Source organism: Pseudoalteromonas sp. SWYJZ98 (assembly GCF_015864495.1).
Taxonomy (GTDB): domain Bacteria; phylum Pseudomonadota; class Gammaproteobacteria; order Enterobacterales; family Alteromonadaceae; genus Pseudoalteromonas; species Pseudoalteromonas distincta.
Genome location: NZ_JADYXA010000011.1, coordinates 1 through 99,114, shown reverse-complemented (window position 1 = coordinate 99,114; position 99,114 = coordinate 1). Strand labels below are relative to the sequence as shown.

The window sequence follows — 99,114 nt, the reverse complement described above, 5'->3', positions numbered from 1 at the left end:
AGCGCACAGGGCGTGCATCTGTGAAAGTGTTATGGAAAGGATGGCTTAAGTTACAAGCCATCCTAGAAGGCTACGATTTAGCAAAATCTCTTGAGTCAGACTTGTGATCAAGAGACAGCTTAGTAAGCGCCTTTTTATTGCGTAGAAGAAAATCTTAAATCGCTTCTTCATCTTCCTCTGCAGTACGAATACGTATTACACGCTCAACATCTGTGACAAATATTTTACCATCACCGATTTTTCCTGTTTGCGCCGTTTTTACAATAACTTCAATTGCACGGTCTACATCTTCATCAGTCAATACAATATCAAGTTTTACTTTAGGTAAAAAATCGACCATATACTCTGCGCCACGATATAGCTCAGTGTGACCTTTTTGACGCCCAAAGCCTTTAACTTCGCTTACCGTCATCCCCGTAATACCCACATCAGACAACGCTTCACGCACATCATCTAACTTAAAAGGTTTAATAATTGCTTCTATTTTTTTCATATTAATTACTTTTGAAAGCTTCAGTTGCCTCGATTTTAGACAATCATAGTGTTCATAGCAAACAAAGCAATTGAATTACGGTGATAAAACAACCGATCGTGGTATAATTTATTATATAAAAATCGCTATACTTAAATGACTAGCAGTAAATGAGATTAATATGAAAAACAAACAAAACGGGTTCACCCTTTTAGAACTCATGGTAACCGTTGCTATCGTTGGCATTATTGCATCAATTGCGATTTGGAATAGCAGCGATATGCTAGAAGAAAATAGAGCTGAGAATTTTTTGTTGGAATTAAAAAGAAATATTAGCTATGCACGCTCTCAAGCTGCAAGTACAGATGAAATAGTCATTGTGTGCCCTGTTCCCAATACAGTTACAAGTAGTAGCTCAAGTCTCACATGCCAAAGTGAATGGGCATCAACTAATACCGTTATTTTATTTATAGATACTGATAATGACGGAAGTTATAAAAGCGCAAACGATAGTCTATTACGTGTAATGTCAGAAACTCCGTCTAGCGATAGAATAAAATTCTCTGGTAATAATAGCCTTCGGTTTAATACGAGCGGTCGTATTACGACAAGTTTAGCTGGCTCAGGTAGCTTTACGGGCTTTGTATACTGCCCCAATAATGACAATGAAAACAATAAAGCGCTGAATGTATCAGTATCTGGTACTGCTTTTTACCTTGGTGACACCACTGAAAAGTGCGATTAAAAAACGTACAATTATATCTTGTCATATTTGTATCATTTACTAGACTGAGTTAATCATTTATTAACTCAGGTCTTCAAGGATGAGATTATCAATATCAAAAAACAAGGGAGTGACACTTCTCGAATTAATGGTATCAATTACTGTTGTCAGTGTAATCAGCCAATTATCTATGTGGTTTTATCCAGACTTATTGGCTAAAAACCGATTAGATAACCATGTGAATCTGCTACACCGAAATATAAATTATGGCCGCCTTTATGCGATTGAAAATGCTACTTACGTCACGCTTTGTGCACTAAAAGACAGTCAATGTACAAAAGACGAGTGGAATGGCCAAATGTCACTCTTTATCGACAAAGATAAATCAACCTCGTTAGATGATGATGAACTACTCTTAAGCACTTTCGAGGATGTTCATGAGGCCGATACTTTAGAGTACCCCCGTAGCGCTATTACGTTTCGTCCTGATGGTTCTTTAAATGGTTTTCAAAATGGGACTTTTATATATTGCCCTAATAGCGATAAAGCCAATCTCAAAGGATTGGCTTTATCTGTAAGTCAAACGGGTAGAATTCGCATTAAATCAACTGATAAGTGTCAGAAGAAGTAATCTAGTTATCTTCCCCAGCAGTAGTCAATATCTGCTCCCTTGTTTGTTTTTGCCCCTTGCGCGCCTTTAGTACCTATATCAGTTATAGATAGCTCGGTGCAATCACCATCTCCTTTTACCGGCCCTGCCACGGGTTTAGCAGTGATTGTAAAAGTACTTTTATCAACTACTTTAATCGCTAATTCGAAATGCCCATTCTCTGTTTTACTTTGAATCCCTAAATCACTCGCTAATTCTGTATATTCTCTGTTATCTACAAAGTACTGCTCTTGCTTATTAGCTGCATCTAATAATGCAGCAACTGCCTCTGCACGCGAAGCACGCTTCACATACTCTGTATAATTAGGCAATGCAATTGCTGCAAGTATACCGACGATAGCAACTGCTATCATCAGCTCAATTAAGGTAAATCCATGTTGCTTTTTATTCATTTAAACACCCTTAGCCTTCTTCATCAGGTATAATTTCGTCGTTTTCTTCGCGCTTATAAATGTAAGTTTGCTGGGTTTTAAAACCAAACCCTAGCGCTTTATCTTTTACAAGTTGTATTTTACCATCAACAACTTTTAATCCCGGCCCTGTAATTTCAAGTGGTTGAAGCGGGTTTTCTGCATTCTCACCTTTAATACCCGGGCCAATTAAATAAAACTGACTTTTCACTTCCTCTTTAGGGTTATCGTCGCACATTCCATTACCATCACTATCTGCGCACGATGAACCAAAGTATAATTGTGGAGTATCAGGTACTTCATTACTTGTATCAAACTTAAGTTTATCATATACCTTAGTTCCATAATGAAGATGAAAAGCATAGAGTGAACCACCACCACCACTAAGTGAGCACTGGTTTTTTGTAGAGGAGTCTGAAGCGGGTGTAAATGAGGTAAAATAAGCAACCCCACCCACAACTGTAGCAGCTGCTAATGACTTTTCACCCGTAGTTAGTTCGTATCGCCAACCTTTTTTTAAAGCCAAAGCAGCTTCTAATTTAACGAACCCTCCTATATCACTTTTTCCATTTTTGCTATTTAATGTTTTCTCAAATGGGTCATCGTTCATAACCATTAAATCATGTGGCATGATTGGTGTAGGTTCTTTACCTGTAAATGATTTTGTAACTGTATTTTCATCTCTTATCATAAATAATTGATCTGCAGTTTTTGCATCATTCGGATTAGTTCTTTTACCACTACCGATGACAACTGCATCATATGGAGAGTCTAGTCTAGTTATAACCTCTCCAATTATTGTTACTTTACTAAACAGCGTTCGTGCAATCACTGGTTTATAAAAAAAGCGTCTATCTGCTCCAATACCTAATTGAGCTAATTTATGGTGATTAAAAGCTCCTTTCTTATCGCCCGGCATATCTATACGCCAGATATCACCTCCTGTATCTGCAGCATATATTCTGTCGATATAACCATCATAATCAGAATCTAGTAGAGTTATATCTGCAGCAATACTATGTTTTCCTTTAAAATTATTATTATCTAGTAATGACCAAAGCTTAGTACCTGTATTTGCGTCAACAATATAAATATTATTACCTACAGAGTCAGCCTCTGAGCTAGTATCTTTATTTGTGTCATAACCACCACCAAAAACCAGTACTGGTTTATCACCAAAAGCTTTTATAAATGCCACTTGCGGCTTTGACCAAGTTTGACCCAGTTTTGTGAAGTCTCCTTCACCTCCCTTTATAGTCCATTTTAACTTTGGATTATCAGGAGCGGTTATATCAAAAGCATAATAATTTTTTCCTCCACGACGCATTCCAACAAATGCTAAAACTTTATCTCCTTTGGATACATTTACAATACCATCGTTAACGTTATCACTATTGAGACTTTCATTTTTGGAATACACGCTAATAGGCCCATCCATGCCATATTGCTTACCAGATTCTGCTTTTCTTAATGATTTAATTATTTTAAAAAGTACAGACGGTATAAACGCCCAACTTTCTTTAACTTCATTATTTACATCGTCATCTTTAAACATATGTAAAAAGCCAGCATTAGTACCAATCAGTATACGTATATCATTATTACCATAATCTATTGCTACAGGCCTAGAGTGTAAGGGATCACCAAAGATATCATTACGCTGTTCGCTTTCAGGATTCTTATTATCAACATCAACCCCACGCGCCCAATTAATCGTATTTTCAAGCTCAGACTTATCAATTAAGAAAGCACTAGCTGCCTGGCTTTCACCCATAGCATCAATAATACTGTCGGCCTTAAAAAAGCCGATATCCGTTAGCACTTTACGATCTTTATCCTTTATAGTTGCCAGCATTGCATTAACGCCACCATTTTTTACCGAATTACCATCTGCAGAATTATTAACAGACCAAAAGGTTTTTGCATCCTTACTAATTAATCCATCTTCATTGAGTGCTAACTTTAACGATGAATCAATAATTTTTCCGTCTGATACTTTTAATTTTTTTAAATTACCTCGCCAACGTGTACTTTTATCTGGATAAAACATAGCAAAATAGATTGCATCTCGACTTCGAGTTTGATCTACGTTATTACTGGCCACTGATGGAGAAATGAAAGTACTATTTTCTTCTCTAATTTGTGAAATTGTATTTTTAAGTGCAGAAGAAAGGGCTGCTGCTGATTTAGCTTCAAAATAATCCCCACCACCAACCTTAGCTGCTTCTTCTAAAAGTTTGAGCGCATTTTCACCCATTCCATCACCAAAACCTATAGTAAAAAGCCTACCCGTATCAATCACCTCAGAGGTCTGAGGATATAAATCAACAGATATAGTCTCTGTACCATATAAAATTTTGGCTAACGCTACTAAATAACTTTTATAGCTCCCAAATGAACTCGAATTAGCTCCAAATATACCTTTATATTCTTTATTTATACTTCCATCAGCTTCATCATCATTTTGAGGTTCACCGTCTGTTATAAGAATAATATTAATAGAGTTATCACAGCGCAGTGGAGTTCCTTGATCTTGTTTAAAAGGTGATATGTACTTGCTATTTTCATCAATGCTTTTATCTCTGCCGTTAACCCTTCTCGCAAACTTAAGATTTTGTCCTGTGATGTATAAATATGCCTCCCACAAAGTTTCTGTTAATGGAGTTGAACCATACGCAGGTAGCTCATTGATTTTATTAATCAGTATATTTTCATTTGCACCTATTCTAGCAAGCACATAGCCGCCACCGGGTTCATTACCTGCGTTATAATTAAAACGCATTAAACCAAAGTCAATATCACTGTTGTCATTTATTAAACCTTTTACAGCTCTTTTTGCAACCTCAAGCCTTGTCCCACCTTCAACTTCATCAACACAACTTGGTTGATAATTGGGGTTGTAACTACCTCCAATGTTTATGTAACATTGTTGATTATATTCACTATAGCTGCTTTTACTTTCATAGCACTGCCCTAGTTCCACATATACATCACGCCATAAAAGCCCAAAGAAGTAACTTTCTCTTTCCTTTATATAACATCGCTCTCTTGTGCCTGCTGATGTAACTTCCTCGTCCATACTTCCTGACGTATCAAAAATAAAAAGAACTCTTGGTTTTTCATCGAATTTTACATCTTTATTTACGTAAATCTCAATATCCTCAGCGTATGCATGCATATTAATTACTGATGTAAATAATAAAACTAGTGCTATATAAAGTTTAAATTTCATCTTAAATCCCCTTACCCGTACTGGCCATCTCTTGAGCTATACCAGTAACTATGGTTAGTTGATGCTTGCTTTTAGAGCCATATTCTATCGTAGTAGATACTTGAACCATATTGCATGAAACACCCGCTGTAAAACTATAACTACGAGGACAATTAAGCTCTAGCGAACCACGATTTAAATTCGTCATTATGCTTTTCATTTCGTGCCCAGGCTCTGTAATGTCCTTCTCTGGTATAATTATTTTATTACCATCACCATCAAGCTTACCCGAATCTGTAGCGATCTCATCTGGAGTAAGAAAAAAGTCACTATCAGCACCTTTTTTAGCTTCTGACGCAATTACTCTTTGCACTTCGCCAATCAATTGATTTTCTGCAACTTCTCGCTCTTGTGCTGCATTAGTAATTTTAATATCAATTGTACTACTACTCATAAGAGTAACTGCAATGCCGGTAACAGCTATCACCATAATTAATGCTGTTAAAAGCACCACACCTTGTTGCTTATTTGGTAACAACTTTAAATTTTCCATAAGTTCCCTCCAACATTACTTAAGCGAATAGTTGTTGTAAAAACAGTGCGTCTATAATTATCATCAAATTTTAAAACTCGTTTTTCGGGTCCATCTCCTAATGTATATTCTTGTTTTTTTATTTTTATACCGGGGTCCGGTTGCAGTGATCTAATTAATAAGAAGAGTTGAACGGTTAAAATACCTTTACGATTTTCCCATTCTGTAGCAGAGATAGCTGCCGAGCTTTTATAAGTATCAACCTTGCTATCGCTATTAGTATCAAGGCCAAAAAGAAAACGCATGTTTTCAACACCTTCCATTATCGTTTCAGAGGTCATCTTTCCATTTACTAATCGTTTTCGTCTTAATACGGGGACTTTTATTTCTTTATTATTTACTAAATACTTTTCTTCTTTAATATAATAAACATGATGACTATATGGCCAAATAGTTGCATTGATATTTGTTGGGGTATGTTTACCGGTTACAAAACTTGCTTGTTCTTGTTCTGCGATAAAATAATTTATTTTATCGCTAGTTGTATTAGTACCTGCAACAGCATCATATTGAGGATCACCTTGTAAAAACTTGAGCTGAAGAATATCGGTCTCTTTATTATCAGCAGGAATAATGCCATCGTTTATGCAATGTAGGTTATCTTTACTCGTAGTAGTTTTTGCATAAATAGTACGAAAATTACTACTACTGGTTAAATCTGGAAAGCTGCCGTTATTAGTTCCATCTGAACAATCACCTGTAATCGTCGTTGCAGAAACGGTTGTATTTACTGCTGTGAACGAGTCATCATAATAAGTTCCCCAAAAGCCAACTTGCTCGATATCGCGTTGCATAATATTTATAGCTAAACGTCCTGACTCCTGGAGTTCACCGATAGTCATAGTGTCTTTTGTGGTTACTTTCATACTAATAAAAGTAAACATAACGCCACCAAGAATTAAACCGCCTATAAATAGCGAAATCATTACTTCTACTAGCGTAAAGCCTTTTTGCTTCATGTTAGCTCCTAACATATATATAGCTGGTTAAGACCACTAAACGGCGTTTATTATTAGTTTTATCACCACAGGTAACTTTTCCTGTATTCGTATTTGCTTTGAACTCTTGCCGCCCTTGCCATGATATAATTACTTCAATGTTAAACCCTTTGCCTCCAGTATCTGCCACTGAGGTTGGATTTATACATATTGTCGCATCATCTAAAGTACCCGTATTTTCACTAGCTCGAATAGCACGTTTCCATTGTGTTATATCTAATTTTGCTATATCAGAAGAACTACATATTGCACCAAAGCAACTCGAGTAAGTATTACTATTCGCTGAGCTTTGTATAACGCCTCCGTAATCTTTTATCATATCAATAGTGTCATTAGCACGAATACGTTGAATAATGTCATTTCCCAGAGCAACTGCAGCAGCACGCTGCATAGAGTCAAAGCTTGCTTGCTTTGCTTTTGCTTGCAAGGCAACTGCACCTAAAAGGCCAAAACTAAGAATAATAAATGCAATTAGCACTTCAATCAGAGTGAAGCCTCTTTGCACTTTTATGTGAGGTGATTGCATAATAAAACCAAATAAAAATTATCTGATTATAAGTTTATGTTATTTATTTGAGGAATCAATGAGGACTAAGACAAGCGGTTATATTTGTTGATAAACGGTTAATTAAACCTGTTTATTCAATAACACCGTTGATAATTAAGACTCAAATGTATTTAAATCAGGGGGAGGTTAATTGCAAGGTAAGCCTAAAGCGAATTTTTTACTAATTTAAGCTCACGGCGGCTCACTGGCAATAACTCACTGCACCCTTGTAGCTCAATCATATGATTGCCATTCGCTTTTGAATGCAAAGCAATGACTTTTTGTTTATTAACCAATGTATTGCGATGGATTCGCAAAATATGTGTAGGAAATTGTAACTCTAATTGTTTTAGACTTTGTTCAAGTAAAGCTTCTCCACCACAGAATATCATTTTGGTATACTTTTCTTCGGCACTAAAATACAAAACATCATTTATATCAACACTGCGTAGAGTACCAGCTAGCTGATAAGAGATTTTTACATTTTGTTGTTTTTGAATATGTACTTTATTTAAGCGCCCGACTTGCTTAAGCACCTTTTGCAATGATTGCTCTGAAATAGGTTTAACTAAATAACCTGCAGCACTTAATTGTAAAGCATCGAAGGCATGCTCAGGGTGAGCAGTTATAAAAACAATAGCAGGAGGTAGAGTTAAACTATTGAGCTCATTAGCAACTTGTAAACCATTCATACCGGGCATATCAACATCTAAAAAAATCAAATCTGGCGTTTGCTTTTTAGCAAGTACTAGGGCTTCATTACCATTACTTGCCTCGCCTTGTACAACTATGCTTTTATCATGTGCCAACAAACGAATTAAGCGCGATCTCGCAAGAGGTTCATCATCAACAATGAGTACGTTCATACACTGCCCTCAATTAGCTTAGGAATAACGACCTTGACCCTAAACACATCATTTTTATTCGTAATTGTTAGCTGCGCTTTATTTTTATAATAAATATTTAATCGCTGGCGAATATTTTCAAGCGCCATGCCGTTATTAGGCCTAGTTTGAGCATTAGAAATTGTTATAGGGTTAGAAACAATCATGGTTATATAGCCGGTAGTAATATGTAGCTCTACTTTTATTTCTGCACCATGCTCACTTGTTTCAACACCGTGGCATACTGCATTTTCAATTAATGGCTGCAGGGTTAAACAAGGAATGCTCAATGCAGGTAGTTCATTGGGTATTTGCCAATTAACTCTTAAGCGATTACCGAAACGCCATGTTTCAAGTGCTATATATTGCTTACTCAGCGTTATTTCATCGTCAAGAGATACATTTTTTCCTGAGTGCATTGCAGCCTGCGATAAGGCGGCTAATGCTAAAATAGCCTGCTCTGCCGCATCGGCATCATGATGAGTAAGCTCTGCAGCAGTGTTTAAACTATTATATAAAAAATGAGGACGTATTCTGGCTTGTAAGGCATCAAGTTCAGCTCGAGAAAGCGCTTTAGTTTGCTGCTCTTTTTCAAAATGAATTAATAAAAATTGGACGAATAAAGCCGCCAGCAAAGCCACTATAATGCAATTGCGAAGTGTGAAATAAATTAAGTTATCTGTATCATCTATATCAAAAGCAAAATGGGAAAATAAAATACTAAAAATGCACGTAGATAATAAAAAAAAGATAAAAAACAAACTTAACTGAAAAGTTTGAGTGCGCGTTTGTAAGAAAAATCTACAAAAATATAAAGAAGAGGTACCGACTAAAACAATTAAATGCATAAACAAACTAATGACCCCAAGTCGAAGCCAAATATCTCCTTCTACATTGGGTGCAAAGGCTAAAACAATAGCAATAACTTGAGAAACAACAAGCGAAGCTAGTACGCCTCGCTCATTAAAAAGAGCCGAAAAAAGCAAACCATCATTTTTTAGTGACTTGCTCATAACGACTCTCCTATAATCTAAATTTTAAATTAACGTAGCTCTACAGGAACAGCAAATACGATATTCTCTTCTTCGCCTGGGTTTTCAACAACCTGCGTACCACCAAGATCTTTTAATCGGCTTATAACTTGTTGTACAAGTACTTCTGGCGCAGATGCACCCGCAGTTACACCCACTGATTTAGAACCTGAAACCCACTGCTCTTGTACATCAGTTGCGTCATCAATTAAATAAGCAACTGTGCCCATTTTATCTGCAAGTTCACGTAAGCGATTAGAGTTAGAGCTGTTTTTAGCGCCAACAACTAATAGCACATCAACTTTATCAGCTAGGTCACGAACAGCGTCTTGACGATTTTGCGTTGCATAACAAATATCATCTTTACGAGGTCCGTCAATTGATGGAAATTTATTGCGTAGTGCATCAATAACATCAGCAGTATCATCAACTGATAAAGTCGTTTGACTACAGTAAAAAAGATTTTCAGCATTTTTTACATTAAGCGCAACAACATCATCAACGGTTTCAACAAGATAAATACCACCGGCTGAGTTATTATATTGTCCCATTGTTCCCTCTACTTCAGGGTGACCATGGTGTCCAATTAAAATACACTCAATACCTTTACGACTCGCACGTGTAACTTCCATATGTACTTTAGTAACAAGCGGACACGTTGCATCAAATACTTTTAAATCACGACGTTTAGCTTCGCTGCGAACAGCTTGCGAAACACCATGTGCACTAAAAATAACAATACTGTCGTCAGGTACTTGATCAAGCTCTTCAACAAATACCGCACCACGACTTTTTAATCCATCAACCACATAGCGGTTATGTACTACTTCGTGGCGCACATAAATTGGCTTTTCAAAAATATCTAGGGCGCGCTCAACAATACTAATAGCACGGTCAACACCAGCGCAAAAGCCGCGTGGATTAGCTAGTAATATTTCCATTAACCTTCCACCTCAATAATATCAACTTCAAACGTTAAACGTTGGCCAGATAAAGGGTGATTAAAATCAATCGTTACCGACTCACCTTGCACTTCGCGAACTAATCCAGGAAGCTCAGTACCGTCTGGTTGAGTAAACGCAATAATTGCACCTACCTTAGCTGGTGTTTCTGGGCCAAATTTACTACGGTCAACGTAGTAAATATTATCTGGATTTGGCTGACCAAACGCATCTTCAGGTTCTAATTCAAACGTTTTACTTTCGCCTGCAGTTAAACCTAATAAACACTTTTCGAAGTTTGCCGTTAAACTGCCATCGCCCATTGTTAATTTAGCAGGTTTGTTGTGCACCTTGGTAGAATCGGCGGCAGAGCCATCTTCTAATTTAATAGAAAAATGGAAAATAACTTGCGAGTTTTCACCAATTACAGCTTGGCTCATGCTTTATGCTCCTTCGGACTCTCGCCGGTAAAGGCATCAAATAACAATAATGCTGCGCCAATACAAATAGCGCAATCGGCAATATTGAATACAGGAAAATGTGAGTCTTTATAAAATACGTGAATAAAGTCGATTACATAACCATACGCAATACGATCGTATAAATTACCAATAGCGCCTGCAAGTACCAGTGCATAAGCACCGCATAGTACTTTGTTTGTTGCAGGTAAGCGTTTTAGCCACCACACAAGCAAAGCACTAATAGCAATAGCAATCGCACTTAAAAACCAACGCTGCCAACCACCCGCTTCACTTAAAAAGCTATAAGCAGCACCATAGTTATGTACATAAGTAATACTAAAAACAGGGAGTAAGTTTATAGACTCTTGATAAGCCATAGTCCCTACAACAAGTGTTTTACTGGCAAAGTCTATTACTAAAAGTAATAGACTCAACCAAAGCCACACTAAACCACTTTTTTGGGCTAGTTTGCTCACTAAGAATAACTCCTAAGCGAATTGACGCTTTTCACCTTCGCCGTCAACATTACTTACACAACGACCACAAATTTCAGGATGAGCAGGCTCAACACCTACATCTTCGCTGTAATGCCAACAACGCTCACATTTAGCAGCATCTGTTGCAGCAACGCTAATGAACAAACCTTCAATTTCGGTAGCTTGTGTATCTGCAGGCTGGCTATCAACTTCATTAACATTCACCGCTGATGTTAACAATACAAAACGCAATTCATCACCAAGCGCGTTTAATTTAGCGGCAAGCTCTTTACCCGTAAATAAATTCACCGTTGCTTGAAGTGTTGCACCAATTACTTCTTCTTTACGTGCAGCTTCTAATAAGCGGTTTACTTCGTCACGTACAGTTAAAATCTCTAACCAATCATCGTTACTAAATTGGCTATTTGTTGGTGTTTGTAAGCCATCGTACCAAACTGATGTAAATACGTAGTCACTACGCTCACCCGGTAACGCTTCCCAAATTTCTTGTGCGGTAAAGCTCATAATAGGTGCCATCCAACGCGTCATTGCTTCTGCGATATGATAAAGCGCAGTTTGACAAGAACGACGTGCATGGCTATCACTCTTAGCTGTATATTGACGATCTTTAATAACATCTAAATAGAACGAGCCAAGCTCACCCGTACAGAAGTTCATTAGCTTTTGAGTTACTAATAGCATTTGGTAGCTGTCGTATGCAGCTAAAATCTCGTCTTGCAACTGAGCTGCGCGGCCAACAATCCACTTATCAAGCTCAACCATATCATCAACAGCTACTTGATCTGTTTCTGGGTTAAAACCATTTAGGTTAGCAAGCAAGTAACGGCTAGTGTTACGAATACGGCGGTAACGATCGGCTGAGCGTTTAAATATTTCATCCGACACAGTCATTTCTGCCGTGTAATCGGTAGAAGCCACCCACAAACGTAGAATGTCAGCACCTAGTTTATTCATCACATTTTGTGGTGAAATAACATTGCCTAACGACTTAGACATTTTACGGCCGTTTTCATCAACAGTAAAACCATGAGTCAATACTTGGCGGTATGGCGCATGACCATTAATAGCCACAGATGTCATCATTGATGACATAAACCAACCACGGTGCTGATCAGAACCTTCAAGGTATAAGTCAGCTGGACCAACCAAGTCTTCACGTGCATCTACTACACAAGCGTGTGACACACCTGAGTCAAACCATACATCTAGCGTATCTTGCACTTTCATGTATTGCTTGGCGTCTTCTTCACCAAGTAAAGTAGCTGGTTCTAAATCGTACCATGCTTGAATGCCAGACTTTTCAACAAGCTCTGCTGCTTGAGCAATTAGCTCTTGTGTATTTGGGTGAAGTGCACCGGTGTCTTTATCAACGAACAATGCAATAGGAACGCCCCAAGTACGCTGGCGAGAAATACACCAATCTGGGCGGCTTTCAACCATGTTAGAAATACGGCTTTCGCCCCACTCTGGTAACCACTGCGTGTTTTTAATCTCAGCAAGAGAATCTTGACGTAAGTTAGCCTGATCCATACTTACAAACCATTGTGGTGTAGCACGGAAAATGATTGGTGTTTTATGACGCCAACAATGCGGGTAACTATGCGTAAGCGCATGGTGATGCATAAGCGCACCACGCTCTTTTAATACTTCAATTACGCTCGCATTTGCCTTAAATACGTGCTGACCTGCAAAAAGTTCGGTATCTGGTAAATAAACACCATTTGCACCAACAGGGTTAGCCACTTCAAGGTTGTAATTTAAACCTGCCACGAAATCTTCTTGACCATGGCCTGGGGCGGTATGTACAACACCAGTACCTGAATCAGTAGTTACGTGTTCTGCAACAATCACTGGTACATTAAAATCATAAAAAGGATGGGCTACTTGCAAGTTTTCAAGCGCTGCACCTTTTACATACCCTAGTACGTGAAAGTGATTAAAACCAAAACGGTCCATAGCATCTTTAACAAGCTCAGAACCTAAAATTAGACGTTGTTGTACGCCTTCATCTTCAACCTGTACTAACGCATACTCTAAATCGGCATGCACAGCCACAGCGCGGTTTGCAGGAAGCGTCCACGGTGTTGTTGTCCAAATAACAGTACCAACACTGCCTTCGCCTTTATGACCATCAGCCAAAGCAAATGCACTAACAACAGCATCTTGATCAACAAATGTAAAACGCACATCAATTGCTGGTGACTGCTTATCTTGGTATTCAACTTCTGCTTCTGCTAATGCAGAGCCACAGTCTGTACACCAATGCACAGGCTTGGCGCCTTTATGCAAATGACCTTTTTCAATAATTCGACCAAGTACACGAATTGCATTTGCTTCAAAGTCAAAGTTCATTGTTAAGTAAGGCTTATCCCAATCTGCAAATACGCCTAAACGTTTAAAGTCGACTTTTTGACCTTCAACTTGTTTTTTAGCGTATGCACGGCATTTTTCACGAAACTCGCTCGCGGTTACTTTTACGCCCGGCTTGCCTACTTTTTTCTCAACCATTAACTCGATTGGTAAACCATGACAATCCCAACCTGGGACTAATGGTGAATCAAAGTCAGATAATGTTTTAGACTTAACAATAATGTCTTTTAATATTTTATTAACTGAGTGGCCTAAATGGATATCGCCATTTGCATACGGAGGGCCGTCATGCAAAATAAAGGTCTTTTTACCTTTCTTAGCGCTGCGAATTTGACCGTACAGGTCGTCTTCATACCATGCTTTAAGCATTTTTGGTTCACGTTGTGCCAAATTGCCACGCATTGGAAACGGTGTTTCCGGTAAGTTCAAAGTATGTTTATAGTCGCTCATTTATCCTACATTCCGTCTCTATCGGCTACCTGATTTAAACCAAAACACTGCTTAGCGGCAGCAACATCAGTTGCTATTTGCGCCGTTAATTGTGTTAATGTCTCGAATTTTTTCTCATCGCGAAGTTTTTCTATTAACTCCACATGCATAAATTGTCCGTAAATATCCTGTGCAAAATCAAAAAGGTGAACTTCTAATAATGCACGAGTTCCATTAAATGTCGGCTTATTACCTACATTTGCAACTCCAAAAATCTGTTTTCCTGCAATCGTTGCTTGCACTGCAAACACTCCGTTGACAGGACACACTTGGCGTTTTAGGGCTATATTTGCCGTTCTAAAACCGAGTTCACGTCCTCTTTTCCAGCCATGTATAACACGCCCAGAAATAGCATAATCGTGACCAAGCATTATTTTAGCACTCGCTAAGTCACCGGATGCTAAAGCATCTCGTATTAAAGTGCTGCTTACTCTAGCATTTAATTGACGAAAGCTCGCGGTGCTTTTTACATCCATGCCCGCTTGCTTACCCATGCTAGCAAGTAAGTGAAAGTTACCTTGGCGTTGCTTTCCAAACTTAAAATCATCACCAACAGTAAGTGCTTTAACACCTAACTTTTTAATCAAAATCTCATTAACGAATTGCTCAGCATGCATGTTTGCAAATTGCTGATTAAAGCTAATGCAAATAACTCGCTCAATACCTAAATCACTCAATAAACGTAACTTATCTCGTAAGCGCGTTAACCGTGCAGGGGCATTGTTTTTAGCAAAAAACTCTTGTGGCTGGGGTTCAAACAGCATTACAGTGCTAGGCAAACGATGCGCTTTAGCATCGCTAAGTAAACCTTTTAATACTTCTGCGTGGCCTAAATGAACGCCGTCAAAATTACCAATAGTTAACACACAACCAAAATGGTGTGGGCGAATATTGTGTATACCTCTAATTAACTCCATGCCACCTAATGCCTTGTTTAGCGAGCTATTAATTACGGCTAAAAAATGATTAAAGCCGCAGAGTTGCCGATTATAATCTTTTTTTTAGTTTGATTCAGTAATTGCTACACTTTTTATCGTATTTAGTCTAACGCCCATCACAAATAGCATTGCAAAGTAGCTAATACCAGCCAAAGCCACTAGCGCTACTAATAATATTACTTGCTGTGTAAAGGCCCATGTAGCCCAATAATAGTAACTGCTCACAAACCATGTGACAGCTCCCATAACAATACTTGCAACAACACATTTAAGTGTAAAACGCATACTCATTGATGAGAACTGGTATACATTTTCTTTTTTAAGCTGTCTGTATAATAAAAATGCATTGCAGCTAGCCGATAACGAAGTAGCAAGTGCCAACCCTAAATAACCAATGAAAGGAGCCAGCATAATGTTAAACACCATATTAAGTACTAAGGTAATAATACCAATACGCACCGGTGTTTTTGTATCTTGACGAGCATAAAAGCCAGGAGCGAGTACTTTTATTAGCATAAAGCTTACAAGTCCGACCGAATATGCGACTACGCCTAAGCTTACAGCTTTGACATGATCAACACTGTCTTCTTTAAATGCACCGTGGTCGAACAACACGGTAATAATAAGTGGGCTGATGATCATTAAACCTATCATTGCTGGCAGGCCTAAAAATATAACAAAACGAACTCCCCAATCGAGAGTATGCTGAAAGTCGCTACTTTTTTTACTGCTATGTAGTTTAGAAAGCGCCGGTAAAATAACTGTCGCAATACCAATACCAAATAATCCCAGCGGAAATTCAATTAAGCGGTCTGAATAATAAAGCCACGCAATTGAACCCGTCATCAGTAATGACGCAATCATGGTATCGAGCAACAGATTAATTTGACTAATAGAGACACCAAACAAAGCCGGTAGCATAAGTTTTCGTACTTTTTTTACGTTTTCGTCTTGCCATGCCCAGCGCGGACGCGCCAACATTTTAGCGCGATACAAGAATGGTAATTGAAATAGTAGCTGCACTACACCACCAACAAATACACCTATGGCAAGTGAATAAGCACCTACCGAAAATTTATCATGTAAAAAAATTGCACACGTAATAATAGAAACATTAAGTAAAACTGGTGTAAATGCAGCAACAGCGAAACGGTTATACACATTCATTACCGCACCACTAAGTGCAACTAAACTTACAAAAAATAAATAAGGGAATGTAAGTTTAAGTAGTGAACTTGCAAGTTCAAATTTTTCGGCATTAGGTCCGCCTTGCCACCAATCTATAAACCAACCGGTACCAAATAATGCTGCAATAACAGGAGAAGCAACAACACCTATAATAGTGACAATTAGTAAAATGGTTCCTAATGTGCCTGCTGCTTGTGCAACAAAAAGTCTGACTTTGTCGTCTCCTTGCTGTTCTTTAATTTCACTTAGCACAGGTACGAATGCTTGTGCGAAGGCACCTTCTGCAAATAAACGGCGTAAAAAATTAGGAATACGGTTAGCAAATAAAAAAACATCAGCCGCTGCACTTGCGCCTAATAAATTGGCAACGACAGCATCTCGAACGAGCCCTAAAATACGCGATATCATAGTCATACAACTAACAATCATACCAGAGCGAAATAAACCTTTTGACACCTTAAACCTACTCAAAAATCCCCAAGATAGGCGATTATGCCACAGTCTTTTTTATAAATCGCTTTAAAGCACTAGGCTGGGGGTCTGTGCTTTGTTACAATGTCTATATTAACTGCTAAAGCGGCAAATTGATGCTCGTTATATGGTGCAGTTTTTCTTGGATTGTTAAATTTAAATTGACATCCATGATAGAAACAGGCATATTCCACGGCCTTTAATTTAAGCTTTATTTTAAGATTGTTAGGAGCAAACCTTGGCTAACATCAAGTCTGCAAAAAAACGCGCTATCACAAGCGAAAAAAACCGTCAGCACAACGCAAGCCGTCGTTCAATGATGCGCACTTACTTCAAAAAAGTAATTGTTGCTATTGAAGCGGGCGATAAAGAAGCTGCACAGCAAGCTTTTTCTGTTGCTACACCTATCCTAGACCGTTACGCAACTAAGGGTCTAATTCACAAAAACAAAGCAGCTCGTCATAAGAGCCGTATAGCAGCTAAGATTAAAGCTCTATAATTTGTTTTTGATAGAATATAAAAAACCGGCTTTTGCCGGTTTTTTTTTATCTAAGATTTAATCTCATACTTTAATAACAGTCGACATGAATATTTAAACAGATTGGTGTCATACATTTTCCAAGTCTGGATAGAACTTCTTAAGCATTGCCGCTATTTTTTTAGGTGTAAACGGCTTCACTACAAATCCTTTAGCGCCTTTATCAATTGCATCCTTAACATTTTCAATACCTGAATGCGCAGATACCATTACTACATTTGTCTCAGGGCTTAATTCATTGATTTGTGCAATCAAATCTTTGCCATCGCCGTCCGGCAGTTCTATGTCTAAAAAAATGATATTATAATTTGCAGCCTGGCACTCACTAATACATTGTGAGGCAGTAGATGCTTCCTTTACGTTATCTATCCCTAAGTGCATGAGCGTTTGACTCAAAAAACTACGCACTGTGCTAACGTCATCTACAATTAAAATTGATAGCTGCGTATTCATCTTTATTCCTCGTAGGCTATAAGCTAACTTTAAGTTATCATAATAATTAGCTTAGTATATAAATTTGCTCATTTAATTATAGAGACCTACGGAAAAAAGGCCAGATTTGCTTTATGTCTAAAACCCCAAATAAACAGTCGTTGCTAGGTAAAGCACCAACAAGAAAAAAAACAGCGCAAAAAAGAAAGCCGCAACGCCCTACTCAGCGCTCTATACCCGCAGAGGAAAAAACAAACATAAACAATGGCACTAGCCAAAAAACAAAGTCAAAAAAGGGGCTATTTATATCTCTGGCCATTGTTATTGTAATAATTTTAGCTTTTCCAAAACCAACCTTGCTCACCTATAAAAAATTAGGGATGGTAAGTGAGAGTGTTTACTGGCCTGGACTTTTAGGTTACGGAGCTACTTTAATTGATTCCAACTTGCACCCCAACTATGATTCTAGCCGTGAATCCCTTTATTTATGCAGTGATTTACAAAAACCACAGAGCTGTCAAAAGTATCAAGTAATTGCTGACAATGGTTTGTTTTCGGCAATTGGCAGTTACTTTTAGCATTAAAAAAACTAATCTGAAAATTTAAAATTACTTGGTTGAAAGGTGTGCAAAAGATCAACATAATGGCGCTCCTTTTTTCAACAACTGAACTATTGAAACGACCATGCTAAACGAGCTAGATTGGCTTTTAAATACTACACTACTTGCACTAGGTTTAGGTGCATTCTTTATTAACCAGATAACACTGCTGCGCGTTGCCGCCATTAGTGCATGTGGTTTATTGTTCTTATCATTTAGCCTAGATCTTATGTCGTCGAGCGTTATTTCAAATATGAGTTTAGTGTTGATCAACACTTTTTACTTGTTTAAAGTTTATACATTCGGGCAATTTAATGTAACCCAAAGTTAACAACTTTTCCTTAGAATATTTAATAGCCCAGCATTGCTGGGCTTTTTTATTGCGAATTTTTAAAATATTAGAAACACGTTGGATCAGGACAGTATTGAACGCCACTAAAGCACCACTACAATAATGGTGCTGAGCATGTACTGTTGAGAGAAACGAGAAGAAAGACGAAAACCGAAAATACCTAATAAGCTAGGTTAATCTACTGTTGTTAATTCACTTTGGGTTTGTGTTTTAGATGGACTATCTTCAGCGTTAGCCTGATTAAACCAAGCTGAAACACCTAGCACGATAATTGAAATAACAACGAGGCTTAATTTAGCCCCACTTTGACCGGATTTCATAACACCCTCTTTATATTTTTATTAGTGAGAATATCTTTTACACTAATGAAAATTACAAATGTTAACAAGCTGTTTTTTAAACTAATTAGCTATCAGCTAATAACCTTTTGTTCTATCCACTGAATTATTGAGTGCTAAGCCCTTATTCAAACGTTCAATATTATCGGCTATTTGGTCTATAACGCTATTTAAATCAGATAGCGCTGCACAATGTGGTGTAAGTGTTATTTTGGGGTTTCCCCAGTAAGGGTGATTCTGCGTTAAAGGTTCTTGGTCAAAAACATCCAAGGTAGCTGCGCGTAAGCTATCGTTATTTAATGCATTTAATAAATCTTGCTCAACCACATGAGCACCACGTGCCACATTAATAACAACAGCATGTGAAGGTAGCTTAGCGAGCATTGAGTGATTAATAATACCCTTCGTTGCCTGCGTAAGAGGTAATAAGCACACGAGATAATCAATCTTACAAAGCATATCGCTAAGTCCTTCATCGCCATAATAAACCTCGACATTAGTCGTGTTTTTATTACTTTGCGCCCAGGCACTTACTTTAAAACCATTAGTTACAAGTTTTTGCGCACATGCTTTACCTAATTCGCCAAATCCAAGTATACCAACATGTTTATTACTAAAAGCTCGTTTTGGCTTCCATGTTTGCTGTGTTTGTTTAGTGTAATACTCTTTTAAGCGTAATTTTTGAGCTAAGACATGTGTAAGTACATATTCCGCCATATCTTCAGCTAGTTGCATGTCAACAATACGTACTACTTCGACATGTTCAGGTAATAATGTTAAATCGATACTGTCTACGCCTGCACCAAATGACGACACAGCTTTTAAGTTAGGCAGCTGCGGCCACAGAGACTCAGGAGCATTCCACGCAAGTACAAAATCCACATTATTTGCGTTTTTGCAATCAGGCCATTGCTCTATCAATGTATTTGGTAATCGCTCTTGTAACTTCGTTATTAGCTTTTCGTTGTTGCGCCCCGTAATAGCCACCAATACCGACATAAATTCTCCTAGCAATTCACAGTTTATAATTTAGTACTTTAAAAAGTCACACTACTGCAAAGTAACTGTCACACCCTTTTTTTAATCTTACATGTATAGCGAATAGACCAAACGGAATATGAGGTTAATATGATAAGTGTTGATAAAGTAATTGCAGCAAACTTACCACAACTAGAGAACTCTCCAAAAGTAAAAGGTTTAGTAAAAAAGGGCTTAGGTTACTTATTGCATGAACAAGAGTTTATCACCTTTGGTAATACGTACCCTCACCTACAAGGGTTAGAATTTGTTGAGCAAGTACTTGATGAACTCAATTTTGATACGCGCTATAAACCTAAGCAGATAGAACATATTCCTAACGAGGGTAAACTTGTTATTGTTGCTAACCACCCTATTGGTTCATTAGATGCTTTAGCACTTATCAAAGTACTCTCTACAGTAAGGCAAGATTTAAAAGTAGTCGCAAACCGCATGTTAATGTCGGTCAGCGCAATGCATTCTCTGTTACTCCCTGTTGATAACTTATCTGGTATGAGTAAAAAGCAAGAGCTTAGTAATATACAAAACCATTTAAAAGGTGGAGGTGCCTTACTTATATTTCCTGCAGGGGAAGTATCGCGCCTAGGACCAACCGGTATTAAGGATTGCAAATGGAATAGCGGTTTTTTACGTATGGCAAAAAAAGCCAACTGCCCCATTTTACCTATTTTTATTAAAGCCAAAAATAGTCCACTTTTTTATGGTACATCAATGATTTATAAGCCTCTGGCAAGTTTATTATTAGTGACAGAAATGTTTAAGCAGCGCAAAAAATCTTTAGAGTTTGAGATTGGTGCTTCTATCCCTCCTGAGTCCTACTTAATAGAAAACCTTAAAGATAAAGAAATTGTAAACCTCATACGTAAACAGCTTTATAGGCTTACAACTAAAAAAACACTGCCGCTAAAAACACAAACACCTATTGCTGTGCCCGAGTGTAGAAAAGAACTAAAAAGAGCAATTGAGCAATGTCAGCTTTTGGGTAAAACACACGATGGCATGCACATTCATCTATATCAATATGTAGGTAGTTCACCTATTTTTAGAGAGCTGGGACGCCTCAGAGAAATAGCATTTAGAGCAGTAGGTGAAGGAAGCGGTAAGCGTCGTGATATAGATAAATACGATATGGATTACCAACACCTTGTACTGTGGGACCCTATGCAACTAGAGCTAGTAGGTGCTTATCGATTAGCCTGCGCACAACAGATAATACAAAAGCATGGACGTGAAGGTTTATATACCGATAGTTTATTTTCTTACACTGACGCTATGACGCCCTATCTACACCAAGGAATTGAGCTTGGTCGAAGTTTTGTACAACCTAAGTATTGGGGACGTAAGAGTCTTGACTATTTATGGTACGGTATTGGTGCTTTTATAAAAAACTACCCACAGTATAGATATTTATTTGGGGCCGTAAGCGTGTCCAACGCTCTACCTGAGCAAGCCAAAGCCATGCTCGTTTATTACTATCAACATTACTATAAAAGCAGCATAGAACTAGCTACACCTAATAATGAGCTTAAATTAACTGAGCAACAGCTAACTCAATGCAATATTCTTTTTAATGGAAACGATGTTAAAGAAGATTTTGTAGAGTTAAAACATGTGTTAGCTAATATGGGCGCTCAAGTCCCTACTTTATTTAAACAATACACTGAGCTTTGCAATCCTGGCGGCGTACAATTTTTAAGCTTTAGCATTGATCCCGATTTTAATAATTGTATTGATGGATTGGTATTAGTCGATCTTAAAAGTGTTAAAGAAAACAAAGCTAAACGTTATTTGGAATAACTATTGATAAGTAAAGTCAGTGCACCGAGTATTTTATGCCTTATAAAGTACTCGGTTTATATTTAATTATAAATACCAACTCAATCGCATTTAAGTCTTCCAATACTTTTTTAAGTGTCGGGTGTTTAAATTATTTTCGTTCCCTGCTAAAAAGATATTTTCTTGTTTATTAAGGCCCTGATTAAACACGAGATTATGGCAAGGCAGTGCCTGCCTTATATTCATGTGACTGTTAATTAAATAAATATGTCAATCTTTACAAAAGCATAACGACACTAAAATTAATCTAAATCAATAAAATATTTTATAAGCTTCAAATGCTTTTTAAATTTTGATCTAGAACAGGTTTTCATATTTATTGCTCGGTAATAATAGCGCCAATCAAACAGTAGTTCTTGGAGAACAACATGAAAACTCAAATTAGCATCGCATTATTAACCTCTTTATTAGCACTCTCTCCAGCTGCACACGCTAACTTTAGCGTAAATGTTGGCGCTATTAACGTAAACCCTGATAACAGTAGCTCAGCGATTAATGAAGCACCTACGCTAGGCCTTAAAGGTGATTCAGATACTCAACTAGGTATCACCGTAGATTATGCATTTAACGATCAATGGGTGTTAGAGCTGATAGCAGCAACACCGTTTTCACACGATGTAAATGGCGCAGGCGGCTTAGCAGGCAACAAAATTGCAGATATAAAACAACTTCCACCGTCGTTGGTTGCACAATACCACTTTTTAGACACTAGTTATGCGCTAAGACCTTTTATAGGCGTAGGCATAAACTACACTGCATTTTTTGATGAGCAACCCTCTCAAGCACTTAAAGCAACACTAGGAACAGACGATGTAGAAGTAAAGTTAGATGATTCGTTTGGCTTTATGGCTCAGGTAGGTGCTAACTATAAAATTGATGCAAACTGGGGTTTACACGCCATGGTATCAATTATGGATATTGATACCGATGCCACTGTTTATGCTAATGGTGCAAAAGCACTTACATCAACTGTTGAGCTTGACCCTGTTGTGGCAATGTTCGGTGTTAGGTACAGTTTTTAAAGCAAATATAAAGTAGTACATGGTTACCCAATTACAATGTGTGTTAAAAGGCCGAAAGGCCTTTTTTTCATTTGTAGAGATTAGGGCAGGTTACTTAACTTTTTCTGCTCTAACATTTCTTTCCAGTGCATTACTTCACTTGGCAATATAGGTGTTTTCCCATCAAAACCAGCAACTTCAAGCATTTCTTCAATACTTATAATACCCTTTTTACTTTTAAATACACCGCGTACATAAGCAATAGCATGTAAGCCTCGCTCTGAGTGAAACTTTTGCTCAATATAAAAGTATTTATGATCCCAGCCAACTAACTTAGTACTTATTGTATATCGCTGCATAGGTTTAATATCGCGGATATAAGTAATAGCAGTTGCGTTAACAATCGGAAACCAACGTCGCTTCATTATTTGTTTTAGTAAGCCAACACGCTCCGTCATCCACGTGCGAGATAAATCCATCATCGCAAGATAGCGTGAGTTCGTTAAATGTAGATTAATATCACAATCAGTCGGCAAAGCTTTGTAATCAATATCTACTGTATCAAGTAGATTTTGATATTGCTTATTGCGTTTAATTTTGAAAAATAATAATAAAAGTCGAATATATAAGTTCACAAAAAAGGTCTTACCAGTTAAATTTATTCGAGTGTAGCATAGCCCCTTGCGAAGACGAATATTCTACTTTAATCTTAAATCATTATTACAATAAAAAAGATAACTAATGAAATCAAAACTAAAAATCATCGCTGCACTGGCCCTATCAGTCCCTAGCTACAATGCTTTTGCCGATTTTTCGTTACCAGGTAAAGGCTCAGTAACTTACCCTACCGGTGTAGTTAAAGAATTTAAATTTGGTTTTGAATGGCAGCAAAAAGCTGAGAAATTCACTATTGGATCTAAAAGTTACAATATGGAGCAAATTCCTAGCTCTTATTCTGTCGCCATCACGCTTTCAAAAGATGACAGCCAAGTATGGGTTCAAGAATTTAATAATGGGTTTATTGAGGAGTTTGAATGGCAAATTGGCGAACATACAGTCACTCTAAAAAAGCAGCAGTTTAGCGATCCGGTAAAAGGTGACTATGTTATTGAGCTAAATGGCCGTAGCTATTTTTTCACTCGTAATAACGCCAGTATCGTAATGAACTTTAACGAAGAAGGTATTGAGACGATTGCAATTGATGGGGTAACAAAAAATATGGGCACTAAAAATTAGTCCCCATATTTTAATTTCTTTATGTCAATTACACTTTTACTGTTTTTCGGTTAATCCCGTAATCACGTAATTTATTAGCTACCGCGGTGTGACTTAGGCCCAATCGCTTAGCTAACTGACGTGAGCTTGGGTAAGCGGGGTAGAGTTTGCGAAGTAAAGTCGCCTCAAAACGTTTAACAGCTTGATCTAGTGAGCCTTCAAAATCAGACTCTAAATACCCTAAATCATGAGTAAAAGTTGGTAACTGCAAATGCTCTACGCGAAGCTCGCTATCATCTAGTAACGACACTGCACGGTAAATTGCATTTTCCAGCTGACGCACATTTCCAGGCCAGGGATACTCTTGTAAAAAGCTTAAACACTCTTGTGATAAAACAGGAATTGCATGACCATTTTGTTGTGCGTATTTTTGAATAAAATGCTCTGCAAGTGGCCCTACATCTGCTTTTCTATCTCTTAGTGGCGCTATTTCTAAAGTAAGCACGTTTATACGGTAATATAAGTCTTCTCTAAAAACCCCTTCTTGTACCATTGCAGGTAAGTCTTTTTGAGTAGCGGCAACAATACGTACATTTACTTTAACTTCGTTCTCATCGCCTACTTTTCTAAACGTACCATCTTGTAAAAAACGCAGTAACTTAGTTTGTAGTTGAGTCGACATTTCGCCAACTTCATCTAAAAATACAGTTCCACCATCAGCTTGCTCTAATACACCACGCTTTGGCGCTGCGTTTTCTTCGTACCCGGCATAACCAAATAATTCAGACTCAGCAACATCATCAGGAAGTGAAGCACACGACAGCGCAATAAAAGGCTTAACAGAGCGATTAGATGCGTAATGGCACGCCCTAGCTAATAACTCTTTACCTGTACCAGTTTCACCAGTAATCAAAATAGGGGCTTCTAGTTGCGCCATTTTGCGTGCTTCGCGCACAACTCGGCGCATTGCCGTACTAAAGTTATGAATAGTAGCAAAGCTTTCTTGCCCGTAGCGTCTAAATGCACTGACCTGCTGCCCTAAGCGACTTTGCGATTTAATGTTAATAACCGCACCCGCAAGCACATCACCTTCACTACCTTGAGGGACTGCAATTGGTAAAATGTCTGCAATAAAATCCTCACCCGCCACTTCAACGCGTGTGGTTTGCCCGAGTACTTCTTTACCTTCTAGCCAACGTGTAAAGTTAAACCCTTTAAGTAAGTTATTAATATTTGCACCAATAACTTCTTTTTCAATTAACTGTAAGTCCTTACATGCTGCATCGTTGCATAAGCGTACCCAACCTTTAGCATCAATAGAGATAACGCCATCAGGCAATGCACGTAGCAAAGTATTTAATTCGTTGTGTTCACGCTCAGATGGTAAAAACGCAGTGGTACGCACGTCATGTACGCCGTCGATTAAACGTATCGATGGCATAATTTTTTGAAATTGTTCAAATTCTATTTCGGGAAAACTAACGTACATACGACAATTTACAGAATCAACTTCAATTCCTTTTAGATCAACGCTGTAGTTAACTAATATATTAAGGATTTCTTGAGCAATACCAATTCGATCAGCACAGTGAATATCTAGACGCATACATCCTCAAAGAAGGAAAAACTATATTAGCTGAATAATACGCTAAGTCGCTTTGAGAAGGTAGCTTATTGTAAACATTTTTGGACGAAACAGACTGCGAAAGCGATAAGTTGAAATGTAATTAAATGAAGAAAAGTAGCACTGATATTTAACTATACCAGTGCTATTTGTTAAATCTTATTATGTGACTACTTATCTTGTGGGTAAGCAGACCAATCACCACCATCTAATTGTATAAATGGTCTTTGGTTAACATACATCATTATTGTGCCTTCGTTTTCAGCAACCTTAGGTGCTGTAGGTAGGTTTTCAAGCAAATTAGCAACACTATTATTCCCACCAAATACATCAGTTTGCAGCGCCTTACTTACCAGCTCTGAAAGCGCAAAGTAACTTGTTGAATCATCAACCACAATTTGCGAGTAGTTTTGTACGTCTGGGCCTATAAATTTAATTGCTACAGGTACCGACACAATTGCTGGGCTTGGGATTTCACGTAAACCTGCAAACTGTACTTTGTCACCTTGTAAATTAGCGCCGTGTTCAGGCACTATCATTAACATAACGTTGCGACCGCGTTTTTCTAATTTTTTTACAAATTGGTTAATATCAGCAAACAAGTTTTTATGTCTGATTGGGTATGTCTCTTTACTATTAACCCTTGGTTGATTCTCTAGCTGATTACCATCATGTAAACTTGTGGTGTTGTAGTACATCGCACACGGCTTACAATCATCAGCTTGCTCTAACCAACCATCCAGCACAGCTTCATCTGAGTAAATAGGACTATTATCAAAACCTCGTAGCGCCACTGGCATTGAATCGATATTAAATGGCGTGCTATCTAGACCACCGTAGTGATACACCGCGCAATACTTCCCCTAGCACTAAGGTATATGTATACTTGTGCCCAATTGTAACTAGGATAAGGGTGTGTCTCTTACCTTCTGGTGTTACTACCATTAGGATAAGGGTGTGTCTCTTACCTTCTGGTGTTACTACCATATAGCAAATCATTATCTTAGCTACAAATAATAAACTGATGGTCGAGCATTTTAGTATGACTAAATACTAAGATAGCTAAAGCAAAAAATTATAAGGCCATTACAACAATTCTTAAAGTTAGGAAGTAAATATGAGTTCAGCTCCAGATAGTGGTTGGTTTGGCCACCCTAAAGGACTTTCGACATTGTTCTTCACTGAAATGTGGGAACGAATGAGTTATTACGGTATGCGAGCTATGCTCGTATTATTCATGACAGCAAGCTTACAAGAAGAAGGCCTTGCCTTTACTGTTGCATCAGCTGCTGCAATCTATGGTTTGTACACAGGCGCAGTATACTTTTTAGGCTTACCAGGTGGTTGGCTAGCTGATAGATTGTTTGGTGGTCAAAAAGCAGTTTGGTATGGCGGCATAACTATTATGATTGGCCATATTATTTTGGCTATTCCACATGATTATTCTTTCTTTATTGGCTTAATATTTGTAGCAACAGGTACTGGTTTACTAAAACCAAATATCAGTGCAATGGTAGGCCAATTATATAGCGATGCTGATGAGCGTCGTGATGGCGGTTACGCTATTTATTACATGGGTATTAACATGGGTTCTTTAATAGGTTACTACGTATGTGGTTACTTTATGGAGAACGTAGGCTGGCACTGGGCATTTGGTGCGGCAGCTGTAGGTATGGCCATTGGTTTAGTGCAGTACAAACTCACACTTAATAACTTACCAAAGCACAGCGCTTTACCGGCTAATCCATTAGGCTCTAAAGGTACTTCACGTGCATGGGGCGGTATTGCTGCATTTGTAATTGCAGCTGCTGCAGTTACTACGGCTGCAATGACCGGCGCTATTGTTATTAATCCAACTGTAGTTGCAGGTTACACAGCGATTGTATTTACTATTATCTTTTTTGTTTATTTTGGTGTTATTTACTTTACAGGTAATTTAACAGATGCAGAAAAACAAAGAATGTGGGCACTATTTTTAGTATGTATTGCATCTGCATGTTTTTGGTCTGGCTTTGAACAAGCTGGTTCATCATTAAACTTATTTGCTCGCGACTATACTGACCGCCTTATTGGTACTTTTGAAATCCCTACAACGTGGTTTCAATCATTAAACTCACTGTTTATTATTACTTTATCGCCATTTTTTGCAGCGCTTTGGATTAACTTATCTAAAAGCTTAGTATCACCTAGCTACAGCGTTAAATGTGCAATTGGCTTAATTATCATGGCATCAGGCTTTTTAGTTATGTTTATGGCGGCTCATTACGCAGCTGAAGGCTTAAAAGTTGCGCCTTACTGGCTTGTTACTACGTACTTTTTACATACAGTGGGTGAGCTTTGTTTAAGCCCTGTAGCATTAAGTGCTGTAAGTAAGTTATCGCCTAAACGTTACACTGGCCAAATGATGGGTGTGTTTGTATTAACTTACTCAATCGGTAACATCATCGCAGGTTTACTTGCTGGTAATTTCGATCCGAATAATGTTGATGAAATTCCTAACTTATACTTACAAATTGCATTATTTAGCATTGGTGTTGGTGTTGTTTTAGTACTAATGACTTTTAAAGCTAAAGTATGGGAAAAACAAGGTTTAGAAGAGAAAGTCTCTTAATTATTGTTTATTTCAAATGTAGCAATATAACCTAAGACAATTCCTCCATAGCTTCTATGGAGGAATTTTTTATCCAACTTTGCCCTGCCCCCGTTAACTGATATTATATCCTGATTGGTTATTGAATAGACTCAGGGACAGCAGTATATGCATGCATTGACGTTATCACGTACCACTCTAATAGCATTATTTCTCCTTATTTTTTTATCTGCCTGTGGTGGCGGTGATGAAGTAACAGTAAATCCAAATGATCCTGTAGAGCCTGAGCCTAGTGGTTTAATTATTACCAACGCTAATGGCTTACAAACCTCATTAGATGAAGGTAACTTTACTATCAATGCTCCTGGGCAAATAGTGGCTAGCGATACTGAAATAACCTACGAAAAATTAGTTCTTGATGAGAATAATCAAGCAAAAAATATCATTTCAGATATACATACGCTTACACCAGATACACTTCAACTTTCTAGCCCAATGACTGTCACTATAAAAATACCTGACGACTATGTATTAGGCGGCCAATTAACTATTGCTCGTTTTAGCGGAGACTCTTGGTCAAGCATTACTGATTCAACGGTATCGCAAGGCTTTGTTAGTGCGCAAGTAAACCAACTAGGTAGCTATGCAATAGAAATGCAACGTACTGTCGCGTTTTCTGATGTTGGCCCTACATGTGATGCTAATGCAACAGAGCAATCTGTAAGGTTTGTTCATGTTGCCGACATGCATTCTCGCTTTGGATATCAAGAACAATATTTTAGTCGCATTAAAGCTTATTATAAAAAAGCGCTAAGCGAATCACCGCATACATTATTCACCGATGGTGGCGATGATTACGAAAAAGGCACTGTAGCAGAGCAAATATCACAAGGGTTAGCCTCTGATGAAACCGTAAAACTAATGGCTTTTGATTTACGTGTTTTAGGGAACCATGACTATGCGTGGGGCCCTGAAAAACTACTTGAATTTTCACAAGACGATAATGCCATTGTACTTGCCAGTAATACCCGCTTTGAGGGAGAAAACAGTCAGAATTTTGGTGGTGTCGACTTTGCTAAGGTACAGGTTGGTTGCATAACATTAGGTGTGTTTGGGATGACGTCAGTACCATGGGATGAGCTTGACAAACCAATTGAAGATGACCCTATTCCTGACTTTATAAAACAATTTAAAATGAGTTGGAAATGGCAACAAATCGCGCAAAGTATTGTAAGCCAATACAGCGATGAAGTTGACTACATGATTATGCTAAGCCACTTAGGTAAAGGAACTGATGTAGAGATAGCAACCAACGTACCCGGTATAGATTTAGTACTTGGTGGGCATACTCATGGTGGTGAGGACTTTATAGAGCTTGAGAATAACGCCTTAGTCATCCAGCCCGACTTTTATGCACGCGGAGTCACCGACTTAAATTTAGTATTTGATACAGCCGATAAAACACTAAGTCGTTACGATTATCAACATGTAGATACACGAACATCTATAGAACCTGACGAAGAAACCAAATTGGCTATCGATGAAATAATGGGACGTTACGCACCCAATGCTGGTACCGAAATTGCCATTTCAGAAAACTATCCAAGTGACTTTGAAGTTGCGGGTATTACTGCACTTGCAACTAAACATTCAAGCTCAATTAATGCAGCACTGCTCAATCCTGAGCTTGTACAAAAAAGGTGGACGCCAGGTACAGTTACACAAGAAGATTTTCACAAAGCATTTTATGTTGAAAGACAGCCGTCAAACACTCCAGGCTTTAACTCACTGTATCAAGTAACTGTTACTGGTACTGATTTAAATACGATGTTTGCAAGTCAACCAGATTGGTTTTTACTTAAACCTGAAGATATACAACCCACTAATAATTACGAAGTTGCACTATTTAAAGGAGCAGCTTTGAATCCTGATTTATTTTTTAATAGTGTTACATTCTCAAACGTAGAACCAATAGCTGAAGCTTGGTGGCTACTTGATAAATATGCACGTGCTAGAACAAGTCAGTGCCTACACCTTGACACTGACACCGAACTTTATTCATGTAACAACTTAGCAAATGTAACCGTATGGAACTTTGACGATACTAACAACCCGTTAGCAGCTGATTTTGGACCTTCGGTACTAAGCTACTTTGATCCAGATGAAACAAATTGGGGCACTGCAGAGACACAATATAGCACCACTACTCAATTAAATTTTGATGATTTAAGTGATGGTCCTTCAGGTGTTATGGCGTTTTCTCGCCACGCTCCAACAGAAGGCTTACTTATTGATTTAAACACACCAGCAAATGGTGACTTTGCAAATGAAGGAATGGTGTCTGACTACACCTTGGTAATGGATTTATACTGGCCCGCAGAAGGTAAAGATATTTACCGTGCAATTATGCAAGCCAATACAACTGATTATCTTAATGATGATGCCGATATGTTTATTGACCCAAGCGGCGGCTATGGACAAGCAACTAGCGATAGCGGCTATTTTGGCAATACACAACCTGACTCTTGGCATCGTATAGCTTTTGTATTTTATACAGCACCAACCAACGGGGTATTTGAAGTCTATATAGATGGAGAACTTGCTGGCGTAAAAGAAGATGGCGAAATCGATAGTCGCTGGGCACTCAATCAATCTGTATTGCTTTTTACAGATAACAATTACGAAACAGTACCAGGGTACTTAAACTCGCTGCTTTATGCAGGACGTGCTATGACCAGAGATGAAATTAAAAGTATGGGTAGCGCACAACAAAAGCTGTCTTTTGAGCAACCGACGCGAGTGCTAAATCAAACCATTGAGCGCCATTACCAAGCAGCTCCAGCAATTAAAACTAACGTGTGGATAGAACAACGGAACAAGTTCTTTGGTAACGGCTCTTAAAGTGTAAATAATTACATACAAAAAGGCTTTTGCTTATTAATTGTAAAAGGAGGTTTAGCGCAGGTTAAACCTTCTTTTTAATATTTAAATACAATGACTTAAAAACAAGTGCTCCCACTTGAATTTATACCATATAAGTTCATTTTACTTAACTGTATTACAAACACGCAACTTTATAATAACCGTCCTATAAAATTTACACATGCACTACATACTAAATAACGCCCTCCTCTTCCCCAAATTAAAAATCTGGTTGATTATCTACTGCAATATGACAACAACACATAATCGCAGTGCTTAATTGCGGGAGTAATAATAATGAGTGAAGTAAATAACTATTTGGGTTTAGTCGGTATTGAATTTACAGAGTATGCAACACCTGATGCTGATTATATGGATAAAGTATTTACTGATTTTGGCTTCTCAAAGCTTAAAAAATTTAAAGGTAAAGACATTGTTTATTACAACCAAAACGATATTCACTTTTTGCTGAATAACGAGCGTGAAGGTTTTTCTGCAGAATTTGCTAAAAGCCATGGCCCTGCTATTTGTTCAATGGGTTGGCGTGTTGAGAATGCGCAAAAAGCATTTGAAACTGCAGTAGAACGTGGTGCAAAACCAGCGACCGACTCAACGCATAAAAATATGCCTTACCCTGCAATCTATGGTATTGGCGACAGCCTAATTTACTTTATTGAACAATTTGGCGACAAAGGCACTATTTACGAAAGTGATTTTGAAGACTTAGAAACGCAAAATGTTGTAGAAGATAAAGGCTTTATCCGAATCGATCATTTAACCAATAACGTTTATAAAGGCACCATGGAAAAATGGGCTAACTTTTATAAAGACGTATTTGGTTTTACTGAAGTACGCTACTTTGACATTAAAGGTCAAAAAACAGCGCTTATTTCGTATGCACTAAAATCACCTTGTGGCACCTTCTCTATTCCAATAAACGAAGGTAAAGGTAACGATAACAACCAAATTGATGAATACCTTGGTGAGTACAACGGCCCAGGCGTTCAACATTTAGCGTTTTTAACAGATGACTTAGTAAGCTCTCTTGATAAGCTTGATAAATCAACAATTGCCACTTTAGATATTATCCCAGAGTACTACGATACTATTTTTGACCGTGTACCTTGGGTTGCTGAAGATAAAGAAAAAATTCGTGAGCATCAGATACTCGTAGATAGCCAAAGTGAAAATTGTTATTTATTACAAATTTTCTCTAAAAACTTATTTGGTCCAATCTTTATAGAAATGATCCAGCGCGTTGATGATGGTGGCTTTGGTGAAGGTAACTTCCAAGCATTATTTGAATCAATCGAACGTGACCAAGAGCGTCGCGGCGTTTTATAAAATATTTGAGTAAATTAAAAGCAGCGAACTTCGCTGCTTTTTGTCGTTTTAATATTTAAAAAGTATGGCGCCAAGTACAAGTATGATTAAATAAACTATACCTTGTCGCCATACAGTAAAATCCAAAGGAAATGTAATGAGCCTGATTAACGAAACCCACGATATTAATTTAACCAGCTGGGTAGAATCAGCTAATGTTGATAATTGCGACTTCCCGATTCAAAACTTACCGTTTGCAGAATTTCGTCGTAAGGGGTCTGATGAGGCCTTTCGTGGTGGTGTTGCAATTGGTGACCAAGTAATCGATTTAGCAAAACTAAGTAAATTAAACGTTTTAACAGGTGACGCTAAAACAGCCGCAGATGCAGCAAGTGAAGCAACCTTAAATACATTTATGGGTTTAGGGAAGCAGTATTGGTCAGCCCTTCGTCTAGCCCTTTCAAAAGCACTAAGAGCAGGCTCTGAGCACCAACAAGCGCTTAGCGATACATTGGTTGCACAATCCGATATAGAGTTTTCTTTGCCTTGTCGCATCGGTGATTACACCGACTTTTACACTTCTATTTATCACGCTACAGCTGTGGGTAGTTTATTTCGCCCTGACAACCCATTATTACCTAACTATAAATGGGTACCTATTGGTTATCATGGTCGCTCTTCATCTATTGACGTATCGGGTCAAACATTTCATCGCCCTAAAGGTCAAACCAAAGCGCCAGACGCAGAAGTGCCATCATTCGGTCCTTGTAAACGCCTTGATTACGAACTAGAGCTGGGTATTTACTTAGGTAAAGGCAATGCACTGGGCGATGCAATCGCTATCGAAAATGCTGAAAACCACGTATTTGGCTTTTGTGTATTTAACGATTGGTCAGCACGTGACTTGCAAGCGTGGGAATATCAACCGCTTGGTCCATTTTTAGCTAAAAACTTTGCCTCAACTGTATCGCCTTGGATTGTAACAACCGAAGCATTAGCGCCTTATAGAACAAGCTGGACACGTGATGAAAACGATCCACAGCCTATGGACTATTTAGAATCAAAAGCGAATCGCGACAAAGGTGCTTTTGATATTCAAATGGATGTTAAAATTCAAACGCAAAAAATGCGTAGCGAAGGCCATAACCCAACGCGCGTATCAACATCTAGCTTTAAGCACTCTTACTGGACTGTGGCACAAATGGTTACTCATCACACAGTAAATGGCTGTAACTTTATGCCAGGTGACATGCTAGGTTCGGGCACTCAGTCGGGTCCAACGCACGAAGAAGCAGGTTCATTACTTGAGCTTTCTCGTGGCGGTAAAGAAAAAATCACGCTAAGTAATGGCGAACAACGTAGCTTTTTAGAAGATGGCGATAACGTTATTATGCGTGGCTGGTGTGAAAAAGAAGGCTATGCACGTATAGGTTTTGGCTCTGTAGAGAGTACTGTACTGCCGGCAAAATAATACGAATATTAAAAAATTTATTAAAAGGGCTGCTTATTAAAAGCAGCCCTTTTTTATTAATTTTTGAACAGTTACAATTTTTTTCTAGCTTTTTTAACTCAAATTGCTATCTTAATTCGGTTAATAGCCAGTGTTATATGCCATGTCAGTATTTATAAAGTCTTTTTATCATAAATTTTTCCCTGCTCGTCAGCTACTTATTCGTCAAAATGGCGAAGTTAAGCATGTTGTTTTAGCCTCTTGGTTTCAACTTCTTGTAGCGTTGCTTATTTTAGTCACTTTTACTTGGCTGAGTATTTCGAGCTTTCGTGTTTATACACAAACAAATAAAATCTCTGACATAAAACAAAATCAAATAACCGAGCAAACGCTGTGGCAACAAAAAGTCAGTGAGCAACAAGCCCTTCAAGCAACGCAGCTAGAGCAACTTGCAATACTTGAACAAAAGCAGGCGCTACTGCAAAGCATGATAGAATCCCTTCCTGCTTCAATTAGCAAAGATGTTATTAAGCTTGATACAGAACTTGATGTACCAATTAATGAAAATGGCAATGAATTTCATGAGCCATTAGTCGATGAAAATCAAAAAGGTAAACAAGCACAGTTAATCGCTCCAATCACATTCGCAACAAGAGTGGCCAACTTAAATAATCAGTATGAGCAAAGCTTTACCTATTTAGATAACCAAATTAGTGAACGTCACCAAGCCATTTTAGCTATGGTTAAAGGCGCAGGAATTGAGTCTGCGCTTGAGCAACACCTAATATTAAGCGCCCAGACAACTGCACAAGGTGGGCCCCTTGATATATTTAACGAAACAAAAATTCCGAGCCACTTTTTAGCCATCGTTGATAAGTTATTAATATTAAATAATTTAGAAAACTTTTTAACTGAGCTACCAAACACCCTGCCTTTAGCTAAAGCTAAATACTATATTTCGAGTAATTTCGGCCTTAGAAAAGATCCCATGAATAGTAATCATGCCTTTCATAAAGGAATTGATTTAGCCGGTTGGCATAAAACCGAAATATTCGCTCCAGCAGACGCTGTAGTTCTTCGTGCCGGTCGTAATGGTGGTTATGGTAACTTTATCGAGCTTGAACATAAAAATGGCTTAGTGACTCGATTTGGACACTTAAATAAAATTAAAGTAAAGAAAGGTCAATCAATCACTAAACATGATGTGATCGGCCTAATGGGCAGCACCGGCCGAAGCACAGGCACGCATTTACACTACGAAGTATTACTTAATGGTAAACAAGTCAATCCTCTAAAAATAACAAAGGCGCTTTCTCGTGTTTGGTAGAAAAAAACAAAAAACAGTTAGCTCTAATTTAAAAAGAGTGAATCACACACCGTCTATTATTTCTGAAGACGTACGCCTTACAGGCACTTTAGTTAGCCAAGGTGAAGTACAGCTTGATGGCCGTATTGATGGTGACATAAAAGTAGAGCATTTAGTTATTGGCTCAGCGGGAGTTGTTGAAGGTATTGTTGAAGCTAAAAGCGTTATTGTTAAAGGTAAAGTTATTGGGTCAATTAATGCCAGTGAAGTAAAAGTACAAAGTGGCGCTCATGTTCATGGCGATGTATTTCACGATACATTGAGTATTGATGCAGGCGCAGTAATTGAAGGCAGTTTAAAGCAACGCTTTGAAAAAGAAGAGCCGGAACTAATTTCGAAAGAACTAAAACCCGCAAAAGAAGTTAAAGCATTATTGAAAGAAGATGGCAGCGACTTATCATTTGTAAATAAACAAGCCGCTGATAAAAGCTAAGTCAAATCAGCTTTACGTAAGTTACCTTTTCTCAGTAATGTACATAGTAATATCTGCAGTGAAAACAAGCTCATTGCGGGTATTATACAGTTTCACCGGTACTACTAAGTCTTCTTTATCAACCCACTTATGTGGTAAATCAATTTCAGCGACTGCTCGTACATCTGTATTTACTTTAGCCAAATACCTAACTGTCATCCCTTTTGGGATCCAACGATGCGTTTTAACTGGCACTGTTGCATCAACCATTACACCTGCACACAATTCAGCTAAGTTACACTGCGCAATAGCATGAATAGTTCCAATATGATTATGAACGCTTCGGCGGTTTTTAACCACCGCACTACAATGGCCCTCTCTCAAATCGAGTACGTAAGGTTTCATCGAACCAAAATATGGCGCTTTAAAGCAAACAACTTTAGTAAAAAGCCAATTCCCAAAAGGTAGGCGCTTAAATTTATGCCATGTTTGTACAAGTGCAGATTTATTACTCATTATTATTTTCCATCAACAGTTACTTTTTTAAAATTAACACGTCAGACCAGTTTTAAAAAGTGCATTTATGCTGGCTTTTTCGCTTAATCCAATCAAAAAGTAAGAATGACGACCTATGCAGGGGTCATAAGCCCTTTCTTTTTTATGAGTGCCCACCTAAAATACTCGACAAAAGGAGACTCAATGCAAACACAGCCCGCTAAACCTAATATGACTTTGTTACTTATCTTAGCGTTACTCGTTATATTTTGCCCTATGGCAATCGATATTTACCTACCTGCTTTCCCTACTATTGCAGAACAATTTGCAGTTACTGAACAACAAGTACAGCAAACCGTTGCTATTTTTATGCTTACAGTGGGTTTAGGCCAATTAATTGCGGGCCCTTTGGCTGATAGATTTGGCCGAAAACCAGTGGCAGTAGTGGGCATTAGTTTGTATGCAAGCTCTGCATTACTCGCATACTACTCGCCTTCTTTTGAGATATTACTAATAGCACGTGCTTTTCAGGGGTTTGGAGCGTGTGCCACATTTGTTGTCGCATTTGCGATAGTGCGTGATAAATATGGTAGTGAACGAAGCGGACAAATGATTACCTACCTTAACGGGATTGTGTGCTTTATTCCGGCAATGGCACCTATTTTAGGGGCTTGGCTTACCGTACAGTTTGGCTGGCGTATGAACTTTATGTTTTTAACCGCGTTTGCTATTTTGGGCCTTATTGTTACCCTATTCTTTTTTAGAGAAACTCGTCCTGCTGATAGTCATTATCAGGGGCATATTTTAGATTTACGTCGCTTTACACCGATTATTAAAACACCGGTATTTTTGTTTAATAGCCTAATTTGTATGGTCTCAATGTCAGCCATATTAGTGTATGTAACGCTCGCACCAGGCTGGCTTATTACACATTTAGGCGGCACCGTAGCCGACTTTACTTTTTGGTTTACGTTAAATGCCGTAATAAGTATTGTCGCAAGTTTTATTTTACCAACCTACATTAAACGAAATAGCCAACGTGCTTTGCGTGTCGGTGTGAGTGTACTGGTTTTCTCAGGCATTTTAATGCTAGCCCTTAGCGGTATAGAAACGGCATTTGCGCTTATGCTACCTATCTTAATTGCTGCATTAGGGTTTGCTTTAAGTTTAGGCTCTGCAGCAGGAATGTCTCTGTCTAGCTTTCCTAAACAAGCAGGCACAGCCTCTGCATTACTCGGTGCAATGCAAATGAGTGGCGCGAGTATACTTGTCGTTTTAACCCAATATTTAGGGCTAAGCACACCGTGGTTGATTGCTTTTCACTTATTATTGCTAGTTCCGCTTTGGCTTATTTTAATGAGCAAAAAAGCACATAGTTTACACCCGGCTAAAAGTACTCAATGATCAATCCTGACTTTCTAGTCTCATTTTTATTAGCCAGCTTTTTAATGGCAGTAGCGCCTGGGCCATCAAATGCATTTTTGATGGCGCAAACATTTGCTAATGGTCGAAGTGCTGGTATGCAAAGTGCTTTTGGTTTTGCATTAGGTGGGGTTGTTCATACGCTATTTGCTGTTGTAGGCCTAAGCGCAGTACTGAAAGCTTCCCCTAGTGCCTATGCCGCAGTGCAATATGCAGGCGCAGCATACTTATGCTATTTAGGGTTTATGATGATTAAAGGCACGCTAAAGCAGCCAGAGCCGACATCTGATGACAAGCAAACCGATAAACCGCATATAAGTACCAGTAAAAAAAGTAATGTCATGTTTCAGGCCATGATGACTGAAGTATTAAACCCTAAAGTAGCATTATTCTTTATTGCATTTATTCCACAATTTGTAGATCCAACGCTTTCATCGGCTACTTTTCAGCTCGCTTTTTTTGGCTTACTTTACCCTCTTTTTGCTTTTCCGATTGACTGCACGTATATTTATTTTGGCGACAAAATTGCACAGTTTTTTAGACGTAACCCAAATAGCCAACTTTGGATTGATAGGATCACTGGCATTGTATTTATTGCCCTTGCTATCAATCTATTATTTTAACTAACCTGCACTTTGGTTAAGAGATTTATTCTTCCGAGTTTAGGTTCACCAATAAAAAGAATTAGCATGGAACAAAAAACACAATCTCTTCCCGCACAAAAAAATATTGCTTTAGTGGCACACGATGGTAAAAAAGCAGCACTAAAATTATGGTGTGAAAAGCACAAAGAAATACTAAGTAAGCACACTTTATATGGCACAGGTACTACGGGGCATTTAATTCAAAAAACCACGGGGCTTGATGTAGTTCAGCTTTTAAGTGGTCCTATGGGCGGCGATCAACAACTTGGCGCTAAAATAGCAGAACATGAGATACATGTTTTAATATTTTTTTGGGATCCATTAGCATCACAGCCTCATGACCCTGATGTTAAAGCGCTGCTGCGTTTAGCCGCTGTTTGGAATATTCCGGTGGCGTGTAATGAAGTGAGTGCAGATATGTTATTAAGCTCACCGCTTATGGACGTAGAGCTTGAACGCACATTGCCAGATTACGAAAAATACCTCGCAACCCGACAAATAGATCTTTAAACCTCAATTGTAATCTAGGTTATTTATAAAGCATGCTGGCCCATTTAGTCAGGCCAGCGGTTACACTACCAAAGTGATCCCCGTTAACCATTTTTATATTGCCTAAGTGCTCACTTAAAGCCGCTTTAATCAATGGTGATTGTGCACTTCCGCCTGTTAAATAGATAATGTCTGGCGTGGTCGCAGCGTCACTGATTGCTTGTTTTGCTAAAGTAACTATTTGGCTAATGCTACTCTCAACGGCAACAGCTAAATCGCTTACTGATACATTTTTATTCAGTCCACTATCTAAAAAGCTTAAATCACAATCAAACGCACTAGCAGACGAAAGTGCTATTTTAGCCGCTTCACCTTGTTGCACTAACTGATGGCCTTGCTTGTTTTGCTGTAAATGTATTAAACGCTTATAAAGCTCAGGTGCACTTACATCACGTAATTGTGCATTTAGCTCTCGGGTATGACTTTCACTATAAAATTGGCTTTGTAAGTTTACATCGTTAATTTTACACGCTTGCCAAAACGCTTGATTAGGCAAAGGCAAACCCGATTTAAACGTACTACCTAAACCCAATAACGGCATTAAACCATGAAAGCTCAAAGCAATATCTAAATCATTTCCGCCAACACGTTTACCACTGTGAGATAAAAAATCGCTATCGCGCTGGCTATTTCCTCTAAAGCTTGGACCCATTTGTACAAATGAGCAGTCACTTGTACCACCACCAATATCAATAACGAGGACTTTTTGATCCTGAGTTAAATCACTCTCGTAGTCGATACCCGCAGCAAGTGGCTCATATAAAAACTCTACGTCTTTAAAACCAGCACGTTTAGCAGCACGCTCTAAAATACCGACCGCTTGTTGATTTGATTGCTCGCCACCCACAGCTTGAAAGTTTACTGGGCGACCAATCACTGTTTGTGTAAGTGTTTTACCTAAAGAGAGCTCAGCGCGTTGCTTAATTTTTAAGATCATCGCGGTTGCGATATCTTCAAAAAAGTTAATTTGACCTTGCTTTAAACCTGTTGCACCAAAAAATGATTTAGGAGACTTAACAAAATAGCCTTCTTCAGGAAACTGCACGTACTCGCTAATCGCTTCACGACCAATAAATAGGGTTTCATCTGAAGGTTGTAAATCAAGGTCTGACTTAATACGAGGTAAGGTATTTAATAATGCTTGGCGCTGCGTTAAAAAGTCATGCTCATGGGCTGTGCCATGTAAATGCTTAGCAACAAAATCAACAACCAACGCACTGTGATGAGTGTAAAGTGTAGACGGTAAGTAATGTTTTCCTTGCTCTAGCGGTACTAATTGAACATTACCCTCGCTCATTACACCCATAGCACAATTAGAACTACCGTAATCAAAACCTACAAACATACTTCACCACACATTACCAAAAAGGCCGCGCAATTTAGCACACTTTGTAAAATTTATAAATGTTATAAACTATCTCTGACCCGTAAAAAACTAGCAAAACGCGGTAACCCATTTTTTGTTAAGCCATGAAATCGGTACGTTACAGTACTACCAATCTCCGGTGGAATGGAGCGCTGTGCATCATTAAACCCAGTACCAATAGAAAATACCTGCCCCTGCGCTGTTTTTACCCTCAATGCACCTAACATACCTTGATATTTACCTTTGCCTGGTAAGTGCGCAATTACAACCGCTTCTGCATCTAAATAAGGTTTTAATTTTAGTAATGCATTACTTCTTCCATTGCTGTGCTTCGCGCTGGCCAAATGAAGCATTACGCCCTCGCCGCCCTGCTTAGTTATGTTCTCAAAATACTCTGTAAGCTGCTCATTATTTGTAAAGCTATATTGAACTACAGCACTAATGTGCGGCGAGTTTAGGCTAGTAATAAGCTCATTATAGTTTTTATAGCGAGTGCTAAAAGGCAGATTTTTATCTGGCATATCAAATACTTTATAAGTAATAGTTTGCCAATCATGATTATTAGGTTTTTTAGTTCTGACTATGCCACTCAGCGCAGAAAAGTGCTCACGTTTAGTCCACAGCTCACCATCAAGCCATACATTTGGCAATGGCACTGTAAACCAACTTGGCGCATTGATAATATTACCCTTACGAGTGACAAACTGCGTGCCGGTCCAGATAGCTCTTACGCCATCATATTTTTCACTGACTAAATATTTACTTACATCATAATGCTTCGTTTCGTCATATACTTTAGCCAGTAAAACAGACGGTTGTGCTGCACTTATGCATTGCGTAAAAAGTACAATAACAATTAAAAGCAGGTGTTTAATAGTAAACATTGGCGCATCCAAGCACGTAAAAGTTGGCTTAAACTATAGTTGAGATTGCGCCCATTGCCAAAACTCATCTAAGTTGCTCATTTGATAGGTAGCTTGGCTAAAGTCGTGATCTTTAGTATGGCTATTGGCAATGGCTACCACACGTAACAAAGCATTATTAGCAGCTGTTACCCCTGTGTAAGTATCTTCAACAGCAATTGCATTGCCAGGTTGTATATTTATCTGCTCAAGTGCCAGTAAATACGGATCCCCTGCAGGTTTAGGATTAGTTACATCATCTTTTGTAACCACCGTATCAAACAGCTCATAAAACTCTAAGCCTTTCAGTATTGGCATAGCTTCACTTTTAGCACTGCCTGTTACTAGCGCCATTTTTAAGCCACTCGCTTTTACAGCTTTCAATGTTTGCTCTGTAAATGGCATCAGTGGCGGTAAATGTGTTACTACATATTCACCAAATAAACGGTATTTTTCATCTGCTAAAAACTGTGCACTTACCGATAAGTTATGCTCTTGCTTAATTTCGATTGCGGCTTCTAAAGTGGGCCGTCCCGAAAAGCGCTGACAAAAATCATTTTCTAAATAACTAACACCGTAGGGTTTAAGTAATTTACTCCAGCATACAAAGTGCATGCTTTCTGAATCAACTAATGTGCCATCCATATCAAATAATATTGCTTTTAAAGTCATCCTCATTCCTTATTTAACTTGTGCTAAATTTTGACAATAAAAAAGGCGCCTTAAGCACCTTTTATATAAATACAGTTATTGCGTTAAGCCTGCTGGCGGCTCACCCGTTGCTTCCTCACCCGTTTCAACATCAACAAGCTCGTAGCCACGCGTTTTACGTACAACTTTAAGTACTGGTTTATCAAATGCAGTTTTTAAACGCTCAGAGTCATCTTTCAACTCATCTAAGGTTGTTCCAAAAGGGGCTGCGCCAGTTTCTGACCAGTTAGTTACTTTACCATTTAGGTTATATTCTACTTCATGTATTTGATATTGCGCTGCTTCGTCTTTCGTTGCTTCACAAAAAATTACACGGTAATTCCAAAATCCAGCCATCTTTTTATCTCTTTAAATTAATTAACGCTACTTTACCAGCTTTATAAAAACATAAAAGCCTGCACAAGGCAGGCTTTTAAAAATTAATATAATTTAAGGTTATCTCTAGAAGAAGTTAACTTTAAATTCAGCACCAACATAACGCTCTTCGTTAACAATACCTGTATTGTTATTGAAATCTACAGCGCCAATAACTTGTTGCTCGTCAAATAAGTTACGAACAAACGCAGCAACTTCGTATTCGTAATCGCCTTCAGACCATGTGTAACCTGTACGAAGGCCTGTTTCAATAAGCTCTTTACCTTCAAACTCTACTGATTCGTAAAGGAACATATTGATTTTACTACGATAAAAAATATCACCGCTTGCGAAGAAGTTACCATCGGCAAGTTCTTTAGTGTAGCGAAGCGTAAAGTTAGAGATCCACTCAGGAGCATGCGGTAAGCTATTACCATCAAGTACAGCAAGACCAGAACCATTAATTGGGTCAGTTACAGTACATTGAGCACAAACAGCGACAGCTAAATCGTTATCTTTAATTTCTGTTTTATTGTAGCTTAAGTTAAACGTTGCATTAAACTCATCGCTTAATACCCACTGCGTATCTAACTCAAAACCATAGCCAGTCGTTTTATCAGCATTAACTAAACGGTTAAAGTTAGCACCACCGCCTACAGCAGTAAGCTGTTGGTCGTCCATCGTGTAGTAAAACACAGTAGCATTTACACGGCCTTGGCCGTCTAGCACGTCTGATTTAATACCTGTCTCGTACGATGTTACCGTTTCTGACTCAGCTGTTGTAACGTCATCACCAAATAAAATACGACCTTGTAAACTAGGTGCGCGGAAGCTGTTTGCTACACGGCCGTACCAGTTAACATCGTCGTTTACTTTATAGTTTGCAGATAAATCCCAGCTAACATGGTCGTCACTAACATCACGCTCTACAAGTAATGCACCGCCACCAATTGGGCTAAGTGTACGATCAGCTACAAAATCTTTATCATCATCAGAGTAACGAAGGCCCGCTGTTACTTTTAAATCATCTGAAAAAGTATAATCTACAGAACCAAATACAGCCCATGCAGTTGTGTCTTGTTGTTGGCGAACATAACCATTTAAAGCACCAGCATTAGGTGTTGAGAATGTATCGTAGCTGAAGTTTTCAATCGTTAGCTCTTCATCAAAGTAAAATACACCTACTTGATAATTTAAATCACCATCAAAGTTACTAGATAAACGTAGCTCTTGCGTTAACTGATCGTGCTCTGGAATGCCATCAGCACTTTCATTAGAAAATGGAATAGAACCTGGTCCCATAGCAACTGGAACTCCATCTATTGAGAAGCCGCCGTAGCCACCATCGATATCGGCACGAGAATATATTTCAGCGCTTTCCCATGCGGAGATAGACGTGATTGTGTGGTTTTTAAGTTCCCACTCAAGCTTTAAGCTCGCGCCTTCAGATTCTACTTGTTGAGTAGAGCGAGATGCCGCATCTTGATAAACAACATCACTTTCGTAGTTATCTACTAGCTCATTAGTACCCGTTTTAATTACATTCGCACGAAAGGCAATTGGTGAGCCATCTAAGTCACGTGTGTGATAGTTTAATAAAGCAGTAAAATCATCGCCTTCATATAAAAACTGAACACGTGCCGCTTTTTCAGTGTAACCACCTTGCTCGTCTTTAGCTTCAAAGCCTGGCGCTTGGTTATCAATGTAATCGTCTTTATCTTGCCATAATAATGAAACACGAGCAGATAAACGGTCAGTTAAAGCACCACCTACAGCACCACTTGTGTCTACAGCGCCACGGCTACCGTATGAAACAGAGCCATAACCATCAAATTCTTGGCTTGGTTTAACAGTATCAAACTTAACAAGGCCAGCTGGCGTGTTACGTCCAAATAAAGTTCCCTGTGGTCCACGTAATACTTCTACGCGTTCAACATCAAATACTGGGAAGCCTTTTAAAATTGCATTTTCTTGAACTACTTCATCAACAACAAGTGATACTGGTTGTGATGCATTCAAATCGAAATCGGTATTACCTAAACCACGAACGTAAAAGCGTGGGAATGAACGACCAAATGAAGATTCAATAGATAAACTTGGAATTTTCGCATTTAAAAAACGAATATCCATACCCGCAGAGCTGTATGCATCAAGGTTATCGCCTTGTAATGCAGAGACTGCTACAGGTACTTCTTGAGCGTTTTCTACACGTTTACGAGCTGTTACTTGAATAACTTCTAGTTGATTACTTTTTTTAGCTGTTTCTTCTTCAGCAGCTAAAGAAGAAAATGAAGTACCTGCTACTGCAGAGAACAACGTTGCATTGATTAGGGTAGCTAACGTAGATCTTTTCATTGCTTTCATGTTGGGTTTAACCTTTTTTGTGCACTCTTGTTCAACGGTTTTTTGTGTTGCGCAATGTATTCATTGCGGGCTCGTTCAATTTTTCGCGACTTGCGTCATGCGCGCGGACCTTATTACCGAGAGTACAAAAACGATGTTATAAGGCTGAACGAACGATTAAGATTATATCATTGTGTGACAATTTTACTGCATAAATATAGACATAATTAGAAACTTTTTTGCAACATTTAACTACGAAATCACGTGTTTTTATCACTATTTAGATGCGAAATCACAATACTAAGGACATATGTCCTTTATTGTATTTAATGAAATGAAGTAGGAAAAAGGGATTGTTTTACATGTTAACCTAAAATAGAAACACCTGTGATTTTATTAAAAGCCGCCCAAGAGCGACTTTAAATATTAACTATATTTGAACTATGAGCGCTTAAAAGCAATTTCCCCATCTATATGAATATCGCGCTGCGGAAACGCAATCACTACATCATGCTCTTCAAATACAGCATAAATACTAAAACGAATATCACTGCGCACTTTTCTAAGCATAGTTTCAGACTCAGCGCATACCCAAAAAATAGCATTAAATACTAAAGAGCTATCTGCAAAGTCATCAAATAACACTGATGACTTTGGGTTAACCAATATTGCATCATGATCATCAAGCACTTGCTGGATAAGCTTTTTAACCAGTATAACGTCTGAACCATACGCAACGCCGACACTGACCGATGAGCGTGCATTGCCATCTATCAGTGTCCAGTTTGTTACTGTATTTTCGAGCAATTGAGAATTAGGTATAAGCATGTGTACGCCGTCATTTCGGCGAATACGTGTAGAACGCGTATTAATAGTTTCAACTATGCCCTTTGCGTTACCCACTTCTAAAAAGTCACCAATGCGAATTGGGCGCTCCCACATCAATATCCAGCCACTAATAAAGTTATTGATAATATTTTGTGCACCAAAACCTACACCAATGGCTATTGCACCGGATACAAAAGCAAATGCAGTAAGCGGGATGCTGAGCACTTCAAGCGATGTAAAAATTAAAATGGCGATACTTAAAATAAAGTAAATTCGAGTAAACAAATGCACTGCATCTTGGCTTATTTTTTTAGCAAGTAATGTTTTTTTAATGAGCTTGCCAATACGTGTGACTACAAACCAAATAGCAAACAATATAAGTGGCACTTGAATTACCTTTGCAACTGTAATATTCACATCGTTATAAGTGAATATTACAAAGGCTAAGTATTGATTAATTTGTTCGAGAGTCATAAGTGTTCCCAATATCTTTTTTGATCGTTATTTGTTCACTAGAAATAAGTGTGGTTCAGTTTTCACTAAGCTTAGCACGTCATAATATAACTAAAACGCCAAGTTAATAAGTTCAATATGAATTTTATAAACAATTTATTAACTCTTTATTGCACCGAATGCTATATAAATAGTGTACAAGCACTGGAGATCACATATGACACAACTTACTCTAAATCAAAGACTCGCTACTTTGCAGCCGCAGGTAGATTTAAAATTGTTTGAAAGCAGCCTAGATTACCGAAATAAAGTTTTGTGCTTGCTGGCCGAACAAGAGCAAACTCTAGCAACTATTAATAAAGAGTTTGGGCAGCAATCTAATAGCTTTGGCTCAGAGAAAAAATTTGTTTTAGGTTATAACTAACTCCTTCTCAAACACACAATCGTATAATTAAGTAGCTTTAATGTTTAATTTTAGAGCTACTTTTACCCACCTTAGTACTAATTATTAGCTAATTTGCGTTCAAATCCCCCTTAATACCGATAAACTTTATTGTATAAACCCACAAATTTGATAAGTTAACTAGGTTTTTCGACTCGCAAAGCCTATTTCGGCTAATCTTTTTATGGAGTTATTATGCGTAAAACCCTGATCGCCACTACTATTGCTAGTGCTTTAATACTATCTGCCTGTTCATCTAACGATACACAAAACATGGCAAAAGAAGGCGCAGCACAAGTGCAAGACATGAACGCAAACAATGTTTTATTCAAACCAAGCCCATTACAATACATGGCACCTGAGTTTGATAAGTTTGGTACAAAAGACTACGAAGCCGGCTTTGATGCGGGTATTGCTCAGCATACTGCGCAAATACAAGCTATTGCTAACAACCCAGCTCCTGCAACTTTTAAAAATACATTAGTTGAAATGGAAATGTCTGGCGAGCTACTAAACCGTGTATCGGCTGCTTTTGACAACCTATCTGGTTTAATTTCAGATGATGAATATCTACGCATAAGCAAAAAAATGGCGCCTGTTTTTTCTGCTCACTCTGACGACATTTACTTAAATGGTGCATTATTCAAGCGCGTACAAACTATTTACGACAACAAAGACTCGCTTAATGCTGAAGATCAACGCCTTGTAGATTTTTACTATAAGCAATTTGTAAAAGCAGGCGCTAAATTAAATGACGCTGAAAAAGCAAAAATGCGTGAAATCAACTCACAACTTGCAGAGCTTTCTACTGCGTTTTCTCAAAACATTTTAAAATCAAATAAAGAAGATGTCATTGTAGTTACCGATAAATCTGAACTTGCTGGCCTTTCTGAAGGTGAAATTGCAGGTCTTGCGGCCGCTGCTAAAAAAGCAGGTAAAGACGGCTACATGATCACGCTAGTAAATACGACTCAACAGCCAATTTTATCAAGCCTTGAAAACCGCGACCTACGTGAGCAAATTTTTAAAGCCTCTGCTAACCGTGCAGCAAAAACTAACGGCCCAATTATTATTGAAGAAACAAACCTACGCGCTCAAAAAGCAGAGCTACTAGGGTTTAAAGATTGGGCATCGTATGTAATGACTTCGCGTATGGCGCAAACAACTGACAACGTGTACGGCATTTTAGATGACCTAGCACCAAAAGCCGTTGAAAAAGCTAAAATTGAAGCCGCTGCTATTCAAAAAGTAATTAACGATTCAGGCGAAAGCTTTGAGCTTAAACCATGGGATTGGGCTTTTTACGCAGAAAAAGTACGTGCTGAAAAGTACGACTTAGATCCTGCCCTTGTTAAGCCTTACTTTGAAATGGATTCTGTAATTCACGATGGTTTATTCTTTGCGATGAATAAGCTATACGGTATTACATTTAAAGAGCGTAAAGACTTACCGGTTTATCATGAAGATGTTACAGCCTACGAAGTATTTAACGCTGACGGCAGCGCCATCGGTTTATTTTACTTAGACCCATACGCACGTGAAGGTAAACGTGGCGGTGCATGGATGAGCGCTTACGTAAGTCAAAGCGGCTTAAAAGGCACTAAACCTGTAATTTACAATGCCCAAAACATTCCAAAACCTGCTGAAGGCGAGCCAACGTTAATGACGTTTGACGAAGTGTCAACTATGTTTCATGAGTTTGGTCATGCGGCGCACGGTTTATTCTCTGACGTTAAATACCCAAGCTTAGCGGGTACTGCTACAGCGCGTGACTTTGTTGAGTTTCCGTCGCAAGCGAATGAAGATTGGATGATTGAACCTACGGTACTTGCTAACTACGCCAAACACTACAAAACTGGTGAGCCAATTCCACAAGCTTTACTTGATAAAGTACTTGCATCGCAAAAATTCAACCAAGGTTTTGGTACCACTGAATATTTAGCAGCAGCACTACTTGATATGGAATGGCACTCGTTTGGCTCAGATAAAAAAATTACTGATGTTCAAAAGTTTGAAAGCGATGCGCTAAAAGCACACGGTATTGATTACTACCCTGTACCACCGCGTTATAAATCAAACTACTTTAGCCATACATTTGCCGGTGGTTACTCTGCGGGTTACTACGCATACCTTTGGACTGAAGTATTTGCAGCCGATGCCTTTGCACACATGGAAAACAACGGCGGCTTAACACGTAAAAATGGTGATAAGTTCCGTAAAGAAATCCTATCAAAAGGTAATAGCCGCGACTTAATGCAAAGTTACATCGAGTTTAGAGGTCAAAAACCAACGACCGACGCACTACTTAAGCGCCGTGGTTTGGTTAATTAAGTTTTATATTTGTAAGGATGGGAGTATATACTCTCATTCTTACTTTTTAGCTTATGATTAACTCAATATATACCCATAAATATATTCAAGGAATGAAATGAACTTTATTATCTATTTTAGAGCCGTATCTATAACATTATTGATATTATTATTAAATGCATGCGGTATGGCTAAAGGTGTCCATGAACTTCGCCCGCTGGCTTCAAACGTTGAAAGAGTGAATGTTACACCAAATGAAATTGAAGTTTATACGCTAGATAACTTGCCCTCGCGCCCGATTATTGAGCTAGCTAATATTGCAGCTCATGGAAATGGTTACGCCAACAATGAAGTATTAATTAATACATTAAAAGAAGAAGCGTCGAAAGCTGGAGCCGAAATAGTACTAATTACGAATAAAGAAATATCAAAGGATGAAATTCTTGGTACTTACGGTAATGGTGTTATGCTTACCAATCAAATACAACGACCGCACTTATATGGTATTGCAGCCATCTACTCAAAAGTAAGGTTTGGTATTATTGCGGACAACAACGGTCTTATTAAATACGTTACTTCAAACTCAGCTGCCGATGAAGCAGGCCTTAAAGAAGGCATGAAACTTTTAACTATTAATGGCAGATACTTTAATAACACTTCTATATTTCAGCAAGAGATCGCTACTAAAAAGCCTAATGACATTATTGAAATTGAATATATTGATAACAATAATAATAAATTTAAAACCAAAGTAACACTTAAGAAAAGTGAATAATATCAGCTATGGGCTATTTATTTTCAGTTACCCTACTTTGGGCATTTTCGTTTAGTTTAATTGGTGTGTACTTAGCAGGACAAGTTGACGCTTGGTTTAGCGTATTAATACGCATAGCACTGGCAACACTGATTTTTTTACCTTTTTTAAAGCTCAAACAAACGCCTAAACCTTTAGCCTTAAAGCTTATGCTGATTGGCGCTATACAACTTGGTGTTATGTATAGCTTTTACTACCACTCATTTTTATTTTTAACCGTTCCCGAAGTACTGCTATTTACTGTAATGACTCCTTTGTACATTACCCTGCTAAATGATGCATTGAACAGACGCTTTAACCCACGCTTTTTTATAGTCGCACTTATTGCTGTAATCGGTGCAATTACTATTCGTTACGAAAACCTAAATAACAACTTCATAACCGGATTATTGCTCGTTCAAGGCGCTAATATCAGTTTTGCTGTAGGCCAAGTGACCTATAAACGCTTAATGATGAACAATCAGCTTGATGATAAAACCGTATTTGGGTGGTTTTTTATAGGCGCACTTATTATTGCCACAATTTGCTATGCATTATTTGGTAACTCAAACAAATTACCAACCACTTCTACACAGTGGGGCATACTAATTTATTTAGGGTTGGTTGCATCAGGACTTGGTTACTTTATGTGGAACAAAGGCGCAACCCTTGTCAACGTAGGTGCTTTGGCAGTTATGAATAACTTGCTTATCCCAGCTGGAATTATAATTAACGTGCTGATCTGGAACCGAGATGCCGATATAGTCAGGTTAAGTATTGGGGCAGCTATAATGTTAGGTGCATTATTGGTCAATCAAATGCTTAATAAAAAAGTAAATTAATAAGCTTGTAGCAAAATTGTCACTAATAATCATTAAGGTAGTACAAATTTTACTTTTAAGGATAAACAATGAAACGTATTACCCTACTGACAAGCTGTATATTGTTAGCCACACTTGCTGGCTGCGATGACGATGTAGAAATAGTAGAAAAAGAAGTGGTTGTTACCAACACCGAAGTGGAAATTGTTGAAGTACCTACGCCTATTGTTGTAGAGGTTGCTGAAGGAGTAAATATTCAACTAGGGACTCGCCCTGACTATTTAGTTAACGATATGGCGCAAAGCACACTAAAAACAAAGTTAGAGTCATGCAGCGAAGGTCCTTTTTACCGCACCGATTTTTCTATTGGTCATCGCGGTGCATCAATGCAATACCCAGAACACACTAAAGAAGCCTACATTGCGGCAGCGAGAATGGGCGCTGGCATTGTTGAATGCGATGTTACATTTACAAACGACAAAGAGCTTGTTTGTCGCCACTCTCAATGCGATTTACATACCACAACTAATATTTTAGCCATTCCTGAGCTTGCAGCTAAATGCAGTGTGCCATTTACACCAGCCGACCCTGCTAATGGTATTGCCGCTTCTGCAAAATGTTGTACCAGCGATATAGGCTTAGCGGAGTTTTTAACCCTCGAAGGTAAAATGGATGGTGCAAACACTAATGCAACGACCGTTGCCGATTACATGGATGGCACACCAAGCTGGCGCACTGATTTATATGCCACCAGCGGCACATTGATGACCCATAAACAAAGCATTGCACTATTTAATGAGCTAGGTGTAAAAATGACACCAGAGCTAAAATCGCCACAAGTAAGTATGCCATTTGATGGAATGACACAAGAACAATATGCACAAAAAATGCTAAACGAGTACACGCAAATGGGTGTGCCAGCCTCAAAAGTTTATCCGCAATCATTTAACCTTGAAGACGTAAAATACTGGATTAACAACAACCCTGACTTTGCAGACAAAAGCGTTTACCTAGATGGACGTGACAGTGAAGCTGGATTTGATCCAAGTAACCCACAAACATGGCAACCGAGCATGGATGAACTTGTTGCCGATGGCGTTAAGATTTTAGCTCCTCCAATTTGGATGATGCTAACAATAGATAACGAAAGTAATATTGTGCCATCGCAATACGCTATTGACGCAAAAGCAGCTGGTTTAAAGCTTATTGCATGGAGCCTTGAGCGCTCGGGCCCGCTTAATGAAGGTGGCGGTTATTACTATCAATCAATTGCTGATGTTATAGATAACGATGGCGACATGATGACAGTAGTCGACGTACTCGCAAAGGACGTGGGGGTAATGGGTATTTTTTCAGATTGGCCGGCTACGGTAAGTTATTACGCCAGCTGTAATAAAATGCCTGCAAGTATTTAAAAACAGACTACAAAAGTCGTTTATTTTATCGCGCTCAGTTACCATATCAGCATATATAATTTTATTTTACTGAGCGCTTTTTATGATAATCCAACAACATAATGCTGACTTGCCAACACCGACAGGTTTAATGCGAACAACTGTATATCGCCCTCAAGCGCAAGGACAGTTTCCTGCTATCATTTTTTATTCTGAAATATTTCAGCAAACTGCCCCCATCGCACGCAGCGCAGCTATTTTAGCAAGCCATGGCTTTGCAGTGTTAGTGCCTGAAGTGTTTCATGAGTTAAACCCTATAGGCACTATGCTTGCTTATGATGATACAGGTAAAGACAAAGGCAATGCCGACAAATGGGCAAAGCCACTTGAGCACCACGACAGTGACACACAAACTATGATCGACTTCATTAGATTACAAAGCTATTGCACAGGCTCCGTCGGCGCAATGGGCGTATGTATTGGCGGTCACTTAGCTTACAGAGCGGCACTAAATCCTGAAATTAATGCGGCTTTTTGTTTATACGCAACTGATATTCACAGCAATACGTTACCTGCGCAACCTGGAAATAACTCATTCGAGCGTATGGCTGATATACAAGGCGAAATTCACTTTATATGGGGTAAACAAGACCCGCATGTGTCACAGGAAGGCCGCGCTAAAATATACCAACAATGTGTAAGCACGGGCATCAATCACCAGTGGCAGGAAGTTAACGCACAGCATGCCTTTATGCGTGATGAAGGTGAGCGATACGATGCAGCCCTTGCGATAAATATGTATCAACAAGCGGTGGCATTATTTAGCCGAACTTTATAAATGCTTTAAAAAACTACTCATTAAGTACTTTTCAGCATACCTAAAGCGGTATGCTGCTTTACAAAATATGCTTTTAAGTAATCAATGAACAATCGTAGCTTTTTAGAGCCCGCTGCTCCTGGCGGAAATACCCCGTAAAGCTCAATATCTTTGCTTTTATAATCATCTAATATTATTTCAAGCAGTCCAGCTTGCACTTTTGGCCACGCATCGTAAAGCGGAATACGCCCAATACCATGCCCTGCTTCAACAAAAGCAGTACGAGCAGCGGCATTATTGGTGCTTAAGGCGCCTTGCATTGTAATATCGTGTTTTTTGCCATCTTTTTGAAGTGTTAATGTTTTACTGCCCAATTGATAAACGACCCATTGGTGCTCTGCTAACTCTAAAGGCGTTTTAGGTTTACCAAAATGTGCAAAGTATTCCGGCGCGCCACAAATACAAGTGCTCATTGTAGTCAGCTTGGTTGCCTGCAAGTTAGAGTCACTCAGTGCCACGCCTCTAATTGCAAAATCAAACCCATTTTTAATAATATCAACCACATCGTCAGTAAGCTGTAAGTCTATTTGAATCTTAGGATATTGGCGCTTAAACGTATTTATTGCAGGCACAATTAATTGCATTCCCACATTTACTGGGCAACTAATTTTAAGTAAACCTTGTGGCTCGCTCTTTATATTTTCTATTTGCTGATTAGCCGCATTAGCTTGTTCGGTAATTATTCTACAACGCTCATAATAAGCAATACCCGCTTCAGTGAGCGCCATGGTACGGGTTGAGCGATTTAGTAAAGTAACTTCAAGCTGCGTTTCTAATTTTTTTAAATGATAACTTGCAACTGCTCGCGTAAGCCCTAGCTGTTTGGCAGCAGCGGTTAAGCTGCCCTGCTCTACAATTTGTGCAAATACAACCATGCTCTTTAACTGCTCAAACGACACTTTCATAAATGATCCATAGTGTGTTTTAAATTCAACCTTTTTATTGTATCAATAATTAAATCAATAAAGTTAAATTTATCATCGTTGTTTAAAGCAGTGTTAGTGCATATAGTAATTGGTAAGCAAAATAAACTAATTTAAATCATCAGAAGGAATATATTCAATGTCTAAAAAAATACTTATGGTTCTTACATCTCACGCAGAACTTGGTAACACTGGCGAAAAAACAGGTTTTTGGGTAGAAGAATTTGCAGCCCCTTATTACGCATTTGTTGATGCAGGCGTTGAAGTAACATTAGCGTCTCCAGCTGGCGGCCAACCACCCATTGATCCGACAAGTACACTTTCTGATTTTCAAACAGATGCAACAAAACGTTACGACGCAGACAGCGCGGCGCAAACATTAATGGCAAACACTAAAGTGTTAAGTGAAGTTAAATCTAGCGATTTTGACGCTGTATTTTACCCAGGCGGTCACGGTCCATTATGGGACTTGGTTGACAACACAGATTCAATTTCACTTATCGAAAGCTTTGTAAAAGAGCAAAAACCTGTTGCTGCGGTATGCCATGCAAGTGCTGCATTTTTAAATGTTAAAGATGCCGATGGTAATGCACTAGTAGCGGGTAAAAAAGTAACTGGTTTTACTAACTCTGAAGAAGCTGCAGTCCAACTTACCGATATCGTGCCATTTTTAGTTGAAGACGAGCTAATTAAAAAAGGTGGCGATTATCAAAAAACTGACGACTGGAGTGTATTAGCACTAGAAGACGGTTTAGTAATTACCGGGCAAAACCCAGCAAGCTCTGAACTAGCTGCAAAAAAACTATTAACTAAATTAGGTTAATAGTGAGTAATAATTAAAATTAAGCACAGCATTTTATGCTGTGCTTTTTTAATTGCTTTTCATTAGCAAATACAATTCCTATACTGGCAACTCTTAAAGTCAATTAGGGCGATTATATGGCAACCAAGCCAACCACACTGTCATTACTAACTAGTACCCGTTTCGCAATATTTAGTATTGTTGTTATTTGCTTCGTACTACAGGTGATCAATAGTCTACCTGGCATAAATCTTAATGGTTTAGGCATATATCCACGCAGTATCCAAGGATTAATTGGCATACTATGCGCACCTTTTTTACATGGTAGCTGGTGGCACTTTGCCAGTAATATGATCCCATTTGTAGTATTAAGTTGGCTAATTTGCCAGTACAGCGTAAAACGTTTTTATAACGTATTTATTTTTACCGCTCTAGTCGGTGGACTTTTAGTTTGGGCATTTGGGCGCAGTAACATACATGTTGGTTTAAGCGGTGTTATATATGGTTTATGGGGCTTTATTCTATGCTACGGCTTAGTAAGACGCTCATTAAAATCAATTATAATTGCAGTTGTAGTGGCTATACTTTATAGCGGTTTTATATGGGGTGTTTTACCTCAGCGCTATCATGTATCGTTTGAAAGCCATTTATTTGGAGCGCTAAGCGGGTTGTTTTTAGGTTATAGATTAGCAAAAGCCGATAAATTAAAAGGTCGGTAAATTAAATATTTAGGGCCTTTAATTAATTTTTTATGGCCACATTTATGAGTAAGTATTAAACATTTCCATTTAACATTGAGGTTATTTATGAGTGATCAAAACGAATACACGCCACCAAAAGTATGGACGTGGGAAAGTGAAAGTGGCGGTAAATTTGCCAGCATTAACCGCCCAATTGCAGGCGCGACTCATGACAAAACTCTACCTATTGGCGAGCACGCATTTCAGCTTTATTCTCTTGCTACGCCAAATGGCCAAAAAGCTACAATCATGTTTGAAGAGCTTTTACAGCTTGGTTGCACCGATGCAGACTATGACGCATATTTAATAAACATAGGTGATGGCGATCAGTTTGGATCTGACTTTGTTGATATTAATCCAAACTCAAAAATCCCAGCGCTAATGGATCATTCAACCACACCACCTACTCGCATCTTTGAATCAGGTTCTATTTTACAGTATTTGGCTGAAAAATTTGATGTACTCATCCCTAAGGATTTAAAAGCTAAAACGCAGTGTCGTAACTGGCTATTTTGGCAAATGGGCTCAGCGCCATACTTAGGTGGTGGGTTTGGTCACTTTTATAGTTACGCACCAAGTAAAATGCAATACCCTATTGATCGTTTTACTATGGAAACTAAACGCCAACTTGACGTGTTAAATCGTCATTTAAGCGAAAATGAATACATGGCGGGTGATGAATACTCAATTGCCGATATTGCAATTTGGCCTTGGTATGGCTCGCTTGTTTTAGGCGACTTATATGATGCAGCTGAATTTTTAGATGTTGCCTCATACACTCATGTTGTTCGTTGGGCAAAACAAGTTGCTGATCGCCCTGCTGTAAAGCGCGGCCGCCGCGTAAATCGCACATGGGGCCCTGAAGAAGATCAAATGGCAGAGCGCCATAACGATAGTGATTTCGAAGGTTAAATCTACTAAACAGCAAGTAAAGTCGTTAACACTTTAACCTGCTTAATAATTTTAAGGCTCATAATGATTATTTATTATGAGCCTTTTTACTGTGCTAGCTTTTTTTTTTGCTTTCATAAACTATATTTATTCTTATACTCAGGATTAGAGCCTAACTAATCGATGTTTAATACGCTTTTGTTCATCTGAAATATTTACTGTATTTCTTGAACGTTTCTCCATCGCTAGTTGGAGTGACTTTTGTATAAGGTTTTACTTAGTGCCATATAAAAATCTAAATAGTGAAGAACGCAGAGAAACCGTTAAAATTTTATACTCTAATGCCATCTCTGGCATTGCCATTTCGACTGTAGTCAGTTTTATATTAGTGTTTGCTTTTGATTTAAATAACCAGAAAATATCCTACGAAAAAAGTATTTGGCTAAGCATTATGGTTGTCTTATTAGCAGCTCGCGCTATTGATGTTATATGGTTTTATAAAACCAAAAAGGATAACCCGTTATTTAATGCTGACACATACTCAAAAAGATTTTCAACCGGGTGTATTTTAACTGCGCTATCGTGGTGTGGGTATGCACTTTGGTTTCATAGCACCTCATCAGCAATAGAGACGACAACCACGATTGCTATTTTATCGGCATTTGCAGGAGGCTCTGCAAATCTGCTTTCAGGAAGTCGAGTAACCGCTGTACTCTATAGCATTATTTTACTGGCCCCCTATTCTTTTTTATTAACCCTTTCTAATGATAACTACAACTCTGTCCTCGGTATTTTAGGGCTAACATTTACTGTTATTATGGTGGCTTCATCGTACAGATCAGCCACATTTACACACAATGCAATCAAGCTCAAAAACCAAAACAGAGAGCTGCTTAATGAAATGGAAAACAAGGTCGAACAACGCACTGAAGAAATTTACCGTTTATCGAATACCGATCCACTCACAAATCTATTAAACCGCACCGCATTTTTAAAAAATGCAAACAAACAACTAGCAGATAACCCTAAAGAACCCTTTGCTTTATTATTTGTAGATTTAGATGGTTTTAAGCAAATCAACGATTCGTTGGGTCATAAAGTGGGCGATAAAGTATTAAAAGAAATAGCACTGAGAATTAGTAATGTATGCAACCAACAACTCTATAAATGCCGTTGGGGCGGGGATGAGTTTTTAATTTTAGCAACGTATCAAAACCAAACTGAGCTTATCGAGTTTGCTAATAAAGTGCTTCAAAGCATTAGCGCCGAGCATGAAACATATAAATATCAAAAATGGGTATCCGCAACTATTGGAATGGCCATGTACCCTGAGCACGGGAGTGATTTTAATACTTTAATTCGCTCTGCTGATACTGCAATGTATCACCAAAAACGCATGGCGAAAGGTAATATCAATATTTATAACGATTCACTCAAATTAATACAAGAAAGAGAGTATCTTTTGAGTCAATGCTTAGCCAGTGCCATAGAAGAAAATAGTTTAAGGCTAGTATTTCAACCAATTGTTGATAGCAAAACCTCAAAAGTAACCTCTTTTGAATCATTATTACGCTGGCAACTAGATGGTGAAAATATTTTCCCTGATGAATTTATAGCTATTGCCGAGCAATACGGTTTAATAACCGAGTTAGGTATTTGGGTAATAGAACAGGCATGTATACAAGCAACAAAATTAAGTCACTTACAACCACAAATTGCTATAAGCGTAAACGTATCCGTTATTCAGCTACAAGATCCTGATTTTGTATCTAAGGTATTAAAAATAGTAAATCGCCACCGGGTAGAACCTAAAAACCTACACATAGAAATTACTGAGTCAGTATTTGCCGAGGATAAACTCACATTTTTGACAGCCGTTAAAGCACTACAAAAACAAGGCTTTTGTATTTCAATTGATGATTTTGGTACAGGCTACTCATCACTATCAAGCATGCTTGATATTGGTGTAGATATAGTAAAAATAGACAGAAGCTTTATTCAAAATATGGATAAACGAGGGTTAAGTATTATTCATGCAATTGTACAAATGGCCTCTACTTTAGATTTTACTGTTGTTGCAGAAGGCGTTGAAACTATTGAGCAAGCAAACACACTCACTAAAATTGGTGTATCTCACCTACAAGGTTATTACTTTTCAAAACCGATGGAAGTAGGTTTTGTAGATGCTTATTTAAATGAGCAAAATAAGCAATGTAGTTAATAACCAAGCACTTCTAAAAGCGCTTAGCTACCATATGAGTTATGCGCTACCTTTCTTATTAGGGCCTGTTTATTTTTTGAGGTTAAATTTGCAGCAAACTGTTTGGTATTTAGGCAAGGTAGAGCCTGTGGAGTGTGGTTATCCCCCATAACCGGTTGATAACGTAGTATTAATGCCAAACATGCGCTGCCCAAAGGGTTCTGCCTAGGGAGATTGACTATTTGTTACTAGGTTACAAACCTCGCGCCGCGATTAAATAGTCCTTAGATTGAACAAGTTTCAATCCTTAAAGGTCAACAGCCCCTCCCTAAAACATAATCTTACAATTGCTTACACCCAGTACATAGTAATTAGCGTAGGCTAAATATAATCCAACTTACATATGTATATTACGTTTAAACGAAAAAGCCCCAGCGCTGGATAGTAGGAAAAATTATGCGCTGATGCTGCTTAAATAATAAAAACTTTAACGATACAACTAAATATAAAAAAGGAATCTGCATAATAAAACCACTTTGCTATTCACTCATCACTTTACTTACCCCCATAAGCGTTATAGCTCAAACAATGGCAATAAAAACAACGGATGAATTAGTACCAACCGATTCAGAGATTTTATTTGCATATAATAAAGAATCAAAACAATTAGAAGCCATCAATTTACTTACATCACTTAGTAGTGAACTTGCTTTACCAAAAAACACCATCGGGTTTGATGTGGCAACACTTGCTAACATCACCGATAAACAAGCACTCGTACTAACAAGTGATGGCGTATATAAAGCCCAAGCAGGTAAACCAACATTGTTGTTTAATTATGAGTCGGTTCTTAATCAATTAAAAATAGATAAGTTTGAAAAAGTAGACTTTGTTTTCGATGCTAACAACGACGGTCTAAGCGATATTTTTATCCCTGGGTTAGCAAGCAGTACTTTATACATTCAAAATAAAGATGGCAGCTTTAAGCCTAACAAATTTAAACAAACGCCTAAGTATGAAGGCCGCTTTTCAGGAAAAGGGCTTTCTTTAGAAGTTAATATTAACAATAAACCTGTCGTTATCGATTTTAACCACGACGGATTAAACGACCTGGTTTTTTCAAATGACTTTGGAGCAGATGTACTACTTGCTAATTCAGAGGGCTTTGAGCAAAAGCTTACCTCAATTGATTTTAGCATTGAGCTAGGCGAGCTAAGCAATGGCGAGACTCGCAAAATAAAGCAAATTATTGATATTAATAACGACGGATTTCTAGATTTTACAACCAGACAGTTTAAGCCTACACAAGGTATGGACTCGCTAGATATAAAAATAGCACATACTTTGTACCTAGGGAGTGCTAAAGGTTTTACTAATACACCCATTACCTTATTTGAAACACAGGGCCCTAGTGAGTTATTGCTCAAAACTGATTTTAATAATGATGGCTTAATTGATTTACAAAAAATGGACTTAGATATTGGCTTAGGTACTATCGCATCTATGGCATTAGGCGGTGGCAGTACTGATGTAGATTTAGAAATGAATCTTTATAAGCAGCAACCCGACGGCTCATTTGCCAATAAATCGAGTATTGAACTTGATTTAGAAATGGAAGTGGGGATGAATGGCGATGAATCAGAACCGGCTCTCTATTTAGGTGACATTAACGGCGACAGCTATATTGATGCGGTATACAAATACAGTAAAAAAACGCTGTATATTTATTATGGAGAGCAAGACTCACTGCTAAATGATAAACGCAAAAAATTAAAGCTAACGCTGCCTAAAAATAATAAAGATATTCTTCTGGTAGATATAAACCAAGACGGTAAAAAAGATTTTGTATTTAAATTTACCGAAGAAGATGGCACCAGCAAAATAGAAACACGATTAAATTAAGCCAATAAAAAAGCCCAACAGAATTAACCGTTGGGCTTTGGACTTAAGACTTTCGAGTAACAGTCAGCTTTACTCTAAGTAATAACACCTAAGCAGTTACATTTAGCAGCGAATCGCCTTCACTTAAACCAAACTTCTCTTGCACTGATGCAAGGATTGATTCTTTATCTTCATCAGACAACTGGTTTGAATACTCAGTTAAGAGCTCATCTAAGTAGCTCACTACCTCGTCTGTATCGACTGATTCTAATGAGTTTTGTGGCGGTGGCGGCGGTCTTTGACCTTCAGCTCTTCCTGCATCACCAATGCTTTTAGCATCAAACTCGAGTCCGCCCATTAAATCAGCAAGCTCTTTTGTTGGTTCAATACCTTGCTCTTTAAATGCCGCTTGAATACTTTGCGCATCGTCGCTAGTTAAGTTTTCTGCATCAAACTGTGCAAGCGTTTCTTTAACAAAATCACTTTGCTCTGTTGTTAATTTTGCAGCTTGACTACTTTGTTGCGGCACAAAACTCGCAGAGCTGCTGCCAATATTATTAATCATTTTAGTATCCTTTCAACGTTCACGACGAGGTGGTTTATGATCGCTAAGCTCTTGTTCAGTAATTTCGCCATTACCATCGGCATCTATAGAATCAAAAATTGTTTGTGCATCACCGTGCGGCGGTTTTTTAGCACAAAACTCTTCAAAGCTGATTACGCCATCACCATCAGTATCAATAGTTGAAAAGTCAGGTTTTTCAGGAGGATTGTCACCGCCTCGAGCAGCTACATTAGCTGAAAAAGCAATAGATAATATTGCCACAGTGGCAAGAGTTGAAAAATGCTTCATAGTAATAACCTCGTATTTAAGAATTAAACTAAGCTTACGCTTCAAAAACGCAAACAATGTGCAAATAATGAGGAAGTAATAAATTATTTTTAATAAAAACTGATGATTCAAAAAAAGTTCTGGTTGATTGCTTTGCAATCAATATATAAGCTAATAAAATAATACGATTAATTACTCTCTGGCAGTAGTGTTACTGCCCTTAATTCTCAAAGCTGATATACTGCTTGAGCCAATTAAACAAACAAATACAGAGCACTTTCATAAATAATGATTAATAACCAACCCTACTTAGCAGGCAATCTGTGAAAATACCTAAACGCCTACAACCTCTTGTTGATGATGGCCTTATTGACGAAGTAATAAGCCGACTAATGAGCGGTAAAGAAGCCGATGTATTTATTGTGCGTTGTGGTGAACATATTCGCTGTGCGAAAGTGTATAAAGATGCGGTTAAACGTAGTTTTAAGAAAGCGGCACAATATCAAGAAGGCCGAAAAGTACGTGGTGGACGCCAAGCGCGTGCTATGGGTAAACGCTCTAGCTATGGCCGCCAATTAGAAGAAGAAATTTGGCAAAATGCCGAAGTTGATGCGTTATCTCGCTTAGCTAGCGTGGGTGTACGTGTTCCTGATACTTACTTTTGTATTGATGGCGTGCTGCTTATGGAGCTGGTCTCTGATGAAGATGGTAACGTAGCCCCTCAACTAGGACATGTCGTTTTTAGTGAAGAGCAAGCGATTGAGCAGTATAAACTCATGATACATTACATTAAGCTAATGCTTTGCGCAGGTATAATACACGGTGATTTATCTGAGTTTAATGTACTTGTAGATAATAACGGCCCTGTAATTATAGATTTACCGCAAGCCGTTAACGCTTCAGCAAATAACAGTGCACAAGCTATGTTTGCACGCGATGTAAATAACATACGCCGCTACTATGGTGAATTTGCGCCAAGCATACTAAAAACTCAATACGCTAAAGAAATGTGGGCACTATTTGAAGAGGCCAATTTAACGCCTAATTCAACGCTTACAGGTGAATTTGAAGACAGCGACGAACTTGCTGATGTAGATTCTATTCTTGATGAAATCCAAGCTGCCGAATACGAAGAGTTTGACCGTTTAGAGCGAATTAAAAATGCTGACGACGATGAGTAACTCATCGTCATAGCTCATTTCACCTTACTGTGGATGCACAAACCGGTAGCCAACCCCATAAACAGACTGGATAACACTTTCAGTTTGTGTCACTTCATCTAGTTTTTTACGCAACTTTTTAATATGGCTATCAATAGTACGATGGCTCACAATACGCTGATCGGCGTACATAGTGTCCATTAAGCTATCGCGCGAATAAATACGATTTGGGTTGTTAAACAAAGGTTTAAATAGTTGAAATTCAAAGTTCGTCAATTCTATACTGTTTGATTTAAATTTTACGCTGTAGCTGCTTTCGTCAAGCTTCATTGTTGACTCTGTAACGTCACTTGCGTTATTTAATCGCCTTAAAATAGCTTTTACGCGTGCCACCAGCTCAGCATAACTAAACGGCTTACAAATATAATCATCTGCACCTAATTCCAGCCCAAGCAGCCTATCTATTTCTTCTACTTTTGCCGATACCATAATAATAGGCACGTTTGAAAAGCGCCTGATTGCTTTACACAGTTCAATACCACTTTGCCCTGGTAACATTATGTCTAGCAAGATTACACTCGGCCTGTTAATTTCAAGCCAAGGTAATACTTCATTCCCGTGATGTATTTGATGAGTAATAAAGTGATGGCTGCTTAAAAAGTCACTCATTAAGTTAGCTAGCTTTACTTCATCTTCCACAATTAGTATTTGTTCACTCATAGGCATCTCTGTAAGTAACCTTAACTTTATTTTATAAACTAAATAGTTGGCAATCTAATAATAATAGCAAGGCCGCCTAAGCTGGCTTTTTCTGCAGCTATTTCACCTTTATGACCTTTAACTATATGCTGGCAAATAGATAAACCTAAGCCAGAACCGCCCTCCTGGCGATTACGCGAACTATCTACTCGGTATAAATACTCAAATAAATGTGATAAATGCGACTGCTCTACACCGACACCATTATCTTCGATTATAAGCTCTAAATAAGTTTGCCCTTTAATACTTATATTTTTAGCCGTTAAAGAAATAGTTGTACATTGTGCATAGTGTACTGCGTTCATTAGAATATTATCGAGTAGCTGCAAAAGGCGTGTTTTATCTGCTTGTACAGTTATGTGTTTAGCGCTATTTAGTAGGTATATTTTTATATTATGTTGTTCAAGCAAAACCTGATACTTTTGCTCAATAGTATTTAATAATAACGCCATATCAGTAGGTTGCATAGTGTAGTGCATACCTCCTAACTCTGCGCTATTGAGCATATGCAAGTCGTCTATTAAGCGTTTTAAATGTAGGGCTTCATCGTTAGCCGAACTTATATTTTTTGCGTTCGGTTCTCGTATACCAAGTAGCATAGCTTCAAGTTCACCGAGTAAAATACTCATTGGCGTCCTAAGCTCATGAGAAATATTAGCAAGCCAACGCTTACGTACTTGCTCATCTTTAGCGAGTGTAAATGCAAGCGTATTAAAATCTTCGCTCAACTGTCCTAGCTCGTCTTTTCGCTCAAGCGTGAGTTTGGTCTCGTAATTACCTTGCGTTAAACGATGCATACCGTTAGCAATTTGCTTTACAGGGCTTACTAGGTGACGAGACAATAAAAAAGTAACCATTAATGTTAGCAATACCGCAGCTAAAGCAATAAACCATAAGTAGTTAGTTTGCTGCTGTAAAAAATCAAGCTCATAGCCATCAACCAAGCTATCTCTTTTAGAAACTGCTAAGTAACCCACTATTTTATCGTTAACAATAATTGGGGTTGTTATATATTTTAAATCGCTGAGGTATCTACCCACTACTCGCTGTTTATTTTCGTCAAGCAAAGCGTAGTGAGCAATATTTTCTGGCGGTGGGCGGCGATCTTCCTCTAAACGAATATGATCTGGCGGCGGTCGTCGCATCATTCGCCCACGCGGACCTGAGCCTTCTTGTGGCCTAGGCAAAAACTGGCTATTTTCTAATTGCGATTCAACACGTTTTCTAAAGTTTTCGCCATTGCCGACAACACGCTCCCATGAGGGTGTTTGTTCGTATTGCTTTGCAAATTGCACAACAAGTGGTTCAAGCGCTTTCACCTCTTTTGCATTAACAAAATCAATTACGCCTTGCCCTATGCTCCACTGTATAAGAACCACTAGCCCTGCAATAACACTAAAGGTAAAACTAAATAGTATTAAAAAAAGTTTATTATGAATTTTCATTAATGCGTGTTTTCAACCTTGCTAGGAAAGCTTTCAAATCGGTATGTTATAAACTCTTTGGTTTGGTCGTTAACATACAGCGTAGCAACTATTTTTTTACCTTGAGCGGTCCAATACATATGACCATGATTATTTAAAGTAACCGATACGGTATTTATACCCGTTTTAAATAAGTTAGCAGGTAAATGCAACGCTTGTCCGTAAATTCGCTGTATTTTAACCCCATTAATGTATAAATGAGCATGACCTTGTAAAAAACCGGTGTCTTGGTTTGTTGTCACGCCCATCATTTGTTGCATGTTCATCGTGCCCTCTGGCGGCACAGACAAATCATAACGCTGTGTATCTAAAATTAAGTTATAACCCGACATACTATCTTTTAATAACTTAAGGCCTAATGCCGGGATTGGCGTATCATTTGGCACAGCTATAGGCATATGGCTATGATCCATCATTTCCTGCTGCGCAAAGAGCTTGAAGCTCAATAGCGCAGCAGTTGTTAGGATCAATGCGTATTTAAAATAACGCATAGTTACTCCTTACATTCCTGGTGGTGGACCCATTGTTTCGCCCGTATCACAGCGACCAATTGAATTATCGGCTAATTGACCTTTAAAACGAGGCCCTATTTGATAAGGGAAAGAAGGCTGTAATTTACCATCGCTGTCTAGCGTTAGTGTTATATGGTAGTGATAACCCTTGCCATCGTTAGTATCGTGGCCGTTATGCTCATCTAATTGAGCACCGGTTACTGTTTTTTGTGCATAGTAGAAATCTTCAAAATAATAACCATCGTCGGCATTTAATGTATTACCAGAGAGCGTCGTTACTTGTGCGCCAATAGCAGGACCTGCATCACTTGTTTGTATACCTTGGCTAACATCGTATTGATCAACTAAGGTACAGCTTCGCTCACCCTCAGTACCACAACCCCCTTCACTTGTAGGTGCACCATAATCTCGCATTTCCCAGCCACTTAATGCTAGTTGTCCGTTACTTTCATAAGGACCATAAAGTGGATAGCCATCAGCTGCAAACCCATAAATAGGTGAATGCGCATCGCCATCATCTTCAAGTAAATCAGCTAAGCAACTAGTGTAAAAATGGTGATGATATTCACCGTTAGCAGCATGTCCGCCACACACATCAACATCGTATTGCTCAGCAATGGGCGCTAATGTATACCAAATATTATTACCGTAGCTCATACCATCGCCCCAGTTAAATATACTGGTGCCATTAACCATTAAGCCAACTGTACCTAAACCTGTTTCACAAGTTTCAGTGTCAGATAAATCGGTAGGTGTTATCGGAAAATACGCTTCAACCGCTTGTTCTGTTGGGCAACCTGGTCCTGGAGGCCAATAGCCCGCACCGCCTGTGTCATCACAGTTTTCAGTGCTGCTGTTATAGCCAATATCTTCACCAAACGAAATGGTTTGCCCTACTGCTGCTGAGGTTACACCGTTATAAAAATCGGTAGCTGCACGCGGGCGGTTATTTAACGCGTCTACTTGGTCTTGTGTAAGCGTTACGTCATATTTAGGAATGTCAGTTGTTTGCACATACATGTATTCAACGTCAGCATCTTCCTCAGAAACAGTAACAACCTCAACTGATTGAACATCTTCAACCACTGCGCCATTGTTTTGTATATAAGTAGAGGTTGTATCGTTGTTAATTAACCAGCTGGTAAGTTTTGCAATATTATCAACTGTATCTGAGTCTGATGAAGCAATAACATTAACTATAACTGTATCTACAACGACATCGTTTGTGCCATCATCTGCACTGATTTCAAATACAAGTGCTTCATCGGTTAAAACTTCAGGTGCAACAAACTCAGTAGACGTTGCAGTACTTGAAGATAAACTAACGGTAGTGCCTGATGTTTGTGACCAGTTAACAGATACTTCGCCATCATCTTCAACTGTTGAAATTAAATAAACGGTATCGCCCGCATTAACAGTTTGGTCAATACCGGCGTCAACAGTTGGAGCACTATTACTGACCGTTTCGCCGTCTGTTGTAGTACTTGTAGAATCGCTATTACATGCGCTTAAAGCAATACAAAGCGCGCTTAACGCAAATAACTTAGTGGCATTAACGGCTTTTGTTTTAAGAAGTGTTTTCAATGCTTGAACCTTTACTTTAACGTTTAATAAAACAAAGTTAACAAGTAAAAGTGCAAACAATGTGCACAAACAAAGGAAGAATCTATATTAAAATTACAACTGTGGCCTTTTAAGCAAAAACTTATCTTTGGTTGTACTAAAGTAATCGCCGCCCATTTTGCCCACTGCATTTAATAATTCAGGGTCAATATAGCCACCACTCATCACTTCATCGTCTATACAAATACCCACTACATCCAGCAACATCATTGTTCCACCGCCAGGCTCATTTGAAATACTAATAACTTCGCGTAACTTACATTCAAACCGTACTTTTGAATCGGCAACGCTTGGCGCGTTAACTAACTTACTTGGAGCTTGGGCAATGTTAGCTGCATCAAACTCGCTTATATCACTAGGATAATTTGCACAACTTTGGTTCATTTTTTCAACTAGCTCTTGGCTGACAATATTAACCACACATTCTTTAGTTGCCATTAGATTACTGAGCGTATCTTTATTCGTTTTATCACTAGGGTTTACTTGCGTAACACTTAAAACAGCTGGCTTGCAACTAGCCACAGTAAAAAATGAATAAGGCGCAATATTTGCAATACCTTCGCTATTTAATGTACTTATCCATGCGATAGGTCGTGGGCTGATACCGCCTACTAAGTAAGAGTAAACATTTTGGTTGGTATTTTCGGTGAGATCTAAAAACATATTTTTTCAACTAAATAAGAATATCAACATGCCTAATATCTTAATCCGATGAAGGTTGGGGTTAAAGAAGATTTACAAATGAGAAAAGTTAAAAAGTAAAACCGAGCCTTCAGGCTCGGTTTTCAATCCATTTAGCAAGGCGCTACATTATTGAATACTCTGACTTTTGTTTTTAAATCAAATGCAGCATAAGCTGCAACAATAATAAAACACCCCGCAGGCACAACATAAGAAAACGCGACACTGTATGTATCAATAAACACAGCTTGGAATACAGGAACTATCGCTCCACCTAAAATAGCCATTACTAAACCAGCAGCACCTAGTTTTGCATCATCGCCTAACCCATGTAGTGAAATCGCGTAAATAGTTGGAAACATTAATGATAAGCAAGCCGATATACTTACCAGCGCCCATACGCCACTTATATTTGGCATTTTCACCATATAAAAACACAGCAGCATTGCAATAATAGAGGTTGCCATTAACAGTTTGGCAGGACGAATAAATCCCATAAGCCAGGTCATTACAAATCGAGAAACTAAAAAGGTGATCATACTGTATTGTAAAATACTTCCCCCGGTAACTTCATTTGTATCGAGTGCCTCCATTACGTACTGGATGGTAAATGTCCATACACAAGTTTGCGCCGCAACATTAAAAAACTGGGCGATAACACCAAAGCGGTAATGGGTATTTTTAAACAAGCGCTTTAACGTTGCACTAAATTCTACATGCTTAGAGACTTTTTTTTGCTTACAAAAATTAGGTGTTTTAGTAAACGCAATTGCCAACCAAATAAAAACCAACACACAAGCCATACCAACATAAGGCACCATAACTGCATCAAGTTCTGCGCTTATAATGCTAGTTAATTGCTCACTATTCATATTAGTCCGCTCACCAGAGGTTGCTGTATTGAGCTTTGGTAAAATAAGGGTAGCGGCTAAAAAAACACCAATGTTAGTACCGACAGGGTTAAATGATTGCGCCAAATTCAACCTGCGAGTTGCACCTTGTTGGGTGCCCATTCCCATTACATAAGGGTTTGCTGATGTCTCTAAAATAGATAAGCCTCCAGCTAACACAAACAAAGCCACTAAAAAAAAACCATAAGTCATTGCTTGGCTGGCGGGATAAAACAAAAATGCTCCGATTGCAGCCATCCCTAAACCGGTTAACACACCTGTTTTATACGAAAAGCGTTTATTGATATATGCCGCCGGAATAGCTAAGCAAAAGTAAGCTCCATAGTAGCTAAATTGTACCAATGCAGACTGCACTGACGACATAGTAAAAATTTTACTAAACACTTTTACTAGCGGATCAGTCATGTTTGCCGCAGCTCCCCATGCAGCAAAGCACAGAACAAGTAAAATAAAGGGAACCACCATCTCCTTGGAGACAAGAGGTGTTTGTGTGTGTGTGTGTGTGGTCATTGCCGTGTCTCAGTTGTTAATGTTAAGTAAAGCATTTAACCAGTTAAATATCATTCCGTCAATAAATCAACTATAGTTATTTATTTACCTCCTGTGACTTATTTATACTCTGTCGTAAATTTAATAATATGAAATGAACCCGGCAATAAAGCTAATATAGTCGCCAATTACACACACTCGGTGTACAATTAATCAGGTTATTCAAGATAATAACAACTAGGTAGGAATAATTATCAAATCTAAAAACCCTCGACTCTCTTTACAAGAAGGCCGAAGCCAATCTGGCCTGCGTGCTCATAATGAACGCCGAATTATGTCATTAATTCGCCAACACGGTAGTGCTCCAAAAGCTGAAATTGCACAAAAAACAGGGCTTTCAGCACAGGCCGTCACAGTAATTATCAATAGTTTAGAAGCCGAATCGTTATTAATACGGAAAGACCCTCAGCGTGGCAAGGTTGGCCAACCAACCATCCCATTTGCGTTAAATCCAAATGGTGCATTTGGAATTGGCTTAAAAGTAGGTCGTCGCAGTTTTGATTTAACCTTGATTGACTTAGTAGGAAATATACGCGCAACTTTGCACGAAAACTGCGCTTACCCCACAGTACAGAGCTTGCTAACCTTTTTAGAGAAAGGGATCAGCGTACTTAAAATGAGCTTAAGTGACGAATTAGCCAAGCGTATCTTAGGTGTGGGTGTTGCAACCCCTTACGAAATTTGGAACTGGACAGAAGAAGCCGGCGCTCCAAAAACAGTATTGAATGAATGGAAGTCTTTTGATTTTAAAGAAAAAATAAATCAAATTGTACACCTTCCCGTGTATGTATGTAATGATGATACCGCGGCTTGTTCAGCTGAATTAAGCTTTGGTAATCCTGCTCGTTTTAACGATTTTTTATATATTTTTATTGGTACTTTTATTGGTGGTGGAGTTGTTATAAACGAAACCTTATTTACCGGTAAAAAAGGTAATGCCGGCGCTATAGGCTCATTACCTAGGCCTATGCTTAATAGTGAAGGTCAACTAACCTCCCAACAACTTATTATGCAATCATCACTGTATATTCTCGAAAAAATGCTCAAAGGTGATGGCTACAATACTGACATACTGTGGAGTTCAAAAGAGTATTGGGGAGACTTAGGCCCCGTACTCGATAAGTGGATAGACCAAGTTGCAGATGGTCTCGCCTACGCGGCATTGTGTTCTTTAGCTATTTTTGATTTTGAGGCGATTGTCATTGATGGCGCCATTCCTATCAATGTCAGAGAAAAAATAGTTTTGGCAACAAAGTTAAAATTGAGCCAGGCTGATCATCGCGGTATTAATCGCTGTGAAGTACAAAGTGGCTCTATTGGCGCCAAGGCTCAATCAGTAGGCTGCGCTAACCTACCGTTACTTATCAACTTTTCTCAAGATCACGCAAGCCTTTCACACCACTAATATACTTTAACCTTAAAAAGCAGCCATCGGTAACGTTGGCTGCTTATTTATTTTTTATCAGAGGTAAAAAATTCACTCAAACAATCAAAAAGCTGTACAAAAAATAATAAGTAATAATAGTTGATTTATTATTTTAAGTTCTCTACATTCTATTTACAAATTTGATAACACTGACATGTTGGATTAATAAAACCGCAAATTTGTATACACACACAACAAAGAGAGAACAGAAAAATGAAAGTATCAGCAAAAATGACTCTAATTGCAGTCGCTGTAGGTCTATCCATATCCCCTAGCGTCTTGTCACAAGAGCAACAAGAAGCAAAAAGTGATTTAGGGTTTGAGCGCATCATTGTAACGGGAACATCTCGGCCAAAAGAGAAAATCGAATCAACTAATGCAATAACTACCTTTAACGAAGCAAAGTTAGAGCAATTGGCTCCGCACAGTGTTGCTGAATTAGTGCGAAGTATTCCTGGTTTTCATGCCGAAGACACCGGTGGAGAAACCGGTAACAACGTAGCCCCACGAGGCTTTCCGTTATCAACGCAAACAGAGTTTACAGCACTACTTCGTGATGGTATGACCGTGTTTTATAATCAAGATATTTTATTTACTCAAAATGATCGCTTTACCCGTTTGTCTAATTTTGTTGGCAGCGTTGAAGCTATTCGTGGTGGTGCCTCGTCAATTTTTGTTGGTAGCGCGCCAGCTGGGTTTATTAATTTTATTTCTCGTGAAGGCTCCGATGATACCCAAGGTGATGTGTTTTTTGAAACCAACAGCAACAACCGCCTAGGTGGACAAGGTTGGGTTAGCGGATCAATAGACGATCAGACAACCTATGCTGTTGGCGCTTGGTATCGCAAGGATGACTCCGCACGCGATCCGGGGTATACAGCTAACCAAGGTGGTGAGCTTAATGGCAATATTAAGCACTTTTTTAAAGATGGCAGCGGCTTTACCCGCTTTGAGTTTAATAAACAAAACGATAGATCATTCTTTTTTATTCCTCAGCCATTAATAGGCTCAACCACCAATGCTAAAACAATCCCAGGCGGAATGGATATCAGAGATGGCACCACCGGTAACTCAGCAGGTGCGCGTTTATTAACTCTTAATAACACCCCAAGCGGCGACATTGATTTGGATATTGCAGATGGTAACTACGCTAATGTGACCTACTTTGGCAATACAACCGAAATTGAAATTAACGAAAACTTAGTCTTTTCAAATCAAATGCGTTATACCGATATGCTAACAACCTTTTCCGGCATCATTAACGTAGGTAACGCCGAATCGTTAGCTAGTAAAGCACAAGCTATATATGCTGCAAATACTGATGTCCTTGCAGGTGCCATGGTTGATGGTAACCTAAGTTACGATATACGCGATGCAGGAAACGGCTTTGTATTGGCTGATTCAAGCAACGTAAATACCTACAACACCAATGGATACGGAATAAACGCAGGCTTTTGGCATAGACGTTTTGAAGGCGATAACTTTCAAAACGAAACCAGATTCAACTACACCTTTGATGATGTAGGCGAAGGGACTCTTTATGCTAATTTTGGCTTATTCTTCTCTAATATTAATGGCCATGTTACCGACTATCGAATTAATACACTGCAATCAGTAGAGCCCCTGCCGCAGCGCTTAGATGTTGTATTTACAGATGCACAAGGTCTTGACATTGCCAGCGGTACTTACAAAGGTATTCAGGCTGGATCACATGGTTTTGCCGATATTGTTTATAGTGAAAATACCCTGGCGCCCTTTGCTGACTTTGAATACGAGCTTGAAGATGTGTCGTTTAATCTGGGCCTAAGGTACGAAACCCTCAAAGCAGATGGGGAAGCGCAAAACCAAGCTAATTACACAATTGACAGTTTTGCCAGCGATACTGATACCGTCAATGGGAATATTACCCTGCCCTTTGGTGATGGGACTTACCGAAACTTTAATGTTGAATACAACGAAATGGCATGGACAGTTGCAGCTAACTACAAATTTAACGACGACTTAGCGGTATTCACTCGATATGCAGATGGTTTTCGTATGCCTGATGTAGATAAATACATGGCGATTACCAACCTAACTAGTCAAGAGGAAATTAATCAATTTAATAACTCTGAGAGACGTGAAACACAACCAGCTTCAACGGTAATGGCCGAGGTGGGCATTAAATATAACGAGGGTGATGTCGCAGCATTTGTAACCGGTTACTTCGCCGCTGCGGATGATTTATTCTTTAATGTACCTACTGTTGAAAATGGTCAAGTAGTGCAACGTCAAGCCTTTAGAAACACAGAAACCTTAGGTGTAGAAGCCGAATTTAACCTGCAAATCACCCAAGACTGGCGCATTGGTGTATCTGCAACGTACCAATCACCCGAATTTGTAAACACACCAGCGGCGCAATACTTGGATGCTAATGGAAGCTCTGCCTCTATTGATATAAACGGCAACTTACCTGTACGTGTGCCTAAGCACTTTGGCCAATTAACTAGTAGCTATCAGTTTGAAGATTTTTCGTGGGGTATGGCAGCTATTCATGGTAGCTACTCTTGGAGCGGTAAACGTTATGCCGACGACGCCAACACAGCAGAACTGCCTATGTATGGCATGTTAAACCTTGGTTTATCCCTTGAAAACGAAGACGGTTATTACCTTCGTGCCGATGTTAAAAACCTAAATAACTCAGAAGGCTTATCAGAGGGAGATCCTCGCGCAGGTGAAACGGTAGCAGGTCAAGCAACTACATTTAATGCGCGCGTTGTCTTACCTCGTACCTTTAGCCTTACTATTGGTAAGCGTTTTTAATTTTACTCTAATCTAGGGTATCTTCATGCAAAGCGATACCCTCGCAATTTTTAGGAAAATATAATGGAAGTAGTTGCAATTGGTGAAGCTTTAATAGATATACTCTCACATGACTGCATGCACAATAAGGCATCAAATAGCGAACTAGACTTCACACAGTTTGCCGGAGGCGCACCCGCTAATGTTGCTGTAGCCGTAGCAAAGCTTGGTGGTTCAAGTTATTTGCTTGGTAAAGTAGGCAATGATAAATTTGGTCGCTTTTTAATAAATGCACTCAAAATGTATAATGTAAACACATCTTATGTTGGCTTTTCAAAAAAAGGGAAGACGGCACTCGCGTTCGTATCGTTGGATGAAAACGGTGAACGTACATTTGAATTTTACGATAAAGATGCTGCACATTACGATTTACAAATAACCGATTTAGAGCCCTCTTTATTTTCAACACCTAAAATTGTGAGTTTTTGTTCAGGCTCTTTTGCAAAACCTTTAGTATTAAATACAACCTTACATGCGCTAAAACACTTTAAAGAATCAGGCTCAGTTACATGCTTTGACATTAACTTTCGTTCAGCCTTCTGGGATGAACCACTCACAGCTAAATCTGTTATTGAGGATGTTGCTAAAACAGTTGATGTTATTAAAGCGAGTAAAGATGAGCTGATCTCGCTTTATGGAATAGAGCATATTGATACCACCATTAGAAGTTGGGTAGATAGTGGCGTAGCTTTAGTTTTAATGACCGATGGTGGCGAGCCTATTACTTTTTCATCTAGCTCATTTAGTGGTACTTATCCTTGCCCTCAGGCATATGTTGTGGATACCACAGCTGCAGGCGATGCGTTTGTAGGTGGTTTTTTATATCAAATATCTTCGCTAGTGAGTAATAAAACAGAATTTACTGACTGGGCAAGTAACTTTACTAACGTTTCAAAGGCTATCGACTTTGCTACTAAGTGCGGAGCCAAAACAGTAGCAACGTTTGGAGCCTTTGATGCCCTACCTACATTCCATGATATCTCGGCGAGTACCCTTAAATCTTCGTGTCGATGTTAAAAACCTAAATAACTCAGGAAACTTATTAGAGGGAAGTTTCACTCAGGTGAAACGGTAGCAGATCAATCAACTATATTTAATGCGCGCGTTGTCTTATCTCGTGTCTTTAGCTTTACTATTGGTAAGCGTTTTTAATTTCACCCTAACTGAGGGTATCGTCATACAAAGCGATACCCCCGCAAGTTTTAGGAAAAGACAATGGAAGTAGTTGCAATTGGTGAAGCTTTAATAGGTGTACTCTCACATGACTGCAAGTGCCAAAATTGCTTAAGTATCGCGGTAATTCTCCCTATTTATAATACTTCTTTTATTGGCGACTCATTTTAGTATCACCTTAACATGAGTTGCCTATATCAAAATCGTTTTTACACTAGTCTTCTTTTACATTTAATACGTATTGGTTTTGTCTTATTATTTATAATGCCACGGTTTTAATATTGCCAGTATGAAAGAAAAAATAAACATCGTGTGGTTTAAACGTGATTTACGTCTTAGCGATCATCAACCATTAAAAAATGCATTTAGTAATGGCTTACCGACCCTGTTACTTTATAACTTTGAGCCATTACTGCTCGAAGATGCACACTACAATGAGCGGCACTGGCGCTTTGTGTATCAATCAATAGTTGAGTTAAACAAGCAACTAGCGCGTTTTAACGCCTGTGTTTATATATTTAATTTAAATATGAGCGATTTACTTGAGTCGATAAAGACGCAGTTTGAAATAGTTAATATTTTTAGCCATCAAGAAATAGGCTTAAACAACACCTTTGAGCGCGATAAGGCAATAAAAGCATGGTGCCAGCATAACCATATTAACTGGCAAGAGTCGCAAACAGGCGCGATTATTCGCGGCAAAAAAAATCGTAATAATTGGAACGAACGCTGGCAGCAAACAATGCAAGCACCTATTGCTGTTCCTAATTGGAAGAGTATAAAAACAATTACCCTCAATAACTACCAAACACCTGAGCTACCAAGCGCTTACACGCAAGATCACGACAGCTTTCAACAAGGTGGCCCGCTGCATGCGCGAACTGTAATGCAGAGCTTTTTTGCCGAGCGCGGTAAAGGTTATCAAAAAGGAATATCGAGCCCAAGTTTAAGCCAAACTCATTGCTCCCGACTTTCGCCGTACTTAGCGTGGGGGAATATTAGCCTTAGGCAAGTGTATCAAATGGCCATTGATGAATATCATTCAAAACACCCTGATAAAAGAGGCTGGAAACGCCCACTAGCAGCGTTTGTATCGCGCTTGCATTGGCACTGCCATTTTATGCAAAAGTTTGAGAGCGAGTGCTCTATGGAATTTTTAGCCCTTAATCCAGGCTACCATGTATTTCCGTATCGCGATGATGAACATGTTAAAAACGATATTGAACGCTGGGCGCAAGGTCAAACAGGTATTCCCATTATTGACGCTTGCATGCGCTGCTTAAAAGCCACCGGCTATATAAACTTTAGAATGCGCGCCATGCTTGTAAGCTTTGTAACGCATCATTTAAATATAAGCTGGCAGCAAGCAAGCTTTCCTCTCGCTAATTACTTTTTAGATTTTGAGCCCGGAATTCACTATCCGCAAATTCAAATGCAAGCCTCGGTAACAGGCATTAACACCATCAGGCACTACAACCCAATTAAACAATCAGAAGATCAAGACCCAACAGGTTCGTTTATTAAAAAGTGGTGCCCCGAGCTTGAAAAACTCCCTATTGAATATTTACATCAGCCTTGGGAGCAAACTCCAATGGAAGCACTCTTTAACGACTTTAAGCTAGGGGAGGATTATCCCGAACCGATGCTTGATTTAACAGCAGCCTCAAAAGAAGCACGCGAACGCTTATGGCAATACCGTGAGCGAGCCGATGTTAAACGCGCCATAGGGAGGATTCTTAAAAAGCACGTTGGGGGTACTCAAAAAGTTACTCGAACAAAAAGTAAAACGGATACTAAAAGTAACAGCAAGGCTAAGTAAGCATGGCACACAAAAAACTAAACTTACCTCAAAAAATATGTCCTATTTGTAATAAACCTTTTACATGGCGTAAAAAATGGCAGCGCGACTGGGATAACGTTATTTTCTGTTCAGAGCGCTGCAGGCGTAATAAATAAGAGTAATAATTAACTGGCGTCTATTTTGCAGCATCATCAGTAATTAGTGCTTTTAAGGCTTTATATAAGCTTATTTTGTAAATAAGGCTTAGATAACCTGAAAAGCTTACACTCAAGCAAGGAGAAGATGATGACGATTAAAAAAACGGCAAGTTCAACATGGTCTGGCGACATTAAAACAGGCAAAGGTAGCATATCAACTCAAAGTGGCGCGCTTAATAAACAACCATATGGTTTTAATACCCGCTTTGAAGATGAGGCAGGCTCAAACCCTGAAGAATTAGTAGGTGCAGCGCATAGTGCATGTTTTAGTATGGCGCTTTCACTTGCATTAGGTGATGCAGGCTTTACCGCAGATAAAATTGATACTAAAGCCACTGTAAGCCTTGATGAAGTAGATGACGGTTTTTCGGTGACGCATATTGCCCTTGAGGTAAAAGCGCGTATTGATGATATTCAAAATGAGCAGTTTCAAGCTTTATGTGAGCAAACTAAAAAGAGCTGCCCTATTTCAAAACTCTTAAATACCGAAATATCACTAGATGCGACTCTTCAATCAGCATTTTAAATATTTAGACTTAATTATTTAAATTTAACTATTTAGATTTAACTATGTAGACAGTCCCTTACTAAAAAAGCCAAGTAAGTAATTACTTGGCTTGCTTATTATAAAGAAATATCTCTAGATTCATTCCTACTCAAAGTACTTACTACAAGCCCTATTTCCATCCCAATTGCTGGCCATACTACCCATATATAACTAGGCGAAGTTAGTAAATTTATAACGCTTAGCAAAGTTAAAATAAGTAAATATGCTTTAATTTTTTTACCTAATGTCACTGTATTTTTCATTTATATTCTCCAAGTAATGTATGTCGCTATTATTGTTTTAATAAGCAACATACACACCTGCTAAATGTCACTAAGTGGTCTGACATTAGTCATCACTTTTCATTTAATTACATAGTTATTTATTATGTATAAAAACATAAAAAAACAATACTTTAATCTATTTGTGTTAGAATCTAATCTCAACTAACCTAAACAAATAAACATAAGTGGATGAGCTAAATGAGCGAAAAATCAAAAGATTGTGAAAAAGTTACGTGTAGTAACTGTGCTGACGCTAACGATCTCGAATTTGATTTTTCAATGGCTTTTCAACCGATTATAAACTGTAAAACTCGCCTAATTTATGGATATGAGGCATTGGTTAGAGGTTTAAATGGCGAGTCTGCTTATTCAATCATTTCAAAAGTGAATGAAGACAACCGCTATGCATTTGATCAGCTTTGCCGCATCAAAGCCATTCAATTAGCCGCAAAGCTTGGCATAACATCAATGCTAAGCATTAACTTTTTACCTAATGCTATTTATAAACCAGAGCGATGTATACGCACTACACTAGACGCTGCAAAAAAATATAACTTCCCAATTCAAAATATTATGTTTGAATTTACTGAAGTAGAAAAAATAGAAGACACCGCACACATAAAGCGCGTTGTTGATTACTATCAGTCTCTCGGATTTAAAACCGCCACTGATGACTTTGGTGCAGGTTATTCTGGTTTAAATCTACTGGCTGACTTTCAAACAGATATTATCAAGCTGGATATGGCGCTAATACGCGATATTAACAACGACAAAAAACGCCAATTAATAGTAACTCATTGCTTAAATATGTTTCGCGATTTAAATATTACCGCACTGGCTGAAGGGATTGAAACAGTAGAAGAATATACATGGCTTAAAAACGCAGGTGTTGAACTTATGCAAGGGTATTTATTTGCCAAACCAAGCTTTGAAAACTTGCCTGAGGTAAATTTTAAGGACATAGGTGCTGATTAGTACTCAACACCTATTATTAAACCTTATTGAGTCTAAGTACGTTTAAACTACATATTACCAAGCTCTATCATCATTGCTGTGTACATACGTAAATTCAGTTCAAGTTGCTCAAGTGTCATAAATTCATGCTCTGAATGACCTGTGTAGCGCTTACCTGGCATTGAAGGGCCAAACGATACCGCATTATCAAACAGCTTTGCGTTAGTGCCACCACCTATTGATACAAAGTCAGCTTTTTCGTCGCCCGTAAAATGCTTGAAAATATCAAGCAGCTTTTGCGCATGCGGCGCGCCATCAAGTAGCATCGGTGTGCCAATAATTGTTTCTATGTTAGCAAGTGTTACATTGTTAGTAGCTTGCCAATTAGCGAGTGCATCATCAATTTGCTTTTGTAATACAGCTTCGTCTTTACCCATTGGGCGACGTGCATTTACAGCGAGTGTTAGCGCATTACCATCGCGCTCAATAACTGTTGGTGCCACTGTCATTGGGCCCATAAAGTCGTGCTTGTAAGCTATTTCGCCAAATTGTTTACCGTGAATGTCTAAACCAATTAACTGATTCACAAAGTCGATTAGCTCGCCGTCACTGTTATTTTCAAGCTCCACACCTTTAAATAACTCAGCTAAATAAGCAATGGCATTTATACCCGACTCCGGCTCAGATGAATGCGCCGACATACCTTTAACGCTTATTGCTAAGCCATTACTTTTTTCACTAAAGTTAAATTCAACTTTATTTAATGTTTTAGCTTTTGCTTTTAATGTATTAATAAGTGCCGCGCCTGCATTGTGCAGAACTAAGCTTGCATCTTCTGGAATTTGACTTCTAAACGCACCGCCAGTTACATCGCTTACATATAAACCCGTCTGTGGTGATGTTGCATTAAAAGTAGGTGCAATTAAGCTCCAACCTTTCTCGGCAACCACTACAGGGTATGATGCATCAATCGTTACTGCATATTTTGGTTGCTCATACGTTTTCATGAATTTAGTAAGCGGTTCCCAATCAGACTCCTCAGCAAGATAAATCATCAGCTCAATACGGTTATTAAGCGTTATGCCTTTATCTTTAATTGCCTTCATGGCGTAAAGCGCTGTCGCTATTGCACCTTTATCATCCTCAGTACCACGACCAACTAATTTACCCGGTTCAGACGTATCAATAATAAAAGGGCTTTGTTTCCATTTGCTAGCATTAGCAGGTTGCACGTCGCCATGGGTTACTACCGTTACTTTTTCGCTTTGCTCGCCCATACCAATTAATACGGTGTAGCCTAAATCTTGATAGTCGAAACCAAGCTCTGCGGCTTTCATTTTTAAAAGTGCTTTAAAGCCAATAAAATCGGGATTTTGAGGAGCGCTAATGTCGTTTTTATTAACGGTTGGAAAAGCCACTAAGTTAGTTAGTGTGTGTATTTGAGCATTTTTGTAGGTATTTACTGCGTAATCGGCAACGCTATCAATATTTTTGTTTAACTGCGCATGAGCACCAAACGCAAATAAAGCAATACTGGCTAAAGCTAATTTTTTCAAAACAATTCCCATTTAATTAATAACTAAGAACATTAATTATAACGCTATGGGAGGCTTACATATAGCAATTTGTGGCAGGCACACAGGTAACTTAAGGTAAATATTTATATAGCAGCTTTTATGAGGATGACTGTATAATCCGCGACTTAACATTAACAGGGTCTTTAATTGTGAACCGTCGTAAAAAAATCGTCACTAAATTTCAAAAGAAAGATAAACGCACTAACGCTAAATTGCATAAAAGCAACAAACCGTCTTATGTATCAAAAGCTGAGCGCGAAAAACTAGCTGAACAAGAAAGTAATGAGCCACAGGTAATCCAAGAGTAGCTTTACGTTACCTGTTGCTTTGATAATTTAAAGTGGCAAAAGTACCGACCACTTACATAACATACCACTGCCGTGGCAACTATAAGTTCAAACGTAGCTAAGTAATCAACTGTATCAATAAATGGTATTGCGAGGTTTATACTTTGCATCCAATCAGCCATTTTAAATAATGCAGTTGCTCCAATAACCATTGGAAATGTAAAAGCGGCGTAGCTCGGCGTAAAAGGTCTGCGTAATAACTTTATAAATAACACATAAACAATCAGTGTTTTTATTATCGCTAATATAAATAATGCCCCCACTATAACAAGTGATGGATTAGCTACAATATGAAAATACCCCGCTAATGTTAAACTGGCAGGCGCAGCTAAAATGGCAAGTGTTGGCTGTATTTCGTAGTCACTTTTTAATGCTAATAAAAAACGATAAAACATAATTGGCAGCATTATAGCGTACGTTGATATACCAATAACTAAAGCACTATAAGCTAACCACGCTAATGTTGGATTTCCCGAAAAAGTAATATCTGCAATAATTATCCCCACTGGTGGCACAAACCAACTGGGCGCCATATCTTCAAAATTAAACTTTTTTGCTCGCTGGTATAAAAAGCTCACCAAAAATATGAGATGCAACACAAAAGCTAAAACCCACATAATGTCGCCAACTAATGGGTTAAATTGCCCAACTGAGTTTGAAATAACAAGGTTAGCCATAGCAAATGTAGGGATCACACTTCCTGCAACTGGGTGTGCTAAATCGGCTTTTAATAAATGAGGGTGCAGTAAAAACTTGGCTGCTAAAAGTAAAATTAATACAGAGGCGAGTAGCGCTCCCAAAAATTGCCCGTGATTATTTAAGTTAAAAACATTTTCCCATGCCCACCCCATACTAGCAATACCCAAAGCTAAATCGGCCATAGCTGTTGGCGCACCCATCACTTTATTTTTAAATTGCTTAAACACTGTATTTCCTAATCATTGGGTGATGAACAAGTTATTGCTTTTTACTGCACTGCCTTAAAATAACGCTGTGAAATTAGTATAAGCGTGCTTAATAGAACGCTTTTTGCGTACAAATATTTCATAAAAAATAAGCTTACGGCTTAATTATTAAAGCGCAAAAAAGCCATAACATGGTTATGGCTTTTGCTTTATTTTAAATTTGAATATGAGGTTAATTAAAACGCATAGCTAGCACTTATATTAAATGAGCGCCCCTGTCTTGCAAGTTGTTCAAACCCGTTGCTGCTATCTTGTTTAAGTGCTGCAATGCTTACGCCACCTAATGGGAGTTGGTAGTACTCATCAAACACGTTACTCACTTCTGCGCTTAGCGTTAATGCATCCCATGTGGCTTTAGAGCTTAAATTAACCAAGCTGTAGCTGTCTGTTTGGTTTTCAAAACGATTATTATCTACACGGCTTTTAGTATCTACCCACTGCCAAGATAACGCATTTTCAAATCTACCTATTTGCTGACTAATACTTAGCTGGGTTTCCAGTGGTTTAATTTGGTAAAGCGGTTGGTTAGTATCGTCGCGCTTACCTCTGGTATTAGTAACATTAGCGTGTAGCTGCCAGTTGCCTAAATTTTTAGATTCATAAATATTGGCTGTTAACTCTATTTTTGCACCATACAAAGTCGCATCTACATTAGTAAACTGAAAAATGTTACGCGCAGTATTGTCCAAGTCATAACTATTGAAGCTTCTTACACTATCAGCATCAATATAGTCACTCACATCTGTATACCAAACATTGGTGCTTAATCGCCAACCATCATCTTTAGCCGATTTAATATAAGTAGCACTTATTGTATGCGCTGTTTCAACGTCTAAATCAGGGTTACCAATATAACCATTACCATCGCCATACCAACCAATCATGGTGGTTGCCATAGTACTTACACCCCAACTGTATCGCTCATATAAATTAGGGGCGCGGTTTTTGCGGGCAAGGCCAAATTGTAGCTCATCATTATTTGTTATTTGGTAGTTAATTAATAAATTAGCGTCAACTACAGTGTCTGTTTTATCTCTGTCGCCAGCATTAAAGTTCTGTGCAGCAATAGTGTTATCTGTAGACATATCGCTCATGGTCATAGTTTCCATACTATCCATGTCGCTCATATCGTCCATATCCATCATGCTCATACCATCGTTGTAAGGCTGAACCTCACCTACTTGGGTATTAACACTTTCAATACGTACGCCTGCGTTTAACCACAGTTTTGTATTTATTTGGCTCTCGTATTCAGCAAATGCCGTTATGCGCTCTCGTTTGCCGTTATTTATATTTACGTAATCGTTTGGTCCCATCATGGTTGAGCCTTCGATACCTGGCCACCAATCATCAATGCTGTAATTGTAATATTCTTGACCGAGTAAAATACTGCTGTTTTTATCAAGGGCAATACGCCATTTAAGCTGCGTACTTATATCTTGTGCATCGGTTTTCATTCGCATCATGCCTGTTTTTTCTTCACTGAAAAAACCCATTTCGTGCTTTACGCTATGCCAGTTAACTTGCCCTTCAAGCTCGCTGTTTTCAAAGGAGCGTTTGTATTGAGCTATTGCACCGAAACTGGTGTTATCGGTCATATCCATATACTGATTTGCAAATCCCTGATACGGGATTTTTTGATGTGTTAGCTTTATCACTAATTGCTGTTTATCATCGCGCATAGCTGCGGTTAAGCTATGATTTTGTGAGCGATACAACGTATCAAGCACTGCATCACCGTTACCATCTTCATAACTATCTGCGTCACTAAACGAGCCCTGATAATTAAGGCTAAACGTGTCGGTTGCTAAACGAGCGCCTACACCAAGTTTACGTCCGTTATCAACGCTACTGTACTTTGCTGACACATAACCTGAGTGCCAATCTAATTCACTTTTATCGCTATACTGTGGTGAAATAGAATTTACGCTTATAACACCGGCAATATTATCGCCGCCCGCGCTTACAGCCGACACGCCTGCAACCACATTGTAAGACGTAATTTGATTAGCCGAAATATACGAAAGTGGCGGGTTCATGTGATTAGCGCATGCAGCGGTAACATCTGCGCCATCAATTAACACTTTAACTCTGTCGCCCATTAAACCATTTAAAATAGGGAGGTTAGATACGCCGCCCGCGGCTGAAAAATCGACACCTAAATCACTTAATAACGATTCTGACGAACCAAGTGCTAAATGCTTATTTTGAGCATGTCCGTGTACTTCAATTACTTCTAAAGGCGTATCGTCGGCAAATGCAAAAGGAGATAGCACACCGCTAATAAAAAGTGCGACAGGGGAAAGTAAGTAAGTTTTTTGAGTTTTGCTTTTATAAACCATTGTTAATTTATGCCACTGTAATAATTGGCGTAATTATAGTGTGAACTGCAAAAGCAAAAGCGCGACATATTGTCGCACTTAATCAATTAAGAATGTTGTTAGGTGTGTTTAATCTAAAAGGTCATATAATAAATTAAGTATTTAACTTAGCGACCGTTTGAGAAACAATATCTGCTCCGCGTTCAATCTCTTTAATGACCTCAGATACATTCGCAATAAGCTCCCGGCCTTGCTCTGAAGAGTCTGAAACCGACGTTATTTGTCTTGATATATCATTAGTGAGCTCTTGGTTATTTTTAACAACGGTCGCTATTTCATTAGTTGAACTACTCGTACTGGCTGCAAGTTGTCTTACTTCATCAGCTACTACAGCAAAACCACGGCCGTATTCACCAGCACGAGCAGCTTCAATAGCAGCATTTAGTGCTAGTAAATTAGTTTGATCAGCAATGCTGCTAATTGTAGAAACAATGGAGCCTATAACAGCTGATTGTTCATTAAGATTTTTAATTAAATCAACTGACTTAAGTACTTGGCTTACAATGGCATCGGAGTTTGCAACAGAGCTTTGTAGTATTTCAGAGCCTTTCTTAGCGGTCTGCGCAGTAGCTACCGCCGATTTATACGCTATTGCAGCAGCTTCAGTTACTGCACTGTTATTATTAATTCGATCGGTAATATTTGATGCAAACTTAATTATTTTAATTACACTACCTTTGCTATCTAATATTGGATTATAAGTAGCTTCTAGCCAAATTTCTGAACCATCGGCGGCAATACGTTTAAATTTTCCTGACTTAAACTGCCCCTGCGCTAATTCATTCCAAAAGCGCGGATTTTTCTCATAAAATACTTCAGTACAAAACATTTTATGATGCTTACCTACAATATCTTTTAAGCTATACCCGATTGTTGTTAAAAAGTTTTGGTTTGCGCTTAAAATATTTCCTTCAGGAGTAAACTCTATCGTAGCTAATGCTTTATCAAGTGCACTAGCGATAGCTTCTTGTGCCTTTCGTTGTATGTAACTAGCCGTAATATCAGAGGCTATTTTAATAACCTTAGTAACTACGCCGTGCTCTTCAACCGGGAAGTAAGTTGCTTCAAGCCAAAGCTTATCACCATTCGCTTTGTATCTTAAAAACGATCCTGCTTTAGAGTCACCTGCCTTTAATGCTTGCCAAAACTTGCTGTATTCGTTTGAGCTTGCATACTCACTTTCGCAAAACATACGATGATGCTTACCAATTATTTGCTCTTTACTGTAACCAATAGTTTTTAAAAACAACTGGTTTGCGTCTAATATTATTCCTTCAGGGGTAAACTCTATATAAGCCACATGCTTATTAATTGCAGATAAAACAGACTGCTTTTGAATTAATTGAAGCTCCATTTCTTCAATTTTTGCGTTTTTTTTAGAAATACCAAACATATAAAAACCTTAAGGAGTAAATTAGCACTAGGGTTGTTGACCTAAAATTAGCAAATTAATGTAATATCAATATGTAACTATACTGTAAATATAAGCTTTAAATAGCCTTTCAGCTAATATTTAATACCTTACAGGCGCCTGCTTTATAAATAGTTTTTTTATTTTATGAATTTTAAGTAGTATTTTCTTCTAATTAATATTTTAAAAACCTAACAAAAACACTAATTTATGCATGACTCTGTACTTTTTTTAACTTAAAATAGCACTTTCACAGACTACCCTCTCACACCAAAATTTAAGCATACATATAATATTTTCTATTCAGAATTTATTGCGCTGTTTCACTTTTAAAATTAAATCTTAAGGGATCATCTATGACATCAGATGTAACGTCGGCATCTAGTCAACTTAACAGAACCGCTATTTTACTCGTATTAGCACTTGGCACATTTATTTTAGGATTATCTGAGTTTTCGATGATGCCTATGCTGCCACTAATTAGCGAAACATTTGGCTCAACGCCCTCACAAAGTGGTTACGCAATTAGTGCTTATGCCATTGGTGTTGTAGTTGGCGCCCCTATTTTAATGCTCACTACAGCTAATATGAGAAAGCGTAAAGCATTGCTCATTTTTATAAGCTTAATGTTTATCTCAAACGGGTTAAGCGCGATGGCAACATCGCTTGAGCAGCTTGTAATATTTAGATTTTTAAGTGGCTTACCTCATGGTGCATATTTTGGTGCTGCTATTTTATTAGCATCAGATATTGCCCCAAAAGGTAAGCGTGCTAGCTTTATGTCTAAGGTGTTTATGGGTTTAACTGTGGCTACTATTGTTGGCGTGCCTATAGTTACACTTGTAGGTCAAAATTTAAGTTGGCGTTATTGTTTAGCTGGCGCTGCAGTACTGGCCTTTATTGCTTTTGTTTTTGTTTATAAAGTAGTGCCTAATATCGATAACGCTAAGCCTTCTAACTTACTAAACGAGTTTGGCGTACTTAAAAATAAACTGGTTTGGTCCATTTTGGGTATTGTAATTATTGGCTTTGGCGGAGTGTTTTGTATTTATACTTACATTGCCGACACCATATTAGTGGTAACAAAAACAGCCCCGTATACTATTTCTATCGCAATGGTAATGTTTGGTATCGGTTGTACACTCGGTAACTATGTACTGGGTAAAGCTGCCGATAAATCAGCAATTAAAACGACTGGCCTTGCGCTTGTATGTACTATTGTATTTGCCTTTGCATATGTAACGGCAAGCCATAATATTTGGGCTCTTTACGCGGTGATCTTCTTTATTGGTTGCAGTGTGGGCTTGGCTACGCTGATTCAAACGCTTTTAATGGACGTTGCGCCCGAAGGCCACGCTATGATTGGTGCCTTAGTACAGTGCGCATTTAATACAGCCAATGCTATAGGCCCTTGGGTTGGCGGAATTGCAATAGCGCAAGGTGCCGCACCTAATCAAACAGGTTACGTAGCAGCTGCATTGTTTTTAGGTGGTTTGGGTATGTGGCTATTAAGTTACTTACAACTAAACAAACAGCAACCAACAGCGCAAGCAACTAATTAACTGAGTCCTGGTTAATTTAAAATACAAAAAGAGCCGCTAATTAGCGGCTCTTTTTAGGTGAAATTAAGCGTTTAACGATGCCATATCAATAACAAAACGGTATCGTACGTCAGATTTTTCCATACGCTCGTATGCCGTGTTAATTTCGTCAATGTTGATCATTTCGCACTCAGGTAGCACGTTATTTTCACCACAAAAGTCGAGCATTTGTTGCGTCTGTGCAATGCCACCAATAAGTGAGCCTGCAATACGACGGCGACCCATTAACAGTGGCACCGTGCTTAGCTCATCCACTGGACCAACTTGGCCAACAATAACTAATGTACCATCTACATCAAGTAGCGGTGTGTAAATAGATAAATCATGTTTTACAGGGACTGTATCTATAATCACGTCAAAGGCTGATTGCGAGTCTTTCATTTCGTCATCATTAGATGACACTAAGTAGTGCTGAGCACCCAATTTAACCGCATCATCTTTTTTAGACTCACTACGACCAATTACCGTAACGCTTGCGCCCATTGCAACTGCATTTTTAACGGCCATGTGACCAAGCCCACCTAGACCAACAACACCAACACGGCTACCTTTTTTTACACCCCACTTATGAAGTGGCGAATACGTAGTAATACCTGCACAAAGTAGCGGTGCAACGCGTGAAAGGTCTAAATTTTCTGGTACAGAAAGTACAAACTCTTCGCGTACAACAACATGTTTAGAATACCCACCTTGGGTCATTTCACCACTAACGCGGTCTTTGCCTGCGTAAGTACCAACCATGCCTTCGCGGCAAAATTGTTCTTCGTCGTTATCGCATTGATCGCAACTTTGGCACGAATCAACCATACAACCCACAGCAACTGTGTCGCCTTGCTTATATTTTTTAACGTCGCTACCTACCGACATAACTTTACCAACAATTTCGTGCCCAGGTACTAGCGGATAGTCACTGCCACCCCAATCATTTCGTACGGCGTGTAAATCTGAATGGCACACACCACAGTATAAAATTTCAATTTCTACATCGTTATTTCGTAAATCGCGGCGCTCAAAAGAAAACTCTGTCAATTCAGAACCTTGGCTTTTTGCTGCATATCCTACTGTTTTCATAATAACTCCATAGTGGTTAAAAATTAAAATCATCAACAGCATAGTCCATAGCCCGTGAATAGAACCTGACAATATAAAATAGGCACAAAAAAAGCCCAAACAGTGTTTGGGCTCAATCGTTAGTACTAGGGCGCTAAATTTAATTATTTTGCAAGTAAGCTGTTTAGTTCATTAATAATTGAATGAATGCGCTCTGCATTTTTTCCTAAATCACTACGCCCTACTCGCGATTTACTACGAATATCAACAAAACGTTGGCTGCCTTCATCTTTAATACGAATTACCACATCGTCTTTAAAACCAAACCATATGGTTGTATCTGTAGCTTCTACAATACCTGTAGCCGTGTTTGCACTTACCACTGCAAAACCAAGATTTTTAACTGCTTGTTCGCTTGCTGCCATCAAATCGGCTTTAGATTGTGCAAAGCTTAACGTTGCCAGTTCAGGGTATGCTTTGCGTTGCTGTACTGCCGTTTCTTCACCCGCGTACTCTACTGGATTTGGTGCTTCAGCACGCAGTGGCGCAATTGCTACAAATTTTGGTGGGTTAACTAAATCTGTTGAAATATCATGAATTGCCGGTACGCTTTTAGCTTTGTTCATCATGTTAAGTGGCATAGCAATAGCCACAACCGAAAACACAAGCGCAATAACACCACTGCTTAGCGTTAACGTTTTACGCATAAATAACGCTTGTATTATAAGTAGCACCAATGCAGCGCCACCAGCGTAAACACCAAATTTAAAACCAGCAAACGCAGTTCCTAGCTCTACAATACCAAATTTATACAAAGGCCCTGGCAGTATGACGAGTAAAAAAGCGATTAGACTAACTAAGCTCACTAAAACTTTCATTTTATGATTCCTATATTGTGTGATTTTTATTATTAAAACAATTAAGCACTATTAACCAGTAGCTTATACTACTAACAAGTGCTTTTAGATTACTATTAGCGACTAATTACACAAAAAAGCCCAATGTTGTGTGATCAAAGTTACTCAAGTTTGGAAAAATATCAACAAGCTCAGAGCTTGGCACACCAAACCACTGAGCCAATGTGGCAAAGTACTGTTCATTAGCAACACTTGGAATTAAACGACCGCCACCGGTATCTTGTGGGCCATCCAAATGTTGAGTTAATAGCTCGCCATATATATTGCCGCCTTTTACTGCGCCGCCCATTACTATTTGGTTCCCTGCCCAACCATGGTCAGTGCCATCGCCATTTGAGGTCAACGTGCGACCAAAATCAGACATAGTAAACGTAGTCACTTTATCAGCCATATCAAGCTCTTTCATCGCACTATCAAATTCACTTAACCCTTGAGCTAACGTATTTAATAAAGCAGGGTGCGTTGTTAATTGGTTGTCGTGGGTATCATACCCCCCCATAGAAACAAAAAACACTTGGCGTTGAGTACTCAACTTTGCCTGTACGCTAATTGTTTTAGCGACTGCGGCAAATTGCTCACTAAGGCTATTATCGCTAAATGGGGTAATAAGTGCAGGCGCGCTTTCTAACGCGCTGTTCATTGCTTGAGTGTTATTTATCGCACTTGTTAAGCCATTGGCATAAGCTGTACTTAACGGATGGCTCGTATTGCCTAGTAAGCGGTTCATAATAGCGGTTACGTGCTCGCTACGAGGTTGATACCCTCCAAACGCGTTAATACTACTAATGCCGCTTTTGTTAAGCGCAAATGCATTGCTAGCACTTCCCGTTTGCCATAAATTAGTACCGTCGAGTGATACATTAGCTGCAAACTCATCTTGTAACTCTAAACGCTCTAAAAGTCGTGCGCCCCACCCGCTATTAAGTGATTGTTTTTCTCGACCATACATCCACGCAGCTTGCTGATCGTTATGCGAAAACAAATGCTTAGGCAAACCTATTGTTTTATTTTTATAGTCATTCAATGTTGTGGGAGCGAGTAAAGTACCTACCCCGCCTATAAATGCTAAATTTTGAGATTCAAACACATTTTGTATCGGTTCAAGTGAAGGATGAATACCTACTCCACCGGCAAACTGGCTTTTAATGCTTAGCTCAAGTGGGCTTTCTACCGCTAGGTTTTGCCTGCTTTGCTCGTACAAACTCCGTTGCTCGCCTTCAAGCGGAACGAGCATATTTAACGAATCATTCCCCCCGTATAAATACACACACACTAATGCTTTATAATCACCTAGCTCAACGGCATTAGTCGCTCCAGTTAATGCTTGTAATTGCAGGCTCGTTAACGCGGCAGTCGATACGCTGCCTTTACACATAAAGACAAAAACTCTCTTCTATTAATGCTCATTATGCGCTCCTAATACTGCACGTTAAATTCAGGTGAAATAGCAATCATATATAATAAATACGAAACCCGTTCACGGTATTGCTCTTCATTAAAGTAGGCATCTAAATCAAGTAATGCTTGGCGTGTGTCACTGCTCATTGCGCCTGCAAAATATAGCGTGTTGTACTGAGTTAATAGCGCACTAACACCGTTTTTCTCTAACACATTCATGTCGTCTTGAATATAAACATAAATACCATTTGAATTTAAATCACTGTGTGCTTCAGCGGTACTCCACACTAAACTTGCGTAAAGCGCGTTCATGGTGCCAATCAGAGGCGAAAGCGTGACATCTTCGAGTAAGTCACGATAATTACCAAAGGCATGCTTTAGTAACAAATCGTAATAAGTGATCATGCCCTCAGGTTGCCCTCTTAAGGCACTGTTTTCATCCGACACTACTAATATTTCACTTAACGCAAATGCAACACGTTGACGAAGTTGATCGTCACTTTGCATTACTGCCTTCCACCATGCGTCTATGCGGCTTATGTATTTAAAGTCGTCATCGTCATTTAACTTTACTAAATAATCACGGTGATAATTAATAGGTAGCGCTATTTGCTTATCAAGCCATTGCTGCTCGCTTAAACCTTGTGCGTTTTGTATTTCACTAAGCTTAGGTCCCATTGTTGCTTGGTGTAGTAACCGTGCGGCGCTAATGTCATCCATACTATTACGTGCAGTAAAGCTTAGCGTTTTTACACTGCTTGCCCCTTCGTTATCGGTTGCAGTGACCGAAAAAGCGTAATCAACAGGCTTATAACTTTGCGCATTTAGCAGTGTTACTGAAGTAGTTGTTGCCTCTAAAGGCGCACTAATTAGTTCAGGCCCTTGCGTTTGTTGCCACACAACAGATGTAATAGTGCCGTCTTTATCACTGGCTGTTGCTGTTAGCTCGATTGTTTGGCCTTTACTTAATTCACTAGGAATATCAGCGACTGACAAAATGGGGATTTTATTTCCGTTAACGGTTGGCGTATCATCGGAGCCTGAACCACCGCAAGCGCTTAGTATAAAAACCGAGCTTGCGATAAGAGCAAATTTATAATGCATGTAAAGTCGTCATCATTTGTTAATTAAAGTACGTTAGTGTGTACCGAGTTTAATGCATTTATTGAAACACAAAATTGACAATTTAATTCTTTATTTTTTGTAACCGAATCATGAACGCCCCATTAATAATGCACTAGCTGCAGGGGTAAACAGCCAGAGCTTTATTATTTATGAAAACAGAAATTCGCTATTGTTTTGAATCATCACAAGTTGCTAACCGATTTTTACACGAGCTCAAAGACTGGCCGGTTAACGATGTAAAAACACGACTTTTTAATGGCGGCGATAGTGTAAAAGTGACATACGAATACGACGAAAGTGGTTTTGATTACACTTGCGCCGAACTTGATGACCTAGCGCAGAGCCATGGCGGGAAAGAGGTTTAAGCGTTTTATAATAAAAAACAGCTGATGCATCTTTAATAATTGACTTAAATTATATAGATTTGATTGATGTTTTATCTCTACCTGAGTTTTTCGCTTCGTAGAGCATTATGTCAGCTTCTTTAATTAGTGATTGGATAGACACATTATTACCACTTAAGGTTTCTTTTGTAGCAAATACACACCCAGCACTAATTGTTAAATATTTACGTACAGGCGACGCTTCATGAGGTAAATTTAACTCCCGAACCGCCAAAAGCAATTGCTGAGATATATCTACAAACTCTTCATAAGAAAGCTCTTTAAAGAATAATATGAACTCTTCGCCGCCATAGCGCGCAACTGTTCCTGTGTTTTGCTTTGCCATTTGTTGTAATTTACATGCTAGGAGCTGTAAAGCGTTGTCTCCACCTTGGTGACCATAAAAATCGTTATAATTTTTAAAGTGATCTACATCAAGTAATATTACTCCAAAGGCATTTTGTTGCTGTTGAGCCTGCTCCCATTGCGCCGCTATAATTTCATCAAAGGCACGCCTGTTGTAAATTTGGGTTAACCCATCAATTTTACTTATTTTTTCGAGCTTAAAATTTTGCTCTTTTACTTGTTTAATTAACGCATTAAAACCGCTAATTAAAACGCGCATTTCTAAAAATTGATTAGTGAACCTCAAAGGCTGTAAATCGTTTTTAACCAACATTGAATTAATAGCGGACGCACCACTAATAAGCGGTTCAATAAAATAACGATTTACAATATAAAAACCTAATAATGACATTACAAAAAACATTAACAAAATAAGCTTTAAATAATCATCAAATAAAACTGGCAGTGTTTGGTGATGGTGCTTAACGTTCAAAGCAAGCAATGGCTTACCATTTACATCTAGAATCACCCTCTTCCTTTGAGTGGCAATGTCCTCTTCTTGGAGGCTCCCTTTAAGCGTCGCAATATCGTTTAAAGAACTACCGTGTGCTATTTGTGTATAGCTAAGCTCCACTTGTGCAATTTCCGCTAAGGATTTGATCAACGACGGTCTTACTTTTTTTATAAAAACAATACTACCAACAGGCTCACCTGTTTTATCTGTTCGCTTTATTACATGCGATGCAAACATGATAGGGCCGCCCGCTGTTTGTAAAAAACCAGAATGGCTTAAACTACTGTCTTCATTAGCAGCTTTTGGATTAGGAATAATTGCGCGGTTTAATTTATTAACCTGTAAATCTAAATCAGGCGCATCAAACTCCGTATGCTTCATATAATCATACGCTTGTCCGTAAACCATATTAAAGTTTACATCGTAGATAAACACACCATCAATTTTGAGAGAATAGAAGGTATCCCCTACAAAGTTTGAATCTACATATTCTGCTTCAAAATCAGCCATATAATCATAGGTGTCATCCCATACGGCGTAGTCATAATTGAGTGTTTCTAAAAATATAAACTCTCTATCAAGCGCAATATTAAGACTCAGTAATTCACGATTTTGATAATCTTCAATACTAGTATTTATAGTCGGCAGGCTAAAAAAATAGCGGTACCCAACTAATAAACTCGTTACAAAGCACATTAAAATCAAAGTACCTATTATTACAAAAAATCTTAATGTCATAGTCTCTATCTAATCGTGTAGAATTAAGTCAAAGTAGCTTACGTTTTATGTTTTAGACTTCTGCATCTAAATTATAAATAATTAGCTTCTTACTAAAGCGTAGTATAAATTCATGAGCAGGTATAAACAAAGCTTACTATTAAGTTTTATAGCGTTAAAACGTTAGCACTTTCAATAATATATTTAATATAGACATAAAATTATACCAATTCGCTTAATTAAGTGGTCTATTGTGAGGGCGGAAAAACGTGTTGATAGCTAGGCAAAAAATTAGCTATTTAGTTGTTCTAAATGAGAATTTTTTAACGCAGGTAGCGACACGTTTAGCCTCGCAAAATGATTAAGTATTATTGCGAATTGGTATTACACATTTAATGTAATACAAAAAGCTGAAACTATTTCGCTACCGAAACTTCCACTTTCGACGAAGATGAACTCGCAAGATCCAGTACTTCATAATAATTTAAGCCATCAATTTTTTTACCAATAATAAAATAATTCATTTCATTCATCATGGTTGGGTCGCCTAAAACATCTTCTGCGCTTTGCACATCAGAAAATTGAATTGCAATTAAGGCGCCTATAAAGCGCATTACATCTTGAGATTTTAATGTCTTTAAAACTTTATGAACTCCCGCCTGAGTTGACTCAGGTGTAGAACCATCAAATCTAAAATCACTTTTTGTACTAGCGCATGCACTAAGCATTAATATTGATAGTGCGATCAGTAAATGTTTCATATATATCCTTATTTTTTATTCGTGATACTTGCGTATCATCGCCACTTTACCGTTTTCAAGTTCTATTACTTCCATCATTGTGGAGGTGTATTCTATTGGCTGCTTACTTTGCGGGTGAATGCCCTTTGCATGACTCTTATAACGAATAGCAAAGCCTGTATCATTAAACACAAATGTATTAAGCAGTGTGCTTTCAAACAACGTGTGCGCACCTAAGTAAAAACTCATACCTTTGCGCATCTGCTCTTTGCCATCAGGAGTACGTGAGTCATCCGGTTGATACGGAATATGCTGATTACCAATATCATCGGTTAACAATGCAAGATAAGCCTCAAGCTCTTTAGCACCTGCGTTAGGTGCTTGTGTTGCGGTCATTGTTTTATAGTATTGCTGCGCAAATGCATTTAAGTCGAGTGGCTTTTAAGCATAAGCCGAAAAAGCAGTTACTAGAGCCAAACCTAACGTTAAAAGTAACCTCATTGATTATTCCCTGTAGTTAAAAATATTTTATAGGTACATTACCTTAGTAAGTTCAATAATCAAACAAAATCAGTTTTAAGTAAATTAACACCTACATTTTGCTCTTTACTCTATTTGTTGCAACGCTGTTGGCTGGGTCGTCTGGCCAAAAATGTTTAGGGTAGCGGCCTTTCATTTCCTTTTGCACATCGCGGTAACTGCTAGCCCAAAAGTGGGCTAAATCTTGAGTAAGTTGCAATGAACGTTTACCTGGCGATAGCAGATCCATAAGCAATGGCAATTTACCGTTGGCAAGCATAGGCGTACTGGTCAAGCCGTAAACCTCTTGCATACGCACGCTTAGCTTTGCGGGGCCATCAAGCTGGTATTCTATTTTTATATTTGAGCCACTTGGTACCGTTAAGCGCAGTGGTAACAATGCTTTTAACGCGGTTTGTTGTTGCCAATCAAAACAGTTTTGTAATGCTTCAAAGTAGTTAAACTTTTTAAGCTGCGTGAGCGTTTTAATATCTTCTAAAAACACGCCTAGCCACTGCGCTGCATTTTGAATAAGTTGTTGCTCGTTTATTTGCGGGAATTTATCGGGCATTAAATTACTTGCTAGGCTCATACGTATCAGCAATTGTTGCGCATCAGGTTGCTCATTAAATAAAGCAAAACCGTGTTTAGTAAATAAGCTAAGCCACGCTTTAGCACGCTCGCTCTTATCTAGTTTTTGTTTACTAGGCTGGCTGCTGAGCGTTATAGCCCCGAGTTTCACTTCATCTTGATGAATAAAGCGCGCTGATTTTTCATCAAACTCACAACGAGTAAGTTCACTAAATAAATGCGGTAAAAATTCTTGTAACTCAAATGGGTTAAGTGCGGTGGCTGCAAATATACGCCCACCTTTGTGCCCGCCCATGGTTGCTATGGCTAAGTAATCGTCGTTGTGCCAGTAATCGACATTTAACTCAGCACCAGCACCATTGGCAAGTAAATAACCATTACCACGTTTTTTAGCGATGCGATCGGGGTATGCCAATGCCACCAGCAAACTTATATAATGCGTATTTAATTCGCTGTTTTCGTCTTTTACTTTTAAGCGGCTTTGCCAATATTTTAACTGTTGTTTAAATACCGGATGCGGACGTTGCTGTTGGCTATGTAGCGCTAAACTCAACTCGTTTGCACTATTTACTCGGCTCTCAAGTAATGCCACTAAATAAATAGCGAGCCTAAAAATACCAGAGAGTTGGTCATCAAGTATTTGTGCTTTTAATAGCATATGCGCCAAACGAATATCAGCACCAAACCCTAACATTTTACTGCCAAGCGGTGTGAGCTTACCCTTGCTATTAATAGCTTCTAGCATGTTAAGCAGATTACTTGCTTGCTCGCATTGCTGCTCAGTGGGCTTATCGAGCAAGGTTAGCTCATCAATACTGGCTCCCCATTGCTTTGCCTCAAGCATAAGTTGGCTTATGTCTGATGTGAGTATTTCGGGATTGTCGTGACTATTACGTCGCTCAAAGGTTTGCTTTGAGCCAATTCGATAAACAATGCCCGGCTCTATTCGCCCTGCACGCCCAGCGCGCTGCACAGCAGACGAGCGCGATATACTTTGTGTTGTGAGCTCTGTAACCCCTGTTTTTAAATTAAAGGTGGCTGCACGGCGCTTGCCGCTATCAATTACAATGCGTATACCTTCAATAGTTAAACTAGTTTCGGCTACATTGGTGGTAAGCACTACTTTGCGCATGCCGTTTGGTGCAGGAGCAATAGCAGTTTGCTGATTAGCTTTATCTTGCTCGCCAAATAGCGTTGCAACTTGGCAGTTACTGGGTAAATCGCTCAGTGCTTGTTGCACGCGTAATATCTCAAACTGCCCAGGTAAAAACACCAACGCGCTGCCTGTTTGCTCATTAAGTGCTTGTTTTATTATGTTAGGAATTGCATCAAGCCAGCGACTTTCTTCTTTTATGGGTATGTATACTTCGTCTATTGGATAGCTGCGACCGCTTGATTGAATTACAGGGCAGTCAAAAAACGCTGTATAACGCTCAGTATCAAGAGTTGCCGACATAAGCATAATGGTTAAATCTTCACGCAGCGCACTTTGGGTCTCGAGCGCAAAGGCAAGTGAGGTATCGGCTGCAATTGAACGTTCATGAAATTCATCAAATATCAGTAAATCAATATCGCTTAATTCGGGGTCGTTTTGCAGCATGCGCGTTAACATGCCTTCGGTGACTATTTCGAGGCGCGTATTAGCGCTTACTTTACTCTCGCCCCTAATCCGCAAGCCCACACTTTGCCCAACACTCTCGTTTTGGCACTTTGCTAAATAACTGGCAATATTACGTGCAGCTAAACGGCGAGGCTCTAGCATTACAATACGTTTAAAATGCCCATCGCGCATTAGTTGCAGCGGCAACCACGTAGACTTACCCGCACCAGGCGGCGCTTGTAATAACGTAATAGGATTACTTTGTAATGTAGTAACGAGTTGTTGATATATGTCTTGAACCGGCAGCACAGCTATTTACCCTAAATTGCTTTGTGTGCATTGTAACAAAAAACCGCAGCGACGCTGCGGTTGATATTTAATATCTTAAACTAGTTTGATGATGGGCAATTTTGATTACCGTATATAACCTTTACTTCACCATCACCATATTCACAAAAGTATTTATCTGCATCCATGCCAGTTCCAGCCCATTGCTTTATAAGTGGTGAAGCAGATGCTGTTGTCGACAAAAAAACAAACGATAACATTACTAATAAGCCAACTTTTTCCATTCTATATTCCATCCCTTTTAAGATTTTTAACTCGATTCGCGATGATAACTCTAAATGAAATAAAGTAAATATTTAAAAACCCAGAGCCCTAACTTTAATACTCCACATATATTAACTACCAGATACCATTCTAATTCGATCTGCAGGCACTCGTAATTGATCCATTAAGTAAATTTTAAATGAGGCTTCGTAAGGTTGCTCATCAACCGCTTTTTGCATGCATAAAAGCCATGCATCACTTTGCTCAATTCCTACATGTAAATGTTTATGCGCTTGAGGTATGTTAATACTACCAAAATGTTCAGCGTATAATTTAGGACCACCTAACCAGCCCGACAAAAAGTAAGCAAGCTTTTTACGCGATGCCGATAAGTCTTTTGAATGCATACTCCTTATATTTTCAGCCTCTTTTAAAGCGTCCATATTGTCGTAAAACGCATTCACCAATTGTGTAATACCTGCTAACTCACCTGCCATTTTGTATGAGCAGTCACCCACTCCGTATTCACACGTTTTTGTATTCATAACTCACTCAGGTTAACTACTTTGTTTAATACCTGCATATTAGCTTAAAACAAAAATTTAAGAATGAGTTACATCAAAGCGGCCTGATTTATGTCAGCAATAATTACAGGCTGCTATGTATATTTTTTAATAAATAGCGCAATATTAAAAACAAAATCGCTCAACATAAAAATATAACCAACTGATAATAAAAACAATAAAATCATTATTATTCATTGGTACACGCCTTGCTCCTTTTATACTGAACGTTAATTAAATCTAAGTAAGGAGAAACTTATGAACAGCGATCGTATGAAAGGTAATTGGAACGAACTTAAAGGTAAGGCTCAACAAAAATGGGGCGATCTTACTGACGACGATTTAGACAAAATTGAAGGTAGCCGTACAGAGCTAGTGGGTAAAATCCAGCAGCAGTATGGTAAATCTAAAGAAGAAGCAGAGCGTGAAGTTGATGAGTTTGAAAAAACTCACTAATCGCTAACTTCTAAAAAAAACGCCATTTGGCTAATGCCAGTCAGTTAAGCTGACTGGCATCTTTCTTTTTATGGGGATACTTAGATGGTTTTGGCTTAACCCATCGGGCTGACGAATCCCCAAAACGTGACAGGCACAGCAATTTATGATCTTATGTAAATCACCACAACCCACATAAGTCACAACTGCTATGCCTGAGACATCAGTTTGCCATAAGTACTTTAAACATGCATTAGCGCCATTCAATAATGCCAGAGTAAAAACATTACTAAGCTGCAGTAATGCATTAATTTCGGGCAATAAACTTACCTTAACTGAAATCGGCAGAAATTTGTCTGGCGCTGTGGATGTAAAACATAAAATAAAACGCGTTGATCGCTTCTTAAAAAATACTCACCTCTACAATGAAAGGGTCGCTATCTATGAAGCATTAGCTCATCCTATTATTGACTCTTTACCCATGCTTGCAATTGCCGTTGACTGGAGCGGTGCCTGTGGTCACGACTATCACTTACTGCGAGCAAGCTTACTTGTGGATGGGCGCTCTATCGTGATTTATAACATGATTGTTGAGCAGAAGGATTTTGATAGCCCAGCAACCAACAGCCTGTTTTTAGATGAACTTTATGAAGTGCTTGGACGACATCCTAGTGTCTATATTGTAACAGACGGCGGCTTTCTTACGCCTTGGTATAGTAAAGTACGCGAACTTGGTTGGCATATGATAGGTCGATTAAGAGGCTCAATGAAGTGTAAACTAGCCATGCAATCACAATGGCATACATTAAAACAACTTAGGGCTGGTGCCAGCGATATACCTAAGGCGTTAGGTCAAGCACGACTAACTCAGTCCAGCCCGACAGCATGCGATGCATTTTTACACGTATATCATGGAAAAAATAAAGGAAGAAAAGGAAAAAGCAGATTTACGAAAGATACAAAAATGTATCAAAACTTAGCTAAAGAGCCATGGTTACTCGCGACATCAGACAATACAATGACGAGTAAGCGAGTAGTTGGTTTATATAGTAAAAGAATGCAAATAGAGCAAAATTTCCGCGATGACAAAAGTTTGAGATATGGTTTTTCGTGGCGTTTTAGTAAAAGCACCGGCATAAATAGAATAGGAATATTATGCTTGATAGCCACAATAGCGAGCACTGCGTTATGGTTTATAGGGTGTGAAGCAGAAAAAAGAAAGTGGCATATAAAATTTCAAGCAAATAGCGTTAAGAATCGCCGAGTTCTTTCATTTTTAACCTTAGCCAAGCAAGTCATAAAGCTATGTAAGAGACGTATTACACAAAGCTATATAGAAAAAAGTTTAAAAAACTTTATTTTGAATTACGAAAAAGAGGCCGCTGGATAAAGTGGGGATCCCTCAGCCCATCGGGGATATCTTCTATCCTCTCGTCTAGCTGGAAGCTTAAATAAGACCAGTGTATTGGAATGTTCCCTGGGCTCATTATAGATACTGACGAGAAATACTGAATGACAGCCATCGAACTGCTAGAGAAACTAAGCTGGTTAGGCCATATCCCTGTGACTGTCGCCGCC

Annotated in this window: 89 protein-coding genes and 3 pseudogenes; 41 read left to right on the top strand and 51 right to left on the bottom strand. The window is 38.6% G+C overall.

Annotated elements, in window-relative coordinates:
- Positions 1–154 precede the first annotated feature (154 nt).
- A complete protein-coding gene (gene glnB / locus I6F10_RS09675; protein ID WP_002962211.1) occupies positions 155–493 on the bottom strand; it encodes a nitrogen regulatory protein P-II in 339 nt (112 codons plus the stop codon).
- 160 nt (positions 494–653) lie between these two features.
- On the opposite strand from glnB, the gene I6F10_RS09670 reads away from it, so the two are divergent.
- Positions 654–1,217 (top strand): GspH/FimT family pseudopilin, encoded by a 564-nt coding sequence (locus tag I6F10_RS09670; protein ID WP_197098773.1) that lies wholly within the window; start codon positions 654–656, stop codon positions 1,215–1,217.
- 79 nt (positions 1,218–1,296) lie between these two features.
- Positions 1,297–1,827 carry a GspH/FimT family pseudopilin gene (locus I6F10_RS09665; RefSeq protein WP_197098772.1) on the top strand — a complete coding sequence of 177 codons (531 nt, stop codon included), beginning with the start codon at positions 1,297–1,299 and terminating at the stop codon, positions 1,825–1,827.
- A gap of 5 nt (positions 1,828–1,832) precedes the next feature.
- On the opposite strand, the gene I6F10_RS09660 is transcribed toward I6F10_RS09665, so the two are convergent.
- The 13 genes from I6F10_RS09660 to murJ all read right to left on the bottom strand — a co-directional run bounded on the left by I6F10_RS09660 (position 1,833) and on the right by murJ (position 16,837).
- The gene (locus tag I6F10_RS09660; protein WP_165744536.1) at positions 1,833–2,258 is read right to left on the bottom strand and encodes a type IV pilin protein; all 426 of its coding nucleotides are present in this window, start codon (positions 2,256–2,258) and stop codon (positions 1,833–1,835) included.
- Positions 2,259–2,268: 10 nt separating this feature from the next.
- Positions 2,269–5,508 (bottom strand): PilC/PilY family type IV pilus protein, encoded by a 3,240-nt coding sequence (locus tag I6F10_RS09655; RefSeq protein ID WP_165744535.1) that lies wholly within the window; start codon positions 5,506–5,508, stop codon positions 2,269–2,271.
- A gap of 1 nt (position 5,509) precedes the next feature.
- Positions 5,510–6,040: a pilus assembly PilX family protein gene (locus I6F10_RS09650; RefSeq protein WP_165744534.1), complete on the bottom strand. Its 531-nt coding sequence runs from the start codon at positions 6,038–6,040 to the stop codon at positions 5,510–5,512.
- On the bottom strand, positions 6,028–7,038 hold the full coding sequence (locus I6F10_RS09645) for a PilW family protein (RefSeq protein ID WP_165744533.1): 1,011 nt from the start codon (positions 7,036–7,038) through the stop codon (positions 6,028–6,030). The genes I6F10_RS09650 and I6F10_RS09645 overlap by 13 nt, the downstream gene beginning before the upstream one ends.
- 1 nt (position 7,039) lies before the next feature.
- Positions 7,040–7,603 carry a type IV pilus modification protein PilV gene (pilV, locus tag I6F10_RS09640; RefSeq protein WP_165744532.1) on the bottom strand — a complete coding sequence of 188 codons (564 nt, stop codon included), beginning with the start codon at positions 7,601–7,603 and terminating at the stop codon, positions 7,040–7,042.
- Between the two features lie 185 nt (positions 7,604–7,788).
- Positions 7,789–8,490 (bottom strand): LytR/AlgR family response regulator transcription factor, encoded by a 702-nt coding sequence (locus I6F10_RS09635; protein ID WP_024596571.1) that lies wholly within the window; start codon positions 8,488–8,490, stop codon positions 7,789–7,791.
- Positions 8,487–9,521: a sensor histidine kinase gene (locus I6F10_RS09630; protein WP_165744531.1), complete on the bottom strand. Its 1,035-nt coding sequence runs from the start codon at positions 9,519–9,521 to the stop codon at positions 8,487–8,489. Before I6F10_RS09630 ends, I6F10_RS09635 begins: the two co-directional genes overlap by 4 nt.
- Before the next feature lie 29 nt (positions 9,522–9,550).
- A complete protein-coding gene (gene ispH / locus I6F10_RS09625) occupies positions 9,551–10,480 on the bottom strand; it encodes a 4-hydroxy-3-methylbut-2-enyl diphosphate reductase (protein ID WP_197098771.1) in 930 nt (309 codons plus the stop codon).
- Entirely contained in the window at positions 10,480–10,920 is a 441-nt protein-coding gene (gene fkpB, locus I6F10_RS09620) for an FKBP-type peptidyl-prolyl cis-trans isomerase (RefSeq protein WP_002958231.1), read from the bottom strand. Before fkpB ends, ispH begins: the two co-directional genes overlap by 1 nt.
- Positions 10,917–11,417 (bottom strand): signal peptidase II, encoded by a 501-nt coding sequence (gene lspA / locus I6F10_RS09615; RefSeq protein WP_007376920.1) that lies wholly within the window; start codon positions 11,415–11,417, stop codon positions 10,917–10,919. Before lspA ends, fkpB begins: the two co-directional genes overlap by 4 nt.
- Positions 11,418–11,429: 12 nt before the next feature.
- Positions 11,430–14,258: an isoleucine--tRNA ligase gene (gene ileS / locus I6F10_RS09610; RefSeq protein ID WP_197098770.1), complete on the bottom strand. Its 2,829-nt coding sequence runs from the start codon at positions 14,256–14,258 to the stop codon at positions 11,430–11,432.
- Positions 14,259–14,263: 5 nt separating this feature from the next.
- Entirely contained in the window at positions 14,264–15,214 is a 951-nt protein-coding gene (ribF, locus tag I6F10_RS09605) for a bifunctional riboflavin kinase/FAD synthetase (protein ID WP_138489456.1), read from the bottom strand.
- Between the two features lie 84 nt (positions 15,215–15,298).
- Positions 15,299–16,837: a murein biosynthesis integral membrane protein MurJ gene (gene murJ / locus I6F10_RS09600; RefSeq protein WP_033011091.1), complete on the bottom strand. Its 1,539-nt coding sequence runs from the start codon at positions 16,835–16,837 to the stop codon at positions 15,299–15,301.
- Between the two features lie 295 nt (positions 16,838–17,132).
- Here murJ and rpsT point away from each other — a divergent pair, with 295 nt between their 5' ends.
- Complete coding sequence (gene rpsT, locus I6F10_RS09595) at positions 17,133–17,393, top strand: 30S ribosomal protein S20 (protein WP_002958225.1); 261 nt, start codon at positions 17,133–17,135, stop codon at positions 17,391–17,393.
- A 108-nt stretch (positions 17,394–17,501) separates the two neighbouring features.
- Here the strand turns inward: rpsT and I6F10_RS09590 are convergent, their stop codons facing one another.
- Positions 17,502–17,885, bottom strand: coding sequence for a response regulator (locus I6F10_RS09590; protein ID WP_002958224.1), 384 nt, complete (start codon positions 17,883–17,885; stop codon positions 17,502–17,504).
- A 113-nt stretch (positions 17,886–17,998) separates the two neighbouring features.
- Here I6F10_RS09590 and I6F10_RS09585 point away from each other — a divergent pair, with 113 nt between their 5' ends.
- Complete coding sequence (locus tag I6F10_RS09585) at positions 17,999–18,442, top strand: hypothetical protein (RefSeq protein WP_024603734.1); 444 nt, start codon at positions 17,999–18,001, stop codon at positions 18,440–18,442.
- A gap of 106 nt (positions 18,443–18,548) precedes the next feature.
- The gene (locus I6F10_RS09580; RefSeq protein WP_002958222.1) at positions 18,549–18,794 is read left to right on the top strand and encodes a hypothetical protein; all 246 of its coding nucleotides are present in this window, start codon (positions 18,549–18,551) and stop codon (positions 18,792–18,794) included.
- Between the two features lie 194 nt (positions 18,795–18,988).
- Here the strand turns inward: I6F10_RS09580 and I6F10_RS09575 are convergent, their stop codons facing one another.
- Both I6F10_RS09575 and I6F10_RS09570 read right to left on the bottom strand, forming a co-directional pair.
- Entirely contained in the window at positions 18,989–19,135 is a 147-nt protein-coding gene (locus I6F10_RS09575; RefSeq protein ID WP_024603735.1) for a hypothetical protein, read from the bottom strand.
- 96 nt (positions 19,136–19,231) lie between these two features.
- A complete protein-coding gene (locus I6F10_RS09570; protein WP_182670886.1) occupies positions 19,232–20,152 on the bottom strand; it encodes a 2-hydroxyacid dehydrogenase in 921 nt (306 codons plus the stop codon).
- Positions 20,153–20,281: 129 nt separating this feature from the next.
- Here I6F10_RS09570 and I6F10_RS09565 point away from each other — a divergent pair, with 129 nt between their 5' ends.
- On the top strand, positions 20,282–21,988 hold the full coding sequence (locus I6F10_RS09565) for a GNAT family N-acyltransferase (protein ID WP_002958219.1): 1,707 nt from the start codon (positions 20,282–20,284) through the stop codon (positions 21,986–21,988).
- Between the two features lie 407 nt (positions 21,989–22,395).
- Entirely contained in the window at positions 22,396–23,049 is a 654-nt protein-coding gene (locus I6F10_RS09560) for an OmpW/AlkL family protein (protein ID WP_002958218.1), read from the top strand.
- A gap of 80 nt (positions 23,050–23,129) precedes the next feature.
- Here the strand turns inward: I6F10_RS09560 and I6F10_RS09555 are convergent, their stop codons facing one another.
- On the bottom strand, positions 23,130–23,663 hold the full coding sequence (locus I6F10_RS09555) for a thioesterase family protein (protein ID WP_121954443.1): 534 nt from the start codon (positions 23,661–23,663) through the stop codon (positions 23,130–23,132).
- A gap of 106 nt (positions 23,664–23,769) precedes the next feature.
- On the opposite strand from I6F10_RS09555, the gene I6F10_RS09550 reads away from it, so the two are divergent.
- Positions 23,770–24,264 (top strand): hypothetical protein, encoded by a 495-nt coding sequence (locus tag I6F10_RS09550; RefSeq protein ID WP_197098769.1) that lies wholly within the window; start codon positions 23,770–23,772, stop codon positions 24,262–24,264.
- 28 nt (positions 24,265–24,292) lie between these two features.
- Here I6F10_RS09550 and tyrR read toward each other — a convergent pair whose 3' ends face one another.
- Both tyrR and bcsG read right to left on the bottom strand, forming a co-directional pair.
- Positions 24,293–25,849 (bottom strand): transcriptional regulator TyrR, encoded by a 1,557-nt coding sequence (gene tyrR / locus I6F10_RS09545; protein ID WP_002958215.1) that lies wholly within the window; start codon positions 25,847–25,849, stop codon positions 24,293–24,295.
- Between the two features lie 188 nt (positions 25,850–26,037).
- Positions 26,038–26,715, bottom strand: a pseudogene (gene bcsG / locus I6F10_RS09540) (cellulose biosynthesis protein BcsG); the annotation flags it as partial.
- Positions 26,716–26,984: 269 nt separating this feature from the next.
- On the opposite strand from bcsG, the gene I6F10_RS09535 reads away from it, so the two are divergent.
- From I6F10_RS09535 to I6F10_RS09510, 6 genes are all read left to right on the top strand, one after another.
- Positions 26,985–28,478, top strand: coding sequence for a peptide MFS transporter (locus I6F10_RS09535; protein ID WP_024603743.1), 1,494 nt, complete (start codon positions 26,985–26,987; stop codon positions 28,476–28,478).
- 147 nt (positions 28,479–28,625) lie between these two features.
- Positions 28,626–31,358 carry a metallophosphoesterase gene (locus I6F10_RS09530; protein ID WP_197098768.1) on the top strand — a complete coding sequence of 911 codons (2,733 nt, stop codon included), beginning with the start codon at positions 28,626–28,628 and terminating at the stop codon, positions 31,356–31,358.
- Positions 31,359–31,676: 318 nt separating this feature from the next.
- Positions 31,677–32,723, top strand: coding sequence for a 4-hydroxyphenylpyruvate dioxygenase (gene hppD / locus I6F10_RS09525; RefSeq protein ID WP_002958202.1), 1,047 nt, complete (start codon positions 31,677–31,679; stop codon positions 32,721–32,723).
- Positions 32,724–32,859: 136 nt separating this feature from the next.
- The gene (gene fahA, locus I6F10_RS09520) at positions 32,860–34,173 is read left to right on the top strand and encodes a fumarylacetoacetase (RefSeq protein ID WP_197098767.1); all 1,314 of its coding nucleotides are present in this window, start codon (positions 32,860–32,862) and stop codon (positions 34,171–34,173) included.
- A gap of 142 nt (positions 34,174–34,315) precedes the next feature.
- On the top strand, positions 34,316–35,479 hold the full coding sequence (locus I6F10_RS09515) for a M23 family metallopeptidase (RefSeq protein WP_024605844.1): 1,164 nt from the start codon (positions 34,316–34,318) through the stop codon (positions 35,477–35,479).
- Complete coding sequence (locus I6F10_RS09510) at positions 35,469–35,951, top strand: bactofilin family protein (protein WP_002958196.1); 483 nt, start codon at positions 35,469–35,471, stop codon at positions 35,949–35,951. Before I6F10_RS09515 ends, I6F10_RS09510 begins: the two co-directional genes overlap by 11 nt.
- Positions 35,952–35,972: 21 nt before the next feature.
- On the opposite strand, the gene I6F10_RS09505 is transcribed toward I6F10_RS09510, so the two are convergent.
- Positions 35,973–36,446 carry a hotdog fold domain-containing protein gene (locus I6F10_RS09505; RefSeq protein ID WP_197098766.1) on the bottom strand — a complete coding sequence of 158 codons (474 nt, stop codon included), beginning with the start codon at positions 36,444–36,446 and terminating at the stop codon, positions 35,973–35,975.
- Positions 36,447–36,629: 183 nt separating this feature from the next.
- Between I6F10_RS09505 and I6F10_RS09500 the strand changes: the two genes are divergently transcribed.
- The 3 genes from I6F10_RS09500 to I6F10_RS09490 all read left to right on the top strand — a co-directional run bounded on the left by I6F10_RS09500 (position 36,630) and on the right by I6F10_RS09490 (position 39,001).
- Positions 36,630–37,829, top strand: coding sequence for a multidrug effflux MFS transporter (locus I6F10_RS09500; protein ID WP_182673728.1), 1,200 nt, complete (start codon positions 36,630–36,632; stop codon positions 37,827–37,829).
- Positions 37,826–38,470 (top strand): LysE family translocator, encoded by a 645-nt coding sequence (locus tag I6F10_RS09495; RefSeq protein ID WP_024595670.1) that lies wholly within the window; start codon positions 37,826–37,828, stop codon positions 38,468–38,470. Before I6F10_RS09500 ends, I6F10_RS09495 begins: the two co-directional genes overlap by 4 nt.
- A gap of 66 nt (positions 38,471–38,536) precedes the next feature.
- A complete protein-coding gene (locus I6F10_RS09490) occupies positions 38,537–39,001 on the top strand; it encodes a methylglyoxal synthase (protein WP_002958191.1) in 465 nt (154 codons plus the stop codon).
- Positions 39,002–39,020: 19 nt separating this feature from the next.
- On the opposite strand, the gene yegD is transcribed toward I6F10_RS09490, so the two are convergent.
- The 6 genes from yegD to I6F10_RS09460 form a co-directional block, all read right to left on the bottom strand.
- Positions 39,021–40,385 (bottom strand): molecular chaperone, encoded by a 1,365-nt coding sequence (gene yegD / locus I6F10_RS09485; RefSeq protein WP_182754318.1) that lies wholly within the window; start codon positions 40,383–40,385, stop codon positions 39,021–39,023.
- Between the two features lie 62 nt (positions 40,386–40,447).
- Positions 40,448–41,290 carry a DNA ligase gene (locus I6F10_RS09480; protein WP_024595668.1) on the bottom strand — a complete coding sequence of 281 codons (843 nt, stop codon included), beginning with the start codon at positions 41,288–41,290 and terminating at the stop codon, positions 40,448–40,450.
- A 33-nt stretch (positions 41,291–41,323) separates the two neighbouring features.
- Positions 41,324–41,980 (bottom strand): HAD family hydrolase, encoded by a 657-nt coding sequence (locus I6F10_RS09475; RefSeq protein WP_197098765.1) that lies wholly within the window; start codon positions 41,978–41,980, stop codon positions 41,324–41,326.
- Positions 41,981–42,055: 75 nt separating this feature from the next.
- Entirely contained in the window at positions 42,056–42,355 is a 300-nt protein-coding gene (locus tag I6F10_RS09470) for a hypothetical protein (RefSeq protein ID WP_002958185.1), read from the bottom strand.
- A 105-nt stretch (positions 42,356–42,460) separates the two neighbouring features.
- Positions 42,461–44,737: a TonB-dependent receptor gene (locus tag I6F10_RS09465; RefSeq protein ID WP_197098764.1), complete on the bottom strand. Its 2,277-nt coding sequence runs from the start codon at positions 44,735–44,737 to the stop codon at positions 42,461–42,463.
- Between the two features lie 420 nt (positions 44,738–45,157).
- Positions 45,158–46,018 (bottom strand): mechanosensitive ion channel family protein, encoded by an 861-nt coding sequence (locus I6F10_RS09460; protein ID WP_197098763.1) that lies wholly within the window; start codon positions 46,016–46,018, stop codon positions 45,158–45,160.
- A 196-nt stretch (positions 46,019–46,214) separates the two neighbouring features.
- On the opposite strand from I6F10_RS09460, the gene I6F10_RS09455 reads away from it, so the two are divergent.
- The 6 genes from I6F10_RS09455 (at position 46,215) to I6F10_RS09430 (ending at position 52,595) form a co-directional block, all read left to right on the top strand.
- Positions 46,215–46,421 carry a hypothetical protein gene (locus I6F10_RS09455; protein WP_002958182.1) on the top strand — a complete coding sequence of 69 codons (207 nt, stop codon included), beginning with the start codon at positions 46,215–46,217 and terminating at the stop codon, positions 46,419–46,421.
- Positions 46,422–46,634: 213 nt separating this feature from the next.
- Positions 46,635–48,770, top strand: a complete 2,136-nt coding sequence (locus I6F10_RS09450) for a M3 family metallopeptidase (RefSeq protein WP_197098762.1) — start codon at positions 46,635–46,637, stop codon at positions 48,768–48,770.
- 97 nt (positions 48,771–48,867) lie between these two features.
- Positions 48,868–49,524, top strand: a complete 657-nt coding sequence (locus I6F10_RS09445) for a PDZ domain-containing protein (RefSeq protein WP_197098761.1) — start codon at positions 48,868–48,870, stop codon at positions 49,522–49,524.
- 8 nt (positions 49,525–49,532) lie between these two features.
- Positions 49,533–50,384, top strand: coding sequence for a carboxylate/amino acid/amine transporter (locus I6F10_RS09440; protein ID WP_197098760.1), 852 nt, complete (start codon positions 49,533–49,535; stop codon positions 50,382–50,384).
- A 68-nt stretch (positions 50,385–50,452) separates the two neighbouring features.
- A complete protein-coding gene (locus tag I6F10_RS09435) occupies positions 50,453–51,778 on the top strand; it encodes a glycerophosphodiester phosphodiesterase family protein (protein ID WP_197098759.1) in 1,326 nt (441 codons plus the stop codon).
- An 82-nt stretch (positions 51,779–51,860) separates the two neighbouring features.
- Positions 51,861–52,595 carry a dienelactone hydrolase family protein gene (locus tag I6F10_RS09430; RefSeq protein WP_197098758.1) on the top strand — a complete coding sequence of 245 codons (735 nt, stop codon included), beginning with the start codon at positions 51,861–51,863 and terminating at the stop codon, positions 52,593–52,595.
- A 20-nt stretch (positions 52,596–52,615) separates the two neighbouring features.
- Here the strand turns inward: I6F10_RS09430 and I6F10_RS09425 are convergent, their stop codons facing one another.
- Entirely contained in the window at positions 52,616–53,539 is a 924-nt protein-coding gene (locus tag I6F10_RS09425) for a LysR family transcriptional regulator (protein ID WP_024597041.1), read from the bottom strand.
- A 157-nt stretch (positions 53,540–53,696) separates the two neighbouring features.
- Between I6F10_RS09425 and I6F10_RS09420 the strand changes: the two genes are divergently transcribed.
- From I6F10_RS09420 to I6F10_RS09400, 5 genes are all read left to right on the top strand, one after another.
- A complete protein-coding gene (locus I6F10_RS09420) occupies positions 53,697–54,380 on the top strand; it encodes a type 1 glutamine amidotransferase domain-containing protein (RefSeq protein WP_197098757.1) in 684 nt (227 codons plus the stop codon).
- 116 nt (positions 54,381–54,496) lie between these two features.
- Positions 54,497–55,078 (top strand): rhomboid family intramembrane serine protease, encoded by a 582-nt coding sequence (locus tag I6F10_RS09415; protein WP_010555361.1) that lies wholly within the window; start codon positions 54,497–54,499, stop codon positions 55,076–55,078.
- A gap of 87 nt (positions 55,079–55,165) precedes the next feature.
- On the top strand, positions 55,166–56,011 hold the full coding sequence (gene yghU / locus I6F10_RS09410; protein ID WP_002958173.1) for a glutathione-dependent disulfide-bond oxidoreductase: 846 nt from the start codon (positions 55,166–55,168) through the stop codon (positions 56,009–56,011).
- A 259-nt stretch (positions 56,012–56,270) separates the two neighbouring features.
- Positions 56,271–58,211 (top strand): putative bifunctional diguanylate cyclase/phosphodiesterase, encoded by a 1,941-nt coding sequence (locus I6F10_RS09405; RefSeq protein WP_197098756.1) that lies wholly within the window; start codon positions 56,271–56,273, stop codon positions 58,209–58,211.
- 501 nt (positions 58,212–58,712) lie between these two features.
- On the top strand, positions 58,713–60,092 hold the full coding sequence (locus I6F10_RS09400; protein ID WP_197098777.1) for an FG-GAP repeat domain-containing protein: 1,380 nt from the start codon (positions 58,713–58,715) through the stop codon (positions 60,090–60,092).
- 88 nt (positions 60,093–60,180) lie between these two features.
- Here I6F10_RS09400 and I6F10_RS09395 read toward each other — a convergent pair whose 3' ends face one another.
- Positions 60,181–60,636 carry a hypothetical protein gene (locus I6F10_RS09395; RefSeq protein WP_197098755.1) on the bottom strand — a complete coding sequence of 152 codons (456 nt, stop codon included), beginning with the start codon at positions 60,634–60,636 and terminating at the stop codon, positions 60,181–60,183.
- A gap of 12 nt (positions 60,637–60,648) precedes the next feature.
- Complete coding sequence (locus tag I6F10_RS09390) at positions 60,649–60,924, bottom strand: EF-hand domain-containing protein (protein WP_197098754.1); 276 nt, start codon at positions 60,922–60,924, stop codon at positions 60,649–60,651.
- Between the two features lie 302 nt (positions 60,925–61,226).
- Between I6F10_RS09390 and I6F10_RS09385 the strand changes: the two genes are divergently transcribed.
- A complete protein-coding gene (locus tag I6F10_RS09385; protein ID WP_182196864.1) occupies positions 61,227–62,084 on the top strand; it encodes a PA4780 family RIO1-like protein kinase in 858 nt (285 codons plus the stop codon).
- 24 nt (positions 62,085–62,108) lie between these two features.
- Here I6F10_RS09385 and I6F10_RS09380 read toward each other — a convergent pair whose 3' ends face one another.
- The 6 genes from I6F10_RS09380 to fucP all read right to left on the bottom strand — a co-directional run bounded on the left by I6F10_RS09380 (position 62,109) and on the right by fucP (position 68,543).
- The gene (locus tag I6F10_RS09380) at positions 62,109–62,783 is read right to left on the bottom strand and encodes a response regulator (protein ID WP_182695987.1); all 675 of its coding nucleotides are present in this window, start codon (positions 62,781–62,783) and stop codon (positions 62,109–62,111) included.
- 38 nt (positions 62,784–62,821) lie between these two features.
- Positions 62,822–64,267 carry an ATP-binding protein gene (locus tag I6F10_RS09375; protein ID WP_197098753.1) on the bottom strand — a complete coding sequence of 482 codons (1,446 nt, stop codon included), beginning with the start codon at positions 64,265–64,267 and terminating at the stop codon, positions 62,822–62,824.
- Entirely contained in the window at positions 64,267–64,797 is a 531-nt protein-coding gene (locus I6F10_RS09370) for a hypothetical protein (protein ID WP_197098752.1), read from the bottom strand. The genes I6F10_RS09375 and I6F10_RS09370 overlap by 1 nt, the downstream gene beginning before the upstream one ends.
- A gap of 9 nt (positions 64,798–64,806) precedes the next feature.
- Positions 64,807–66,462 carry a YHYH protein gene (locus I6F10_RS09365; protein ID WP_197098751.1) on the bottom strand — a complete coding sequence of 552 codons (1,656 nt, stop codon included), beginning with the start codon at positions 66,460–66,462 and terminating at the stop codon, positions 64,807–64,809.
- A 33-nt stretch (positions 66,463–66,495) separates the two neighbouring features.
- Complete coding sequence (locus I6F10_RS09360; RefSeq protein WP_197098750.1) at positions 66,496–67,104, bottom strand: flavin reductase family protein; 609 nt, start codon at positions 67,102–67,104, stop codon at positions 66,496–66,498.
- 131 nt (positions 67,105–67,235) lie between these two features.
- A complete protein-coding gene (gene fucP, locus I6F10_RS09355) occupies positions 67,236–68,543 on the bottom strand; it encodes an L-fucose:H+ symporter permease (RefSeq protein WP_182196869.1) in 1,308 nt (435 codons plus the stop codon).
- A gap of 226 nt (positions 68,544–68,769) precedes the next feature.
- Between fucP and I6F10_RS09350 the strand changes: the two genes are divergently transcribed.
- The 6 genes from I6F10_RS09350 (at position 68,770) to I6F10_RS09325 (ending at position 76,546) form a co-directional block, all read left to right on the top strand.
- The gene (locus tag I6F10_RS09350; RefSeq protein ID WP_331461826.1) at positions 68,770–69,987 is read left to right on the top strand and encodes an ROK family transcriptional regulator; all 1,218 of its coding nucleotides are present in this window, start codon (positions 68,770–68,772) and stop codon (positions 69,985–69,987) included.
- 234 nt (positions 69,988–70,221) lie between these two features.
- Positions 70,222–72,810 carry a TonB-dependent receptor gene (locus I6F10_RS09345; RefSeq protein ID WP_197098749.1) on the top strand — a complete coding sequence of 863 codons (2,589 nt, stop codon included), beginning with the start codon at positions 70,222–70,224 and terminating at the stop codon, positions 72,808–72,810.
- Positions 72,811–72,873: 63 nt separating this feature from the next.
- Positions 72,874–73,866, top strand: coding sequence for a carbohydrate kinase family protein (locus tag I6F10_RS09340; protein ID WP_002958156.1), 993 nt, complete (start codon positions 72,874–72,876; stop codon positions 73,864–73,866).
- 445 nt (positions 73,867–74,311) lie between these two features.
- Positions 74,312–75,841 (top strand): cryptochrome/deoxyribodipyrimidine photo-lyase family protein, encoded by a 1,530-nt coding sequence (locus I6F10_RS09335; protein WP_197098748.1) that lies wholly within the window; start codon positions 74,312–74,314, stop codon positions 75,839–75,841.
- A 2-nt stretch (positions 75,842–75,843) separates the two neighbouring features.
- Positions 75,844–75,978: a DUF2256 domain-containing protein gene (locus I6F10_RS09330; RefSeq protein WP_076916399.1), complete on the top strand. Its 135-nt coding sequence runs from the start codon at positions 75,844–75,846 to the stop codon at positions 75,976–75,978.
- Between the two features lie 130 nt (positions 75,979–76,108).
- A complete protein-coding gene (locus I6F10_RS09325) occupies positions 76,109–76,546 on the top strand; it encodes an OsmC family protein (RefSeq protein ID WP_024593544.1) in 438 nt (145 codons plus the stop codon).
- 98 nt (positions 76,547–76,644) lie between these two features.
- Here the strand turns inward: I6F10_RS09325 and I6F10_RS09320 are convergent, their stop codons facing one another.
- A complete protein-coding gene (locus tag I6F10_RS09320) occupies positions 76,645–76,830 on the bottom strand; it encodes a 2TM domain-containing protein (RefSeq protein ID WP_197098747.1) in 186 nt (61 codons plus the stop codon).
- 219 nt (positions 76,831–77,049) lie between these two features.
- Here I6F10_RS09320 and I6F10_RS09315 point away from each other — a divergent pair, with 219 nt between their 5' ends.
- A complete protein-coding gene (locus I6F10_RS09315) occupies positions 77,050–77,826 on the top strand; it encodes an EAL domain-containing protein (RefSeq protein WP_197098746.1) in 777 nt (258 codons plus the stop codon).
- Between the two features lie 47 nt (positions 77,827–77,873).
- On the opposite strand, the gene I6F10_RS09310 is transcribed toward I6F10_RS09315, so the two are convergent.
- Positions 77,874–79,361 carry a dipeptidase gene (locus I6F10_RS09310; protein WP_197098745.1) on the bottom strand — a complete coding sequence of 496 codons (1,488 nt, stop codon included), beginning with the start codon at positions 79,359–79,361 and terminating at the stop codon, positions 77,874–77,876.
- 170 nt (positions 79,362–79,531) lie between these two features.
- Here I6F10_RS09310 and I6F10_RS09305 point away from each other — a divergent pair, with 170 nt between their 5' ends.
- Positions 79,532–79,690 (top strand): DUF2986 domain-containing protein, encoded by a 159-nt coding sequence (locus tag I6F10_RS09305; protein ID WP_165586726.1) that lies wholly within the window; start codon positions 79,532–79,534, stop codon positions 79,688–79,690.
- Between the two features lie 2 nt (positions 79,691–79,692).
- Here I6F10_RS09305 and I6F10_RS09300 read toward each other — a convergent pair whose 3' ends face one another.
- From I6F10_RS09300 to I6F10_RS09290, 3 genes are all read right to left on the bottom strand, one after another.
- Positions 79,693–80,655 (bottom strand): TDT family transporter, encoded by a 963-nt coding sequence (locus tag I6F10_RS09300; RefSeq protein ID WP_197098744.1) that lies wholly within the window; start codon positions 80,653–80,655, stop codon positions 79,693–79,695.
- A 215-nt stretch (positions 80,656–80,870) separates the two neighbouring features.
- Positions 80,871–83,036, bottom strand: coding sequence for a TonB-dependent receptor (locus tag I6F10_RS09295; protein WP_197098743.1), 2,166 nt, complete (start codon positions 83,034–83,036; stop codon positions 80,871–80,873).
- 133 nt (positions 83,037–83,169) lie between these two features.
- Positions 83,170–84,468, bottom strand: coding sequence for a methyl-accepting chemotaxis protein (locus I6F10_RS09290; protein ID WP_197098742.1), 1,299 nt, complete (start codon positions 84,466–84,468; stop codon positions 83,170–83,172).
- Positions 84,469–84,842: 374 nt separating this feature from the next.
- Between I6F10_RS09290 and I6F10_RS09285 the strand changes: the two genes are divergently transcribed.
- Entirely contained in the window at positions 84,843–86,048 is a 1,206-nt protein-coding gene (locus I6F10_RS09285; RefSeq protein ID WP_154903362.1) for an MFS transporter, read from the top strand.
- A gap of 63 nt (positions 86,049–86,111) precedes the next feature.
- Here I6F10_RS09285 and I6F10_RS09280 read toward each other — a convergent pair whose 3' ends face one another.
- The 4 genes and pseudogenes from I6F10_RS09280 to I6F10_RS09265 all read right to left on the bottom strand — a co-directional run bounded on the left by I6F10_RS09280 (position 86,112) and on the right by I6F10_RS09265 (position 90,556).
- Positions 86,112–87,158: an NAD(P)-dependent alcohol dehydrogenase gene (locus I6F10_RS09280; protein WP_002958143.1), complete on the bottom strand. Its 1,047-nt coding sequence runs from the start codon at positions 87,156–87,158 to the stop codon at positions 86,112–86,114.
- A 143-nt stretch (positions 87,159–87,301) separates the two neighbouring features.
- Positions 87,302–88,015 carry a DUF1499 domain-containing protein gene (locus tag I6F10_RS09275; protein ID WP_197098741.1) on the bottom strand — a complete coding sequence of 238 codons (714 nt, stop codon included), beginning with the start codon at positions 88,013–88,015 and terminating at the stop codon, positions 87,302–87,304.
- Positions 88,016–88,121: 106 nt separating this feature from the next.
- Positions 88,122–89,461, bottom strand: a pseudogene (locus tag I6F10_RS09270) (DUF1501 domain-containing protein).
- A 9-nt stretch (positions 89,462–89,470) separates the two neighbouring features.
- A complete protein-coding gene (locus I6F10_RS09265; protein ID WP_197098740.1) occupies positions 89,471–90,556 on the bottom strand; it encodes a DUF1800 family protein in 1,086 nt (361 codons plus the stop codon).
- Positions 90,557–90,726: 170 nt separating this feature from the next.
- Between I6F10_RS09265 and I6F10_RS09260 the strand changes: the two genes are divergently transcribed.
- Positions 90,727–90,942: a hypothetical protein gene (locus I6F10_RS09260; protein WP_002958138.1), complete on the top strand. Its 216-nt coding sequence runs from the start codon at positions 90,727–90,729 to the stop codon at positions 90,940–90,942.
- 49 nt (positions 90,943–90,991) lie between these two features.
- Here I6F10_RS09260 and I6F10_RS09255 read toward each other — a convergent pair whose 3' ends face one another.
- The 6 genes and pseudogenes from I6F10_RS09255 to I6F10_RS09230 form a co-directional block, all read right to left on the bottom strand.
- Entirely contained in the window at positions 90,992–92,557 is a 1,566-nt protein-coding gene (locus I6F10_RS09255; RefSeq protein WP_231619913.1) for a diguanylate cyclase domain-containing protein, read from the bottom strand.
- A gap of 395 nt (positions 92,558–92,952) precedes the next feature.
- Positions 92,953–93,297, bottom strand: coding sequence for a hypothetical protein (locus I6F10_RS09250; RefSeq protein ID WP_165744382.1), 345 nt, complete (start codon positions 93,295–93,297; stop codon positions 92,953–92,955).
- Between the two features lie 15 nt (positions 93,298–93,312).
- Positions 93,313–93,777, bottom strand: a pseudogene (locus I6F10_RS09245) (nuclear transport factor 2 family protein).
- A 91-nt stretch (positions 93,778–93,868) separates the two neighbouring features.
- A complete protein-coding gene (hrpB, locus tag I6F10_RS09240) occupies positions 93,869–96,295 on the bottom strand; it encodes an ATP-dependent helicase HrpB (RefSeq protein ID WP_197098739.1) in 2,427 nt (808 codons plus the stop codon).
- A gap of 80 nt (positions 96,296–96,375) precedes the next feature.
- Positions 96,376–96,558 (bottom strand): hypothetical protein, encoded by a 183-nt coding sequence (locus I6F10_RS09235; protein WP_165744385.1) that lies wholly within the window; start codon positions 96,556–96,558, stop codon positions 96,376–96,378.
- A 111-nt stretch (positions 96,559–96,669) separates the two neighbouring features.
- Positions 96,670–97,083, bottom strand: a complete 414-nt coding sequence (locus tag I6F10_RS09230) for a group II truncated hemoglobin (protein WP_165744386.1) — start codon at positions 97,081–97,083, stop codon at positions 96,670–96,672.
- 276 nt (positions 97,084–97,359) lie between these two features.
- Here I6F10_RS09230 and I6F10_RS09225 point away from each other — a divergent pair, with 276 nt between their 5' ends.
- Together I6F10_RS09225 and I6F10_RS09220 are read left to right on the top strand one after the other, a co-directional pair.
- Positions 97,360–97,557, top strand: a complete 198-nt coding sequence (locus I6F10_RS09225; protein ID WP_002958133.1) for a CsbD family protein — start codon at positions 97,360–97,362, stop codon at positions 97,555–97,557.
- A gap of 190 nt (positions 97,558–97,747) precedes the next feature.
- A complete protein-coding gene (locus tag I6F10_RS09220) occupies positions 97,748–98,926 on the top strand; it encodes an IS4 family transposase (RefSeq protein ID WP_165745053.1) in 1,179 nt (392 codons plus the stop codon).
- Positions 98,927–99,114: the final 188 nt, after the last annotated feature.

Coding starts and splice junctions, on each gene's coding strand:
- glnB (WP_002962211.1), bottom strand. CDS start 493: ATGAAAAAAATAGAAGCAATTATTAAACCTTTTAAGTTAGATGATGTG.
- I6F10_RS09670 (WP_197098773.1), top strand. CDS start 654: ATGAAAAACAAACAAAACGGGTTCACCCTTTTAGAACTCATGGTAACC.
- I6F10_RS09665 (WP_197098772.1), top strand. CDS start 1,297: ATGAGATTATCAATATCAAAAAACAAGGGAGTGACACTTCTCGAATTA.
- I6F10_RS09660 (WP_165744536.1), bottom strand. CDS start 2,258: ATGAATAAAAAGCAACATGGATTTACCTTAATTGAGCTGATGATAGCA.
- I6F10_RS09655 (WP_165744535.1), bottom strand. CDS start 5,508: ATGAAATTTAAACTTTATATAGCACTAGTTTTATTATTTACATCAGTA.
- I6F10_RS09650 (WP_165744534.1), bottom strand. CDS start 6,040: ATGGAAAATTTAAAGTTGTTACCAAATAAGCAACAAGGTGTGGTGCTT.
- I6F10_RS09645 (WP_165744533.1), bottom strand. CDS start 7,038: ATGAAGCAAAAAGGCTTTACGCTAGTAGAAGTAATGATTTCGCTATTT.
- pilV (WP_165744532.1), bottom strand. CDS start 7,603: ATGCAATCACCTCACATAAAAGTGCAAAGAGGCTTCACTCTGATTGAA.
- I6F10_RS09635 (WP_024596571.1), bottom strand. CDS start 8,490: ATGAACGTACTCATTGTTGATGATGAACCTCTTGCGAGATCGCGCTTA.
- I6F10_RS09630 (WP_165744531.1), bottom strand. CDS start 9,521: ATGAGCAAGTCACTAAAAAATGATGGTTTGCTTTTTTCGGCTCTTTTT.
- ispH (WP_197098771.1), bottom strand. CDS start 10,480: ATGGAAATATTACTAGCTAATCCACGCGGCTTTTGCGCTGGTGTTGAC.
- fkpB (WP_002958231.1), bottom strand. CDS start 10,920: ATGAGCCAAGCTGTAATTGGTGAAAACTCGCAAGTTATTTTCCATTTT.
- ileS (WP_197098770.1), bottom strand. CDS start 14,258: ATGAGCGACTATAAACATACTTTGAACTTACCGGAAACACCGTTTCCA.
- ribF (WP_138489456.1), bottom strand. CDS start 15,214: ATGGAGTTAATTAGAGGTATACACAATATTCGCCCACACCATTTTGGT.
- murJ (WP_033011091.1), bottom strand. CDS start 16,837: ATGACTATGATATCGCGTATTTTAGGGCTCGTTCGAGATGCTGTCGTT.
- I6F10_RS09590 (WP_002958224.1), bottom strand. CDS start 17,885: ATGAATACGCAGCTATCAATTTTAATTGTAGATGACGTTAGCACAGTG.
- I6F10_RS09585 (WP_024603734.1), top strand. CDS start 17,999: ATGTCTAAAACCCCAAATAAACAGTCGTTGCTAGGTAAAGCACCAACA.
- I6F10_RS09580 (WP_002958222.1), top strand. CDS start 18,549: ATGCTAAACGAGCTAGATTGGCTTTTAAATACTACACTACTTGCACTA.
- I6F10_RS09575 (WP_024603735.1), bottom strand. CDS start 19,135: ATGAAATCCGGTCAAAGTGGGGCTAAATTAAGCCTCGTTGTTATTTCA.
- I6F10_RS09570 (WP_182670886.1), bottom strand. CDS start 20,152: ATGTCGGTATTGGTGGCTATTACGGGGCGCAACAACGAAAAGCTAATA.
- I6F10_RS09565 (WP_002958219.1), top strand. CDS start 20,282: ATGATAAGTGTTGATAAAGTAATTGCAGCAAACTTACCACAACTAGAG.
- I6F10_RS09560 (WP_002958218.1), top strand. CDS start 22,396: ATGAAAACTCAAATTAGCATCGCATTATTAACCTCTTTATTAGCACTC.
- I6F10_RS09550 (WP_197098769.1), top strand. CDS start 23,770: ATGAAATCAAAACTAAAAATCATCGCTGCACTGGCCCTATCAGTCCCT.
- tyrR (WP_002958215.1), bottom strand. CDS start 25,849: ATGCGTCTAGATATTCACTGTGCTGATCGAATTGGTATTGCTCAAGAA.
- I6F10_RS09535 (WP_024603743.1), top strand. CDS start 26,985: ATGAGTTCAGCTCCAGATAGTGGTTGGTTTGGCCACCCTAAAGGACTT.
- I6F10_RS09530 (WP_197098768.1), top strand. CDS start 28,626: ATGCATGCATTGACGTTATCACGTACCACTCTAATAGCATTATTTCTC.
- hppD (WP_002958202.1), top strand. CDS start 31,677: ATGAGTGAAGTAAATAACTATTTGGGTTTAGTCGGTATTGAATTTACA.
- fahA (WP_197098767.1), top strand. CDS start 32,860: ATGAGCCTGATTAACGAAACCCACGATATTAATTTAACCAGCTGGGTA.
- I6F10_RS09515 (WP_024605844.1), top strand. CDS start 34,316: ATGTCAGTATTTATAAAGTCTTTTTATCATAAATTTTTCCCTGCTCGT.
- I6F10_RS09505 (WP_197098766.1), bottom strand. CDS start 36,446: ATGAGTAATAAATCTGCACTTGTACAAACATGGCATAAATTTAAGCGC.
- I6F10_RS09500 (WP_182673728.1), top strand. CDS start 36,630: ATGCAAACACAGCCCGCTAAACCTAATATGACTTTGTTACTTATCTTA.
- I6F10_RS09495 (WP_024595670.1), top strand. CDS start 37,826: ATGATCAATCCTGACTTTCTAGTCTCATTTTTATTAGCCAGCTTTTTA.
- I6F10_RS09490 (WP_002958191.1), top strand. CDS start 38,537: ATGGAACAAAAAACACAATCTCTTCCCGCACAAAAAAATATTGCTTTA.
- yegD (WP_182754318.1), bottom strand. CDS start 40,385: ATGTTTGTAGGTTTTGATTACGGTAGTTCTAATTGTGCTATGGGTGTA.
- I6F10_RS09480 (WP_024595668.1), bottom strand. CDS start 41,290: ATGTTTACTATTAAACACCTGCTTTTAATTGTTATTGTACTTTTTACG.
- I6F10_RS09475 (WP_197098765.1), bottom strand. CDS start 41,980: ATGACTTTAAAAGCAATATTATTTGATATGGATGGCACATTAGTTGAT.
- I6F10_RS09470 (WP_002958185.1), bottom strand. CDS start 42,355: ATGGCTGGATTTTGGAATTACCGTGTAATTTTTTGTGAAGCAACGAAA.
- I6F10_RS09465 (WP_197098764.1), bottom strand. CDS start 44,737: ATGAAAGCAATGAAAAGATCTACGTTAGCTACCCTAATCAATGCAACG.
- I6F10_RS09460 (WP_197098763.1), bottom strand. CDS start 46,018: ATGACTCTCGAACAAATTAATCAATACTTAGCCTTTGTAATATTCACT.
- I6F10_RS09455 (WP_002958182.1), top strand. CDS start 46,215: ATGACACAACTTACTCTAAATCAAAGACTCGCTACTTTGCAGCCGCAG.
- I6F10_RS09450 (WP_197098762.1), top strand. CDS start 46,635: ATGCGTAAAACCCTGATCGCCACTACTATTGCTAGTGCTTTAATACTA.
- I6F10_RS09445 (WP_197098761.1), top strand. CDS start 48,868: ATGAACTTTATTATCTATTTTAGAGCCGTATCTATAACATTATTGATA.
- I6F10_RS09440 (WP_197098760.1), top strand. CDS start 49,533: ATGGGCTATTTATTTTCAGTTACCCTACTTTGGGCATTTTCGTTTAGT.
- I6F10_RS09435 (WP_197098759.1), top strand. CDS start 50,453: ATGAAACGTATTACCCTACTGACAAGCTGTATATTGTTAGCCACACTT.
- I6F10_RS09430 (WP_197098758.1), top strand. CDS start 51,861: ATGATAATCCAACAACATAATGCTGACTTGCCAACACCGACAGGTTTA.
- I6F10_RS09425 (WP_024597041.1), bottom strand. CDS start 53,539: ATGAAAGTGTCGTTTGAGCAGTTAAAGAGCATGGTTGTATTTGCACAA.
- I6F10_RS09420 (WP_197098757.1), top strand. CDS start 53,697: ATGTCTAAAAAAATACTTATGGTTCTTACATCTCACGCAGAACTTGGT.
- I6F10_RS09415 (WP_010555361.1), top strand. CDS start 54,497: ATGGCAACCAAGCCAACCACACTGTCATTACTAACTAGTACCCGTTTC.
- yghU (WP_002958173.1), top strand. CDS start 55,166: ATGAGTGATCAAAACGAATACACGCCACCAAAAGTATGGACGTGGGAA.
- I6F10_RS09395 (WP_197098755.1), bottom strand. CDS start 60,636: ATGATTAATAATATTGGCAGCAGCTCTGCGAGTTTTGTGCCGCAACAA.
- I6F10_RS09390 (WP_197098754.1), bottom strand. CDS start 60,924: ATGAAGCATTTTTCAACTCTTGCCACTGTGGCAATATTATCTATTGCT.
- I6F10_RS09380 (WP_182695987.1), bottom strand. CDS start 62,783: ATGAGTGAACAAATACTAATTGTGGAAGATGAAGTAAAGCTAGCTAAC.
- I6F10_RS09375 (WP_197098753.1), bottom strand. CDS start 64,267: ATGAAAATTCATAATAAACTTTTTTTAATACTATTTAGTTTTACCTTT.
- I6F10_RS09370 (WP_197098752.1), bottom strand. CDS start 64,797: ATGCGTTATTTTAAATACGCATTGATCCTAACAACTGCTGCGCTATTG.
- I6F10_RS09360 (WP_197098750.1), bottom strand. CDS start 67,104: ATGTTTTTAGATCTCACCGAAAATACCAACCAAAATGTTTACTCTTAC.
- fucP (WP_182196869.1), bottom strand. CDS start 68,543: ATGACCACACACACACACACACAAACACCTCTTGTCTCCAAGGAGATG.
- I6F10_RS09345 (WP_197098749.1), top strand. CDS start 70,222: ATGAAAGTATCAGCAAAAATGACTCTAATTGCAGTCGCTGTAGGTCTA.
- I6F10_RS09340 (WP_002958156.1), top strand. CDS start 72,874: ATGGAAGTAGTTGCAATTGGTGAAGCTTTAATAGATATACTCTCACAT.
- I6F10_RS09335 (WP_197098748.1), top strand. CDS start 74,312: ATGAAAGAAAAAATAAACATCGTGTGGTTTAAACGTGATTTACGTCTT.
- I6F10_RS09330 (WP_076916399.1), top strand. CDS start 75,844: ATGGCACACAAAAAACTAAACTTACCTCAAAAAATATGTCCTATTTGT.
- I6F10_RS09325 (WP_024593544.1), top strand. CDS start 76,109: ATGACGATTAAAAAAACGGCAAGTTCAACATGGTCTGGCGACATTAAA.
- I6F10_RS09320 (WP_197098747.1), bottom strand. CDS start 76,830: ATGAAAAATACAGTGACATTAGGTAAAAAAATTAAAGCATATTTACTT.
- I6F10_RS09315 (WP_197098746.1), top strand. CDS start 77,050: ATGAGCGAAAAATCAAAAGATTGTGAAAAAGTTACGTGTAGTAACTGT.
- I6F10_RS09295 (WP_197098743.1), bottom strand. CDS start 83,036: ATGGTTTATAAAAGCAAAACTCAAAAAACTTACTTACTTTCCCCTGTC.
- I6F10_RS09290 (WP_197098742.1), bottom strand. CDS start 84,468: ATGTTTGGTATTTCTAAAAAAAACGCAAAAATTGAAGAAATGGAGCTT.
- I6F10_RS09285 (WP_154903362.1), top strand. CDS start 84,843: ATGACATCAGATGTAACGTCGGCATCTAGTCAACTTAACAGAACCGCT.
- I6F10_RS09280 (WP_002958143.1), bottom strand. CDS start 87,158: ATGAAAACAGTAGGATATGCAGCAAAAAGCCAAGGTTCTGAATTGACA.
- I6F10_RS09275 (WP_197098741.1), bottom strand. CDS start 88,015: ATGAAAGTTTTAGTGAGCTTAGTTAGTCTAATCGCTTTTTTACTCGTC.
- I6F10_RS09265 (WP_197098740.1), bottom strand. CDS start 90,556: ATGCATTATAAATTTGCTCTTATCGCAAGCTCGGTTTTTATACTAAGC.
- I6F10_RS09260 (WP_002958138.1), top strand. CDS start 90,727: ATGAAAACAGAAATTCGCTATTGTTTTGAATCATCACAAGTTGCTAAC.
- I6F10_RS09255 (WP_231619913.1), bottom strand. CDS start 92,557: ATGACATTAAGATTTTTTGTAATAATAGGTACTTTGATTTTAATGTGC.
- I6F10_RS09250 (WP_165744382.1), bottom strand. CDS start 93,297: ATGAAACATTTACTGATCGCACTATCAATATTAATGCTTAGTGCATGC.
- I6F10_RS09235 (WP_165744385.1), bottom strand. CDS start 96,558: ATGGAAAAAGTTGGCTTATTAGTAATGTTATCGTTTGTTTTTTTGTCG.
- I6F10_RS09230 (WP_165744386.1), bottom strand. CDS start 97,083: ATGAATACAAAAACGTGTGAATACGGAGTGGGTGACTGCTCATACAAA.
- I6F10_RS09225 (WP_002958133.1), top strand. CDS start 97,360: ATGAACAGCGATCGTATGAAAGGTAATTGGAACGAACTTAAAGGTAAG.
- I6F10_RS09220 (WP_165745053.1), top strand. CDS start 97,748: ATGCCTGAGACATCAGTTTGCCATAAGTACTTTAAACATGCATTAGCG.